The organism is Micromonospora solifontis, assembly GCF_003725545.1.
Classification (GTDB): domain Bacteria; phylum Actinomycetota; class Actinomycetes; order Mycobacteriales; family Micromonosporaceae; genus Micromonospora; species Micromonospora solifontis.
In genome coordinates, this window is the sequence record NZ_RJLN01000006.1 from 1 (window position 1) to 111,767 (window position 111,767).

Here is a 111,767-nt window from a genome sequence, read left to right on the forward strand (position 1 = left end):
ACCACGCGGACCTCAGCGGGGCGGACCTGACCGGGGCGTCCCTGCACGGGGTCGTCTGGCGGGCGACCACGTGCCCCGACGGCACGAACAGCGACACGGCGGGCGGCACCTGCGCCGGTCACCTGTCCTGAGGCGACCGGCCGGAACGAGGAGTGGGGGAGGCGGCGCTGGTCATCGAGCCGCACATACGACGGACGGTGAAGGTGACGGGCCGGCGGCTCGGCTCGGGGTACGCGATCGCACGCGTCTCGTGCTGACCGCCGGACACGTGGCCGGCGACCTCGCGGATCTCTGCACGGTCGCGCTCAGCGACGACGCCGAGGGCGTCGACCGTGCCGGGTGTTCCTCACCGCCGGCACGCCGGTCGCGCGCTGACCGTCAGTCGTCGACCCGGTCCAGCGCCAGGTCGAGGAACCGCGCGTACGCCTGGAGCGCCGACCCGACCCGGGCGTCGGTCGCCGGGTCGAGCGGGACCAGTGGGCGGACCCGGACCGCGACCCGCTCCCTGCCCAGCGTCCGCTTCCAGATGCCCACCACCCGGCCGCCGCGTACCACCGTCGACTGGAAGACGCCGTTGTTGCCGGGGACCACGGCGGCGGCGTGCGCCGGGTCGAGCATGAGCGTCCGGTCCTTGAAGCCGAGCAGGTATTCGTCGAAGCCGGGCAGCGTGTGCACATCGTCGACCGGCTCGCGGGGCGCGTCGAGCAGCGCGGCGTCGACCAGCGCCGCCGCGCCGTCCACCTCGACCGGGGCGAGGGCGTCACCGGCCACCGCGATGCCGCGCCGGGCGTCGGTGACGGTCAGCCCGGTCCAGCGGGCCAGGTCGTGCGCGGTGACCGGGCCGTGGCTGCGCACGTAGCGCAGTGCGAGCAGCCCGAGGGCCTCCTCCCGGTCGGGCCGGCGCGGGTCGGGCACCCACTCGTCGAGCAGGGCGAACGTCTGCTCCTTGCCGACCTGTGGGGCGATGCAGGTGACGCCGCGCTGGCTCGCGTACCACAGCAGGTGGTAGCCCCGCTGGCCGCCGGTGTCGAGGCCGGCGGCGTTGAGCGCGGCCAGGCACTCGGCCCGGGTCAGCCGGCCGCCGCCGGCCAGCGCGTCGCCGAGCACGTCGACGGCGCGGTCCGCGTCGCTCTCGCTGAGGCCGAGCTGGGCCCGGCGGGTGGCGGCGCCGGCGAGGGTACGCACCCCGGTCACCGCCAGCATCCAGTGCGCGTCGCGGGCGGGCACCAGGTGGACGGTGCCCCGCATCGGCCAGGTGCGCAGCGCCTCGCGTCGCTCCAGGGCCGCGCGCACGTCCGTCCGGCGGCGGCCGGGCAGGCGTACGCCGAGCGACCATTCGCCGCTCGCCACGTCCTGGGCCTGCATGGCGCCGAACCACTCCACCACGTCGGCCACGCCCTCGGGGCGGGCCACCGGATGCGGGCGCAGCAGCAGGCTGGTCATGCGCAGCGCCAGCGCCTCGGCGCCGGTGAGCCGTACCGGCACGGCCACCTCCCGTCGATCGTGGACGGCCAGCATAGGCGGCCAGCCCGACATTCCGCGGCCGGGAGGTGACCGGGCGGGTGGCGGAGCCGCCACCCGCCCGCGGATCGTCACCGGTCGCGGCGTGCGACGTCCGGTACGTCCGGGTCGACGACCTCGCGGCGGACCTGCGCGTGGACCGGCCGCTCCTCGACGACCTCGTGCCGGGCCAGCCGGACCCGTTCGACCGGGACCCGCTCCTTGACCGCCACCGGACGCTCGGCGTGCAGGACCAGGTCGCGCTGCTCCTCGCCGAGGTCGGCGGGGACATCGCCGGCGTTCGTGACCGGCTCGTGCACGACGGTCACCTCGTCGTGCGCCACCGGCACCGTGCCGTCCACGTTCTCGGTCACCACGCGCGTGCGCAGCCGGGCCGTACCGACCGGCTCGCGGACGGTGCCGAACCGGGCCCGTTCCTCGACGCGGACCGTCTCGGGCGCGCCGGTCGATCCCCGGGGCGGCTGCTCCGGCTGTCGGACCGCGCCCTGCCCAGGCAACTGGTAGTGCCGGTAGAGCAGGGTGAGCTGGTCGACGCCGAGGGGCTGCTCGGTGTCGCTTTCCACGGCCGGGGCGCCGCGCACGGTGGCCCGGTCGTACGGCAGCCGCACCCGGCCCGGCTGCAGCCGGGCGGCGTGCAGCGGCGCCATCGACTCGTCGTGCGTCCCGGAGCCGGTCCGCACGCTGACCCAGGTGGGCTCGCCGGCGGCGTCGGCCCAGACCTGGCCCACCCTGCCGATCGTCGCGCCCGAGCGGTCCTGGACGTCCTGCCCGTACAGCGAACGGACCTGCTGTTCGGTGAGGCGCATGGTTCGTCCCTCCTCTCGCGGGTCACCGACGGGATCCCCGTGGAGGGCGGACGCATGCCCGGGAAGCCGGACGAATAGGAGGAGCAGGAGCAGATCCCCTGATCGCGCTACGCCAGCCACGCCGCCGGCGGAGCGCGATCCCCCGTTCAGGTGCCCGGTGCGGGGCGGCTGCCTGTGCCGGCACCGGTGGGAACAGGATCCCCGGTGCCGGGATTGCGGGCGCCGGTTGAGGACGGAACTTGCGCAAATCTTGAGGCCGGCCGCGGGGCGGCCCGCCGGCGTTTGACGCCGCAACTAACGGGTAGTCGCCCGAGCTGATCCGGAACCGAGGAGGAATCGTCTGATGGACGGCCAGATCAAGGTCGCGGTGATCTACTACAGCGCGACCGGCACCACCTACCAGATGGCGCAGTCGGCGTGCGAGGCCGCCGGAGAGGCGGGCGCCGAGGTACGCCTGCGCAAGGTGCGTGAGCTGGCGCCCGACGAGGCGATCCGCTCCAACTCCGGCTGGCAGGCCCACCGCCTGGAGACCCAGGACGTGATGGAGGCCGAGCCGGACGACCTGGCCTGGGCCGACGTGGTGCTGATGGGCGCGCCCACCCGGTACGGCATGATCGCCGCCCAGCTCAAGCAGTTCATCGACACCACCGGCCCGCTCTGGTCCCGGGGCGCGCTGGCCAACAAGGTCTACAGCGGCTTCACCTCCACCGCCACCGCGCACGGTGGGCAGGAGGCGACGTTGCTGTCGTTGTACACGGTCTTCTACCACTGGGGCGGGATCGTGGTGACCCCCGGCTACACCGACCCCAGCCAGTTCGTCGCCGGCAACCCGTACGGCGCGTCGCACACCAGCAACAACGGGGAGATCCCGCCGGACCACGTGGCCCTGGCCGCGACCGCGCTGACCGCGAAGCGGGCGGTGCAGATCGGCGCCGCCCTGAAGCGGGGCCTCGCCGGCTGAGACCTGGCGACCGGTGGTCGGGCGGGGGCTCTCGATCCCGCCCGGACCACCGGCCATCTCTGGCCCTACCCTCGTGCGGCCGATCCATGCCCGGTCAGCGCGGGCCGGTCGAGCAGGTGCCCGAGCAGGTCGGCGAGCACCACCATCCCGTCCCGGCTGAGCACCGATTCCGGGTGGAACTGCACACCCGCGAAACCGGCCCCGCGCAGCGCGTGCACCGCCCCGTCCGCCGGATCCCGGGACAGCTGCACCGGGCCGTACGGGGTGGCCATCCGGTCCGCCGCCGCCCGGGCGGTGAAGCTGGAGTAGAAGCCGACCCGGCGGGTCTCGCCGAACAGCCGGATGTCCCGCGGCACCCCCTGGTACGGCGCGTCCCGCCGGTGCAGCGGCAGCCCCAGCAGCCCGGCCAGCAACTGGTGACCCAGGCAGACCGCCAGGGTGGGGCGACCCGCCGCCAGCAGCCGCGCCAGCAGCGCGCGGAGTGCCGCCATCTTCGGCTCGGCGAGGTCGTTCGGGTCACCCGGGCCGGGACCGACGACCACCAGGTCGTACCCGTCGACCGGGCCGGCGGCGTGCCAGTCGCGGCGGTCCACGGCCAGGCCGAGCGCGCGCAGCTGATGCGCGAGCATCCCGGTGAAGGTGTCCTCCCCGTCGACGATCAGGGCCCGGCGTCCGGCCAGGCCGGGCAGCGCGGTCGCGCCCGGGGTGCGCTGGTCCAGCCAGAACCGGGCCAGCGGGGCGTTGCGGGCGGCGAGCGCGGCGCGTACCTCCGGGTCGTCGGCCAGCCGCGGCGCGGCCTCGGCGCCCGGGCGCGGGGCCTCCGGGCCGAGGCCGAACGCGGCCAGCACGCCGGCCGCCTTGGCGTGCGTCTCGGCCACCTCGCCCTCGGCGGTGGAGTGCCGGACCAGGGTCGCCCCGACCGGCACCCGCAGCTCGCCGGCGGGGGACAGCTCGGCGGTCCGGATCAGGATCGGCGCGTCGAGGGTCTGCCGGCCCTCGTCGTCCCGGCCGAGCAGGGCGAGCACCCCGGCGTAGTAGCGCCGGCCGGTGCGCTCGTGCCGGGCGATGACCCGGCAGGCGTTCTCCATCGGGCTGCCGGTGACGGTCGGGGCGAACATGGTCTCGCGCAGCACCTCGCGCACGTCCCGGGTGCCCCGCCCGGCGAGCAGGTACTCGGTGTGCGCCAGGTGCGCCATCTCCTTCAGGTACGGGCCGACCACCTGGCCGCCGTGCTCGGCGACGGTGGCCATCATCTTCAGCTCCTCGTCGAGCACCATGTACAGCTCCTCGACCTCCTTCGGGTCGTGGAGGAAGCGCAGCAGCGCGTCCCGGTCGGCCGCCGCGCCGGTGTGCCGGAAGGTGCCGCTGATCGGGTTCATCATGACCAGGCCGTCGTCGACGCTGACGTGCCGCTCCGGACTGGCCCCGACCAGGATGCGGCGGCCGGTGTGCACGACGAACGTCCAGTACGCGCCGCGTTCGCGCAGCAGCAGCCGGCGCAGCGCGGCCAGGGCCGCCACCAGGGGCGGCCCCTGCACGGTGGCGCGCAGGGTGCGGTGGATGACGAAGTTGGCCCCGGCCCCGTGGCCGATCTCCTCGCGGAGCACCCGGCCGACCGTGTCCGCGTACTCGGCGTCGGAGATGTCGAAGGTCGCGTCCCTGGTCCGCACCGGGACGTCGGGCAGCGCGGCCACCACCTCGTCGAGGGGGATCCGCCGGTGTTCGGCGATCGCCAGGTACTCCAGCGGGGTGCCGTCGTCCACGCAGGCGAACCCGCGTTCGGCGATCTGCCGGTAGGGGACCAGGGCCAGGGTGCGCGGCCCGGCGCCGCCCTCGGGCAGCGGGAGGTCGGCGAGCCGGTCGACGGTGCGTACCGTGCCGGTGAACAGCGCCAGGTGGTCGCCGCCGGCGCGGCGGACGAGCGCGAACGGGCCGGGGTCGAGGCCGGCGGCGACGGCGGCCAGCGGGTCGGTCGGGCGGTTCATCTCGGGTCTCCTCGGTGGGCCGGTGGCCGCCGGCGGGGCGGCCCGGTGTGCCGGGAAGAGACCGGCGGCCGCCTCGTCGGGCGGCCGCGTCGGGAAGCTACGCGCGGGGGTGGGCCGCCGGGTCGGCGGGCCACCAGCAGGACACGTGCGCGAGCATGACGATCACTGTACGCGAGCGCGCGGCCCCGCGGAACCCGGTCGCCGCGCCCGCCCGCCCGGATCTTGGCTTCGGGGCCGTCCCCGGCGGGTAGGTTGACCGGCGATGAACATCCTCGCGCTCGACCTCGGCACCTCGTCGGTACGCGGGCTGGTGCTGGACGCCGACGCCACCCCGCGGCCCGGCGCGCTGGCCCGCCGCAAGGTGCACCTGACCACCGGCGAGGACGGCACCGGCACCCTGGACGGGTCGACCTACCTGGCCTGCCTGGCCGAGTGCCTGGACGAGCTGGCCGCCGGCGGGCACCTGCGCGACGTCGAGCTGGTGGCGGCCTCCGCGCAGTGGCACTCGGTGCTGCCGCTGGGCGCCGACGGCGCGCCGCTGGGGCCGGTGCTGACCTGGTTGGACACCCGGCCGGAGCCGTTGCCCGGCGCCCGGGGCCCGGTCGACCCGGACGCGTTCCACCGGCGTACCGGCGCCTGGTGGCACCGCTGCTACTGGTCGGTGCGGCTGCCCTGGCTGCGGGAGCGGGTCGGCGCGCCGGTCGGCCGGTTCGTCGGGCTGGTCGAGTACGTGCTGGGCGAGCTGCTCGACGAGGCGCCGATGTCCGTGTCGATGGCCTCCGGCACCGGGCTGCTGGACCTGCGCCGGCTGGAGTGGGACGTGGAGGCGTGCGAGCTGGCTGACGTACGGCCGGAGGACCTGCCGGCGCTGGCGCCGCACGGGTGGCACGGCCGGCTGCGTCCCGAGCACGTCCGCCGCTGGCCGCAGCTGGCCGGCGCCCGGTGGACCGCGCCGGTCGGCGACGGGGCGGCCTCCAACATCGGCTCCGGCTGCGTGGATCCGACCCGGGCGGCGGTGACCGTGGGCACCTCCGCCGCGGTACGGCTGGTCCAGGCGTTGCCCGCCGGGGCGGAGCCGCCGCCCCTGCCGGAGGGGGTCTGGCGCTACCGGGTGGACCACGAGCACGTGGTGACCGGGGCGGCGTACTCCAGCGGCGGCAACCTGTACGCCTGGGCCACCCGGACGCTGCGGCTGCCCGAGGGGGCCGAGCTGGAGGCCGCGCTCGCCCGGGCCGCCGCGAACCTGCGGGTGCGGGCCAATCCGCGGTTCGGCGGGGACCGGCCGCCCGGGGTGTCGCCCGCCGGCTCAGGCGAGCTGCGCGGGCTCAGCTTCGGCGCCACCGCCGTGGACCTGCTGGCCGGGCTGATGACCGGCCTGTGCCGGCTGGTCGCCGACGACCTCACCGTGCTGGAGTCCGGCGTGGACGCCCCGACGGAGGTGGTGCTCGGCGGCGGCGCGATGGCCGCCTCCGCCTGGTGGCGCGGCGCGTTCGCCGAGGCGCTGGCCCCCCGGGCGGTGCGTTACCAGCGCAACCCGGAGGTCGGCGCGACCGGCGCCGCGCTCGTGGCGACGGGGCGCATCGCCGAGGCGGCGCACCTTGGCGGCATCGGCCGGACGGACGAACCCGGTCCGCCGAACACCGTAGTCGTCGACCCACCGCGCTGACGTTCCTGGTCGCGGGTCCGTACGATCCGTTGACACCGCCCGACGGCCTGGTTGGATGGACCCCGCTCCCCCCGCCGTGGCGGAGTCGAGGGAGAGCGAGGAGGCAAGTGTGGGCGCAGGTCCCGACCCGGCCGGCCGCGCGGCCACGCGGTCGCCCCGGAGTCCGGCCGAGAACCGGCGGGCGGTGGCCCGGCGGCGTTCGGTGTTCCGGTTGCGGGACTGGCGGATCCGCACCAAGCTCGCCACCGTGCTGGTCATCCCGTCGTTGGCCTTCCTGGTGCTGGCCGGCGTGCAGACCCGGGGGCTGGTGGGGCAGACCACCGCGTTGAGCGACTTCGCCCGGCAGGTGGGCATCGGCCGGCAGATCACCACCGCGGTGGACCGGCTCCAGCAGGAGCGGGACCGCGCCGCGGGTGAGCTGGCCGCGCTGCGCCGGGGCGGCGGCGCCGAACGGGACGAGGCGCTCGCCGCGCTCCAGCCGCTGCAGGCCGCGTCCGACCGGGCGATGTCCGAGCTGCGCGACGCCGCCGAGCCCCTGGCCGGCGCCAGCGCGGCCTGGCGGGTCGCCTACGCCGAGGCCCTGGAGGCGTACGACCAGGTCGTCTACATCCGCGCCGCGATCCCGCCGGCGGTGCTCAGCAGCGACACCATCCTGAGCAACTACCACCGGTCCATCGCGGCCCTGCTCGACCTGCTGGCCGAGCCCTCACCCGGGGACGACCAGCGGGCGCTCACCGACGCCGTGCTGCGGTACGTGCAGCTGTCCCGGGTCAAGGAGTTGTCGTCCCGGATCCGCGCCGAGCTGTACGCGGCCGCCCGGGCCGGCCGGTACGACGTCGACGACCAGGTGACCCTGACCGACCTGCGGGCCCAGCAGCTCACCGCGCTGGGCGCGTTCCGGGTCGCGGCGACCAACGCGCAGATCCGCCGCTACGACCAGACATCGCTGGATCCGGCGTTCGTGTCGGCCACCAAGCTGGAGGAGAAGACCCTCCCCAACGGCGCCGCCGAGCCGGCGCTGCTGCCCGCCCCGCAGTGGTGGGCGGCCAGCGAGCAGCGGCAGGAGCTGCTGCGCCAGCTGGAGAGCGAGGTGCTCGACGACGCCGTACGCCGGGCCGACGACGCCAGCGCCCGGCAGCTGCGCGACACCCTGCTGGTGGTCGGTGGCATCGTGGCGGTGCTCCTGATCGCGGTGCTGATCTCGCTGCTGGTCGGCCGTTCCCTGGCCCGGTCGATGCGCCTGCTGCGCGGTCAGGCGCTGCGGATCGCCCAGGTCGAGCTGCCGCTCACCCTCGACCGGCTGCGCGCGGTGAACCGCCCGGTCGGCGCGATCGACGTGGCTCCGGCGGTCATCACCTCCCAGGACGAGCTGGGTGAGCTGGCCGAGGCGTTCGTGGCGGTGCACCGCAGCGCCGTCGACGTCGCGGTCGACCAGGCGCTGATGCGGCGCAACGTCAACGCCATGTTCGTCAACCTGGCCCGCCGCAGCCAGGTGCTGGTCGAGCGGCAGCTGGAACTCCTCGACGAGCTGGAACGCGAGGAGGACGACCCGGACCAGCTGGAGAACCTGTTCAAGCTCGACCACCTCGCCGCCCGCATGCGCCGCAACGACGAGAGCCTGCTGGTGCTCGCCGGCACCGAGTCCAGCCGGCGCTGGAACCGGCCGGTGGGCCTGAACGCGGTGCTGCTCGCCGCGAGCGCCGAGATCGAGCAGTACCAGCGGGTGCGCCACGAGTCCCGGGCGGAGCTGCACCTGGTCGGGCACGCCGTCGGCGACCTGGTGCACCTCTTCGCCGAGCTGCTGGAGAACGCCACCGCGTTCTCCCGCCCGGACACCGTCGTGCAGGTCGTCGCGCGGGCCGAGGGCACCGGCGCGGTGGTGGAGATCATCGACCAGGGGCTCGGGATGAGCCCGGCCGCGCTGGCGGAGGCGAACGCGGTGCTGGCGGAGCCGCCGGCGGCCGACGTGGCGGCCTCCGAGCGGATGGGGCTGTTCGTGGTCAGCCACCTCGGTGCGCGGCACGGAGTGCAGGTACGGCTGCGGGACGGGGCGGACGGACTGGTCGCGGTCGTCCGGCTCCCCGCCGACCTGCTGGCGGCCGCCCCCGCCGAGCTGGGCCAGCCGGCCATGCCACGGATGCTGACCAGCCAGGTGGCCGCGGCGTCCCGGGCGGCGATACCGCCGGTGGGGCCGTTCGCCGGGCCGACCAGCGAGCTGCCGGTGGCCGGGCGCCGTCCGGGCGCGTCGTCGGACGGGCAGCGGATGCCGTCCGGCGTGCCGGCCGAGCTGCCGGCCGCATGGCAGTACCCGGCGGCGACCGGCCACCCGCCGGCACCGCCCGCGCCCGCCCCCGCCGAACCCGGGCCGTACGGCCCCGCCGGACCCGCGCCGTATGCGCCCGCCGGACCCGCAGCGTATTCGCCCGCCGGACCGCCACCCTTCGCGCCCGCCGGCCCGGTTGCCGGTGTTCCCGCCGGGCCGGTCTCCGGGGTGCCGGTCGGGCCGGTCTCCGGGGTGCCGGTCGGGCCGGTCTCCGGGGTGCCGGTCGGGCCGGCAGCGCCCGCCGGGGCGCCGCCGGCCGTGCCCCGGCAGAACCGGCCGCCGGTGCGGGCCGAGAACGTGCTGGCCCCGGCGGCGCCGGCCGGCGGCGGCTGGTTCTCCCGGCAGGGGCCGTCGTCGTCGGTGCTCGGTGTGACGCCGCCGCCGGCCGCGACGCCGGTCACGGCAGGGGTCAACGAGCGGGGCCTGCCGGTACGCGTGCCGATGGCCCAGCTCGCCGCGGTGACCGACACCGCGCGCCGGACCACGCCGCAGGCCCGCCCGGAACCGGATCCGGACGCGGTCGGCGGCATGCTCTCCCGCTTCTACGGCGGGGTGCGCCGGGCGGAGGCCGAGGAGACCCGAGAGATCTATTTGCCGCGCAGCGAAGGGGGACGACAACAGTGACGACGTTGAGCCAGGAGGCCCGCGATCTCAGCTGGCTGGTGAACGCGTTCGCGGAGCGGGTCCCCGGGGTGGCGCATGCCGTGGTGGTCTCCTCCGACGGCCTGCTGGTGGCGATCTCCGCCCACCTGCCCCGGGACCACGCGGACAAGCTGGCGGCGGTGACCTCGGGCCTGATGAGCATCACCGCGGGCGCGGCCCAGATGTTCGACGGGGACGTCGTCAAGCAGACCGTGGTCGAGATGGGTCGGGGCTATTTCCTGGTCATGCAGATCCGGGACGGCTCGATCCTGGCCACCCTGGCGGCGGCGGAGGCCGACATCGGCGTGGTCGGCTACGAGATGGCCCGGCTGGCGAAGCAGGCCGGTGAGATGCTCACCCCGGCGCTGCGGGCGGAACTGCAGCAGGCGCTGCCCCGCTGAACCCGGGTGACCCGGCCGGCGGTGCGGCCGCCGACCGGGCCACCGGGCTCACAGGCCGTTGTCGCGGATCACCGTGCGGTACCAGTGCGCGCTGCGCTTGAGCACCCGGCGCTGGGTCGGGTAGTCCACGTAGACCAGGCCCCACCGCTGTTCGTAGCCCTCGGCCCACTCGAAGTTGTCCAGCAGCGACCACACGTGGTAGCTCTCCAGCGGCACCCCGTCCCGGATGGCCCGGTGCGCGGCGGTGAAGTGGTCGCGGAGGAACTCGATCCGGCCGGCGTCGTCGACGGTGCCGTCCGCGGCGAGCCGGTCCGGGCAGGGCAGCCCGTTCTCGGTGACGGTGAGCGGGATCCGGCCGTAGTCGCGGGTGACCCGGGTCAGGATGTCGTACATGCCCTCGGGGTAGATCTGCTGCCAGTCGGCCTCCGAGGTGGGCCACTTGCGGACCGTGTCGCCCTGACCGGTGACGTAGATGGGCGTGTAGTACTGGACCGCGAGCAGGTCGACCGGGCTGGAGATGACGGCCAGGTCGCCGTCGCGGACGGCCCGCACCATGCGGCTGTCCGGGCCCAGGTCGGCCAGCACGTCCTCCGGGTACGCGCCCTTGAGGATCGAGTCGAGGTAGAGGCGGTTCTCGTAGCCGTCGTACAGGCGGGTGGCGGTGGCGGCCTCGGCGGTGTCGTCGGCCGGGTAGCAGGGGTGCAGGTTCAGCGCGGGGCCGATCCGGCCGCCCGCGCCGCTGGCGCGCAGCGCCCGCACGGCGAGGCCGTGGGCGAGCTGCAGGTGGTGGGCGACCAGGTACGCCGCCCCCGGGTCCTGCTGGCCGGGGGCGTGGTGTCCCCAGATGTAGCCGTTCTGCACCACGGTCTTCGGCTCGTTGATGGTCAGCCACACCGGCACCCGGTCGCCGAGGGCGCGGAACATCACGTCGGCGTACTCAGCGAAGCGTTCGGCGGTGTCCCGGTTCTCCCAGCCGCCGGTGTCCTGCAGCGCCTGGGGGAGGTCCCAGTGGAACAGGGTGGCCATCGGCGCGATGCCGCGCTCGTGCAGCCCGTCGACCAGCCGGCGGTAGAAGTCGAGGCCACGCTGGTTGGGCTTGCCGGAGCCGTCGGCCTGCACCCGGGGCCAGGAGATGGAGAACCGGTAGCTGCGCAGGCCCAGGTCGCGCATCAGGTCCAGGTCCTCGGCGTAGCGGTGGTAGTGGTCCGCGGCGACGTCGCCGGTGTCGCCGTTGCGGGTGCGGCCCGGGGTGTGGCTGAAGGTGTCCCAAACGGATTCGCCCCGCCCGTCCTCCTTGGCCGCCCCCTCGATCTGGTACGCCGAGGTGGCCGCGCCCCAGCCGAAGTCCGGCGGGAACCGCAGCGGCCCGTCCGGGGCGCCGCCGGGGGCGGTGTCGGGCGCGTCGTCGCAGCCGGCGAGGCCGGTGGAACTGGCGGCGATCCCCGCCGCGACGGCGCCGGCGAGCCCGGCGCGGGCCACGCCCGCGGCGGTCGCGGACGCGGCGGCACGACGGAGCAGGCGCCGTCGGGTGAGTAGCGACATGGATGTTCTCCTCGAAGTGACTGGCCGCCCGACGGCCGGGAGCGCTCCCAGCATAGGCCGGACGCGGCCGGCCGCGTTGCCCTGGGCGGGCCCGTGGTGCGGGTGGGGCCCGGCCTGGCCGGGCGGCCGGAGAATGGCGGGCGGGTGTCGCTCGGGGGCGGGGCGAGCGGCGAGGGGTGGGACGCATAGCGAAGAAGGCCGGCCGGGAGGCGCGTCGCGCCTGTCCCGTCGGCCTCTTTTCCCGTCGACAACGGGGGATTAGTGTGGGGACGGGGGAGGGCAACCCCCGTCCCCACCTGTGATGCACACACGCACGTGTGGAATTGGCGTCCTGCCGTGCGTGTCGCGCGGGAGCCGGGCCACGCGAGTGGCTCTGGTTCCACCTCCCTCCATGTCGGTGGGTGACGGCTGACGGCGGCGTCCGGGCTGGCCCGTCGTCAGCCTCCGGGGCTGGGGCATCGGGCACCACGGGTGCACCCGACGATCTTGTACTTGCATCTCCGTCGATGGAAGCGCTCCCATCGGCGATGCTTGTGACTGTAACGCCCGTCACCCGTTTGTCAAAGCCCCTACACGAGATCGAAACATCGACCTGCCTGTCCTCCCTGCCCGTTGTGGTGGGAGCGCTTCCATGGCAGACTCTCAACTCATCGCGACGCGGAGCCAGCTCGCGCGAGTCGTGGGCCGCCGAGGGCACCCGGTACTCCCGGTGCGGCGCCCCGATCCCCGGCACGGCCGGGTCGACCACCTTTCCGGGCGCCTCCGTCCCCCCGCGTACGTCCCGTCGACGCGTGGGAGGCGCCCCGCCGGGGCCAGCGGTCCCGGCCCGGTCCGAGGAGACACCGCGCACATGAGACTCATGGCCAGACGTCGCCGCACGGCGATGTTCGCCGCCACCGCCCTCGCCATCGGCGGGGTGGCCCTGCCGGCCGGCGCCGCGCAGGCCGCCCCGGCCTGCGACGTGACGTACGCGCCGAACGACTGGGGCGGCGGCTTCACCGCCAACGTCACCATCAAGAACCTGGGCGACGCCATCAACGGCTGGACGCTCAAGTGGAACTTCGGCAACAGCACCCAGCGGGTCACCAACGGCTGGTCGGCCAAGTGGAGCCAGTCCGGCACCGAGGTGACCGCGACCAACGAGTCGTGGAACGGCAGCCTCGCCACCGGCGCCAGCACCGACATCGGTTTCCAGGGCGTGTACAGCGGCGCCAACCCGAAGCCGACGGCGTTCACCCTCAACGGGGTCGCCTGCAACGGCGCGCCCGCGAACCAGCCGCCGACGGTGTCCCTCGCGGTCCCCGCCGGACCGTTCCAGGCGCCGGCCGACGTGCCGCTGACCGCCACCGCGAGCGACCCGGACGGCAGCATCGCCAAGGTCGAGTTCTACCGCAATGGCCTGTTGGTCAACACCGATACCACCGCCCCGTACCAATACGACCTGCTCGGGCTGCCGGCCGGCAGCTACACCGTGCAGGCCAAGGCGTACGACAACGCCAACGCCACCGCGATCGCCGAGAAGTCCTTCACGGTGAACCCGGCGACCGGCCCGCAGTTGGTGGCCACCCCGTCGGCGGTGAGCGTCAACGAGGGCGGCACCTCGACGGTGAAGTACACCCTCAGCGCTGCCCCGACCGGCAACGTCCAGGTGACCCTCGCCGTCACCGGGGACAGCGACATCACCGTGTCGCCGAGCACGCTGACCCTCACACCGAGCAACTGGAGCACCGGGGTCACCGCCACCGTCTCGGCCGCCGAGGACGCCGACACCGTCGGCGGCACCGCCACCATCACCGCCTCGGCGACCGGGTACGCGCCGCTGACGGTGACCGTCACCGAGATCGACAACGACGCTCCCGGCGGCGACAACGCGTACATCAAGAAGTTCCTCGACCAGTACGGCAAGATCAAGAACTCGGGGTACTTCAGCCCCGAGGGCGTGCCGTACCACTCGGTCGAGACGCTCATCGTCGAGGCCCCCGACTACGGCCACGAGACCACCTCGGAGGCGTTCAGCTTCTGGCTCTGGCTGGAGGCCCAGTACGGCCGGGTCACCCAGAACTGGAGCCCGTTCAACAACGCTTGGACGGTGATGGAGAAGTACATCATCCCGTCGCACGCCGACCAGGCGACCGCCGGCGCCCCAGGCACCCCGCAGTACGCCGCCGAGCACAACCTGCCCAGCCAGTACCCGTCGGCGCTGGAGCCCAACGTCCCGGTCGGCCAGGACCCGCTCCGCTCGGAGCTGCAGTCCACCTACGGCACCGGTGACATCTACGGGATGCACTGGCTGCTCGACGTCGACAACACCTACGGCTACGGCCGCTGCGGCGACGGCACCACCCGGCCCGCGTACATCAACACCTTCCAGCGGGGCCCGCAGGAGTCGGTGTGGGAGACCGTGCCGCAGCCGTCCTGCGACACGTTCAAGCACGGCGGCCAGTACGGCTACCTCGACCTGTTCGTCAAGGAGTCCAGCGCCCCGGCCAAGCAGTGGAAGTACACCGACGCCCCGGACGCCGACGCCCGCGCAGTGCAGGCCGCTTACTGGGCGCTGACCTGGGCCAAGGCGCAGGGCAAGGCGGGCGACGTCGCGGCCACCGTGGCCAAGGCCGCCAAGATGGGTGACTACCTGCGGTACGCGATGTTCGACAAGTACTTCAAGAAGATCGGCAACTGCGTCGGCGCCTCCACCTGCCCGGCCGGCAGCGGCCGCGACTCGGCGCACTACCTGCTCTCCTGGTACTACGCCTGGGGTGGCGCGTACGACACCTCGCAGAACTGGTCATGGCGGATCGGCTCCAGCCACAACCACTTCGGCTACCAGAACCCCTTCACTGCCTGGGCGCTGACCAACGTGCCCGAGCTCAAGCCGCAGTCGCCGACCGCGGTCTCCGACTGGCAGAAGAGCCTCGACCGGCAGTTGGAGTTCTACACCTGGCTGCAGTCCAGCGAGGGCGGAATCGCCGGCGGCGCCACCAACAGCTGGGATGGCAGCTACGCCCAGCCGCCGGCCGGCACCGCCACCTTCTACGGCATGTTCTACGACGCCGCCCCGGTCTACCGGGACCCGCCGTCCAACCAGTGGTTCGGCATGCAGGCCTGGTCGATGCAGCGCATCGCCGAGCTCTACCTGCAGACCGGCAACGCGAAGGCCAAGGCGCTGCTCGACAAGTGGGTGCCGTGGGCCATCGCCAACACCACCGTGGGCACCAACTGGTCCATCCCGTCCGACCTGCAATGGACCGGCCAGCCCACCACCTGGAACCCGACCAACCCGCAGCCCAACACCAACCTGCACGTGACGGTGACGGCGAAGGGCCAGGACGTCGGCATCGCCGCCGCCTACGCCCGGACCCTGATCGCCTACGCGGCCAAGTCCGGCAACTCCGCGGCTAAGACCACCGCCAAGGGCCTGCTGGACGCGCTGTCGGCCGCCGCCGACGCCAAGGGCGTCTCCACGCCGGAGAAGCGGGCCGACTACAAGCGCTTCGACGACGTCTACAACGCCGCCGACGGCCAGGGCCTCTACGTCCCGTCCGGCTGGACCGGGAAGATGCCCAACGGCGACGCCATCGCCGCCGGCAAGAGCTTCCTGGACATCCGCTCGTTCTACAAGAACGACCCGGACTGGCCGAAGGTGCAGGCGTACCTCAACGGCGGCGCCGAGCCGGTCTTCAACTACCACCGGTTCTGGGCGCAGGCGGACGTCGCCATGGCGTACGCCGACTACGGCACCTACTTCCCCCAGGGATGAGGTGACGACTCCGCCACGGGCGAGTGACTCCCGCCCGTGGCGGCCGCCGGCCGGGCACAGGGGGAACGGAGCGCCCGGCCGGCGGACGGCCTGATTCCCACGGTCAGGCCGGGTGGGCCGGCCGTCCGGCCGACGCAGCGGACGGACCGGCCCACCCTCGCGCCCAAAGTCGAACTTGCCGCGAAAACACCCGCGAAAATCTGCCCCCCGGGATCACACGACGGGCGGGAACGGAGTAACGTACATCACCAAGAGAGGCCGCTCCCCCCGTGGCGGCCTCTCTTTTCACGTTCCGGGGCGGCCGTCCGAATCGGACGGCGCCACCGGATGCCGCAACCCGGGATGACCCGGCGGCAGCGAGCGCCGGATCACCAGCCAACTCACCGCCAGCGTGGCCGCGACCAGCGGCCAGGCCAACACCACCCGGGCCACCACCAGCGCGAGCACCTGGCCCCCGAGCCAGAGCGGCACGAACACCGCCAGCCGCAGCAGGTACGTGGCCGCCCACACCCAGCTGCCCCGGCCGTACGCGCGCAGCAGCGCCGGATCGCGACGCCAGCGCCCGCGCTGCCCCAGCGCCGCGCCGACCACCACGCCCAGCAGCGGCCAGCGGATCACGACGCTGGCCGCCCAGGCCAGCCCGCTCGCCGCGTTCGAGGCCAACTGCAGCAGGAAGAAGTCGGTGGCCCGACCGGTCCGCAGCGCGATCAGCGCGGCCACGCAGACCGCGAGCAGCCCGATCAGCACCGAGCGCGGCCGGTCCCCACGGCGCAGCCGCCAGCCGGCCACGCCGCCCCGGCCGCCACCGCGGCGAGCACCCCGCCCCACAGACCGGCGACCAGCCAACCGAGCGCGAACGCCACCGGCGGCACCGTCGCGTCGACCGCCCCGCGCCGGCCACCGAGCAGGTCCGCCAGCGACTCCGGCCGGTCCCGGGCGGGCCGCTCCCGCTCCGGCCTACTGATCATCGGCGTCCCCTTCCGGCCCCGTCCTCAACCTAGGGGACGCACCCCGGTGGCCCAACGAGCGGCCAGCTCGCGCGGCCGTTACCGTGTGCGGGTGCGGGAGACGGCGCGCGGTTGGACCGCGGTCTGGTTGGTGGTACTGGCCCTGGCTCAGGCAGCCGCGTTGCTGCTGGTGTGGCGGTTCGCCGTGCACACCCGACTCGGCCAGTGGCTCGACACGGTCGCGTTGACCGGCAACCGGATCGGGCAGGACCGCATCGACGGGCCGGTGGACCGGCTGCTCAACGCCATGTCGGTGGTGTCCCTGCTGGTCGCGACCGCGGTGATCGGCTTCATCGCGCTGATCCGGGGCCGCAAGGCGCTCGCCGTCACCGCCACCCTGCTGATCGCCGGCGCCAACCTGAGCACCCAACTGCTCAAGCACTACCTGATCCGCCCCGACTTCGGCGTCGACCCGGAACGGGCGGCCGCCGGCAACAGCCTGCCCAGCGGCCACACCGCGGTGGCCGCGTCCGTCGCGGTCGCGCTGATCCTGGTGCTGCCCGCCAAGCTTCGGGTGCTCGGCGCGTACCTGGGCGCCGGCTACGCGGCCGCCGCCGGGGTGGCCACCCTCTCCGCCGGCTGGCACCGGCCCAGCGACGCCGTCGCCGCGTACCTGATCGTCGGTGGCTGGACCGCCGTGGGCGGCTTGGTGCTCCTGTTCTTCCAGCGCGAACGGGCGGCCATCTCGCCCGGGGACGCACACCGCCTGGCCGCCACCGTGCTCGGCCTGGCCGGCCTGCTCGCGCTCGTCGCGTCCGGGATCGCCCTCACCTGGCTCGCCGCCCGCTCCGGCACCCCCGCCGACCAGCTCGCCCGCCGCCCGCTCTTCATCGGGTACGCGGGCAGCGCGGCCGGCATCGCCGGGACGATCGCCGTGGTGGCCGCGCTGGTCCTCGCGGTGGTGCACCGCCTGGTGCCCCGCTACAAGGGCTGACTAACTGCGGAAGTACGTGCCGACCATCGTGCCGCTGGCGAACTCGCGGTCGGCGAGCGCGCGGTGCACGTCCTCGGCCTGAGGCGAGTCCGGCAGGTCGAGCGGTCGCTCGAGCGCGTAGAGCCGGAAGAAGTACCGGTGCGGGTCCTCGTGCCGGGGCGGGTTCGGCCCGGCCCACCCGGTGGCGCCGAAGTCGTTGGGCCACTCCCGGCCGCCGTCGGGCACGGCGCCCTCGGCCACCCCGCCGGACCGCGGCGAGATGCCGGTCACCAGCCAGTGCAGGAAGGGAGTCTTCCCGGCGTCCCGGTCCTCGACCATCAGGACCAGCTCGGTGGCCTCGGGGACCGGGGACCACTCCAGCGGCGGCGAGACGTTGCCGCCCTCCTGGGCGAACCGCCCGGGGAGCATGTCGTGGTCGTTGAACGCGGTGCTGCGGAGCATGATGCCGGCCATGGTTCGGCCCCTCCTCTCCTCGTCCACCGGCGCGTACCCGACCGGTGGGCGGCGAAACGGTGGTGGCAGGCTGGTCCGGCGGCACCGGACGGACCGGACGGGGAGGACGGCGATGGACACGGTACGCGCGGCGTTCCGCGACGAGTGCGCGCGGCTGGAGGAGGTGCTGGGCGGCCTGACCGCGGCCGACCTGGACCGGCCCACACCCTGCCCACCCTGGGCGGTACGCGACCTGCTCGCACACGTCCGCACCGGGGCCGGACGGCTGGTCGACATGCTCGCCGCCCCGGCGCCGGACCGGGCGGAGGTGGACGCCGCCGGCTACTTCGGGAGGGCCAAGTTCACCCCGGAGGTGGACCGGGACCGGATCGACAGCGCCCGACGGGAGGCGGGCGCGCCGGCCGGCGTACCGGAGGTGGCGGGCGGGTTCGCGCGGGCCTGGCGGGCCGCCGACGCGGCGGTCGCCGCGCAGCCGCCTGGTCGGCTGGTCCGCACCCGGCACGGCGACACGATGACGCTGACGGAGTTCCTGCGTACCCGGGTGGTGGAGGTCGGGGTGCACGGCCTGGACCTGGCGGACGCGCTGGACCGGCGGCCGTGGCTGACCCCGACGGCGGCGGACGTCCTGGCAGGGCTGCTGACCGGCGGTCGACCCTTGCCGGCCGGGTTGGGCTGGGATGCCCTGACGCTGTCCCGGAAGGCGACCGGGCGGGCGGCGATCACCGACCGGGAGCGGGCGCTGATCGATTCGGGCGGCTTGGGGGAACTCTCCTTCGGCGGCTGAACTGGCGCTCTCGGCCAATGGCTGGCGGGTTGGGCGCGATCCGGCCGACCAAGTCAGCCGCGCACCACATCTGTCGTCTCGAATCCTGCTCGGGGCCGAACCCTGGTGGGGCAGAATCAGAGTCTCGGGCAGGACATACCCAGGTGCCAGAAGATTCGACAGGACCGGCCGCGTCAACGCCCTGGAGGGCAGCCGCGGAAGCCGCTGGCTGCCGCGGGCGAGGAGGAGCGGTGTGGATCAGCCGACGTCGCTGGCGGCTGCTCGTCGTGGCCGCGGTGCCGGTGATGGCAGAGGTGGGGTTGCTGTATCTCGTGGGATTCCGACCCACTCCGGCCCTGGCCGTCCAGGTGACCAGCCTCTGGCCCATTGGCACCTATCACGACCTCCGCTGGGTGTTGGTGTATCACCGCTCCTGGCCCGGGTTCGCCCTCGAACTGGGTGCGGCTCTCGTGGCTCGCGGCCTGCTCAGCGCCGCACTGACGGCCCTGGCGTGGCCTGAAGGAAATTCCCGTCCGACACTGCCTCGACTGGTCGGACGACATCTCCGATTTGCTGCCGTCGTCGCCGCGGCCTTGCTGCCATGGACGGCGATGAGTGTCCTGGCCGCCGAGGTGTCGCTGTCCTGGCTGGTGTTCCTCGCGGTGCTGCCGGTTCTGCTACTTGTCCCGCTGTTCTCCACCGGTGGGATGGTCGGACGATGGTGGCGGGCGCCCCGAGCTGAAGTTGTTGGTCTCGGGCTGCTCGGGGTACTCCTCGCCACGGCTTGGGGGATGCTGCTCTCGGCTGCGCCCAGCTGGGCGGTGCTGCCCGTCGCCGGCCTCGCCGGTGCGAGCAATGGCCTGCTGTGGCAGCGAATGGTGACGGCGGCACTGCGAAGCGATACGCGCCGTGCCGACGCCAGCCGTTGGGAGAAGATCCCGGTCGCGCCAGCAGCAGCCGTGCTGCTGCTGGCGCTCATCCCGTTCGCTGGCGGCCGTTTCGCGGCTGCGGAGCGGCGGGCGGGAGAGGCACCGCCAGCAACCCTCGACCTGCCGATACTGGACAGCACCCATCGTCCGGTCATCTTCGTCGCCGGCTACAACTCCTATTACCAAGGCGCGTCGACGGTCGCGTCGAACGGTCTGGTGCACTATTCCTATCGGGGGATCGATCAGAGTGGTCGGCCGCGGCCCTACGTTCCGTACGACACCCGTCAGTCGTTGGTGACGAGTGCCCAACTACTGGCCGTCCAGCTTCACGACCTGCGGATCCGGACGGGGCATACCATCGCGCTGCTCGCGGAGAGCGAGGGATCCCTGATCGTCCGCTATTACCTGGAACACCTTCGCCAGCCCTGGGTCGACGCCGTCGCCTTGACCAGCCCGATCGTTCGCTCCGGCCGGGTGTATTACCCGCCACCGGGACAGCGGACCGGCTGGGGCGTGGCCACGGGGTGGCAGTTGCGCCTCCTATTCCGTCTCGCCGGCCGGGAGACCGCGCTGGGCACCCCGGACGAGCCGTTCCTCCGGTCCCTCCTGGACAACGCGCCGCTGTATCGGAGCCGCACCCTGTGCCCCGTCGACGGGGTACGTATGGTGGCCTTCCTGCCCACCGCCGACGCCTTCGCGGTCGCACCGGGCACCGAACGCCGGATCGCCGTCGTCGACGTCCTGGGCTTTCACGGTCTGCTGGTGGATCGTCCGGAAGTTCAGCGTCTGTTGGCGGACTTCCTCACTGGTGCGGCGCCGCTGCCCGTGAGCAGGGCGGACTACTCGATTCTCAACCGGATCGGCGCGGAGTGGCTGCCGCCGTCGCTGCTGTTGCGCCTGAACCCGGTGTGGAACGACGGGAATCCCCCGGACGCGGCCCTCAGCGAGCGGGCCTGCGTGCCGTGATCCGGAACCGGCCGTTACGTCACGAGCGGCGCAGGTGATCCAGGACGATCGGGTCGATCCGGCCGGGGACGATCCGCTCCTCCAGGTTCTCCACCCCGGCCCAGGAGGCGAGCGCGTCGTCCAGGCCGGCCGCGCCGACCGGGTGCCCGGCGGTGGCCAGCAGCGCGGCGACCTCCTCGGCGAGCGGCCCGGTGAGGTCGCGCAGGGTGGCCGGGTCGGGTTTGCCGAAGAGCATGGTGTGGATGTCGAGCAGCCGGCCCAGCTCGGTGACCGGGTCGGGGTGGTCGTCGACCCGCAGGTCGACCAGTTCGTCACCGGTGCCGGCGTAGCCGCCGCGCCGCTGCACCACCAGCAGGCCGGCGCTCTGCCGACCCCGGCGGTCGCCGCCGGCCCGGTCGCCGGCGTGCAGCGCGGCCAGCAGCCGCTGCGGGAAGGGCAGCCCGTCGCCGCCCAGCCAGGCGTCCCGGACCGCGTCGATGACGTGCGGGCCGGCGAGGATGTTGCCCTGCGCGGCCCAGCCGTCGCCGGCCTGGCCGCCGGCCCAGGGGTGGCAGCGCGGCCCGGTCCAGTTGGCCCCGTCACCGGTCGCCCCGACCACACCGACCTGCCGGTCGTCGCGGCCCGGGTCGGCGGCGACGAGGCCGGCCACCGTGTCGGCGGCGGCGACACCGCTGCGCAGCAGGGCCAGCCCCTGCCCGCGGTAGGCGAGGTTGACGTGCGCCTGGGTGGCCACCGCGCCGACCTCGGCCTCGGCGGCCGGGACCAGCGCGCCGGCGGCCAGGAACTTGCTGGCCACGGCGACGCCGTGCAGGCGGCCGTCGGCGGACCGGGCGACGATCGAGAAGGTCACCCGCGGATCGTAGCGTCGGGCCGGGTCGGCGGTCGTCCCGTGTAACGGGGCTCAGTACGGCGGAGCGGCCGCCTCCGGCGGGCGGCCCCAGGCCCGGCGGGCGTCGGCCATCGCGACCCCGAACAGCACCAGGGCGGCGGCCGCGGCCGAGATCAGCGGAGCCACGTGCACCAGCGGCGGCCCCAGCGCCACCAGAGCGCCCATCGCCATCCAGCGGGACGGCGACACCCGGCCGAAGACCTCGTACTCGAAGCGGGCCCGGCCGGCCAGAAAGATCAGCGGGCCGCCGAGGACCATGGCGATCCACGGGATCGTGTTATGGCCGGTCGGGTGCTCGTTGACGAGTTCGTAGCCGATCGCGGTGGCGACCACGCCGATCACCATCACCAGGTGGGTGTCGGCGGCGGAGCGGCCGATGGCGGCCGGGTGGGCGGCCCGGGTCACCGCCTCGGTCAGGATCTGCCCGGCCCGCTGCACGTAGATCCGCCAGAGCAGGATGGAGGTGACGAGGGCCATGGCGAACGCGGCGGTCCGGGTCGCGCTGAACGGGTCCCGGCTGTACGAGAAGCCGGCGACCAGGATCGTCTCGCCGAGGGCGACCAGGAAGAACTGCTGGTACCGCTCGGCCAGGTGTTCCCCGTGGATCTCCCAGCGGGAGACGGTCGACCGGCCCAGCCCTGGGACCGGCCAGCCGAACCGGGCGGCGAGGTACTCCAGGGCCAGCGCGATGCTCCAGAGCACCACCTCGGGGTTGGTGGGCAGCACCGCCCCGGCGATCCAGAGCACCCCGGTCGCGCAGAAGGTGATCAGCATGCGCAGCTTCAACCGCCGGTACTGATGCCGGCGCAGCACCAGCAGCAGGATCCCCGGCCGGCTCACCTGGGCCACCACGTACGCGGTGCCGAAGGCCAGGGCGGTTGTCGTGAACGCGCGAGGGGTCGCCACCCCCATCACCATGCTGCTGACCAGCGCAATGATCACGACCGTCTGGAGCCAGATGTGGTGCGGGTCGTACCGGCTGGTGGTCCATGCCGTACCCTGCCAGACCGCCCACAGCGCGAAGAGCAGCAGCAGGGTCTTGCCGCCGCCGGTCACCGCCGTCCAGCCGGTCTGCTGGGGCTCCAGGGCCAGGTCCTCGAAGGCGCGGGCAGAGATCCGGGTCAGCGCGAAGACGAACACCAGGTCGAAGAAGAGTTCCAGAAAAGTCGCCCGGTTCGGGCCATGCTCCTGGGAGCGCAGAGCGGCGGGCTCGCTGATCTTCACGCCTGCCTCCCGCTCTCGGCCCGGTCCACCTGGCAGTCGTAACACTCATTCCCGGCAAGACGGCAAACATTGCCTGCATCGCCCCCGTCCGGACTGATCGGGATCTTGCTCCGGGCGACGGCGAGCGGGCACGATCGACCGGTGACGAACCGATGGGGCATGACCGTGCCGCTGGGCGGCATCGCACTGGCCGACCACGCCGCCGTCTACGCGGCCCTCGACCGGGCCGGTTTCACCGACGTCTGGTCCTCGGAGGTGGCCGGCACCGACGCGTTCACCCCGCTCGCCCTCGCCGCGGCCTGGCAGCCCCGGCTCCGCCTCGGCACCGCCATCGTCCCGAGCTTCACCCGGGGGCCGGGACTGCTCGCGATGAGTGCCGCCGCGCTCGCCGAGGCCGCGCCGGGCCGGTTCGCGCTCGGCATCGGCGCCTCCTCGCCGGTGCTGGTGCGCGACTGGAACGCCGTCCGCTTCGACGAGCCGTTCAAGCGCACCCGGGACACGCTGCGTTTCCTGCGCGCCGCGCTGCGCGGGGAAACCGTCGACGAGGTGTACGACACCTTCACCGTCCGCCGGTTCACCCTGGAACGCCCGCCGGCCGTGCCCCCGCCGGTGCTGCTGGCCGCGCTGCGCCCCGGCATGCTGCGCCTCGCCGCCGCCGAGGCCGACGGGGTGATCCTCAACTGGCTCTCCGCCGACGACCTGCCCACCGCCCTCGCCGAGCTGGGCCAGCGCCGCCCGGGCTTCGAGGTCGCCGCCCGGATCTTCGTGTGTCCCACCGAGGACACCGCGCACGCCCGGGCGTTGGGCCGCCGGCTGATCACCGGCTACCTCACCGTGCCCGCGTACGCGGCCTTCCACCGCTGGCTCGGCCGGCAGGAACAGCTCGGCCCGATGTGGCAGGCGTGGGCGGCCGGCGACCGGCGGGGCGCGTCGGCGGCCGTGCCGGACGAGGTCGTCGACGCGCTGGTGCTGCACGGCTCGCCCGAGCGGTGCGCCGCCCAGGTCCGCCGGTACGCCGACGCCGGGGTGGACGTACCCGTGCTGGCGCTGCTGCCCACCCCGGAGCTGACCAGCGGCGGCGCGGCGGCGCTGGCCGCGCTGATCCCCCGGCTCGGACCCGGCGGCGGGGAGGGCCGCTGAGATGAACCTGACCGACCGGGTGGCCGTGATCACCGGCGGGGCGGGCGGCATCGGCTCGGCGCTCGGCCGCCGGTTCGCCGCCGAGGGCGCCGCCGCGGTCGTCCTCGCCGACCTGGACGCCGACGCCGCCCGGATGGTGGCCGAGCGGATCGGGCCGGTCGCGCACGGCGTCGGCCTGGACGTCACCAACGCCACGCAGGTGCACGCGCTGGTCGACGAGACCGAGCGGCGGTACGGACGGATCGACCTGTTCTGCGCCAACGCGGGCGTGGCCACTGGCGGGGGAGTGGACGCCCCCGACGCCGACTGGGAGCGGGCCTGGCAGGTCAACGTGCTGGCCCACGTGCACACCGCCCGGGCGGCGCTGCCCGGGATGCTGCGGCGCGGCCAGGGCTACCTGCTCTTCACCTGCTCGGCGGCCGGCGTGCTGACCGCCGTGGGCGACGCCCCGTACACCGCCACCAAACACGCGGCGGTCGGCTTCGCCGAGTGGCTCGCCATCACCTACCGCGACCAGGGCGTCCGGGTCAGCGCGCTCTGCCCGCAGGGCGTGGACACCCCGATGCTCGCCGACGGGCTCGCCGCCGGGCACCTGGGCGCCCGGGTGATCGCCGCGTCCGGCGCCGTGCTCACCCCCGACCAGGTCGCCGACGCCACCATCGCCGGGCTGGCCGAGGAGCGGTTCCTCATCCTGCCGCACCCCGAGGTCGCCACGTACGCCCGGCGCCGGGCCGAGGACCCGGACGGCTGGCAGGCCGGCCTGCGCAAGCTGGTCCGCAAGCTGCGCGCCGCCGGCTGAGGGACCGGCCGCCGGTAATCCCGGTTGCGGCTGACGATCAGGCTGGGCGATGCTGCCGGCCGTGCAGATGCATGCCAACCAGCTGGCCGTGCCGGTCGAGACGGTACGGGCGTTGCTCGACGAGCAGTTCCCCGAGTGGCGGGACCTGCCCGTCCGGCGCGTACCGTCGGACGGGACCGTCAACGCCATCTTCCGCATCGGCGACCGCCTCGCGGCCCGGTTCCCCCTGCAGCCCCGCGACCCGGAGTCGGCACGGCGCTGGCTGGCGGCCGAGGCGGAGGCCGCCCGTGAGCTGGCGGCGCGCACCCGCTTCCCCACGCCCGAGCCGGTCGCCCTCGGCGAGCCCGGAGCGGGCTACCCCCTGCCCTGGTCGGTGCAGACCTGGTTGCCCGGCGTGGTGGCCAGCGACGACGACCCGGCCGAATCCGTCGGGTTCGCCCACGACCTGGCCGAGTTCATCACCGGCGTACGCGCCATCGACACGCGCGGCCGCACCTTCGGCGGAACGGGGCGCGGCGGTGACCTCCGCACCCACGACGCGTGGCTGGAGACCTGTTTCGACAGGAGCGAAGGGCTGCTGGACGTCCCGCGCCTGCGCCGGATCTGGGCGGACCTGCGGGACCTGCCGCGCGGCGGCGCCGACGTGATGAGCCACGGCGATCTCATCCCCGGCAACGTGCTCGTGTCCGGCGGGCGGCTGGCCGGCATCCTGGACGTCGGCGGGCTCGGACCGGCCGACCCCGCCCTGGACCTGGTGAGCGGCTGGCACCTGCTCGAGGCCGGGCCCCGGCAGGTGCTCCGCGCCGAGCTCGGCTCCGACGACCTCGAATGGCAACGCGGCAAGGCATGGGCGTTCGCGCAGGCGATGGGGGTCGTCTGGTACTACGTCGAGAGCAACCCGGTCATGAGCCGGATGGGTCGGCGCACCCTGGCGCGCATCATGGCGGACGGGTCGTCCGTCTGATTCCTGGTCCGGAAGCGGCAGGACCCGGGCCCGGTCCTGCCGACCGGATGACAACGCCAGCCGCGGCGAATCCTGTCCCTCGCCGTAACGCGGTCGCCGCGCCGGTCGCTCTACCACCGTGCGACTTCGATCGACGAGGACAACTGACGTGTGCCGCCACGGAGCGGTGCTGGCCGCCGCGGGGGCCACGCTCCTCGCGGGCTGTGCCGACCCGGAGCCGGCCGAGTGGGTGGCGCCACAGGTGACCGCCACCGCGTCGGCCAGCCCCACGGCGGTGCGGCCGGCCCGGGTGACGTCCGCGTGCAAGGTGCTGACCGCCGACGCCGTCGTCGACCTCATGGGCGGCACGTCGACGACCAGGCTGAAGGCGCGTGAGGACGGCATCGACGACCTCGGCGACGGCGCGAAGCGGTACACCTGCGGCTACGGGCGGGACGGCAGAGGTCGCTGAGCACTTCGTCGGCCGGCTCTGACCGCGCCAGCCCCCGGCCGTCAGCGCCGCCAGCGCAGCGGCCCCGGGTGCACCGTCCACAGCAGCCGCCGCCACCGGGGACGGGCGGCGCGCAGCGCGGCGACGTACCCGGCGGCCAGCGCCGCCGCCCGGTCCGCCTGCGCTGGCGTCGCGGTGCCCGGGGCGAAGCCGACCTGGTTGAGCAGGGCAGCCAGCTCGTCGACATCCCCGCCGGCCGCGTCCGCGGCCGCCGCCGGGTCACCCGCCGCGCGAGCCCCGGCGAGGGTACGGCGCGCCTGCGCGGCGACCTCGGTGGCGGCCAGGTCGTGGCCGGCCGGGTGGCCGGACAGCCGCAGCGCGTCGGTCAGCTCCCGCCAGGCGCCGGCGATCCGCCCGCCGGGGTCACCCCGGTGCAGCCGGGCCCGGCTCAGGTTGCGGCGCAGCAGCATCAGGGTCAGCAGCACCAGGCCGACCAGCAGCACCAGGCCGCCGACACCGCCGCCGACCAGCACCGGCGTACCCGGGCCGCCCCGGCCCCCGGCCGACGCGGGCGCGGCCTCGGCCGGGGGAGTGGCGGTGGCCTCCAGGGTCGGCTCCGGCACCTCCGACGGGGGCGGGGTGTCCGGCGGCGGGCGGAAGTCCTCCTCCACCGGGCGGGGCTCCTCGTCCGGCCGGGGCATCGGGTCGAACGGCACCCAGCCGAGGCCGTCGAAGAGCACCTCCGGCCAGGCGGACGCGTCCGCCGCCCGGACCGGGCCGTCACCCTTGGGGTCGAAGCCCACCACCACCCGGGTGGGCAGCCCGGCCAGCCGGCCCAGCACCGCGAACGCCGCCGCGAACTGCTCCGAGGTGCCCCGCTGCCCACCGCCGTTGCGCGGTCCGAAGAGGAAGAACGCCAGGTTCGGGTACGCGTGCCCGCTCGGCGCGTCCGCCGTCACCCGGTAGTGCTCGGCGAGGAAGTCCTGGATGGCGGTGGCCCGCGCGTACGGGGCGCCGTTCTCCTCGGCCAGCTGGGTGGCCAGCCGGCGCAGCTGCTCCGGCGCCCCGTCGGCGACCCGCAGCACCCGGGCGACCGCGTCCCCGGCCGGCACGTTCGCCGTGGCCAGCAGGTTCGTGTCCGGCCGCTCCCGCACCGAGGTGACCGTGTACCGCAGCCCCAGGGCCAGCCCCTCGGGCCGGATCAGCGTCCCGGTCGCCGGGTCGTACGCCACCCGGGCGCCGGACACCTCGCGCGGCGTCGGCACGGCCGGCAACAGCCGCCCGGTCAGATCGGCCACGGTGATCCGCTGGCGGATCGTGTCGGTGCTCGCCCCGGGCGCCGGTGTCGCGGCCGGCAGGATCCGCCCGGCGTTGCGGTAGGTGGCCCCGACCCGCCAGGTCACCCCGTCGTAGTCGCTGAGCACCGCCAGCCGGATCCTCGGCGCGTCGCCCGCCGACGCGCCCGCCTCGGTCCGCACGTCCAGCAGCTGCTGGTCCGGGTTGAGCGCCCACCCGGAGATCCGGATCAGCGGGTTCTCATCCAGCGACTCGACCTGCGGCGGCTCGACGTACCGGCGGGGATCGACCGGGCGGTCGTCCACCTGGCCGGCGACCACGGGGGCGAGCAGGGCGGCGAGGGCCACCACCACCGCCACCCCCGCCGCGCCGGCGGCGAACAGGCGCAGCCGCACCGCCGGGGCCAGCCCGGCCGCCGGGTCCGCCGACCCCGGCCGGTCCGGCCGCCCGGAAGGTGCCGCCAGACCGGCGGCGGCGACCGCCGCGAACAGCACCGACGGCCCGATCGCCGGATCCGCGTTCGGGCCGACCACGTACAACGCGCCCGCGTACAGCAGCGCCGGCGGCAGGTAGCCCAGCAGCACCCGGCCCGTGCGCAGCGCCACCTCGGCGGCGGTCAGCCCGGCCAGCCAGGCGGCGACCAGCGGCACCAGCACGGTGTCCGGCGCCGGCTCGACCGGGATCATCGCGGTCAGCAGCCGGGGGACGGCATTGCGGGCGGCGTCCGCGGCCACCGCGCCCAAGCCGCCGGGCAGCGCGGCATGGGCGGCGGCCAGCTTCAGCGACAGCACCGTCCAGCCGGCCAGGCCGGCCACCGACAGGGGCGCGACCAGCCAGGACGGCAACCGTCGGGCGGCGACGCTGACCAGCACCGAGCCGATCGCCGCGCCGACCATCAGGCGGGTCAGCAGCGGCCCCGCGTACACCCGGCCCAGCACCACGCCGGCCAGGGAGATCATCACGATCAGGGCGAGCGGCACCGGGACCGCCCGCAGCGCCCGCGCCACGGCCCGCTCCCGCGGCGGCCCGGCGGGCGCGTCCGCACCGGCCGGCGCCGGCGACAGCGTCACCACCGGCGGATCCCGTCCCACTCGGCGGCGAACTCGGCCCCGTCGGCGGCGTCCACCACCGTCAGGCCCGCCGCGCCGGCCGGCGTCGGCCCGGCCGCGCCGAACACCCCCACCACCACCGACGGGTACGCGCCGCGCAGCGCGCCCACGTGCCCCAGGTCCCCCCGGGCGCCCGGCCCGGTCAGGAAGACCAGCGTGTCGCCGAGCCGGTCCTGCCGCAATCGGCTCATCGCGGCACGCAGCACGTCCACCCCGCCCTCGGCCAGCTCCACCGCGGCCAGCCGGTCCAACGGCGCGGTCGACGTCTCTAGGCCGGCCCCGCCAGCGGTGTCGTCGCCGGGCGGGGCGACCAGCAGCAGGCTCACCGGCAGATCCTCGCGGACCGCGGCGGCCACCACCGACGCGGCCGCCTCGCACGCCGCCTCGAACGACTCGGCCACCCCGTCCACCCGGTCCGGGTGGGCGGCCGCCCGGTTGTCCAGCACCACCACGAGCCGGGGCAGGCTGGTGTCCACGTTCTCCCGCACCATCAACTCGCCCACCCGGGCACTGGTCCGCCAGTGCACCCGGCGCAGCTCGTCGCCGACCACGTACTCCCGCAGCGAGTCGAAGGTGATCGAGCCGTGCGGCACGCTGTCGGTCCGCCCGTCCAGGCTGCGCCCCGCCCCGGTCGGCACCGCCCGCAGCGGATGGATGCGCGGGTGCACCCAGACCGGCACCCTGCCCCCGTACGAGCGGGCCAACGCGACCAGCCCCAGCGGATCGCGGCGGGTCACCCGCAGCGGCCCGACCGGCACCACGCCGCGGCGGTGGGTCGGTACGTCGTAGCGGACCGTGGTGTCCCGACTGGGCCGCAGCCGCAGCAGCGGGACCGGGACCAGCCGGCCGCCGCAGCGGTCCTCGGCGACCAGGTTCGCCGCCCGCAGCCGCCCCGTGTTGCGTACGGTCAACGTCATGGCGGCCGGCTCACCCCGCGCCACCCGGTCCGGGTCGGCCGTCCGCTCGACCGCCAGCCGGGGCCGCCACGCGGCGGTGGCCAGGGCGTACCCGAGCGCCACGACGGCCGCCGCGCCGAGCACGGTCAGCTCCGGGTACGCGTACCGGAAGCCGACGCCGAGCAGCACGACGGCGGCCACGAGCAGCCCGATGCCCCGGGCGGTGATCCCCACGCCGGTGCCGTCAGCCGTGCACCGGGGCCGGCTGGCCCGACGGCAGCGGCACCGGCACCGACGCCACCGCCTGGCGCAGCACCTCGGCGGCGGTCACCCCGCGCACCTGCGCGTCCGGGGTGAGCAGCAGCCGGTGCGCGAAGACCGGCTCGGCGAGGGTCTTCAGGTCCTCCGGCATGATCCAGCCCCGGCCGTCGATCAGCGCGTACGCGCAGGCCGCCCGGGTCAGCGCGATCACCCCGCGGGGGCTGACCCCGACCCGCACCTGCGGGTGGTTGCGGGTGGCCGCCGCCAGGCGCACCGCGTACGCGTACAGCGGCTCGGCGATGTGCACGCGGCGGGCCATCCGCACCATCTCCCCGACGGTCGCGGTGTCGGTGATCGCGGTCAGCGAGTCGGGGGAGCGGACCGTGGCGCCGCGCAGCACCTCCACCTCGACCGCCTCGTCGGGGTAGCCGACGGAGAGCTTCACCAGGAACCGGTCCAGCTGGGCCTCGGGCAGCCGGTAGGTGCCGTCCATCTCCACCGGGTTCTGCGTGGCCACCACCAGGAACGGCTGCGGCACCGGATGCCGGACACCGTCCACGGTGACCGTCCGCTCCTCCATCACCTCCAGCAGCGCCGACTGGGTCTTCGGCGACGCCCGGTTGATCTCGTCGGCGATGACGATGTTGGCGAAGACCGGACCCGGGTGGAACTCGAAACCCCGGGTGGCCTGGTTGAAGATGGTCACCCCGGACACGTCCGACGGCAGCAGGTCCGGGGTGAACTGGATCCGTCGCCACTGGCCCTTCACCGTCGCCGCGACGGCCCGGGCCAGGGTGGTCTTACCCACCCCGGGCACGTCCTCGAGCAGGACGTGCCCCTGGGCGAACAGCGCGGTCAGCGCCAGCCGGACCACCTGCGGTTTGCCCAGCACGACCGCGTTGACGTTCTCGGCCAGCCGGGCGGCGAGGGCGGCGAAGCCCTGCACCTCCGGCTGGGTGAGCGGTTCCTGGGTGTTCACGTGCGGGTGGCTCCTCCGGCGGGAAGGGTCAGCAGGTGGGCAGGAGGTTGATGTTGTCGCCGCCCTCCAGGTTCAGCCAGGCCCACGGGATGTAGTTCTTCCCTGAGTACGCGACCTGCACCCACCAGGTGCTGCGCTTGTCGTTGTTGTAGATGTAGGCGTAGACCTCTTCACCCTGCTTCTTGCAGTACGCCCGCAGCCGGGTGCCGGGCTTCGCCCAACCCACCTGCTTCGAGTTGACCTGCTGCGGGATCGAGAAGATCTCGTTGCCGTTGCGGCCGGACACTTCCGCATTGCAGTAGGTCGCCTCCGCCCCGGAAGAGCCGTTGTTGCAGGTGGCGATGCCGTAGAGCGGGTCGGTGGCCTGCGCCTTCGTGGCGGTGCCCTTGCCGGCCGCGTTCGTCGCGGTCACCGTCACCGTGTACGACGTGCCCGGCGTCAGCCCGGTCACCCGCAGGCTGGAGCAGCTGCCGCTGGCCGTCTTGCCGCCGGTCGCCGCCGAGCAGGTGGCCTTGCCGCCACCGGCGTCCACCGTGAACGACACGGTCACCGAGGTGGCGTCCGCCGACGACCCGGTCACGGTGACCCGCGGCGCGGCGACCGTCCGCGCCGTGGTGCTGGCCTCCGGGCCGGGACCGGCCTCGTTGACCGCCTTCACCTTCACCGTGACGTTCTGCCCGTCGCCGAGACCGCCCACCGTGGCCCGGGTGTCGGTCACCTCGCTGGTCTTCCCGCCGGCGTCCACCAGGTACTTCGTGACCGGCCGACCGTTGTCCACCGCCGGCGCCCACTGCACCGCGACGGTGCCCGGCTGGTCGGCCACCGTGGACGCCTTCAGCTCGGTCGGCGCAGCCGGGGCGGTGAAGGGCACCACCGTGTTGCTCACCGGGGACGCCTTCGAACCGGCGCCCTTGTCGCTCACCGCGATGACCGTGAACGCGTACTGGGTGCCGTACTCCAGCTGGCCGGCCGGCATCACCAGCTCGGTCTTCGCCGACTCGCCGGCCGGGGCGGTGGCGCCCGCCGAGGTGGCGGTGACCGCGTACCTCGCGATGGTGTTGCCCTGGCCGTTCGCGGCCGGCCACGTCACCAGCACCGTGCCGTCCGGCCGCGCCTCCGCCGTCACGCCGGCCGGCGGGTCCGGCACCTCCGCGGTCGGCACCACCGGGTTGCTCCGGCGGGCCGGCCCGTCGCCCTTGGCGTTGACCGCGTGCACCTCGAACGTGTACGTCTCGCCGTTGGTCAGGCCGGTGATCTCCACCGCACGCTGGTTCGCGCCCACCTCGCGCCGCTGTCCGCCGCCCTCCACCACGTACTTGGTGATCGCGGCGCCGTTCGACGCGGCCGGCTGCCAGCTCACCCGCGCCGACGCGTCACCGGCCGCGGCGGTCACCTTGCGCGGCGCCCCCGGCTTGCCCACCTTCGGCTTCTTCGGCGGGGGCGGCGGCAGCGGCGCCGGCGGCGGGTCGCCGCCGAGCACGTCGTTGGCGTACTTGTCGACCTCGCGGACCTGGTTCCGGTCGTCGACGACCTGCGCGGTGGACGAGTTCGGCGGGTTGATGAACAGGTGGTTCTCGCGAACCTCCAGCTCCATCGGACCGGGCCGGCCGGACCCCTTGATGGTGTCCACCAGTTGCCCGTCGGCGTCGAAGGAGTAGACGGTGCCGGTGTCCTCGTCGGCGACGTAGAACCGGCCCGCCCAGGCCACCGCCGGGGTGAGCCGGTCACCCGCGCCGGGCACCGTGAACTGCCGCACGTCGGCGCCGTCGCGCACCACGTGCACCTTCCGCTCGCCGGGCACCGTCACCGGCACCTGCGGCCCGCTGGTACGCACCGGCAGGCTGCCCGGGGCCGCCATGGTGAGGTTCGCCCGCTTCGTCCGGCCGCCCTGCACGGTCACCAGCGAGGCGGAGGTGCGATCCAGCACCGCGACACCCTCGTCCAGGGTGGACACCACCAGCTCGTGGCTCGGCTCGGCCACCTCGTACGTCTCGACCTGCTTCGGGCTCAGTCCGGCGGCCGGCGCGTCGCCCGGCGTCTTCGGCAACTCGGCCGCGGTCACCGCCGACACCGTGCCCTCGCTGGGCACCGCGATCCACAGCCGGCCCGCCCCGTCGAACGCGCCACCGGTGATGCCCGGCGGGTAGTGCACCGGCTCGCCTACCGGAGTCAGCGCGCGCGGGTCGAGCTGCCGCACGATGCCCTGCACCGCGTCGACCACGAACGCCGAGTCCTCGTGCAACGCCACACTTACCCCGAACCCGGGGGCGGTCGGGGTGGTCGCGGTGATCTGCAGCGTGGCCAGGTCCAGCGAGCTGACCTGCCCGGTGTTCAGGTCCCGCAGGATCAGCAACCGGTCGGTCTGGGTGACCTGCATCGGGTGCCGCCGCGCCCCCGGCACCTCCATCCGGGTGTCCACCCGCGCGGTGACCCCGTTGACCCGGGCCACCTCGCTGCGGGTCGTGCTCCACAACCACGAGCTGGCGTCGTAGCTGGCCACCGCGTTGTCCGCGGCACCGAGGCCGAGCACGGTCAACCCCATCGCGGCCAGCAGCGCCGCCACGGTGCCGATGGTGACCAGTCCGCCGCGCATCCGGCGGGAACGGGTCCGGGGCGCGTCCGCCCCGGTGCTCGTGACGTCCTCGATGGTGGCCACTGCCGGCTAGCCTCCCCAGGTCGGTGGGGGAGGCGCCGCGCGTGGTCGACCCTCCCCAGAGCCGGGAGCCATCATAGGGGCCGGCCGACGATCGGGTAACCCGCACCGTCCTCCTGTGGACACCCAGCGTGTCGCTGTGGACGGCCGGGTCAGTTTGTCGGCGTACCCCGCTCCCGGTCGGTGCAGACCTGACCCGAGGTCGCGTAGGTGTCCGTCGAGTAGACCGCCAGCACCGTGAAGCAGTAGTCCAGCTTCGGACTCAACCCGTTCACCGTGTACGTGGTCGTCCCCGCGTCCACCGTGGCCATCACGCCCAGCTTCTGCCCCGCCCGGCCACCGGCCACCACGAACGGCACCCCGCCGTCGCTCGGGTCCGTCCAGCTCACCGTGATCGTGGTGCTGTCGTCGCGCAGCTTCAGCTCACCCGGCGGCGGGCCGCTCACCTTCGGCTTCACCCCGCCCGTCGCGGGCGGCGGCCCGGGCTCCGGCGCCGCGTCGCGGTTCAGCACCACCGCGCCCACACCCACCGCCGCCGCCACCGCGACCACCGCCGCCCCGACCGCCACGGCCACCACCGCCCGGTTACGGCCGCGCGGCTCCGGCTCCTCCGCACCCAGCGGGTACGCGGGCGGTTGATGGAACGGCGCCGGCACCGCCGGCAACGCCCCCTGCTCCGGGTACGCCTGCGGCCCCGGCTGGGCCGAGTCGGGGAAGGTCAGCAGCTCGTCGTAGACCGGCAGCGACCCGGGACGTTCGTCCTCGGGCTCGTCGGCCTTCGGCATCGTCGGATCGACCGGGCCCCGCTCCGGCTCGGCGTCCTCGTCCGAAGGCGGCTCCGACCTCGGGTCGGCCGGCCGGTCGGCGACCGGCTGCGACGGCCCGACGCTGCTCCACGGCGGGGCGGTCAACCCCCACGGCGGCACCGGCGACGCGCTCACCGGCGCGGCGGCCGGCGGCCCGCTCACCGGATAGCCAGGTACCGGCGGTGCGCTGACCGGTGGCGCCGGCGGACCGGACGCGGGCGGCGCGCTGAACGGCGCCTGGTACGGCGGCCCGCTGTACGGCGAACCGCTCACCGGCGGCGCGCTGAACGGCGCCGGGTAGGGCGGACCGCTACGCGGCGGCGCGTAGACCGGGGCCGCGCTGGTTGGCGCGTCGCCCGCCGCAGGCGAACTTCCCGGCGGTGCGCTCGTCGGCGGCGTGCTGACTGGCGGTCCGCTCGTTGGCGGCGTGCTGACGGGCGGTGTGCTCGTCGGCGGTGCGCTGACTGGCGGCGCGCCCATGGGCAGTGCGCTCGTCGGCGGTGCGCTCACGGGCGGCGCGCTCATGGGCGGTGTGCTGACTGGCGGTGCGCTCATGGGCGGTGCGCTTGTCGGCGGTGCGCTGAAGGGCCCGCCGCCTGCGGGAGGTGAGCCGGCCGGCGGTCCACTCTCCGGCGGTGCACTGGCGGGTGCCGCATCCGCCGGCCTGCCCACCGGACCCGCCTCGAAGGGCCCTCCGCTGACCGATGCCACGCTCCCCGAGGCCTCGCCGACCCGCGACGCCTGGCCACCGTGCCCACCGTCCCCCGGCTCGCGGACGGAGGCATCGCCGCCGTGCTCCGGTCCGCGGACGCCGGGTCCGGCGGCGGCCGGATCACCGACGGGCGGACCGCTGACCGGCGCGGTGGGGGCCACCGGGGTGGCGGAGGTGGACGACGCGGCGGCGCGTTCCATCTCCTCCTGCAGCAGCGGGCCGATCTGCTGGACCTGGACGGTCGGCTTGTCCCAGCCGGGCGCCGGGGCGGTCGAAGCGGGCGCGCCGTCGGCCGGGCCGGTTCGGTCCGGCCCGGCCTCGCCGCCCGATCGTTCCGGCCCGCTCGCCGGGCCGGCCTCGCCGCCCGTGCTCGGCGCCGGTGCGACCGGACGCGGCCTGGGCGCCGCCGGGGACTCCGTCGCTGGCGGTGGCGAGGGCGGTGCGGACGGCGGCACCGGGTTCGGGGCCTGCGGCGCCGGGACGACCGGCGGCGGGGGAAGGGTACGGACGGCCGGCGATGCCGAGGTCGCCGCCGGCGTCGGGGCATTCCCGGGCCCGTCGGGGCGCGGCGCCGCCGGGACCGGGATCACCGGCGTCGGCGGCAGGGGAGCCGCCGGACGTGGCGCGACCGTTGGCGGTGCGTCCATCGATGCTCGGGTCGCAACTGGTGGCGGAGGCGGGCCATCCGGGTGCGGGGCCACCGCCGGTGGTGGCGGGACCGGCACGCCGATGCCGGAGACGGGCCGGGCGGGGAGCGGGCCCAGGGGCACGGGGTGAGGACCGGAGACGGGCTGCGAGGCGCGTGCGGCCGTGGGTGCACCGGGAACCGCCGGGGCGGCGGGCGGGGCCGGCCGCGGCGGCTGCGGCGGCTGCGGAGGATGGGCCGGGGCGGCCGGGTGCGGCGTGGACACCGGATGGGGCCCCGCGGCGGCGTGCGGCGCGGAGAGCGGGGAGGCCGGCGGCCCGGCGACGTGCGGCGGCGGGAAGGCTGGAGGTGTGTCGGAGGGTGGCGGCGGGGAGGCCGGCCCCCCGGCGGCGTGCGGCGGGGCGGCCGGAGGCGTGGCGGCGTGCGGCCCAGCGGCCGGAGGTGTGGTGGCGGGTGGCGGCGGAGCGGCCGGAGGCGTGGCGACGTGCGGCCCGGCGGCCGGCGCCCCAGCGGCGGGATACGGCGGCTGGACGGCGGGCCGTGGCGCTGGAGCGGCCGGTGGCGTCGGGGGCGCGGGCGGCACCGCAACGGAGGGCGGTGAAGCGGCACCGGGAGCCGGGATGACCGGAGGTGGTGGCAGGGCCGGCGCGAGGGGAGCCGCCACGAGACGGGGAGGAGCGGGCGGCGGGTTCGCCGGGGCGCTGGCGGCGGGCGCCCAGGGGGAAGCCGGAGCCGGCGTGGCCTGGGGAGCCCATTCCGCGCCCGCCACTGGCAACCCCGACTGCGGGGCGGTCGACCCGTGGGAGGCGGGTGGCGCCGAGCGGGGCGGAGTGGAGGCGGCCGGCGCAGGGGCAGTCGTCGGCGGCTGATGCGGCTGTGGCATGACCGGCATGGGCATCGTCGGACCGGAGAGGGCGCCCGGCTGCGGGGTGGGAGCGGCGGCGGAGCCGCCGAGGTACTCGCGGGCTGTGCGTACCGCGGGGTGGTCCGGACCGAGCACCGCGGGCCCGGCGGTGGCGACCCGGTAGTAGTTGCGGCGGGCCTCGTGCCGGTTGCCCAACTCCTCCGCGACCCCGGCAAGGTCGAAGCTGAGCGCGAGCATCAGCGGGTCGGCCTCGCCGCGGCGACGTTCACCGGCCGCGTACGCCTCCTCGAGCACCCGTCGGGCGCCGGCCGGATCGTCGGCCTCCCGGTGCAGTCGGGCCAGCATGTGAGCGGCGGCGAGCACATCCGGATGGTCCTCCCCGTACGCCGGTCGGACCGCCGCGATCGCGGCGGCGAGCAGACGGCGGGCGGCGGCCAGATCGCCGGCGGAGCGCAGCGAGAGGGCCTGGTGTTGAGCGGCGGTCAGGGGGGAGGGGTGTGACACGTGAGCAATGCTGCCCGGAATGGGTGCCCGCACGCTACCCAGGCCGGCGGATCCGATTCGGCTCGCCGTGAAGAGCCTCCCTGTGACCGCTCTGAACAGGGTAAACGCGGCGCATGGCCGGCGATGTGCATGATCCATCCGGGCCGTGTACAGTAATCCCCCGTGCGGCCCACCGGGGCGGCCGAACCGGTGACGAGGTCACCTCGGCCGACAGGGTAGGCTGGACGTGCAGGTCCGGGTGGCGGAATGGCAGACGCGCTAGCTTGAGGTGCTAGTGCCCGTATAGGGCGTGGGGGTTCAAGTCCCCCCTCGGACACCAGTACGAACGACACAGGCTTTGGGCCGCTGACCTGGCAGAACTCAGGTTAGCGGCCTTGATCGTTTTTCGGGCTGTTTGCCGCCGTGGGAACACCGTGGGAACACGGGCCCGGACGAGCCCCGCCGCATGACGCCGCCGGGCCGATCTTGTGCCCGGCGATCGAGACGGTTACGGTCCCACTGTTGCGCATATAGGTGCGTCGGCGGCAGCGCCCGCAGGACACCGGGTCGAGGCCGCCGCGTTCACGTGGAGGAACGGTGGCATCAGTCGAGAAGCGGACGACGAAGGACGGCAAGAGCACTCGGTGGCGGGTGAAGTGGCGCGAGGGCGGCCGCCGCGAGAACCCGTGGAGCAGCCGCACGTTCGACTACCAGGCCGACGCGAAGCGGTTCAAGACGCTGGTCGAGGTCGTCGGCGAGCGGATGCCGACGCCGGAGCAGCTGGTCGAGCACGGCTTCGCCGAGCTCCTTCCCGTCGGCGTGGCCGCCCCGGCGCCGGAGCCCGCCGAGCAGGTGCTGACGTTCCGGGCGTACGCCGAGGAGTGGCTGGGCCAGCTGGTGAAGCCGCACCCGGAGACGGTGCGCAAGTACCGGGAGCGCTTGGAGAAGCACGTCTTCCCGCGGCTGGGCGACCGGCCGATCGCCGAGATCACCCGGCGGGAGATGCGCGAGTGGCAGCAGGCCCTGCGCGACGCCGGCCTCTCGGCGAAGACGATCGCCAACATCCGGGGTGAGAGCGTGGTGCCGATCTTCAAGGCGGCGTGCCGGCCGGGCGAGGACGGGGAGCCGGCCGTGCGGACGTCGAACCCGATGGACGGGCTGCCGCTGCCCGAGGGCCCGCGCGCCGAGCGGGACATCCTGGAGAGCCCGGACGAGGCCCGGCTGTTCCTGGAGGCGGCGTACCAGGTGGACCCGGAGGCGGCGGACCTGCTGCTGTGCAAGCTGTCGACGGGGCTGCGCTGGGGTGAGGTGTCGGCCCTGCCGCCCCGGGCGGTCAACGTCGCCCGCTCCACGGTGTCCATCGTGCAGGTCCTGCGGAAGGTGAACCGGCGGTGGGTGGTCGAGCCCAAGCCGAAGACGAAGCAGGGTTACCGGGAGGTGCCGCTGACCGCCGCGGTGGCGCGGATGGTCGCCGAGCGGTGCGCGGCCGCCAGCCGCGAGCCGGGCCGGCAGTTCGTGTTCGTGGCGCCGCGCGGCAACCACTGGCGGTACGAGGACTTCTACACGGACCGGTGGGTGAAGATCCGCGACCTGGCCCGCGAGAAGGGTCTGCCGCGCCGGATGACGATGCACGGGCTGCGGCACTCGCTGCTGACGCTGCTGGCCACGGAGGGCGTCGACCTGGCGGCGCTGCGGACGATGGCCGGGCACGCCAGCGTGACGACGACGATGAACGTGTACGTGCACGCGACGCGGCGGCACCACGAGCCGGTGCGGCAAATCGTCGGGGGCTTCCTCGGCGTCGATGCGTTGGCCACGGGCTCACCCGTCGGGTAGCGAGGTCCACCCGACAGCGAGCGGGCGGCGGGTCACCCGCCGCCCGCTCGGGCGCCATCGACCGGCGGGCTGCACTGGCATCGGCGGGCAGGCAAACGAGGCGTCGACTGGTCGCCGGGACCGGCGCCTTGAGTGGCGAGGCGTGCCGAGCAGTGGCTCTTGAAGAACCGTCCATGAGATGCGAGTCTCACTCGCTATGAGCCGCAATGGACACGGGCGCCCACGTCAGCCGAGCGACGAAGTCGCGGAACGACGCGAACGGCGCGATGCACGGATCCGCGCCGAACGCACCGAGCTCGCGATGGCGGAGATGGACGACAAGCCGCCGACCGAGGACATCGAATTCGGACCCGGTCGTGATACGCGTGCATGGCGCGGAGGATCGCCCGGGCTCGGACGAGGCCGATGACCTGCCCGACGTGGCGCCGTAGCGATCGGATCGCGGCTACTTAGAGACGTTGTGGCGGCCCAAGGCCGAAGCGATTTCGATGCGTGAGGGGGTCAGGGCAGGATCGCGTCGACGTACCCACCGTCGACCCGCACCGCACCACCGGTCGTTGCCGAGGACAGCGGTGAGCTGAGATAGGTCACAAGATTGGCGATCTCCTCCGGCTCGATCAATCGCTGCAGCAGCGATTGCGGCCGGTGCTGCCTCATGAAAACGCGCTGTGCTTCGTCCCAGGGCAGGTCGCGGTCGACGAGCTGGTAGACGAAGTCCTCCACTCCGCCGGTGTGCGTGGGCCCCGCGATGACCGAGTTGACCGTAACGCCAGTCCCGGATGCTTCCTTCGCGAACCCTCGGGAAACGGCGAGCAGCGCCGTCTTCGACATGCCGTAGTGGATCATCTCGGTCGGGATGACGACCGCGGAGTCGCTGGCGATGTACAGGATCCGCCCCCAACCGCGGCTCGACATGCGGGGTAGATGATGCCGGGTCAGCCTCACGGCGGCGAGGACGTTGACCTCGAAGAACTGGCGCCACTCCGCGTCGGTGATCTCCAATGCGGGGCGCGACTCGAAGATGCCCAGGTTGTTGACCAGCACGTCCACGTGAGGCAGCGCTTCGGCCGCCGCCGCGAAGCCCTCGTCGGAAGCGACGTCGGCCACCACCGGCACCAGAGCCGCCTCGGGCAGCTCCATGCGTAGCTCGTCGATCGCCCGGTTGACGGAATCGGTCGACCGGCCGTTGACGCCGACGCGTGCTCCGGCGGCGGCCAGGCCGCGGACGATGGCGAGGCCGATGCCCTGCGTGGAGCCGGTCACGAGCGCAGTCCTGCCGGCCAGGTCGATCCTCACAGCTCAAGCGTAGTGGGCGGCCTGCACGGCTCGCACTGGTTGCGACCGCATCCGACGCCATCGGGATGTGCGAGCCCAGCGAGCACGTCAGGCCAGATAGGTCGCCAACGGTCCAATGGCAGATCAACGCCGTGGCGGCGTGGCAGGACCAGGAGCGCCTCGGGTGACCTGCCGCGTCTCCTCGACTCGTCGTTCAGGCGCTGACTTCGGCGCACGGATCTCGGCTCTAACGAGCCGAACGGAGGAGACGGCATGTGCCGGACATGGCTACCCTTGATCACGGAGCCGGTCGGTTGAACCCGGTGTTGACCCACTGGGCCGTGGTGCTGATTTTCCTTAGTTTGGCTTGCATCTCAACCCTTGTCTCAGTGTCCGTATCGGCAATGAGTCCTGAGAGCAAGGTGAGCCGGATGGTAGCAACGCCTGTCACCGTTGTTATGTCTGTCGAAGCGGGTCTGATGACCAACTTGGCAGCGTCAGCACTGGGTTGAGTCGATCGTCTCCACCCCAGTTACCCTTCCGAGTCGTATGGCAATTGGCAGGCCGGAGATGGCAGGGTGGACACTGTGACTGGACGGGAGATCGCCGAAGTGGGAACCTGCGAGACCTGTCATGATCCAGTTGACTTTACGAACGAGCAAGCCGTGGCGCACCATACTTTGCGTACCTCAGATGCCGCCTGTGACGCGTGCTGGCACTGCTGGGACAAGCCTCGTTGTTACAGGTGCTTCAACGCCGACTGCGAGTGCTCAAACCACTAGATGACCGGGACGTCGGCAAGCACAGAACAAACGTCCCGTTGACGCCCAACCGCGGAGCAGCCCAAGCAGTATGAACGTGGCACCAAGACCGATCCACCGCGCCCGGACACCACGATGCCAATGAGCGTGTCCATGGTGAGCCATGCGGCCGATTCTGTGGCCACCTCGACACGGCCACACGAGACACAGCCCAGCTTCCCCAAGGGATGTCCAGGCGTGGTGGCCACCCATTGCCCGTCGGGGGCATTGCCGATTGGATCGGTTCCAACCATCAAAATCAGCTGAGCGCTCATCGGCAGAAGCGGATGTAGCCGTATCGCGTCGTCGGCCATGAGTTCACCCTCGGTAGCCAGTAAGCCGGGGATCGCGTAGCCCATCAAGCGGAGTAGGAAGCAGCAGCGGGCGGCGTGCCGGTGGGGTGGGGGCGGCGGCTAACCGCCCGTCGGAGACCGATCCTCCTAGGATGGTCTAGGAGGTGTGGCGTGGGGCGGGGGCGTCCAACTGCCGGCATCGGGCCGGCACGTCGCCGATGAGTGCGCAGAACGATCTGTCCTGGACGCCCCCACGTCAGCGGCGCCCCGCCAGTGCCGGGCACGCCTGGTAAGCGGCTTCAAGGTCCGCCTCGGTGAAGCGGACCTTGCGGCCGAGGCGGTGGCAGGGGACGCGGCCCTTGGACACCCAGCGCCGGAGGGTGGTCTCCGCGATGCGAAGCTTCGCCGCGGCCTCGGCGTAGGTGTAGTCCCTGGCCACCTCGTCCTCCTCCTTCCCTCCGGCACTGGTGTTGGGTCACTGTAGACCATTGCGGCCCGATAGGTCTACGGTGGGCTACGACAGGCCACGGCGAGAGCGGAAGCCGCCGGCACCTCTCGCTAGCCGCCTGGTGTACGGCTACGATCTGGCACTGCGCGTGCATGGCACGCGATGCGCTGGAAGTGCTGTTGGCTGGCACGCCGCCGTTCCACGGTGGAGGCCCAGGTTCGAATCCTGGCCGGCGCTCGACGCCCGGCCACGGGGGAAGGTGGTGAGCGGCGTGTTCCACGGCAGCATCCCGGCTGACCTGCGCTCGATCATCTACGAGCACGCGGAGTCCTGGCCGGACACCGACCTGTACGTCGGCTGCTCGGGGAACTTCACGATCGAGCGGACGCTGCACAGCCGGCCCGGCGAGCGCCGGGCGATCCACGGCAACGACGTCCAGGCGTACAGCTCGGCGCTCGGCTGGTGGCTGGCCGGCCGGGAGCTGGACTACCGGCTGAAAGACGAGCACCGCGAGGAGCTGGCCTGGCTGGAGCCGTACTTGGCCACGTCGACGGACACCCTGGCGACGCTGATGCTCGGCACCCGGTTCCTCCAGTACGTCGGCCGGGAGGGCGTCTACTACGAGCGGATGGTTCGGGCGACCGTCGGGCAGTTCCCGTCGATGCACGCCAAGACAGTGGGGAAGCTGTCCGCGCTGACGCTGCGGCTGGCCGACTACTACTGCGGTGACGTGCGGGACTACCTGCGCGACGTCGTGGCGGCCGACGCGCCGGTGGCGATGTTCCCGCCGTTCTACGCGGGCGACTACGAGCAGCAGTTCGCCGGGATCGACGAGTTCTTCGACTGGCCGGCGCCGAGCTACGACCTGCTCGACGAGGACGGCAAGGAGGAGATCATCGGCGCGGTGCTCGACCGGCCGCACTGGATCCTCGGCCTGCACATCGCCCGCGACGAGCTGCGCCCCTGGCTGCGCGGCGTCGTCCAGACCAGCAACCGCGGCATGCCGATCTACGTGTACGCCAGCTCGGGCGCGCGGCGCGTGGTCGCGCCCGCCCAGCAGGTCGCGCCGATCCTGCTGCCGAAGATCGGCCCCGGCGAGGACCTCGGCGACCGTATGGCGATCCACGTGCTGACGGGCGGCCAGTTCGCGGCCGTGCGGTCGCAGTTCATGAGCAAGACGATCCTGCCCGGCTCCCCGTTGCTCGCCTGCGGCGTCAGCGTCGACGGGAAGCTCGTCGGCGCGTTCGCGTACCTGCCGCCGAAGTTCGACCCGAGCACCGCCTACCTGATGAGCGACTTCCCCGTGTCGTGGACCCGGTACCGGCGGCTGGCGAAGCTGATCGTGATGGCGGCCGCCAGCCGCGAGGCACAGCTGCTGTTGCAGCGGTCCCTGTCGAAGCGGCTGACCGGCTGGTCGACCACGGCGTTCACCGACCGACCGAACAGCGCCAAGTACGGACGGGGCATCCCCGGCGTGAAGCTGCAGAAGCGCAGCGATGCGGCCGCCGACGGCATCCACCGCTACCAGCTCCAGTACGGCGGCCCCCTGGGTAACTGGACCCTGCAAGAGGCGCTGGCGGAGTGGAAGCGCCGCCACGGGAAGGACGAGCGACGATGAGCGACGAGCACCGCGGCGGCGAGCAGGCCGGCTGCCCGAAGACGCTGTGGGACGGGATGACGCCCCACCAGTGCGACAAGGGCGCCGACACGGGCGTGTGCCCGACCCACGGGCGGTTCCGGCACGACCAGCGGCCGGCCTCAGCCGACCCGGACAGGCCGTGCCCGCACGACGACCTGCACCTGGACGCCGACGTGCAGCGGCTGACCGCCTCCGAAGACGACCCCACGGTGGTGGCGTACATCGTGGAGCTCTCGATCCGCTGCCTGAGCTGCCAGGAGCGATTCCGTTGGACGGGCGTGCCCGCCGGGCTTATGCCGAACCGGCCGGCCTGCTCGCCCGACGAGTTCGTGCTGCACGCGCCGATCCGGCCCGCGAGCGCCGACCCGGACTTCGGGCTCGGCATCCCCGGGTTCGCCATCCAGTACCGCGAGGGAGGCGGGCAGCGGTGAGCGACGTCGACGAGCTGGCAGGGCCCGCCGACGGCGGCCCGCTGAACCTGCGCCCCGAGACGGTCGACCCGGCCAGCCTGACGCTGCTGGAAGTCAACGCGCGGTACATGCGCAAGGAGATGTTCGACCGCCTGGTGGCGAACGTCAGGCGGGACGGAGCGCTGACCAGCACGCCCCTGGTGTGGAACGACACGGCCGGCGGTCGGATGGTCGTGCTGTCCGGCAACCACCGGATCATGGCGGCCCGGGAGGCCGGCCTGGCGCAGGTCAACGTCATCGTGGTCGACCAGCCGCTGACCCGCGCCCGGCAGGTCGCGTTGCAGCTGTCGCACAACGCGATCGAGGGCGAGGACGACCCGGCCACGTTGAAGCAGCTGTACGAGGAACTGGACGACGTGGACTGGCGGGCCTACTCGGGCCTGGACGACAAGCAGCTCGACCTGCTCGCGCAGGTCGACCTGGAGGGCCTGTCCGAGGCGAACCTGGACTTCGCCACGGTGCAGCTGGTGTTCCTGCCGTACGAACTCGAGGCGGCCCGCGCCAGCTTCGACGAGGCGCGGAAGCTGACACAGGCCGACGCCCGGTGGCTCGCCGGGTACGGCGACTACGAGGCCACCCTGGACGCCCTCGCGACGGCCCACGGCGCCCACAACGTCGGCAACGTAGCCACCGCACTCGGCCTCATCCTCGCGGTGTTCGAGCGGCACCTCGGCGAGCTGCGCGACGGCGTGTGGCTCGACGAGGAGAGCGGCGAGCCGATCGGGCACGCGCACCGCCTGGTGCCGATCGAGACGGTGCTGGAGACACGCTCCATGCCGGCCGACGCGGCGGCGGTGCTGCACCGCGCCGTGGACAAGCTGGTCCGTACGGGCGAGGTGCCCGCCGACCAGCGGTGGCGGGCGCTGGAGCTGCTGGCCGCCGACTACCTCGCCGGATGAGCGGCCGGCTGCCCCGGTCGACGAAGGCGATCCTCGCGGTCTACCTGGTGCTGATCGTCGGGGGCCTGGCCGCCGGCTGCATCGGGCACTGGCCCTTCTGAGGCCGCACCCCACGACCCCCCGGCCGGCAGCCCGCCGGCCGACGATCCGGCCGCAGTGACCCGCTGCGGCCCTACCTCTGGAGGAGCGAGATGACCGGACCCGCCCAGAGCGGCGAGGACCTGTACGCCGGCCTCGACGAGCGCCAGCGGTACGAGCTGGACCGGCGGTGCGACTACCACCCGCCGAAGAACCTGGAGACGGCCGAGGCGCACGCGGCGTGGCGGAAAACGATCAAGGGCGTGATGGCGGAAGCCATGCGCAGCCTGCCCGCCGGCCGCGAGACGTCGATGGTGCTGACCGCATTGGACGACGCCCTGATGTACGGCAACGCGGCGATCGCCCGGCCGCCCATGAGCGGGGGACGCAAGGTCGGGCACTGAGACGTGGGCGGCCCGGCGCTGCACCCGTCGGGCCGCCCGCCTAGCAGCACGAGGAGGTGACCATGAGCGAGCCGGAGGTGCTGCCCTGGGACCGGCAGCGCAGCGAGCCCGAGCGGGCGTACGGGTACTTCGCCCTGTACCGCGACGTGGGCCGCACCCGCACCGTCGCGAAGGTCGCCGAGCAGGTCCACAAATCCCGGGATTACCTCCACAAGCTCGCGACGAAGTGGCGGTGGGTGCAGCGGGCGCAGGCGTGGGACCGGGAAGAGGACCGGCTGTACGCCGAGAGCCTGGCCGAGCAGCGGCGCGACATGGCCCGCCGGCACGCGCGGGTGGCGTCGGCGCTGCAAGGGAAGATCGTCGCCCGGTTGCAGACCCTCGACGCGTCGAAGCTGACCCCGGGCGACGTGGCCCGCTGGCTGGAGGTGTCGACCCGGGTCGAGCGGCTGGCCCTGGGCCTGCCGGACTCCACGACCGCGCACACGGGCCCGGACGGCGGGCCGATCCGCGCCGAGGTCGAGCAGATGAGCGAGCAGCAGCGCGCCGACTTCTTCCGGGCGCTGATGGCCGAGGCCGCCGCCCGCGCCGGCCAGGCCAACCTGACCGCCGAGCCGGACGATCCGGGCGGCGACGACGAGGAGGAGCCCGGTGGGGAGACGGAGCAGGGATGACGGCGAGGCGTGGATCGCGGTGGAGCTGCGGGTGCCCCGGTGGGCGGCGTGGTGCGCGGCCGTCGGGCTTCTGCTGATGGGCGCGGCGGCCCTCGGCGGCGTGACCGTGCTGACGTGGGCGGTCGCGCGGTGAGGCGCGGCCCCCGCTCGCGCAGGTTGCTGCTCGACCACCGGGCGCCGGTCGCCGCCCGGCCGGCGTACCAGCCGGGCGGGGTGGTGCGCGGCTGGGCGGAGCTGGACGCGAAGCGCCCGCCGCCGGTGCGCCTCGCCCCGCCGCCGCGGCGGCTGACCGGGGTGCAGCGGCGGACGCTGCAGTTCCGCGCCTGGACGTGGCGGCTGCTGCTCGGCGCGTGGTTCGCGCTGATGGTGCTGGCGGTGTGGGCCGGGCTGCGCTGGGTCGGCCCAGCGGCCCTCGGCTGCCCGGCGCTGATGCTGGCGGCGCTGCTGGTGCTGGCCTGGGTTGCGGCCGTCGACCTGCGCCAGCGCGAAGCCGAGATGCGGGCCGGGGACTGACCGATGCTGCTGGCGTACCCGGACCCGGCGCTGATGACCGACGCCGAGCTGGCCGCGTACCTGCGCGAGGTGTCGGAGGTCCAGGGCCTCGTCCGGTACGACTGGCCGAGGCACGCGAGGCCGGAGCAGCTGGAGCCCGCCTGGTACCGGATCTGGATGCTGCTGGCGGGCCGTGGCTTCGGCAAGACCCGCACCGGGGCGGAGACGGTGCGCACGTGGGCGGGGACCAGGCCGGGCGGGCACTACGCGGTGGTCGCGAAGACGCACCGGGAGGTGTTCAACGTCTGCTTCACGGCGCGGCGTGCCGGCCTGCTGGCGGTGATCCCGCCGAAGGAGGTGCGGACGTTCAACAAGAGCGAGCCGTACCTGGAGCTGACCAACGGGGCGATCATCCGCGGGTTCGGCGCGCAGGACCCCGACGTGCTGCGTGGCTATGACTTCGACGGCTGTTGGCTCGACGAGTACGCGGCGTGGCCGGTGCAGACGGCGCAGGGCGTGTTCGACATGCTGTGGTTCTGCATGCGCGAGGCGGCGAGCCCGCGCATGGTCATCTCCACGACCCCGAAGCCGCTGCCGCACGTGAAGAAGCTGCTGGCGCGGTCGAAGAAGCAGCGTGCCCGTTCCCGCCGGCCCCGGGTGGTGGTGACCCGCGGCCGGACGCTGGACAACGCGGAGAACCTGTCGCCGGAGGCGCTGGAGGAGCTGCTGGAGCAGTACGGCGGCACCCGGCTGGGCCGGCAGGAGCTGGACGCCGAGATGCTGTCCGACGTCGACGGCGCGCTGTGGAAGTCGGCGTGGATCGAGGCCGGCCGGTTCGACAAGGACGACGTGCCGCCGCTGGTGCGGACGGTCGTGTCGGTCGACCCGGCGGACACGGTGTCGGAGACGAGCGACGAGACGGGCATCGTCGCGGTCGGCCGGGGCGAGGACGGCGAGCACTACGTGCTGGCGGACCGGAGCATGAAGATCGCCGGCATGGCGGCGGCCCGCCGGATCTGGCAGTGCTACCTGGACGTCGACGCGGACGTGGTGGTGTACGAGGGCTCCTCGGCGTGGCTGCGGGACATCCTGGTCGACGCGTGGGTGGCCATGCAGAAGGAGGACTTGCTGCCGGGCGGTGACCCGCCGATCGACGTGGTGCAGGCCCGCCAGTCGAAGCGGGTGCGCGCCGAGCCGGTGGCCGCCCGGTACGAGGTCGACCCGCCGCGCGTGCACCACGTCGGCACGTTCCCGGCGCTGGAGGACCAGCTGACGACCTGGACGCCGGAGTCGGGCGACTCCCCGGACCGGCTGGACGCCCTGGTGCACGGCGTGACGTACCTGCGGTCGAAGGAGTCCCGGCGTGCCTTAGTGGCTTCACCCCTCGGCCAACAGGTTCGACCAGCTGCGAGGCCCGGATGAGGTGTAGATCAGATGAGCTACTGCCTCAACACCTCGACGCCGGCCTCCTCGGCCCAGGCGACGATATGGGCCTGCTGGGGCCGATACCAGTAACTGAGGCGGATAGCTCCGTCGGGGGTGAGCGCTGGGACCTCGGGGGCACCGAACGCTTGGTACAGATCGCTGGCGAGACGGTAGGTCGCCGCAACGAGCCCGGGTCCGTCGGCGCAGAGATCGTCGATGTCGGCGACAGCGTCAGCGACCGGTGGCTCGGTCAGGACATGGGTTCCGAGTTCCTCGTTTGGGTCTCCAACGCTGGAGACCAACTTGACCGGGAGGCGCTGCTCGCCCAGGTAGATTGGCGTGACCGGCCAGATGGTGGCTCGGACAGTGGCGAGGCCACCAGCGGCTGCCCGGTCGCGTGCGTGGCGGGCAAGGAATCCCAGTGCCGCGCCGACGCCGACGGTGAGCGACGGGGCGTCCACGAGGTCGTAACGCCCGTCCTGGTCTCCCGACATCCGCCGATCGACCGCTTCGGCGAAGACGCCAGTCCCGTTCTCGTGCAGTTCGCACGCCCCACGCGAGTACGGCTTGTTCGGTTCGTAGGACGCGGTGCCGACCAGGCAGCGGCGCCGCACTGTGGACCGGGCGAAGCTGGGCACCGGGATCCCGAACGCGGCCGGCCGCTGGTTGGCATTGCTCAGCTGGAAAGCGTTCAGGGCAGCGGTGTCGATGGTGAAGCTGCCTGGCAGGTCCGGGACCAGGGTGACGACCAGGAACATCTCGTCCGTCGAAAGGCGTTGGAGGAAGTCGGCTTCGATGCGGGCGGTCTCCTCGATACGGTCCGTGAATCCGGCGAACCGTGCCCGGTACGCCTCGGCCACCTCTGCCTCGGACAGCCAGATGGTCTCGGTGCCGATCCGCTTGGGGTAGAGCAGCGACTTGTTCTGGTTGACGTAGGCGTGCGGTGCTGTCGCCGACTGAGCGATCCAAATGATCAGGAAGCCGGTGCCGGGCCGGTCGGGATCCTCGACCGGGATGATGTCGAAGGTCGGCGTCGGGTGGACGTTGGCGACGACGGTCTGTCGGAGCCGGCGCCGCTCGTCGTCGCTGATGGTGACGCCAGTGTCGTTGGCGGCGCGGCCCTGGTTGTCCTCGTCCATGCCGAGGATCAGGATTCCGCCGTTGGCGTTGGCCAGCGCGCCTACGTCGCCGCAGAGGGCCTTCCTGTCCCGGTCGCTGCTGGTGTAGGTGTCGCGCTTGAAGTCCAGGTCGGGGCCTTCCGTGGTGTCCGGGATGAGCCCCTTGACCTGCGCATAGGTCAGGGTCTCGTCGATCGGTCCGCCGAGGAGCTGTTCGAGCCTGCGGTTTCGCAGCGTTGGCATGCGCTCGATCGTGGACCGCCCCGCCGTCGAGGAGCAAATCGGCAGGTCAGCAGGTTCCTGATTGGACGCAAGATGATCTTGAATGATACAATGAATATGTACGACCCTTGTCGTACCCGCCTGTTCACGTGGAAGAGGAGAGAGCGGAAGTGACAGCAGCAGTGAAGGCGCGGCCCCGGGGCAAGAAGGCCCCCTACCTCGCGCAGATCGACCCGCGGGAGCTGGTCGCGCACCCGACCAACCTCCGCACCCAGCTCGGCGACCTGACCGAGCTGCGCGCCTCGATCGCCGCGAGCGGCGTTCTGCAGGCGCTGACCGTCGTCCCCGAGGACGGCGGCATGCGGATCGTCGCAGGGCACCGCCGGGCGGCGGCGGCCGTCGAGGCGATCGAGGCCGGCGAGTGGCCCGACGGCACGCCGCAGACGGTGCCGTGCCTGGTGCGGCCCGACATGGAGGGGATGGCCCCCGCGCAGGTCGTCGCCATGCTGATCGAGAACGACCAGCGCGCCGACCTGACCGAGAGCGAGCGGGCCGCCGGATACGCGCAGCTGGAGCTGTTCGGCCTGGACGTCGCCGAGATCGCGCGGCGGACCGGCCGCACGCAGAAGCACGTCAACGCGGCGTTGAAGCTGACGAAGCTCGGCGAGGTCGCCACCGGCGCGGCCGACGCCGGCAAGCTGACCCTGGAGGACGTCGCCGAGCTGGAGCAGTTCGAGGACGACCCGAAGGCGATGGAGCGCATCCTCAAGGGCGTCGAGAGCGGCTGGGGCGTCCGGCACCGCGTGCAGGAGGAGAAGCGCAAGCGCGACGACAAGAGCGCGACCGAGACGCTGACCGAGGAGCTGACGGCGGCCGGCGTCCGGGTGTTGAAGAAGCCGAAGGACTGGCCGTGGAACTGCGCGATGACCAAGGTCGAGGACCTGACCGACGCCGACGACCAACCGATCGACGTCGAGCAGGTCAAGACGCTGGAGGGGTTCGGCGCGATCATCGAGGGCTCGTACGGGAACATGCGGGCCGTCATCGTGTGCGAGGACCCCGACGCCCACGGGTACAAGCGCACGAAGTGGACGCAGTACAAGAGCCCCGCGCAGAAGGTCGCCGAGGAGCTGGCGAAGCGGGAGGCCGAGGAGCGGCGGCAGAAGCTGCTGGACGCCGGTGAGGTGCGCCGCCGGTTCCTCGTCGAGCGGTGGGGCAGCGCGAAGGCGGCGAAGACGCTGCTGGTCGACGCGATGCGCGCCGCCGTGGTGATGCCGGGCTTCTACGACCGGGCCGAGGAAGAGCTGGTCGCGGCCCTGGCCGGCGGTGACCCGCGCGACGGGCAGACCGCCGGGATCGACCGGCTGAACCGGCTGCTGGTCGCCCGGTTCGTCGCCGCGCACGAGGCCAACACGTCGACCGTGGCGGCCGGGCGGTACTCCAACCGGAACCACCTGGTGCTGCCGTGGTTGAACCGCCTGGTGGCCGAGGGCTACGAGCTGTCGGAGACCGAGAAGACCTGGCACGCCGAGCTGGTCGAGGAGGAGGAAGAGCGGCAGCGGGCGCTGGAGCAGGAAGAGGCCGAGGCGGCGGCCGAGCTGGAGTACGACGACGCCGAAGGCTACGTGGAGGACGCCGAGGGTGTGCGGCCGATCGAGGACGTGCAGCTGCCCGAGGGCGACGTCGAGCCGGCGGCCGAGCCGGACGACGACGCCGACGGCGACGGCGAGCCGCAGGCTGAGACGGACCCGTGCCCGGACGCCGACCTGGACGCGGCCGAGCCCGAGGCCGGCGGCGAGCAGTGAGCGTGACCCCTGCGGGTCGGCCGGAGGCGCGTACCGAGCTGGTGCGCGCCTCCGGCGCCGGCCCGACCGGCAGCGCGGAGACGCCCGTGGACGAGGAGCTGCTGCGCGGGACCTGCCCGGCCTGCCAGGCGGTGATGGGCGAAGCGCACCGCGACGACTGCGACGTGGCCGAATGCCTGGCCACCGGCCGGAAGCGCATATGGTGCCGGGCGCAGCCCGACACCGCAGGCCACGACTGCGGCCGCGCGGACTGGGCCGGCCGGTGGCCGGCGCACGCGGAGGCCCGCGAGTTCGGCTGGCACGTGCGCTGGGACACCGAGGCGCGGAAGTTCGTGCGCTGCGCCCCCGACGTGGAGGGCTCCGGGCCGGACCTGTCGCGGCTGTACGAGCACGCGCGGTGGGATCCGGCGGCGCGGCGTTGGGCGCGGCGCCGGGCGGTGCTGTTCTCCCGGGCGGTGCGCGGCGGCCGGGCCACATTGGAGGAGCTGACGAAGCGGGCGCAGCGGTATTGCGCGGAGCAGGGCTACGAGGTGGTCGGCGAGCACGTCGGCACCCGCGGCTGGCGGGCGGCCGTCGCCGACGTCGACGACGGCAAGGCCGACGTGGTGGTGGTGCCGGCGCTGGACCGGCTGGGCCTCGGCAAGCAGGTGTTCGAGCGGGTCGCGGCGGTACGCCGTGCCGGCGGCGACATCGCTGGCCCCGGCGTACAGATCGACGCGGACGGCCGGCTGGTCGCCGGCACGACCGGCGAAAAGTGAGGAGCGTTCACGATGGAGCGAGAGACGCAGGTCATCCTGGCGTGCCCGCCGACGAACATCAACGAGCTGCTGGCCGGCATGGGCGTGCCCGAGTACGTGCCGAGCGTCGACCACAGCCTGGCGCAGTGCGCGGACTGCGGCACGGACATGTGGGTCGGCCCGAACCAGCAGGCGGCGGCGTCCCGGGCGTCGGGCGTGACCCTGCTGCTGTGCATGACGTGCTCGATCGCGGAGACGCACCGGCGCAGCGGCCCGGCGGCGCTCGGGCACCTCGGCGGCGGCGGAGGGAGGCCGCGGCTGCCGAGCTAGTCCGCCAGCCGGACTAGCGAGTGGGGCTAGTCCGCCGAGCGGACCAACCGGGGCGGGTCACAGCGAGGCCGTGGCCCGCCCTTCGCGTTCTGTCGCCCGCGCGGCTTAGGCTTGCGGGTCGCATTGCAACGGCGTCCAAAGAGACGGTGAGCCATGAACGCAGTCATCGACCTCGGCAACGGGGACTCCCTTCAGATGGAGCCAGCCCGCCGCGCCTTTCACCTGTATCCGGGCGCCGGAGGCGCACAGATCGAGGTGACGCTCAGGATCAGCAAGACGCATGACCTGGCGCCGGGCATCGCGTACCGGGTGAGCGCTCGGATGTACGTCGAGGACAACATGCGCCGGCAGCGGATGCTGTGCACCCTGGACGCCGCGAACCTCGTCACGCCGCTCGTCCGGGCAGGCGATGTGCAGCTGTCGGGCTTCGTCACCGACGAGCAGTTGCGCGTCGTCGAGCAGCTGCGCGCAGGCGGGGACCTGTGGGTGAACCTGAAGCTGTCGGTCTCGTCGGTGGAATGGAAGGCGGACTCTGAGGCGGCGGACTCGGACTCGGCGGAGCTGATGCTGACCGCGCGGGGGCGCGCCGAGCAGAAGGCGCGTCTGTCGGGTGAGGTGGTGTATCGGTCGAACGAAGAACCCCGGCTGACCGCGCTGCCGCCGGCGGGAACCAAGGTGGTGTTCGAGCGCCCGTTGCAGAAGCAGCGGACCGGTGACCTGAGGTTTGACATCAATGCCGGCGAGTGGGCGGCGCAGATGGCCGCGGTCGAGGCGGGGACCTTCGTCGAGCTGCTGGTGCCGCTGGCTGGCGGCGCGGACTACGCCGGCGCGGTGGCGCTGCTGCGCGAGGCGCGCGAGTTGTTGCGGGAGGGCAACGTCGACGCGTCGATCGGTCAGGCGCGTAAGGCTCTGGAGCAGGCGCGCAAGGAGTACGGCACGCAGAAGCTGTACGAGGCCGCGACGAAGAAGTCACCGCGGACTCGGGCCCTCCCGGAGCGCTGGGCGATCATGGTCGAGGACCTGTACTCAACGATGAGCGGCGCTGCGCACAACGATGAGGTGACGAAGGAGTTCACCTACTCGCAGGAGGACGGCGCAATGCTGATCACGGCGACGGCGGGGATGCTCAAGCGGTTGGCCGCTGACCGCCAGACGCTGTAGACGGGTTGCAGTCGGCGCTGACGTCTGGGTCGACTCGGACATCCGGGCACCTGGCGCAGCGCAGCGCCAGGTGCCCGCCGCACGAGCAGGGCAGCCAGTCGCGCACCGGTCGGGTCGCCGACCCGCCGACGTAGGAGTGCCCGTTGCGGCAGTGCTGCGGCTCGTCGCCGACCAGCTCGCGCACCCGGCAGTAGGGAAAGGCGACCACGTGCCGGTCGGCGCGGGCCCGCGCGACCAGCTGCCGCAGCTCGGCGGGGGAGTCCACGACGTGCTCGACGACGGTCACGCCGGCGGGCGAGTTGTCGGCCCGGTCCCAGCGGATCGTGATTTGCCAGCGCGTTCGCCACTCCACGGGGGCAGGCTACTCGTACTACTGTTCGAATGGAGCGCGAGATCTGTCCTCGCTGTGTGTGCCTCGGACGTGGCTCTTTGGCCTGCGCGGGGACCGCGGTCTGCGAGCCGCCCTGCAGGGCTGAGACCATCTGTGGGTCGGGCTGGAGGCTGAGACGGGCTCGGGAACGAGCCGATGCCCGTCGCTGGTACTTATTCGTCCACTAACGAAGCATGTCCTCCGACATGCTCCTCGCCGCATTGAGGTTCCCCCGATAGCGTGGAGGCCAGGCCTTAAGGGATAGAGGGTCATGGCTGAAACGAGACGACGGTTCGACCGGGAGTTCCGCGAGGGCGCGGTGCGCATCGTGCGGGAGACCGGCAAGCCCATCGCGCAGATCGCCCGGGACCTGGGGATCAACGAGGGCACTCTGGGTAACTGGGTCAACCAGGACAAGCGTGCTCGCGGCGAGGCCGCGGCCGGCGGTGGGCTGTCCGAGGACGAGCGTGCCGAGTTGATGCGGCTGCGGAAGGAGAACGCCGAGCTGGCGATGGAGCGTGACGTGCTCAAGCGATCCGTGGTCCTGTGGGTCAAGGAGGCGACGAAGTGAGCGTGGCAGCGTTCGTGGCTTCCCAGAGGACCGAGCACGGTGTGCCGCACACGGTGACCTGCCGCGCGTTGGGCCTGTCCGAGTCGTGGTTCTACAAGTGGAAGGATCGGCAGCCCACGCCTGGTCAGCGTCGGCGGGCCGAGCTCGCCGAGAAGATCCGCGAGGTCTTCGACGCCTCGGGCGGCACCTACGGCTCACCTCGGGTGACCCAGGAGCTGCGGGCGGCCGGCTGGCGGGTCGGGGAGAACACGGTGGCCCGGTTGATGGCCGAGCTCGGCCTGGCCGGACGCGCACCGAAGCGGCGGCGCGGCCTGACCAGGCAGGGTAAGCGGCCGGCGGCGCCGGACCTCGTGCGCCGGCAGTTCACCGCACCGGCGCCGAACGTGTTGTGGTGCGGGGACATGACCGAGATCGTGACCGGGGAGGGCAAGCTGTACCTCGCCACGGTGATCGACCTGTTCTCCCGCCGGCTGCTCGGCTACGCCATGTCCGCCCACCACGACGCCGACCTGGTGGTGGCGTCGCTGCGCATGGCGACTGCCACTCGTGGTGGCGACGTCGACGGGGTGATCTTCCACTCGGATCGGGGCAGCGAGTACACCTGCGAGGCGTACGAGACCGCCTGCTCCCGGCTGGGGGTGCTGCAGTCGATGGGCCGCGTCGGTAGCGCGTTGGACAACGCCGCGGCGGAGGCGTTCAACTCCACCATCAAGGTCGAGTACATCCACCGGCAGCAGTTCCGCACCCGCGCCGAAGCACGGTTAAAGATCTCGACCTGGATTGTGGACTTCTACAACCTCCGTCGCAGGCACAGCGCCTGCGACGGCATGTCACCCATCGACTACGAGCATTTCATGGCCGAGGCCAGGAGGGCCGAAGCCGCTTAACGGAGTCCTCCACGATTTCGGGGGATTGACACATCGTTCCACGGAATTATTGTGCAGGGTAAACGGACGACGAACAATGCCATAGCGGCTTCGCCCGCGCACTCAGTCGCCTGAGCGCTAAATCCCGCAAGGGAGAAAAAAGCCGTTACGCTGCCCCCGGCCGCTCCAATGAGCTGCTGGACGAGCGGGCGGCCAACCGGTCTATTAGTGTATTTCACCTGTGCTGCTATTGTCGAGCCCAAAATGTCCACCCCGCCATCCGGTCCGCTCTCGGTGATGCGGGCGTCGTCAAACCCGAATTGGCGCAGCGCAGACGCGCAGAGGTATTCCGCTTGTTGCCACGCGGCAGGCGTTACCCGTGCACCCACATTGCTGTCGAGTGTGATCAAGTGAGCCCTGTGACGGGCCGGCCCGTAATCTTCCTCGGCTTCCTTGACGAGGAACGGGTCACGATCCCTCCAGTTAAGCCTAGCCGGCAACGCTTTCGCTTTATCTCTGATGTAGTCGACGAGCAGTGGATCCTTGCCCTCACTCTGCTCACTCGTCCACTTTTCATCGAAGGGCGACGCCGACCAGACGTCGTTGCGAAAAAGGTAGAACGAACAATCCTGGAGCGGGCTGCGGTAATCGTCATCGCGGTCGTACGTTGTACAAAGATAGAGAATCGCTTTGCGCTCCTGCGCGCGCTTCGTCTCGGCAATATCTCGTGGCTGACACCGAATTCTCTTGGGAGGGCCGCTGGCGTGTGACACGACTAGCTCCCAGGATGACAAATCTCGCGCAACTTCAATACGTGCTTCTCTCCGCCGCACCACCATCACTCGGAGTGGATCGACGTCGTATGGATTACGGCCCGGTTTGCGGCGCTTTTTGCGATCTCCGCCAGACAGGTGTCTGCCCTCACGTCTGCCATGTATCGAAAGGTATCTATAGGCATGGTACTCGGCTTCTCCTATGCCGCCACTGCCACGGCCGGCCGAACACCGAGCGTGCCTCGTGCCTCACACCGGACCGCCATAAACATTCCTAGGCCCGACCGGTAGGGACGCCCGTCGAGGCTGGGAGCTCTCCCAGCCTCGACGGCCGAGCGAGCAGCTACGTTGAGAGGCGCCTGAGTTTCGGCTGGTCCACGCGAAGCGCCAGTCATCGCTCCACTGGAAGTAACCGAGCCTGTGCCCGTTGCGCAGCACGGAGCGCGGAGAGTTGGCCGTGGAACGAGCCATGGCGGTTCTGGTCGAGGTTGAGTGGAAGCACCCAGGATCGGATCAGCCCCTCCTCAAGCTTCCACGGCTGATCCGTCGCGGACCACACGACGTGTGCGTGCCGAGACATCCACTCGGTGAGCCGAGGCTCCCCAACTCGACCAAAGGTCATCCGCTTGCCGCTGCCCACGCGCCGTAAACCGATGCCAAGCTCGTCCGCGAGAAGAGAGCCGAGGGTGAGCCGCAGAGTCGAGCCCTCGGCGTTGCCGCGATAGTGATACCGGACCCTGCTGCGAATCGTCTGTCGGCTGGCAGCACGTCCGTTCATCGGCGGCGCCTTCGGCGATATTCCAACGTAGAGCAAGGCAGCCCCATCCCACCTGTGGCAGCCTTCGGTCGGGACACCCGGCGGCGGCGACGTGAAGTACCAGGCGTAAACGCCAGCCGACGCAGGTATGGGGCAGCCCCGCCCCCGAACCTCCTCGGCTGAGTAGAGCCGGGCGGGGCGAAGGAGGGCTTCCTCTGGGACCACAGGCAGGCTGGTCAAAACTCTAAAGCTTTCCTTCGTACCAAGGGCCGTACCACCAGGCCCAGTCCCCTGAGACGGCTCCGTCCAGGTCTTGGTCGCGAACGGCCGACCTGGCGGCTCGCTTAACCTCGGTAGCGATCGCCTTTAGCCTGCCAGCGGTCACGTTGCCACCGCCGGTGAGGTCGATGAACAGGCGAATCTCCATGCACTTCGCGGTTGGGTTTTGCTCCTCGCTCGGCATCGCGGCCTCCCCTTCGTTGCGCAAACTCTGCGAGATCTCTAAGAATTCTCTAAAAGATTCGTGATCATCATCATCGGCCGTTCGGACGATGTCGAGCGTCAGTGGTTGGCGTGGCGGGACGGATCGTCTCAGCAGATGTGGCCCCGTCGGTCCTAGTCCAGCTCTCAAGAGAACGCTGACCTGGGATCCCAACTGAGGTTTCCGTAGGCGGAGCGGGGTCGGGGCAGGTAGGCCGAGGTCGATACTTGATCTCGTAACGTGCAGGCCTCACGCATTCGTTGTGGCTGATTTGCGCCCGGTCCCCGCTTCGGCTGTTCGACGATGGCGGGGGAGGAACGAAGCATGAGCGCCGCTCGCAATCTCGAAGGGTCGGGCTGGAGGGGGTGAGCTCGGACTGGCGGTGGGAGACGTCGCTGGGTGGGCCGGTACTACGCCGGCCTGTCGCCCCGATGCTGGCCGCGCCGGTCGACGCGGTGCCCGAGGGTCCGAACCTGGTCTATGAGCCGAAGTGGGATGGGTGGCGGGCGCTCGCCTTCCGGGGAGCCTCCGACGTCTACTTGCAGTCGCGCGCCGGCAGGAATCTGACGCCGTACTTCCCGGATATCACGCGGGCGGTGCGGGCCTTCGTTCCGCCCGGTGTGGTGCTCGATGGGGAACTGGTCGTCTGGGAGCGCGGGCGGACGAACTTCGCCCTGCTGCAGCGGCGGGTCACCGCGGGCCGACAGTTGCTGCGCGAGGCCCGTGAGCACCCGGCCTACTACGTCACCTTCGACCTTCTCGTCGACGCTGGCGGGGAGCCGGTGCTCGACGCGCCGCTGGTCGAGCGTCGGGCGCGGCTGGTGCGGCTGCTCGCCGGCGCCCCGCCGCAGTTGGCGGTCACCCCGCAGAGCGCCGACCTGTCCGAGGTGAGCGGATGGCTGACCACCTGGACCGCGGCGGGCGTCGAAGGGGTTGTGATCAAACGCGTCGACAGCCGGTATGAGCCTGGCCGCCGAGGATGGGCGAAGTTCCGGGCACGTGCCACCACGGAGGCGATCATCGGCGGCGTCACCGGCAGCATCCGCAACCCCGAGACTGCTCTCCTCGGCCGCTTCGACCGGCGGGGTCGACTGCGATACACCGGCCGCACACACCCGCTGGCCACGCCGCAGCGTCTGGAGCTGGCTTCGCTGCTCGCGCCGCCACGCCCGACCGACCGCCCTGTTGTCATCCATCCCTGGCCCGATCCGCTCCCGGCTTCCTGGTCCGGCCAGTTCGAGCGGCCCGAGCCGCTGCGCTACACCCAGGTCGAGCCCACCGTGGTGGCTGACATCGAGGTGGACACGGCCTACGAGCACCACCGGTGGCGTCACCGCGTCCGGTACGCGCGCCCAAGGCCGGACCTGTCGGTGTACGACGTGCCCCTGATCCTCAACGAGGGTGAAGATCCCTTCTCCGGCCACGCGCGCAGCGCCTGAGCTTGATCGTCGCCCCATTGCTCGACAGCCGGCAGGAGCCGGCGTAGGCCTGCGGTTCGGATCAGGCAGCAGGTCGGTCTGATCGAGGGGCCCAGTTGCTGCGGTCGGCCCACGCGTCAGCCCCTACCTCGGCCTGAGGAAAAGGAGTTGTGTCGTGGCCGCGAGTGCCGAGGTCGGGGCGCTCCTTCCGTTCCTGCTCGTCGATCTTGATCAGGTCCGACATGGCTTCGACGTGCAGCCGTTCTGCGTCGAGCAGGTAGGAGATGAAGGTGTGCACCGTGTCGAGCAGGGCCTTCTCCGGATTGCTGCACGAGGAGAACAGGCCGTTGACGGCTTCGATGTAGCTCTTGAGGGCGCCGATGAGCGTGCCGATGTGCTGGTAGCCGAGGCCGGCGTAGGCGTTGCGCAGGCCCTCAAGCATGCTGGCGGCCTTCTTGCCCTCCTCGGCCAGCCAGCGTGTCTGGGCTTCGAGCTGTGTGAGATAGGCCGCCGCGCGGTCGGCGTACTGGCTGAAGGCTTGCGAGGCGCTGCCTTCCCAGTAGAGCTTGAGGTTCTTCAGTTCGCCGTCCATCTCGGCGCGGAGCTCCGCGTAGGTGTTGGCGGCCGAGTGAACCAGGTCGGCGCGGTTACGGATGATCTTGGGTGAGGACCGCCAGGCGTGGACCATAAGGTTGGTCAGGGGAAGGCGCTCGCCCGTGCCCAGCTCGATCAGGATCGCTTCGAGCTGGAGCAGCGTGTCCCGGTACTCGTGGATGAACGTGTCGAGTTGGTCGCCTTCGCCGTTCTCGTAGTAGGTGGTGCGGCCGCCGCTGAAGCCGAGGTTGTTGCCGTCGGTGCTGCCGATGGTGATCGGTTCCTCGACCTCGCGGGTTCGTGGCAGCTTCTCGTTGCGGGTGGCGCCCAAGCGGTCATTGCCATCGGGGATCACCACCACAGGCTGGTCGTCCGGAAGCCTCCTGTCGTGCGGTTGGGCGAGGACGCCGGCTCCGCCGGGGCGGACCCGTACGCTGCCGCCGTAGCCGTCTCCGAGTGGCAGATAGGGCAGCAGGTCCCGATTCATCACGTCGAAGTTGGTGGCGACGTCCAGCTCGGTGCCCTCGTAGTCCGCCGCGATCTGCATGAGCCCGTCGGCCATGCGCTCCATCTCGTTACGGGCAGTGTTCGCCTCGGAGATCCTGCTGCCCAGTGCGGTTGCCCAGTCCCGGTTCAGCTTCTCCGAGATGCCTTCGAGCGTGCCCCACGCCGCAGCGGGGATAGATCCGACATCGCCGAGGTAGCGCCCGACGGCGCTGTAGGTCACGGCGTCTTCGTAGCGCTCCACGCCGAAGGCCACCAGGGCCCGCGACTCGACCCGAAGGGCGGACGTGTCCGTGGTCATGACTCTTGCCACTCCCCGTGCTGCAACTCGACGGGCGTGAACGGCTCAGCCCCGACGGGTGAGCCGAAGTAGTCGATGCGAAGCTGGCGGTACTGCCGCCGGTGATCGGCGACCGCGGCAAGGAGCGCCGTGCGAATCTCGGAAGCCACCTCGTCCGGGCTGCATTGACGCACCATGCCGCGGATGATGACGACATTGATCTCCCCATCGTGGTGCCGGATCACCCGCACCCACCGATTGACGGAGACACCTTTGGCCGTGATCCGGCCGACGTCCTCGAAGTAGCGCTCAAGCTTGCCCACGCGTGCTCCTAGTCGCTGGCCTTGAGCGCCATCGCGCGGTCGATGATGCGCTGCGCGCTGCTGTTCGCGTACGCGACGACCTGCTCCGGGGGCCGGCTGGAGCTGCTGAACTCTGCGAGGGTGTGCGCGTAGCGCTCGTCGGAGGCCACGAACACGCCGGCGAAAGCCTTGTCGTTGATCTTCTGCGAACAGGCGCGAGTCACCTTGTACCTAGCGCCGCTCGGATTCGGAACTACCTCGCCGTAGCAGGGGCCATCCGTCGCCTTCTTGCGCAGAGCGGCTTCGTCGTCACCTGCGCTGAGATCCAGGACGACCGTGCCCCAGTAAGCCTGGTCCGCGGACCGAAATCCAAACTCGCACCGGACCAGAGACCTGGTCACCTCACGCGTCGGCTCGGTACGGGTGAGGGTCCAGGAGCCCTCCACGGCGCTCGGCAGAGCTTCGGCCAAGTCATTGCAGGAGGGAACGACCTGGTCACCAGCTAGGGGCCCCCACCGCCACAGTCCCAAAGAGCCGACGCTCACAAAGACAACTCCAGCCAGGATGGCCAGCGGCCTCTTGCTCATCCGGATATTCACCCCTCGGGGCGCCGTTCGTCGCGAGGAAACTCGACTTCCCGCCTCGCCTGTTGTAAGGACGCCAGTGCCAGCCTGGCCGCTGCCCGCACCTGTCGGGCCAGCGAATCGTCGCTGTGGCGATGCAAGCCCTGAACATGCACCTCCACGTCACCATGCGAGGAGGCGATGATCCGGACTGACCGGTCGGGCGAGTGGACGTCCGCCTGCGGGTCGGCAGGCGCTTCGTCGGAATCTGAAGGCCGCGGTCCAGGGATCATTGACCGAGGACCTCCCTGGCCTGTCCGGCACCTGCCACCGGGGCCCGAGACCGCCCGATGCGACTGTCGATCCGCGCGCACATGCGGCGACATTACCAACGACCGTCATCGCTTCGCTGCCCTGAGTAATCGTCAGGAATGGGCCACCCGAGCTACTGGTATTGGTAGACCTCGGTGCCATCGAGCCTGCCGGCATGGAGGTAGACGTGCTCCACCGCAGGCGCGGCAACGTCGCCTGCCCCGACGTATAAGCCAGTCTGAGGCAGCTTGACCACCGCCGGTGGGCTTCCGTCGGCGGCGACCTCCACGGGCATCAGTCGCCCGTCGACCGGTCCACCGAGAAACCACGCCTCTACTGCCGCCATCCGGCCATCATGCCGCTGGCGGTTGGTGGGCATGGACAGCGACATCAATCGCCATGGCCGAGCCTCCGCCTCGGCCATGTGCGGGGGAGCAGCTGCGGTTCCCCGGATGCCGGCGCAGCCCGCATTGGCTCAACGTCGAGGCGCCGTCGCTGTCAACCGGGTCGTGTTCGGGCGAGCCCTCATCAGGGGCTCAAGGCGCACCTGAGCTGCTACGGGCGCAGGCTTCCGCGTGCTTTCCCGAACAGTGACGCGAGCTCCGGAGTCATCGAGTAGTTGCCGCTTCCGCCTACCGGGCCGTCTTCGAAGCGGAACGGCAGTGAACGGCCGACCTCGGCGCAGTAGCGGCCCGGCCAGGCCAAGACACCCGCGACCCCGTACTTGCCATTCGGGATGTCCAGGTCGCTCGCGAGCTGCTCGCCCGAGAACGTTTTCTCAGGCGAGTCGATGAGAACGCCGAACAGGTCCTTGGCGCGTTGGCTGAACTTGGCCCAGACAACCTTGGCGAGTTCCAGGTCGCTGTCCGTGTCCTGCCAGGCAACCGCGTCCGAGGGGCCGTCCGATACTTCACGGGGCGGCCCGGCGAGCCAGCGACCGAACATCTCGTAGAACTCGGGGATGCGCTCCTCTGGCACGAGCACCTTGATCTCTTGCATCTCTACCTCCAACTTGCTCATTGGACGGAGCCAGGCTATACCTATGTCAGGCATAGGTAAAGACAGGTAGGGGCCAGGCGCGGGGCCAGCGGAGGGTGGCGGTGCCCTAAGTGGGAGGTCGGCGGGCTTGCCTTGGCGGATCGTTGCGCACCACCGGGGGTGGGTGTTGAGGCAGGGCTAGGCGGATATGTTCTTGCTCTTCGATCTGTCGGTCTGGCAGAATCTCTGAGTGCAGAGATTACACAGATTAGGGGGAGGTATGCGGCGGATCGAGATCGACGACGACGTGTACGCCGAGCTGGAGCGGAACGTCAAGGGCTTCGAGCAGCCGAACGATGTCCTCAGGCGAATGCTCCTAGAGAAGGGCCACTCCACCGCGGGAAGCCCGGCGGTTCCCAGCCCGGCCGCGCCGTCCATCCCAGGAGCTCTCACCGCCCTCATCGAGAAAGGGTTTGTGAAGCCGGGCGACGCTCTGAGCCATGTCCAGGTGCGGAAGGGGCGGCGCTTCGCCGCGACCGTCGAGGCCGACGGCTGGATCAGGACCGAACTCGGCCGATACAAGGAGCCCTCGCCGGCGCTGGGCAAGCTGGTAGGCACGTCGATCGACGGGTGGGCGTACTGGATTCATGACCCGACGGGGAAGTCCCTTCGACAACTGCGCGCGGAGAGCGGCGCTACCGGCCGGGGAGGCCGCTGAACCAGTACCGATCGGCTCAGGGCATCGGATGTGGTCGTGCGGGGTGGGCGTAGGCGTAGCTGGTCGTTGGGGTCCCGTCGATGTGCCCTGAGCGATCAGTTACCGCCGCGGGCAGCCAGCCGGCAAATGGAGCACTGTCGCGCCCGCTGCTTCAGCAGGCGTTCGGATCAATCATAGGAAGGAAGCAAGGAGTGGCTTCCGTGCCTACGCCGGCCAAGGATCCGCAGCGGGCGGTCATCCAGGCCCTGTACGACCACTTCCGCAGCCATGCTGTGTGGCCGGAGTTCGATCGCGTAGACCGCCAGCTCTGGCGAACGGCGAAGATTGACGTCGCCCAGGTGGCCGTCAGCATTCCCGAAGTGTTTCTGGTGACGCACGGACCGCGCGGCGTCGCACCCAGAGGCCACGACATGATGCGGCTTACGCTAGCCGGCATCGAGCGCTGCGACGGAGGCCAGGACGACGTCGAACTCTTCCTCCGCGCCCTGCGCTGGCTAGCGCGATACGAAGACAAGCATGACCCGGAGCCGGGTGAGACGACAGTGATAGTCACCCGCGCCATGCTCGCCAAGGGCCTCCGCGTGCCCTTGCGTGAGGCTGGCCGGCTCCGTCGGCTCTTCGAACTGCTCTATTGGGAGCGCTGGGGCGGTGAGGGAAATTCGCGCAATCCCGATATAGACGACTGGCGCGTGAAGGTCGGGCGGGATGTCAGGCACTTCTTGCGTGTGAGGAGCGTCGAGGACTTCCTCGAGGCGACAGCGGGCTGGCTCGGGCCTCATGCGCCCATCGGTGTTGAATCCCGTTCTGAGCCGTCGACGGCCTCCCAGGAGGAAGCAGGCAGCTACATCGATGAGCGCATCTTCGACCTCATCAAGCAGGCACACGGAGGCCGATGGGACTGCACAAAGCTCCTCGTTCTTCTGCGTGAGCTCGATGACAACTACCGTGGCGGCAATGCATACGCAGCGCATGCCTTGCTACGTGCCCTGCTGGATCACGTGCCACCGCTGTTTGGTCAGTCGTCGTTCGCGCAGGTCGCCAACAACCATCCATGGGGCCGAACCGATGGCAAGTACGTCAAGCGTCTCGTAGCCTTTCGCGACCAAGCTGACGATGTGATGCACCGCCAGATCGCTAGGATCCCATGTCTGCTGTCCATGGAGGACATGCCGCCCCGTGCCGTGGTCAACCGCTTCCTGGCGGGTTGCGCGGATCAACTCGGCTGACGCCCGGATCGATGTTGAAGAGGAGGCGTGAGGCGGCCGGTGGAGTGGAGTCGCCGGGCAACCACCAGGACCGGGACAGGCGGAGTGCGGAGCCTGGCGGAGAGGCAGGCGTTTGTGGTCGAGGACCTACACGCCGCGCTCAGTGGACCGCACGACGGCGAGACGACAAAGGAGGCGGAGGTGATCCCGCGGCATCGGGCGGCGGGGCTGACTTCGCGAGTGACTGCCCATAGGGTGCCCTGATGGCAACCGATGACGAGTACCCGGTTCCCGGGGTTGACCAGACTCGCGCGGAGCTGGAGGCGCACGAGGAAGGCCCAGCCGGCTATGGCATGGTGTGGGTCGAGTGCGTGCTGACCGGTGACCTGCTTAGCGCGTGGGCGTTGCTGGACGACCCGTTTCGCTTGGCATTGGTGCAGCAGTGGATCTACGCCAACCGGGAGGACGCCGACGTTGCCCGGTTCGACCGCGACGGCCTGGCGCACGATCTGTCGAGCCCGCAGTGTGTGCAGCATCCGCTATGGCCGCGCGTGCACGACGCGGTGCTTGCCGAGCTGCGGCGGGATCTGGCCGGATGGGATGCGGACCGGCTCGGCTTTCTGAGCCGGCCCCGCCCGGTCAGTCCAGGCTATGAGGTGGTGGTGCTGGGGCAGGGCACAGAGATCAGAGTGATTGATCATTCGCGGCCGATGGTTGCCTACCCGATGCTGATGCATCTGACCGAGCGGGGTTGGCTGATTGCCCGCGCTGGTGCCGACACTGCCCCGGTTCCTGGCTGGCCGCCCACCTTCCCGCCCGGCCGGCTCATTACCCGGCTCGACTCCTGACACCGCGACGCCGTGCATAGCCACGCCGGTCACACCGGCCTCAGCGGGTGCTATGGATGTTCGTCCAAGGGCTGCGGCCGTTGGCCTCGTTGGATGCGGGGTGCGCCGTAGTGGATGGTGTCCACATGGGGGGGCCAGGGCGTAGCCTCACGTTCGGTTCGTGCTGTATCGGCTAGCGTTGTCTTGAGTTCAGCAGGAGTTGTCGTCGACCATGACGAGTGGTGGAAGCGCAAGGTCTGAGCGTTACCTGTACGAGCGGTTGTCGGAAAAGCTGTTTCAGCAACTGTGCAACGCCCTGCTGGTGTTGCAGTTCCCCGACGTTTCGTGCTTCCCCGTTGGGCAGAAGGACGGCGGCCGGGACGCGGTGCGCAAGGAAGGCCAGAAGCCTGGGGTGATCTACCAGGTCAAGTGGTCCAAAGACGCGGTCAAGAACCCGGTGACGTGGCTGGCTGCCACCATCAAGGAAGAGACGAAGAACATCGAGCGTCTCGTGGCCGAGGGTGCGACGGCGTACGTGCTGATGACCTGCATCGCGGGCACGAGCGCGCCCGGCACGGGCAGAATGGACAAACTCGACGCGGAGCTCGCCGAGTACTCGAAACAGTTCGGCATCCCGATGACGTGCTGGTGGCGCGCAGACATCGACGCCCGAGTGGAAAGCGCGCCCCGGGAACTGGTCTGGTCGTTCTCGGAGATGCTGGCCGGCCAAGACGCGGTGCGGTACGTCATTGAAGCCGACAAGATCGCCGCACATGAGCAGACTCTCCGCCGGTTGCTGCTCAGTCTGATCGCAACACAATGGGAAGAGGACGCAAAAGTCAAGTTTCGGCAGGTCGAGATGGACACCTATAACCTCCTCGACCTATATGTGGACGTCGAAGCCGTCCGCATCGCTAAACCCCGGAACGCGGCGCCGAAACCAGCAGTTACGACCATCCACATTCCCGATGATGACGACCCTCTGCCGCGTCCTCCAGTGCACCAATATCTCGTCGACGGGACCTTGACGCCCGAGGAGGAGCAGGCGCTCGGTGGGGCCGCCCAGTACCTCCTCAACGCGACCCAGCCGTTGATCCTCGTGCGCGGCGAGCCAGGCCAGGGCAAGTCGACCCTTGCTCAGTACTTGTGTCAACTCCACCGTGCAGCCTTCCTGCCTGAAGGGGAGTACTTCGCTGGCCCGCGCCCCAAACGTGCCGTGAGCGCACCGAGGCTTCCGCTGCGAGTTGACCTGCGTGACTACGCCCGGTGGTGTTCTGGAGAGGATCCATTCGCAGAGGACGAGGCGCGATCGCCGCGCCGACGACGCCCGAGGCCGCAGCCAACGCTTGAGAAGTTCCTCGCTCACCTGATAGCGGCACGCAGCAACGGCGCTGATGTCGGAGTGGACGCCGTGATCGATGTGATTAGCCGTTTCCCGATGTTGGTCGTCCTAGATGGGTTGGACGAGGTGGCCCATCAGGACGCCCGGAAACGTATTGTGAGGGAGATCGACGAGTTCGCCGCACGACTGGGTGCCGGCGCAACCGCGCCGCAATTGATCGTGACCACTCGTCCCAACGCCTCGGGCTTGGCGGAACCTTCTGCCGACAAGTTCGAGACCATCGCGCTCGTCCCGCTCAGTCCCGATCTGCGCGCCGCCTACCTACGCAAATGGGCTGACGCGCGGGGACTGCGCGGCATGGCCCGCAGAGCGCTGGAGGGAACCTTCCGACACCGATCGATCGAACCTCACATCGCGCAACTGGCCGATAACCCCATGCAGTTGACAATCCTGCTCTATCTAATTCAAAAGCGCGGGGACTCGGTACCTGATGGACGCACTCAGCTCTTCCGTGCGTATATGGAGACGTTCCTGGACCGAGAGTCCGAGAAGAGCCGGTCCGTACATGAGCACCGCGACGACCTGGAGGAGGTCACCGCCTACCTCGGCTGGCACTTGCAGGCCTCCGCCGAGACGGACCCAGCGGCTGGCCGAGTGCCGACGAGGGCGGTCCGTAAGGCCATTTTGAACTACCTGGATGACGTAGAGAAGGACACGACACTCGTCGACGACCTCTTCACGGCGGTGACTGACCGCGTGTGGGCGTTGACCAGCAAGGTACAAGGCACCTTCGAGTTCGATATCCAGACGATGCGCGAGTACTTCGCCGCCTCGTACCTCTGGGGATACGCTGGAGCGGACCTGCGTGGCTTTGACAAATCGACGATCCTGGGAGAACTTGTCCGACGCGCCTACTGGCTGAACACGTGCCGCTTCTTCGCAGGGTTCGCTAACCCGAACGAACTCTCCGGCCTGGTTGACGTGCTGGAGGAGGAGTTCGATGGACGCCAACGGCCGATGCAGGTCCGGCTTGCCGCCTGGACTCTGCTACAAGACGGCGTTTTCGCCAGGCAAACACGCGCCCAAAAACGTGCCACAAGGCTATTCGCTGACGACCTCAGTGTCCGCCTTATCGACGACGCCCTACGCGACAAACGCGCCTTCACCTATCCAAACCGTGCCGTCAGGGCGTTGGCTGAAGATCGCGGCGCCGGACATCTGGTCTCTCTGCTCTTGGAGAAGACCAAGGCGGACCCGAACCACAACTTAGGCCCAACCCGTATTAGTCTGGCTACACAGATCGGCGCGGATATCCATGAGTGGTGGTTGCCGCACATGGCCGCGGCTGCGGGTAGCCAAAATGAACTAGCCTGGCTCCGCTGCGGTATACCGTTCCGGGGAGCCGCCCGCCTGAAGCCGGATGAGGTGGCCCGGCTACGACTCAACTCTACAGAAGCCGCTGAAGTTGCAATCAGTTGCGGCTTGAAGGCCCCCACTGGCTCGCCACTGGAGCAGAAACTCATCCGCGCCGTCCTTGACGGGCATTGCTCCGAAGCAAGCCTTACGGCTGCCACCGGAGTGGCTGGCGACCTGATCAAGGTGCTCGCGCCGTGGCGCTTCCTGAGCAGAGCCAGGAAGCACCCAGATGGCGCACACCGAGTGAGCGTCGGTCATCGCTTCGTCGTCGGCATCTCCGACCAGTCCCGCGAGGTGGCACAGCGTCGCCTACGTGACTACGAACCCAGCTTCGACCGGGTGCTGTCCGCGATGCGGGTCGGCCGAGGCCAAGCCGGAACCACCTCCATGTGGAGCGACACCGCGCGGGAGCTCGCCACGCTGTACGGCCCGTGCTGGCTCGCTACCGAGATCGCGGTGATCGGCGCGGCGAGCCCCGACAGCCTCTGGACCACAGGTGGCACCATCACCCGAGGTGCAGAACCGTTCGGGCCGGACCCCGACTACGGCAAGCTCCTCCAAGAGTCGCGCTTCAACAGATCCAACGCCGATTGGTGGAAGCACCATTTCGATACCTACGCTGACGCGCTGTCTCGGGCGAGCTGGTGCCTCGCTCTGATTGCCGTCGCCTCTGAGCCGGTCGTGCTGAGCAACCTCGAAAGACTCGATGCGGCAGTGACTGCGATGCCGGCAGAAATGCAACGTGCTCTTAGCCTAAGTTCCAGCCGCCTAGGCGTAGCGCGCCTCGGCAGGCGCATCCGCCCTGATGTGCTACGGCGTGCTGGCTCCTTCTCCACCCTCACGGCCATGCTCGTCGCGCACCACTCTCTCGAGACCAATCGAAAACTGGACGAGCTCCAAGGCCTTACTGACCAGCAGCTCGCCGAAATGGGTCGATTCGGTGTCGCCGGTTGGCCCGGCCTGCGCGGGCTTAGCGCACGTATGTTCAAGCTTCCGTCAGCGGAGCTACTTGACGGCCTTCGTGCTCACGGCCACGATGCTGTAGTTGGCTTGGAAGGGCAGCGGGGGCCTCTGCCTCAATCGCTGCTTTTGTCGATATTGGAATCACCTGCCGACTACCCGATGGCGTGGGTTCTTGCCGCGGAGCAGCGGGTCGCGTTCAGTTTCCGGGACCGGCCGCTCGCGCAAGTAGCCGAGGCGTGGTTTCCCAGGCTCGGTTAGGCAGGACCCATCACGAGCGCCTGGCGCTTGGGGGCACCGGGCGGGGTGACCAGCACAGGTAGAAGGCCAGCTCACCCGTGCGGCGGATGCGGCGGATGCGCAGCCACGGGTCTCAGCGCGCGGTTTGCAGTACCCGCCGTACCTGCCTCTGCAGTTGGGCGTGCACGTCGACATCTTTGGTGCTTGTGGGCGACACACAGGTTGCCGAGACTTCGTGCATTCGTCAGTCAACGAGGTAGTGGGCTTCGATGTAGGCGACGGTGGAGTCATACGGCTCTCCCACCGGCTTCAGCATGTACCGGCGGAAGACGGCGGCGGTGGCGCGGCGGACGCCTCGGTTGCGAGCGTCTGCGTTGTCCCATGACTGGGCGAGGGTCCGGGTGACGACCTGGTCGATCTCCTCGGCCAGGTTTCTCTCCGTGACAGTGAGGCCGGACGGTGCGTGGTCGTGGATGATCCGTGACAGGACGCCTACGTGGTCGTCGTCCAGCACGACGACGGCTTCGTCGGGGTGCTTCTCGGCGTTCACGATGGCGCGGGCGATCCGAAGGGCTTCGGACAGGAACTCCAGCGCGTCCTGGGCGTTCTGGATGATTCGGTCCCGCAGCAGCCTGATCCGCTCGGCGAGGGCGGTGTACTTCGCGGACCCTGGTTCGACGCCCTTTTCGAGGGCGGCCTTGATGTGGTCCAGGATCTCCGCCGCGGACGGGGGCGTCTTGTCCTCGCCGTCGTCCTTGCCGGGCTTGGGGCGGACGAGGGACATCAGCTCTTTGAGGATGGCGATGCCCTGGGCGTCCAGGACGAGGGCTTCCTCCTGGGAGGCGACCACCGAGAAGGAGTGGACGTGGGCGTTGATGATCTCCAGGACCATCGGCCCCAGCTCGCCCAGCCGTTCCTTCCTCTCCTCGTCGGAGGACTTCTTGAACAGGGTCGTGTACACGGACCCGAACAGCCCGAAGCCGTCCCGGTACTTGGCGACCCGCTTGTCGCTGTTGATGAGCGGGTACAGACGGGCCAGGAGCCGGTAGTCCTTGCTGAACACCTCGGCGGCGCCGGGGTTGGCGTCCAGGAAGACGTTGATGGCTCGCACGGACTCGTAGCCGTGGACCGTGAGGTCCAGGCCGTCGACGTCCGCGAGGAGGTCTTCGATGCGGGCGAAGGTGGTGCGGAACTCGGCGACCAGCTCGGTCAGGTCGGTGACGAACCCGCCGCCCTTCGTGCCTGCCCCTTCAGAGGTCGGGTCGACGACGGCCCGCTGGACCTCTTCGGCCAGGCCGATGTAGTCCACGACCACACCGGAGGTCTTCACGAATCCGGTCGGGGACACCCAGGTGCGGTTTGGGCGGGTGATCGTTTGGAACAAGGTGTGGGCCTTCAGCGGCTTGTCCAGGTAGAGGACGCCCTCGTTGGGGGCGTCGAACCCGGTCATCAGCTTCGCGGTCACCACCAGGAAGCACAGCGGGTCGTCCGCGGTGAGGAACCGCCGCTTCTGTTCCTCCTCTTCGGCCTCCGAGAGGCGGAACGGCCGCATGGCGGGGTCTTCGTCCTTGGAGTCCGAGACGGAGATGTTCACCTCGGCGGTGATGCGGTCGTGCTTCCCAACCTCGGCGAGCACCTGTGAGGCCTCGAAGCCGGCCAGCAGCTCGTTGATCTTGTCCGTGTACGCCACGGCCAGCTCGCGGTTGTAGGCGACGACCTGGGCCTTGAGGCCGTTGCGGTAGGCGCCGGCCAGGTAGTGGTCCACGATGTCCTGGCAAACCGTGTGGATACGGTCGGGGTTGGCGAACACCGACGTGAGGCGTCCGAACTTGCGGGACAGGGCCTCACGGTCGGGGTCGTCGAGGTCGAAGTCGTCGGCGAACTGGTCGAACTCGGCCTGCAACTCCTGGTCGTTCATTTCGAAGGAGACCGGGTGCGGGTCCAGCATGACTGGGACGGTCGCCTCGTCCCGCAGAGACCGGGACACCGAGTACCGGTGCAGCACCCTGCCCGGGTCGGTCTCCTCGCCGAAGAGGGCGAAGGTGTCGGTGGCGAGGTTCCTGAGGGGGGTGCCGGTCATGCCGAAGAACTTCGCGTGCGGCAATGCTGCGCGCATTTGCCCGGCCAGGGACTTCTCTTTGTCGGACTGGGTGCGGTGTGCCTCGTCGACCAGCACGATGATGTTGTCCCGGGTCGACAGGTTCTTGCCGGCGTCGGCGAACTTGTGGACGGTCGTGGAGATGACGCCGCGCACGTCGTCGGCCAGCAGGGAACGCAACTCCTGGCTGGTGGCGGGCTGATGGAAGTAGGCGCGTCCCATCGCCGAGGTGAACACCCCGGAGGTCTGCCGGACGAGTTGGGTCCGGTCCGAGAGCAGGATGATCGTGGGCGACTCGGTGCGGGTGTCGGCCAGCAGCAGCGAGGCGGCGAACACCATCAGCAGTGTCTTCCCGCTGCCTTGGTGGTGCCAGATCAGGCCCTTTTGGCCGCCGGCCAGCACTCGCTCGTGGATCAGGTGGGCGGCTTCCATCTGGGGGTAGCGGGGCAGGTACTTCTTGTCCACCCCGCCTCCGGCGGTATCGAAGAGGGCGAAGTTCGCCAGCATGTCCAGGACGGTCGCCGGGTTGAGCAGCAGCTCCACGGAGCGCTGAACGTCAGCCTGCCCGGACAGGTTCTCGTCGTCGGCGGTGGACCGAAACGGCTGCCACAGGTTCAGGGGCGCGCCAACGGCACCGAATCGCAGCTTCAGCCCGTCGGAGGCGACCGCGAAGACGTTGGGGGTGAAGAACCACGGGTACTCGGCGGCGTACACGTCGTTGATCTCGCGGGCGGCGTTAGCCCACCCGGACTTCGCGGTCGGTGACTTCACCTCGACCACGACCAGGGGCAGCCCGTTGACCCAGTACACGAGGTCGAACCGGCGGGAGGTCTTGCCGGGGACGGTGATGGTCACCTCGTCCGAGACGACAAGCGTGTTGGCGGTCGGGTGCTCGAAGTCGATGATCTTCAGGGTGTGCCACGCGCCGTCGGCGTCCCGGAACTCCTTATGCCCGCGCAGCAGGCGTAGCACCTGCTCGTTGGCCCGCACCAGCCCGCCTTCAACAGCGTTGACCGTTGCGATGATCTCCTCGACCACCGCGTCCACGTCGAACTTGTCGATCACCCCAGGGTTGAGTCGGACGATGGCGTCCCGCAGCTGGCCGGCGACTACCGTCTGCGTCGTCTCACGCGGCAGCGACCTGCCCGCTGTGAAACGCCAGCCCATCGGGAGGGACCACTGGATCATCAGGTTCTGGAACTCGCGCTCTCGAATGCCCTTCGCCATGGCTCAGACCTTCCGCTCGGCGGACTCGATGTCGATGGTGCGGTCCAGCAAACCCGAGAGCAGTGCCACGCGTGCCTGACGGAGACGTGCCGCCTCAGCACGGAGGGCGGCCACCTGCACGTCCATCGCGTCAGCCATTCCTGAGATGCGCTCCTGCTCATCGCGAGGCGGCACGGGCATAACGATCTTATTGAGGTTCGCGGCGGAGATGCGAACCACCTTGGTCTCGCTCGTGAACCGGCGCTTCTGGTGCTGAAACAGGGGTGAAGCGAAGAAGTACGAGACGAACTTTGGGTCAAGATCATGGTGGAAGATGAAACAGTCATCGTGAACCGCCACATCGTCATCACCCAACCAAGCAACAGCCTTGCCGACGTCCTCGACGTTCTCGCTCGTCCCAGCGATTACCACATCGCCGGGTTGTGCCAGGCGCATCGAGTCGCGGAAGCTCTCGGGCAGGTACGTCACCGTGTGTGTAGCCGACGCTCCGTAGTCCGTGTAGATCTGGCCGTAGTGGATGCATCCCAGGCCGGACTGCACATAGTCGCTCTTCACGAACCGGCGGCCGCGGGTGAGGGTTCCAGCGTTCGACAACGGAGCAGACGACCATCCTTCACCGCCCCGGGTGAGTACGTGTCCCAGAGCAGCGTTACGGACTCGAAGGAGGCTGTCTGCCTCAGCCTCGAGCGCGGTGATCTGGTCATCGACGGCACCGATGATCTCGACGATCCGCTCCTGCAACGGCACCGGCGGCAAGGCGACACGAATCTCGTAAGCCCGGCTGCGGGTCAGACCAGGAACTCCGGTCTGGGTGGCGAGCTCCGTCAGCTTCGCATTGACGAGTAGGTGGTAGGCGAACTCCATTCCTATCTGGGCGGAGTCCTTGATCAGCACATAGAAGGCGGTGTCGATGGGGGAAAAATCGCCCTCGCTGAAGGTGACGGTCCCTGAGGAACCGGTCCCCTTCCGTCCAACGATAACGCCGGGTCCCTTCACCATTGCCCGAGAGTGATAACCGACGATGCCGTTGCTCCCGTAAACGGGGAATCCTTGACCGTCCCGAGCGTTCTCAGGTAGCGGCTTGCCGTACTCAAGGGTCAGCAACTCACCGACGGTCGTCTGCCGCCACTCACTCATCGAAGCCGTCGATTCCGGCGGCCGCCAGGGCGTCGAGCATCCGCTTTTCGGTCTTCTGGCGCTCGGCGCGGGCGAGGTTGTAGGTGTTGATCAGAGTGTCCAGATTCTCCTGCTTTGCGGCGCTCTGCTTAATGTACCGGCCGATGTTGAGGTCGTACCCGGCCTGAACGATCTCCGTGATGGGGACGAACCGTGCAGCCAGCCCGCCATCGCCATCCGGGTCCGCCGGGTGCCCGTCTGTGTCGAAGCTCGTGTGGTAGGCGGTCACGACGTCGGCGATGTCTGCGTCGGTGAGGATGTTGCGGTTCTTGGCCTTGGTGAACCGCTTGGAGGCGTCGATGAACAGCACCCCGTTCTTGCGCTCGTCGGTCTTGGTGCCGGGAGCGCGGAACACGAGGATGCAGGTCGGGATCGTTGTGCTGTAGAAGAGGTTCGCAGGCAGCCCGATCACGGCTTCCAGGAGGTCGTCGTCCAGGACGCGCTTACGGATCGAACCTTCCTGGCCGCTGCGGAAGAGGACTCCGTGAGGCAGGACAACGCCAGCGCGCCCCTTCTTCGGGTCCATGCTGGCGATCATGTGCTGCACGAACGCCCAGTCTGCCGCCGACTGCGGCGCGATACCGCCGATGGCGCGCGGGTCCTTTGTCCAGGGCTTCCACTTCAGGCTGTAGGGCGGATTAGCGACGATCACATCGAACTGCGCGATAGACCCGTCCGGCTTCTTGAAGCGTGGTCCTTCAGGGTGTCGCCGACCTCGACCTGGAACTGGGTGAGGTTGTGCATGAAGAGGTTCATGCGTGCCACACCCGCGGTGTCCGGTACGGCCTCCTGCCCGTACAGGCGGAGCGTGTAGCCACGCCCGCCGTGAGTCTTCAGGAGGTTCGCGGAGGCGATGAGCATGCCGCCCGACCCGCAGGTCGGGTCGTACACCGACTCGAAGCCCTTCGGGTCTAGGACCTCGACGATCAGCTCGACGACCTCGCGCGGGGTGAAAAACTGGCCGGCGCGGGTGCCGGACCCATCGGAGAACCGCTTCAGCAGGTACTCGTACGCCCCACCGAGCACGTCGTGGGACACGTTGCCCTCGTGCATTTTCGGGGTGCGGTCCATCGCCTGCATGACCGCCGCCAAAACCTCCCCCGACAGCACCTCTTCAGAGGTCCAGGTCATGGACCCGAACAGGCGGGAGAACTTGTCAGGGTTCGCCGTCTCGATTGCTTGCAGGGAGGCGCGGACCCGCTGGCCGAGGCCGGGCTGGGTGATGGTGGCGAGGATGGACGACCAGGAGGCGCGACGCTGCTGGACGGTGCCGGGGTGGATGAACGGGATCTCGAACGATTGGTAGTCGCGGTACTCGATCTCGTGGGCTTCCTCGGCGGAGAGGCCGTCCAGGCCCTCGTTGTCGGCCAGGAACTCCTGGTGGTGGTGCTCCCAGGTGTCCGACAGGTACTTCCAGAACATCAGCGGGAAGACGACCGAGGAGTATTGCGCTTCGGGCATCGCCACGCGCAGCTCGTCGGCGGCGTCCCACAACCGGTTCTCGATCTCCTGCTGCGTCACTGCCATCAGTCGGGGTGTCCTTGTTCGTCAAAGGGTGGCGACCCGAAGGCCGCAGCATTCCTGCTGGCCAGCCTATTTCGGTCGGGTCCAGCACTTACACGCCGGGCGTGTCCTGCCGGGTGAGGACGCGGGGCGCTTCGCGGCGGCGTGCTTGTAGCCATCCGTGGGGACCATCTTGTCGGTATTGGCCCTGCCCCGACCCACCATCAGGTTCCTCCCCGCGTCGGGCCCTGCGGCTGCCGCTCTCGTCGCCATCGGCCGTACGGGAGCGTCGGCCGATGGGGACGTTACAGCCGCGCCGATGAGATTGCCGCCCCGCGGTCGTCGTTTACGTTGAGCTACTTCGATTTGCGTAAGTTGCGGCAGCGGGCGACGCGACTGGTATGCGGCCGCATTGCCATTGCTTATGCTCGTATGCGTGACGGGGCTGATCGAGATCGTGGTGATGCTGCTCTTCGTCGCGCGGGTGACCCGGCTGATCGTCGCCGACGAGATCACCCGCCGACCCCGGGAAGCCATCGTCCGCCGGCTGCCTGACGGCAGCCCGCTGGCGTACCTGCTGTTCTGCCGCTGGTGCCTATCGGTGTGGATCGCCACGCCGGCCGCCGCGGCTTGGTGGCTGCTGTCCGACGTCCCCCGCTGGTCCCGCCTGTGGTGGGCGGACGTGCCGACCGTCGCGCTGGCCCTGTCCTACGCGACGGGCCTATTGGTGCGCGCCGAGCCGGAGGAGTAGCGGATGGCGTGGTGGGGCACGAAGCCCAACGTCGACAGCGCGGTCGGCCAGGCGACCGCTGTCGTGGCGTCGGCGGCGAAGATGCGCTACGACTCCAGCGGCAGCCTGCGCAAGGTCAGCAAGCAGCAGTGGCAGGACGAGGCGTGGCGGCACTACGAGGAGTGCGGCGAGTTCGCGTTCCTGGTCGACCTGATCGCCAAGGCGATGGGCCGCGCCCGGCTGTACATCACGCAGGTCGACGACGAGGGCCGTCCGATGGAGACGCCCGACCAGGCGCCGGCCGGCGTCAACGAGACGTTCCTCGGCGGCCCCAGCACCCAGGCCGAGCTGCTGCGCGATGCCGGCATTCAGCTCGGCGTGCCCGGCGAGTGCTATCTGATCGGCGAGCCGGAACGCGACGCCGAAGGCAAGGCCACCGACCGGGAACGGTGGTTCATCGCGTCGGTGGAGGAGCTGACCGAGCGGGCCGGGAAGTACGTCCTCGACCAGGGCGACGGGGCGCGCGAGCTGGAGTCCGACGAGACGGTCATCGTGCGGATCTGGGTGCCGAGCCCCCGCAAGCACGCGCTGCCGTCCAGCCAGGTGCAGTCCAACCGGCGGGTGCTGCGGCTGATCGAGCGGCTGACGCAATACGTCCAGTCGCAGATCGACTCACGGCTGGCCGGGGCGGGCATTCTGCTGCTGCCCAACGAGCTGAGCTTCGTCGCGCCCGAGCAGGAGGAGGACGCCGAGGACGGGGTGTCGTCGTTCCTGTCGACGCTTACCGAGGCAATGACCACCGCGGTGAAGGACCGCGACAGCGTGGCCGCCCTCGTCCCGATCGTGGTGCAGGGCCCCGCCGAGCACCTGGAGAAGGCCCGGCTGCTCAGCTTCGCCACGGAGCTGAGCAGCGCAGTGCCGGCGATGCTGGACGGGGCGATCCGGCGGCTCGCGCTGGGCCTGGACGCCCCGCCGGAGATGCTGCTCGGCATGACCCAGGCCAACCACTGGGGTGCCTGGATGACCGACGAGGCGACGATCAAGTACCACGTCGAGTCGAAGCTGGAGCTGTTCTGCGCGGCGCTAACCGAGCAGATGCTGTGGCCGGCGCTGGAAGGCGCGCAGGGCGTGGCCGACCCGCGCCGGTGGATCGTCTGGTACGACACCAGCGAGCTGACGCAGACGCCGGACAAGGGCGCCGACGCGAAGGACCTGTACGGGCTGGGCGAGCTGTCCGGGGACGCGCTGCGCCGGGAGACCGGGTTCGGCGATGGCGACAAGCCGACTGACGAGGAGCGGGAGCTGCGGCGGCTGCTTGAGATCATCCGCACGGTGCCGGCGGCCGGGCCGCTGTTGGTGACCCGGCTGCTGGAGGTCGCCGGGGTGAGCGTGCAGCTCGACCCGGAGGCGTTGAAGCCGCAGCCGGCCCCCGCCGAGCTGGCCGGCGGAGGCGAGCCGCCCGCCGACGAGGAGCCGGCGACGGAGCCGCCGCCGCCCGGCGACACCGAGGACCGCGGCCCGCCCGAGCAGAATGCGATCGCCGCCGCGGCGGCCGGGCCGATGAGTGCGCCGTTCGTCGCCGCGTGCGAGGTGCTGGCGCTGCGGGCGCTGGAGATCGCCGGCAAGCGCGCGCTGGGCCGGGAGAGGTACCGGCACCAGGGGTTGAAGGCGTGGGAGTACCACACGGTGCGCCCGGCCACGCCGGCGTCGGTGCCCCGGCTCCTCGAGGGAGCGTGGACGGCGGTGCCGGCCGTCGCGGCGAAGCTCGACGTCGACGACGAGAAGCTGACGGCGGCGCTGACCGCGTACGTCGGCGGGCTGCTCGTCACTGGCGCGCGGCACGACGTCGATGAGCTGCGCGAGCACCTGGCCGCCACCGTCGCCGGGGAGCTGGTGCCGGCATGAGCGTGACGATCCTCGCGCCGGGCCTGGTGGCCGCCCACGGGTACGCCTGCCGGCGATCCGGGCGCGGGAAGGGCTGCGAGCGGCTGCGGTGGACGATCTGCCGCACCTGCGGATGGTGGGGCGACCTGTGGGAGGGCGACCAGCCGCCGCTGACCGACGCCGGCCACGTATGTGACCCGGACGCGGTGGCGCGGCGCAACGAGGCGAGGAGGAGAACCGATGGCTGACCCGGAGAGCGTGACCCTGACCCAGCTGCGCGAGTGTTTCGCGTCGGTGGGCATCGACCTCGGCGGCGACTTCGTGAAGCTGGAGCTGCACGACGACGTGCTGATCGTCCAGCGGCTCATCCGCAGCCCGGCCGGCCTGCCGGTGTCCCGCCCCGACGGCGGTGTGCAGGTCCAGGGCGTGCAGGTCGCGGTGGTCCCCGAGCCACCGGCGGGAGGCTGAGCCGGACCCGTGGCTGCCGCTGCGCCTCGACCAGGAGGCGCGGGTGGTGGCCGCCGAGCGGCGGATGCTGCGGGCCGCCCGGGCGGCGCTGCGCGCCTGGCTGGCCGACGCGCGGGCGGTGACGCTGCCGGTCACCGCGGCGGCGCTGCCGCCGGACCCGAGCGCGCTCGCCGGCGCCGGGCAGGCGTGGTTCGAGGCGATGACGGTGCACCTGCTGCCGGCCGCCGAGCAGACGTTCCTGGCGGGCGTGCGCGACGCGGGCGGCGACCTGGAGCTGCTGCGGGTCGGGCAGATGAAGGACGAGTACCTGGCGGCGCTGCCGAACCGGCTGGTCGGCGTGCCCGACAGCGCGTGGCAGCAGGTGACGGGGGCCGTCGCCAAGCTCACCGCCGAGGGTGCGAGCGTGCCGCGCATCCGCGACGCGATCGAGGCGATCCTGGGCGAGCGGTCGTTGGAGGACCGGGCGGTGACGATCGCCCGGACGGAGACGATCGGCGCGTACAACGCGGGCACGTTGACCGCGTGGCTGACCGCCGAGGACGTCCTCGACGAGAAGCTGGACAAGGTGTGGGTGGCCACGCACGACGAGCGGACCCGGCACGACCACCGGGACGCGGACGGGCAGCGGGTCGCCCTGGACGGCGTGTTCATGGTCGGCGGGGTGCCGATGCGGTACCCGGGCGACCCGGCCGCGCCGCCCGGGCAGACGGTGAACTGCCGCTGCACGATGATCGAGGTGGAGGCCGACGAGCCCCTGCCTGTGGTCCCGAAGCACCCGTGGCCCCGGCGTGACCGGGCCACCGGGCTGGATATCACGGTGACGGCGGCGGCAGCCGCGAAGGGTGGCAAGCAGATGGCGACGTGGAAGGGTGTGCTGGCGCCGCTGGGTGCCAAGTCGGGCGACCGGCGGATCTTCGCGGCGGACGGTGACTGGTCGTTCCGCGACCTGCCGCTGCCGCTGCGGTGGGCGCGGGAGGACGCCCCCGGGCACGAGGGCGCGGTGACGATCGGCCGGATCACGGCCGGCGAGGTGCAGAAGAGCCGGCTGTCCGGGGCGGGCGACTTCATCGACGCGGTGCCGGAGCTGGGCGAGGCCCTGGAGCTGCTGCGCGCCGGGGTGCTGTTCCCGAGCGTGGACCTGGACGACTTCGAGTTCATGTTCACCGACGAGAAGGGCACCCCGATCGAGGACATGTCCGACGAGGAGTGGGAAGCCTTCATGGAGGCCGGCGAGGAGCCGTACATCACGGTGACCAAGGGCCGGGTCATGGCGGTGACGCTCGTCGGCACGCAGGCGTTCCCCGACGCGAAGCTGGAGCTCGTCGCCGACGAGCCGGCCGACGGCGAGCCCGCAGACGAGGAGCCGAAGGAGGAAGAGGCGGTCGCGGCCTCGGGCGCGGCGGCGAAGAAGCAGGTCGCGCCGCTGTACCCGCCGCGCGCCTGGTTCGACGACCCGGGCCTGGCCGAGCTGACGCCGATCACCGTCACCGCGGACGGCCGGGTGTTCGGGCACCTGGCGGACAAGGACTGCCACCTGTCGTTCCTGACCGGCGGGCAGTGCGTGATGCCGCCGGAGGAGGGCGGCTTCGACTGGTTCCACCGGCCGGAGATCCAGACCGCCGAGGGGGACCTGGTCGCGGTCGGGCACATCACGGCCGGCACCGGGCACGCCGACCTGCAGGCGAGCGCGGCGTCCGCCGTCGCGCACTACGACGACACGGGCACGCAGGTGGCAGTGGTCCGGGCCGGCCGGGACGCGCACGGCACGTGGGTGGCCGGGGCGCTGGTGCCGGAGGCGACGGAGGAGCAGGTGCAGCTGCTGCGCCGTTCGCCGCTGTCGGGGGACTGGCGGTGGATCGGCGGGGCCCGGCAGCTCGTCGCGGCGCTGTGCGTGAACGTCGGCGGGTTCCCGGTGGTGCGGGGCCGGTCGTCGGGCGGCCGGGCGTACGCGATGGTCGCCTCCGGGTGGGCGGGCTGGAAGCCGTCCGACCCGGACGCCGGCCGGAGCCGCGAGCTGGGCGCGCTATCTCCGGCGGCGTTCGAGGCGGCGGTGCGCCGCGCCGTGGCGGCCGGCTTCGCGGCCGAGCGGCAGCGGGTGGCCACCGCGGCGCAGGCGGAGCGGATCGCCGCGACGATCGGGCGGGACCGCAAGGCGCTGGTGGCGGCGATGACCGCCACGGTGCACGGTGAGTAGGGAGGAAGCGATGGGCTGCAAGTGCGGCGGGAAGAAGCGGAGCAGCATCATGTTTGTGCTGAGCTACGGGGACGGTCGGCAGGGCGGCGAGTTCGCGTCGAAGACGGACGCGGAGATCGCCGACGTGAAGAGGGGCGGCGGCGGCACAATCCGACAGGTGCAGAGGTGACACGGGGCGGTGCTGTTGCACCGCCCCGGCACGTTTAAGTCATGGGCCGCCACCTCCGCTCGGAGGTTCGGCGGGGCCCTCGATGGCCTGCGGCGCACTCGCCGCAGTCGTCACCTCGGGTTGAGCTCGCTGCTCCTGGGCCTCAGCACTCCCGCTGCTGCCCTCTCGCTGCAATGTGATTTTGATGCGGAACGCAACGGCTTTCCAGTCGATCTCGATGGACCCGCCGTTCTTCTCGACCCGCCTCACCAGCAGGAACGCGAGAAGAATGAGCAGGATCGGGATCACCAGGGGAGTGACCGCGGCGTACGCGCTCGCGGCGACTCCCACAGTTGCGGACCTAGCTGACCGTCATGGGCATGTCCAGAGGCCCACCTTTCGTCGCTCGAAGGGGCTGCCTTGGCAGGGCAGGGGGATTGGCCGGCGATACCTCCCGGGTGAGTGCTTTGAGTTGTCTATCGGTAGGCGTCGATGGTGAGCTGCGCCCGCCCAGAGCAATGCGCATTCCGGTTCGCAGCCGGGATGCCTTGCATCGCGCCCCCATCGTGCAGCGCTCGCAGCCTTGATCGGAACTGGCCGCCGTTGCGTTACGCTGTGCGCTGAACCGCCGATGCTGGCTGCGGGCCGGTCGGGATGAGATCCCTACCGTGCTGAGGAGCCGACGGTGGACTTTCAGATCCCTCCGAGCCTCGACGGGCTCGACCTGGACGCGCTGACCGAGCTGGAGAACCAGGCTGTCGCGGCGTTCGACGCCCTCCGCGACGACCCGGCCCTCGACGCCGATGGCCTCGCCCGGCTGCGGGAGCTGGCCACCTTCGTCCAGTCCGTGCGTGCTGAGCAGGCGCGGATCGAGCAGGCGGCCGAGCAGGTCGCCTCCGAGCTGGACGACCTGACCGCGACGGTGCACGGCGCTCCGGAGGGCGGCGATGGCGACGGTGACGAGGGCGACGGCGGCGAAGCCGAGGAGGAGCCGGCCGAGGAGGAACCGGCCGAGGAGACGCCTGCCGAGGAGCCGGCGGCCGAGGAGCCGGCGCCGCAGCAGCCGACGCCGGTCGTCGCGTCGCTGGCCCGCCGGGCGGCCCGACGCCAGTCGAAGCCGAAGGTGACCAGCGCCGGCAAGTCGGCGGTCATCAAGGCGGCGGCCGACGTGCCAAACGTGCCGCACGGTCACGTGTTCTCCTCGGTGTCGGAGGTCGCGTCGGCGTTCGACGACAAGTTCGCCGGCTTCCCCCGTGGGGTGGGAGTCGCGACCCGCATCAAGCAGAACGTGGCCCGGGTGGAGCTGCCCGTCGACCAGGCGCTCGTCGCCGGGGGCAGGGGCCTGACCGACATGGAGCTGGTGGATCTGGCCGCGTCGGAGTCGCGGCTGTCGGGCGGCAACCTCGTCGCGGCCGGCGGTTGGGGTGCCCCGTCGGAGACGCTGTGGGAGCTGTGCGAGGGCCTGGAGACGACGGAGGGCCTGCTGGACCTTCCGGGCATCACGATCCCCCGCGGCGGCGGTATTAAGGTCCCCGCCAACCTGGACTTCCGCGACCTGTACTCGGGGATCGGCTTCGTGCAGACCGAGGCCGACAGCACCGCGGGCGTGGAGAAGTCCTCGTACCGGGTGCCGACGGTGAACTGGGCCGAGACGCGCCTCGAGGTGGACGGGGTGCAGATCGAGCAGGACATCGTGCAGAACGCGGTGTGGCCGGAGCTGACCCGGGACGTGGTGCGGCGGACGCTGACCGCCCACGAGCACAAGATCAACGCGCGGCTGATCCAGCGGATGGCCGCCGCCCCGGGGCAGTCGACGCAGTTCGCGCTGACCCTCGGCGGCGACGTCGACGGCGACGAGACGACGACCGCGCTGCTGGGCGCAATCTCCCTCGCGGCGACGGACTACCGGTACCGGTACCGGCTGGGGCGCCGGCAGCTGCTGGAGTGCGTGGTGCCGCTGTGGCTGATCGACTGGATCCGGGCGGACATGTCGCGGCGGGCCGGGGTGAACTACCTCGACGTGACCGACGAGCAGATCACGGCGTGGTTCACCCGGAGGCACCTGCGGCCGCAGTTCGTCTACGACTGGCAGGACGGGTACGCCGACGCGGCCGGCAACGGCTTCGGCGGCACCGCAGCCCCGGGCCAGTGGCCGGGCACGGTGGACCTGCTGATCTACGCGCCGGGCACGTGGGTGAAGGGCACCAAGCCGATCATCGACCTGTCGGCGGTCTACGACTCGACGAAGCTGAAGGACAACGAGTACATCGCGCTGTTCACCGAGCAGGCGACGCTGCTGGTGAAGCGGTGCTTCGTGTCCTACAAGGTGAGCGTGCCGCTGTGCCCGACGGGCGTCACCGGCAGCACCGTGCCGTTCGACTGCTCGGCGGTCTGAGCTACCCGTTTGACGGGGCCGCGCCCAGCTCGGGCGCGGTCCCCAGCCGTGAGGAGATGACGGGTGGCGCAGCCCCTGATGTATGTGGACGCCCCGGCGACGACGCCGTACCGCTTCGGGCTGTTCGCGGCGGCGGTCGTGGTCGACCCGGCCGACCAGCGCGAGTTCCAGGCCGGGGTGGAGTGGGAGCCGCAGTGCGTCGACGCGCCCGCGCCGACGAACGCGGCGGCGGCCTCGGACGCGAACCGCGCGGCGATGGCCCTGCCGGATGGGGTGCCGAGCGTGAAGTCCGGGGTGATCCGGCTGTACGCCGGCCTGACCGGCCGGTCGGTGGCCCGGCCGGACCTGATCGACCGGGCGCGGCGGGCTATGGGCCAGGTCGAGCAGCAGTCGCTGGAGCACTACGTGTGGACCGGCGAGGCCGGCACGGAGGAGTTCCTGGCGGCGGCCGACACGGAGGTGCTGGTCGGCTCGGACGTGGCGCCGTTGCCGTTGGAGGAGGGCGTCGGCCGGCTGGAGGCGCACATCGCCGACCGGGCCGGGGTGCTCGGCGCGGTGTGGGCTCCACGGTGGACGGCCGGGTGGTTCGTGGGCAAGGGCCTGACGCGGATCGAGGGTCCGCGCATGGTAGCCCCGCTCGGCGACCCGATCGTGTTCGCGCAGACCAGCGGCGTCGGGCCGGGTGGCGCCGCGCCGGGCGACGGCGAGGCGTGGCTGTACGCGACGGGGCCGGTGATGGTGCGGCGGTCGGTGGTGTTCCTGCCGAAGCTGCCGGAGGCCCTGGACCGCAATGACAACGAGGTGTTCGCCGTCGCGGAGCGGTTCTACACGGTGGGGTGGAGCTGCGCGACGGCGGCGGTGAAGGTCAAGCTGCCGGCCGTGCCGGCGTAGGAGGGTGACATGCCGCTGTTCTACCCGAAGGACCGCGGGGACGCGCAGGTCCTCGCGAAGCAGCTGCTGGAGGCGGCCGGCGAGGAGCGCCGCTTCGAGGTGCGGACGACGACGGACGGCCCAGCGGGGTTGGCGTTCGACGTGCCCGACGACGTGGCGGACAAGGTGCTGAGCTCCGGCGACGGCCGGCAGCGTGTGGAGGCTCCCGTGGAGGCCGAGGCCACCGCGCAGGGCACGTCGGCTGACGCCGGGGCCGACGGGTCCGGGGCGGACGCCGAGCCGGCGGACGGTTCCTCCCAGCCGCCGGCGAAGGCGTCCCGGTCGTCGCGCAGCTCGCGGAGCTGACCGGTACCCCTCGCCCTGGGCCGCGCCGCCCCACCTGGTCCCTTTCCCGTGCCAGGTGGGGCGGCGCTTGTTGTGTGACTCGCTCCACGGACCAAGGCGTACATAAAAGTTGTATGGGGGAGTGAAATTCGCATACAATGAATATGTACGCAACGCGCTACCCCTGCAGGAGGGTTTGAGATGGAGAAGCGGGTCAACGAGCTGGTCGCCGAGTTCGGTGTCGAGGCCGAGGGTGCCGACCGGTACGGGCTGGTCGCCCAGCTGGCGGCGCGGGTGGCGGAGGCCGAGCGGGAGCTGGAGCGGGCGGGCGCCGAGCTCACCGGGGCGACCGAGGACGCGATGGTCAGCGCGAAGGCGGGCGACCTGCGCACCGCGGTGCGCGGCGACCTGCTGGCCGCCGTGAGCGACAAGGCGGCGGCGTTCGACGCGGCGCTGATGAAGGTGGCCGAGCGGCGGACCGCCCTGGCGTACGTCGCCGAGAGCGTGAAGGCCAGCCGGGCGAACTTGAGCAAGCCGATGCGCGCCGGCCGGGGGAGGCCCGGCCGGCGCGGCCGTTTGAGACGAGGGAGATTCACGTGGAGATCGCCGAGCAGCAGGTCGCAGAGGTTGCCGCAGCGCCGGAGCTGGCCGAGAAGGACCGGGTGCGCTGGGAGGCCCCGTGGGAGCCGACCGAGCGGACCGGCACCGTGATCCAGGTCCGCGACGGCATGGTGTGGATCCAGCAGGACGACGCCGACAGCACGTGGGTGACCGCGCGGGAGGTGGCGGCGGTGCGCAAGCGGCTGTGCGGCAGCTGCTTCTGCGAGCTGCCGGCGTCGGGCGTGTGCGGCAACTGCTGCTGACCGAGAGAGACGAGAGAGAGGGAGCTGACCGTGAGCATCGAGCTGTTGGAGACCGAGCCGACCGCCGACCAGTGGGAGGTCGTCGCGCTGTCCGAGGTGGAGGACGGCGACGTCCTGTCGTTCGACTTGGCGGCGTTGGCCGAGCGGCGACACGAGAGCGTGCCGCGCGTCGACTGGACGCGGGTGATGGAGGAGGCCGCCGCCGTGGAGAGCATGGACGAGCTGGGCGAGAGCGTGCGGGTCGACTTCTACGACCTGGCCTACCCGACGGTGGTGGGCGTGCCCGAGATGCAGGTGTTGCGGCTGGTCTGAGCCGCACCGAGCGCCCCCGCAGCCGACGTGGCTGCGGGGGCGCTGCCGTTCCCGCCGGCGGGTAGCCGCCGGCAGTTCACGTGGAGGAAGAGCATGACGACAACGACGGTGGCCCGGCGCGCGAACGCCGTGCCGTCCGATCCGCGCGAGCACGCGCGGGCGATCGCGGAGGCGGTCGACGAGGCGTGGCACAGCCGGTACGGCGGCTCGCGGATCGAGGTGCCGATGTCGGTGGTGGCCGTCCTGGCGGTGCTGGCGCGGGAGGCGCCGGACCCCGACCAGCTCGACCGGGTAGGCGAGATGGCGGAGCGCCTGGACCACGAGGGGTTCTGGCTGCTGATCCAGCGGCTGTGGTGCGAGTTCGCGGCGCTGAGGCCCGACCTGAACCCGCGGACGAAGCACCTGTGGTCGTGGATCGACGACGAGCCGGACGAGACGACGCAGCGGGCGATCCACGCGGTCGGCCAGGCGGCGTTGCGGCGCGGGGTGCTCGGCCGGTTCGGGCCGGACGGGTGGGGCGACTACGACCTGCTGGGGGTGCTGCTCCAGCAGATGAAGAGCCACGGCGGGCGGAAGGGCATCGGGCAGTTCCTGACGCCGGTGGACGTGACGGAGCTGATGGGCCGGATCGGGGGGCCGAAGGAGGGCGACCGGATCCTGGAGCCGTGCGCCGGCACGGGCACGATGCTGCTCGGCGCGGCCCGGTCCATGCGGGAGAAGGGCCTCGACCCGACGGCGTGCGAGTGGTGGGCGAACGACCTGGATCCACTCGCGGCGGCGCTGTGCGCGGTGAACGTGCACCTGTGGGGGCTGGGCTGGCGGGTGGTCGTCGGCTGCGGCGACGGGCTGCTCGACCAGTGGATGCACGAGGCCCTGGAGCACCGGCAGATCGCGATCGACGAGATGCGGCGGGCGTGGCAGGTGGCCATGCAGATCCGCGCGGTGCGGACGGTGCTGGAGCTGCCGTGGCCGGAGAGCCCGCTGGAGCGGCACATGCGGAAGGCGCGGCCGAAGCCGCCGCCCCCGCCGCCGCCTGCGCCGGACTCGTCCACGTTCGACGCGGACGCGGTGTTCCGGCAGGGCCAGCTGTTCTGACTGCCGGTTGTGTGACGCGCTACACGGCCCCCCGCGTACATAGAACCTGTACGCAGAAGAGTCGATCACATACAATGAATATGTACGTCCTGCCTTGTTCACGTGGAGGTTGAGATGGCAGAGAGCACGGTGCAGCCCGGCAAGAGCGCCGCGAGCGGCGACGACTGCGGGTGGTTCAGCTGCCGCGACGAGAACGACTGCTGCAAGCACTGCGGCGCGCACATCGCGGACCCGTGCGACCCGACCTGCAAGCACTACGACGGCGGGCCGGCCGACGAGCGCGACGCCAGGCCGGACGAGGAGGAGCCGCCGGTGACCATCATCGTCACGAGCTGGAGCGGCGGGAGCGTGCGGGTGCTGGGGACGCGCGAGGCCCTGGAGGAGTACGCGGCGGCGAGGGTCGCGTGGCGGTACCGGGAGCAGGTCGTGGAGAAGATGCTCGCCTGGCTGGCCGACGGCGCGCCGTCGCCGTACGCGTACGCGGCCTGGCACGGCGAGACGGAGTTCTGGTCGGTGGACGCGGCCGCCTAGTGGCTGCGCAGGCGGGGCTGGGCGGGTGCCCGGCCCCGGTGCGGAGTTCCTAGCGGGCTCTGGCTGTCAGGTCGCTATTGACGATTGCGGCCGGACAGAGCAAGGTAACTGTCCGAGTAAGACCCGGTTCACGTGGAGGTAAACCATGGGTCTACGCGCGCTGGTCGGCACCGAGGGTGCCGACGGTGTGTACCTGGCACGGCACGTGCAGCACGACGGCTGCCCGACGATGGTCGTCCCGGCCCTGTCGGTGCTGCTGCACGAGCTGTGCGGCCACAGCCCGGAGCGGGCGGCGGCGGTGCTGCTGCAAACCGACTGGTCGCGGCTGTACGCCGTGCCGGGCACCGGGCCGACCGGTCACGCGGTCGGCGTGCCGTCCGAGGGCTACCCGGTGCAGACCGGCCGGATCGCCGAGGCCCGCGCGGGCGACCGCGAGTGGGCGTACCTGTTCGGCGGCCACCGGCTGCACGTCTACCTGGGGGTGTTCCCCGAGCGCGGCCCGAAGCGCTGGGAGGCGTGGGCGTGCTGGTCGCTGCACGAGCTGGGCGACCTGTCGCAGCTGGACCTGCTGGAGGTCCAGAAGGCGGGCTACGCGGCGCAGTGGCGGGCGTCCGACTACCGCGGCTACATGGAGGCCGTCCGCGAGGCGGCCCGCGACTCGACCCGCATCCAGCTGATGGAGGCGGGCCGGTGAGGGCGCTGGTGGGGCAGTTTGCCCCGGGCAGCCAGTGGTACCGGGCCCGGCTCGTCGAGCTGGAGGGCCAGCCCAGCTGGACCCTCGCGCAGATGCGGGCGATGTGGGACCGCAGCTTCCAGCGGAACACGGCGGCGATGGTCGAGGTGCTGATGCACCGGCACTGGTCGGTGCTGGCGAACACGCACTGGCCGGCGCAGGCGGTGTCCGAGCGGCGGCCCGACTGGACGTACGTCTGCGGCGTCGGGCGCGGCTACAAGGACGAGATCAGCAGCCCGGCGGCGGTCGGGCTGATGGGCGCCGACCAGCCGTTCGAGGACGAGGGCTGGGCGTACCTGTGGGGGCACAAGCTGGGCGCGCTGCATGTCTACGCGGCGCACGGCGGCCGGTGGCACCACCTGGCGACGCTGCCCGCCGACGTGTGGGCGGGCCTGACGGAGCAACTGGTGGTCGATGTGGAGGCCAGGTTCTGCTGGCTGGAGCGAGAGGAGAAGGCGGCGTGACCGTCGAGACGAGGAAGCCGGCGAACCCGACGATCCGGACCGAGGAGTTGCGGCGCCGGGACGAGGTGCTGCTGTTCGGTCAGCTGGTGGAGATCGCCGACGTGCAGTCGGTCAAGGACTTCCCGAGCTGCGTCAACCTGGTGATCCTGCCGCGCAACGGCGGGCAGCCGAGGGAGACGCTGGTGCCTCGGGACATGCTGCTGCTCGGGATGCGGCTGCCCCGGCTGCTGCCGATGCGCTGCCAGGGCTGCGACGGGCCGATGCAGGTGCCGGTCGACCTGGCGCAGGGCAGGCCGACGCGTGTGGTGTGCGGCCGGTGCCGTGGCCGCATCGTCGAGGGCACGGCGCAGGTGAGGCCGTCCGCCCCGGTCGGGAGGTACTGATGGAGAACGTGCTGGCGGCCCTGATGGCCGACAACGACGCCGACCGGGAGAATTTCCTGAACCGGGAGGTGCTGCGGCACGCGGTGATGCGGCAGATCACCTGCGAGCGGACGGGCCAGGTCCTCGACGTCCGCACGGCGGTGATGGTGACGTGGATCCGGGGCGACAACCGGAGCGCCGTGGTGGTGACCGGTGAGGCCTGGGACGAGGTTGGCGAGAGCGTGCGGGCCAAGGTCGCGGAGCTCGGCGCGGAGCTGGAGGTGATCGACGGCCGGCAGCTGTAACCGGCCGAGCTGCGAAAGCCGCCAGCCGTTGGCAGTATCGGGGCCGTGCCTTCGGGCACGGCCCCGTTCACTGTGGAGGCAGAACTATGGAGCCGTTGGCGCAGTTCGAGAGCCATGTCGCAGGACGAAACGCGCGGGTGAGGATCTGGCCCGACCGGATCGAGTGGAGCAAGCCGGGACGCACGACGGTGGCGAACGTGCTGCTGGTGATCCTGGCGGTCTACACGGTGGCGCTGTCGCTGCTGATCCCGGCGTGCCGCCCCCGGTTCAAGGAGCAGGGCCGGCAGATGCTCGCCATGCGGGCGGTGCAGTCGGTGGCGTCCCAGCGGGACGGCCTGCACACGGCGGTGGCGGTGGTGGCCGGCGCGACGACGATCGCGTTCCGGGTGCCGCACGGCCAGGCCGAGCAGATCGAAACGCTGATCCGCGACCTGGTGCTGGGCAACCACCCGGCGGCGCAGAAGTAGCGGCCGCCAGCTCGTCAACGAGGGCGCTGTGTCCCACCCGGGGCCAGCGCCCTCTCGGCTACGCTGGCGGGGTATTCGCCGCTGGCTGCGGGCCGGGCATGGACCTTCGCTGTTGAGGGATGCCTGATGACCGCAGTGTGCGACACCCCGGTGAAGGGGAAGATGCTCCGGGCCACGAAGCTCGGGGTGTGCGGTGACCCGATCGTGGGCGCCGGAGGATGGCCGGTCCACGTCACGTCGAAGGGCTTCGTGAGCGTCGAGTACGCGGCCGAGGTCGACGACGGCGAGGAGATCGACCAGAAGGACGCCAACGGGGATCCGCTGGTCTACGAGCCGGCCCGGCGGCGGATCAAGCTGTACAACGTGACGGTCACCTGCGGGCGGGTCGACCCGGAGCTGTACACGCTGTTCACCGGGATGCCTGTGGTGCTCGACGAGGACGGCAACGCGACCGGCATGAGGGTCACGTCGGCGGTGAACCTCGACTCGGCGGTGGCGCTGGAGGTGTGGTCGGGCACGCAGCTGAAGAAGTGCGTGGCCGGGGCGATCCAGCGGCCGAGGTTCGGGTACTTCCTGCTCCCGCAGATCATCGACGGGCAGGTCGGGGACTTCACGATCGAGAACGGGGCGGCGAGCTTCACGCTGACCGGCAAGGCGATCGAGAACCCGGGCTGGGGTGTCGGGCCGTACGACGTCTACCTGCGCAAGGCGGGCGTCGAGGCGCTGATGGACCCGATGGGCGACCAGGACCTGCTGCACCTCGACTGGACGTACCTGCCGCCGCCGGCGCCGACGTGCGGCCTGACCGCGCGGCCGCCGGACGGCACGGTGGTGGCGGACCCGACGGACGCGACGAACATGACGGCGCAGTTCACCGCGACGTACGTGCCGGCCGCGCCGAACGAGGCGTTCTCGGTGGATTGGGGCGACGGGGCGTCGTCGGCCGGGCCGGCGGCGGACGCGACGGTCAGCCACCAGTACGCGGCCGCCGGCACGTACCTCATCACGGTCACGCACACGGCGAGCGGCGCTCAGCGGTTCAAGTCGTTCGTCGCCCCGGCCGGCGGCTGAGGCGGCGGTGGCGCAGCCGGCGCGGATCGGCCCGTGCGACTGGCCGCTGAACACGGCGTACTGCAAGGGCTGGGACCAGCACGACGAGGCGGTCCGGAAGGCGGCCACGGATCTCGCGACGGAGGTCCTGTGGGCGCTGTCCGGCCGCCGGTTCGGCGTGTGCTCCTCGACGGTGCGGCCGGTGCGGCGCGGCGACGGCGAGGCGTGGCGGCGGTGGGAGTCGTGGCTGGACCTGCCGTACGGCGGCAGCTTCGCGGTGACGTTTTGCGGCTGCCAGGTGGGGGCGTGCGCGTGCGGGCCGGTCGGGCGGGAGCTGAGCCTGCCCGGCCCGATCCACGCGGTAACCCGGGTTGTCATCGACGGCCAGGAGCTGCCGGCCGAGGCGTACGTGGTCTACGACCGGCGGTGGCTGGCGCGGATCGACGGCGGCACCTGGCCGGCCCGGCAGGACCTGACGAAGGCGGACGACCAGCTGGGCGCGTGGGCGGTCACCTACGAGCGGGGCGTGCCGGTGCCGGGCGGCGGGATGGTGGCGGCCGGCGCGTACGCCTGCGAGGTGGCGAAGGCGATGGTCGCCGACACGACGTGCCGGCTGCCGAGGCGTGTGCAGTCGCTGGTGCGCCAAGGCGTGCAGCAGCGGTTCGTCGACCCGGCGCAGCTCGCCCGGGACGGCATGACCGGGCTGCCCGAGGTCGACCAGTGGCTGCGGGTGGTGAACCCGAACCGGCTGCCCCGCGACACGGTGGTGTGGTCGCCGGACCTGGACCGTGGACGAAGGAGGACATCGTGACCGAGCCGGTGGTGGAGCCGCAGGACGACGTGGCGTGGCCGGTGGCGGTGAAGCTGCGCGAGCTGATCGGCGGCGCGCTGGACGGGGCGCTCGGCGGCACGCCCGCCGTGGTGGCGGTGGTGCCCGGCCGGGACGTGGCGATCGACTCGTGCTGCGAAGGCCAGGCGTGGGTGCGGATCGTGCGGACGTACCCGGTGCTGCCGGAGGAGTTCCCCGGCGGGCGGGGCACGCCGCTCGATGAGGGCGCGGACCCGGGGGCGTTCTGGGCGGTGGAGCTGGGCGCGGGCACCGCCCGGTGCGCGCCGAGCCCCGACGACGCCGGGAACCCGCCGACGGCGGAACAGCTCGAGCGCAGCGCGGCGGAGCTGGCCGACGACGCCGGCCGGATCCGCCGGACGGTCCTGTGCGAGCTGCAGAAGCCCCCGCAGGTCGAGTCGGTGTGGATCGGGGAGCAGTCCAGCGTCGGCCCGTCCGGCGGCTGCGTCGGCCAGGAGGTCCTGGTCGCGGTGATGACCAACGTGTGCGTGTGCGAGGAGTGAGGGCGATGCGCAAGGGCCAGAAGGTGACGGTGCGGGCGCTGACGGCGATGCCTGGCGTGCCGGACGGGTCGGTGCAGCACGTCGAGTGGGGGCCGCGGCTGGCCACGCTCGTGGAGGCCGGCCGGTACGAGGTGCTGGAGGGCGAGGAGGCCGAGCGGGCGGCCACCGCGGACCTGGAGCCGCCGGACGCCAGCCAGCCGACCCCGGCGCCGACAACGGACGCCGACGGCGACGGCAAGACGCGGAGAGCGCGCCGCTGATGGCGGTGGTGGTCCGGGCGCGCGTCGACCTGTTCGCCGGCGAGATGCGCCAGCTGCTCACCGGCTCGACCGGGCAGGTGGTGTCGTTCATCCGCAGCGTCACCCGGAAGGTGCGGACCCGGGCGGTGCTCAAGTGCCCGGTGGACACCGGCCGGTTGCGGGCGGCGCACCGCGAGGAGGTCGGCGTGCGGGCGGGCCATGTGTACGGGTTCGTGGAGAACGACGTCGAGTACGCGGCGGCCGTGCACGACGGCACCGGCGCGCACGTCATCCGGCCCCGGCGGCCGGGCGGGATGCTGCGGTTCGAGACGGGCGGCCAGGTGGTGTTCACGACGCTGGTGAACCACCCGGGGACAAGGCCGCAGCCGTGGCTGCGGGAGGCGATGGAAGAGGTGGCGGGCCCGGAGGGGTTCCGGCTCGTCCACAGGTAGGGAGGAAGCAGGATGCGGGAGTTCACGACCAGCGCCAACGTGGCGAAGCAGGACGGCGGCGAGAAGAAGCTGCCGGACGTGCCCTTCAAGCTGGACGGGGTGGAGATGGTGTGCCGGGCGCCGAAGGACGCTCAGCTGGCGTACCTGATGGCGGCGGCCTCGTCGAGCCGCACGGAGGCCGACCAGGTGGCGGCGGTGCTCGACTTCTTCGAGCAGACGCTGGACCGAAAGAGCCTGGCGGTGTTCCGGAAGCGGCTGCTGAACACGGAGGACGAGTTCGACTTCACCGACGCCATGGGGATCTTCACGCACGTGTGCGAGGAGTGGTCCGGCCGCCCTATTGGGTCGGGCAGCGCCTCCTGACCCTGGCGGTCAAGCGCTGGCCCGAGTTCCACGGGACGCTGCTGATGCGGACCGGCCGGGAGCCGCTGGACTTGCCGCTGCCGTCGCTGCTGGACGTGATCTACGCCTGGTGGGTGGAGGGCGGCACGGAGAAGGACGTGGCGAAGTTTCAGCAGCAGCTGGAGTCGCCGCCGGTCGACGCGGAACTGGATGGTCGCGAGGAATGGTCCGACGAGGCGACCGACGAGAGCTTCGCCCGGGCGCTCTCAGACAGGCGCGTCCGCCGGGTCGAGCACCGGCATCAGTGGTAGACGAGCCGGTCAATCGCCTCTGTCACGGTCCCGTACGCCTCCTGGTCCAGGCCCTCCGGCAGGAACTGCACCATGTCCGGCAGCGGCTGCTGCCCGCCGCCAGCAATCTGCGCCAGACGGCCGTTCGGCGACCGTCCCCGCTGATGCGTCACCCTGACCAGCCCGAATGCCTGCAACGTGCGGTGCGCCTCGTACGTCTCCGGCCCGATCCCGAGCATCCGGGACCGCACCCCCGCCGGCAGGATGAAACCCTCCGGGTCCCGCTTGTGCATGAACGCGGCCATGAGCAGAAACGCCAGCTCGGCGTCGGTGAGCACGCTGATCCAGCCGCGGGTGAACAGCCCCGTCGGCAGCACGAATGTATTCGCGTCCTGGTACGCCGGCACGGTGTACGGCACGTTCGACCCCGGCTGCCCGTGCTCGACGAGCAACTCGAACCCGCGCTGCTTGTTGCGCGCGTCGTCCCAATGCGGGAACGTCACCAGCCCATGGCGGCCCAGCGCGCCGAGGGCCGTGGCCAGGTGCCGGCGGTGCTTGTCTTGCCGCGTCATCGCCGTCTGGCCGTCGAGGGCGTCCTCGGCGCCGCTGGCGAACAGATCTGTCCAGGCGATCTGCCCGGCGCCGGCGTGCGACAACGGCCGGGTGTTCGGGCCCGGCTGCTTACCGTCGTCGGTACGGGTCTGCACCTCGAACAGCGCGGTCAGCAGCAGCCGCAGCGCCACGCCCTTGCGGCCCATGATCCGCGTTGCCGGCGGCCGGTCCGCCGGGGCGAGCCCGCGCCGGTCCGAGCCCTCCGCCGGCGCGGTGAGGCAAACGAACCCGTTGCGCACTCGTACCCCGTCGTTGCCCTTGATCGTGTACGCGGTCCGCGCCAGGGCGCGCAGGTTGCGCATCGCGTCCGCGACCGACATCTCCATCGAGGGCTTGTACAACCGTTCCAGTCGGTCGACCAGACGCAGCCGGTCGGGCTCGGCCGGGATCCAGGAAAGATCGACTCGGCTCATCACGGCCAATCTAGACGCTGCTGAATGAACGTTTTTGACCGACCTTGACGCAGATTCGCGGCAAAGGTCGGTCAGAAGCGTATTGAGCATACCTCAAGATCGACTTTACGGCCCGCCCCGACTCGCCATCATGGAACCCGGGCACCCCGCCGGCACCCAGCCGGCCCAAGGCTGCCCCACCCCGAACGCGCGGCCACCGGCCCACCCGCACACGCGGGCGGCCTCCGGAGGCACCCGGAGGCCGCGTGAACGGAGCCCTCCCACCTTGGACAAGCAGAGGAGCAACCGTGAAGCACACCATACGGCGCACCCAGCGCCCGCGGCCAGACGCCACCACCACCGGGCCTACCCAGGCGCCCGCCCGGAACACCGCGCCGGCACCCGCCCGCACGCCTGTTCGGCGCAACCGCCACCACCGCACCAACGGCCGGGTCACCAGGCAGGACATCGCGCAGAACGCCGGCCGGGAGAACGGGCGGGAAGTCGGCCAGCCAGCCAACCAGCCCGTCAACGAACCCGCCACCCGCGAGAAGCCCGGCCTGCCCCTGCGCTGGGCCGTCATCGGCCTCGCCGCCCTCCTCGCCGGTACCGTCGGCTACCTCTTCGGCGGCCCCATCGCCGCCATCACCACGGCTGCGGCCGTCGCCGTCGCCGCCCATCGCCTCCTCGACTAACCACCGAGCCGGAATAAGACGCGAACACGAAGGGAGGCCGGCAGGCCACACAGCCACCGGCCTCCCAAACCAGGCACACCGACCAGCGCAACGATCCAGGCCGAACAACCTGCTGAGCACTCTGGTCGATCAGCGGACACACCGCCGCCGACATCTGCGGCATTTAGCTGCGGAAGCCGTCGCCCCGGAACAGGGTGCTGCCGGGCTCACGCCGGGGCATCGGCGGCGGCACCTCGCCATCCGGCGCCGCCGCCAGGAACGGCAGGTACCTGCGGAGGAAGTCGTCGACGCCGGGGATCGCGAGGACGCGGGTCACCGCGGCGGCGACGGCGAGGGCCTGGGCGACGAGAGGCGCGGCCTCGATGCCGGCGGCGACGGCGATGGTCGGCAGCAGCGACAGCAGTGCGACGACAGCTGCGAAGATCGTGCGGGCGACGGCCCGCCACGGGTAGCGGGTCTGCGTGGTGCTGGCGGTCACGGGAGCTTCCCTCCTAGTTGCTGGATGAGGGCCTTGAGCTGGACGTTCTCGATGAGGAGCTTGTCCCGCTCGGCGGCCAGTGTTTGCCGAGCGGCCAGCTCGGCGCGGAGCTGCGCGACCTCGGCCTTAGTGATGGCCAGCTCCTCGTGGAGCTGGTGAATGGTCAGGTTGGCCGCCGCCATCTGCGTCTCGGCGAGGCTGAGCTTCGTCTCGGCCCCGGAGAGCTGGGCGTCCATGCGGCCGAGCAGCCGCTCGGCGATCTGCGTCTCGTAGTCGGCGAGGCTGGTGCGCTCCTTGCGCCGCCCGAGGATCGCCGTGAGCACGCGGTCGACGACGGCGCCCGCGATCGACCCGCCGCCGACGAGCGCGGCGATGAGCACGGGCTCCATCGTCGCCGCCTCAGGTGACCGGGTTCTTGAAGGCGGCGTCCCAGGTGGCGACGGCGATCAGCCCGTCGACGCGCAGCCGCTGGTCGCGCTGGAACGCTTCGGCGAGGGCCTTGTACTCGGGGCCGTAGATGCCGTCGTTGCCGGCGCCGCCGAGCCACGTCTTGCCCTTGCCGATCGACCAGCCTCGGCGGTCGAGCTGGGTGGCCCACTCGCGCAGCCACGCCCGGTCGGTGCGGCCCTTGAAGTAGCGCTCGTACTTGCCGGAGACGCTGTAGTCGGGGCCGGACGCCGGGCCGAAGTACCAGCTGGCGGGCAACGGGAAGGCGATCGGCGTGCCGGGCGCGGGCTTCCCGGCGGCCGGCGGCTTGGCCGGCGCGGGCGTGGATCCGCCGACGATGGGCAGGCCGGCGTGCAGCCAGGCGTAGATCTCGTCGCCGGGGCAGGAGGTGTTCCCGCGGTCGCGGTGGCCGAGCAGTTGGAGCCGCTTGCCCTTGCGGTCGTTGGCTTGCTCGTAGAGCCATTTGAAGGCGCGGCGGGCGGCGTCGGAGACGTCCTGGCGGCCGGGCTGGTCCTTGCCGATGATGCAGACGCCGATGGCCTCGGTGTTGTGGCCGGAGCAGTGGGCGCCGAGCGTCGTCCACCCGCGGCCCTCGTAGATGACGCCGCTGATGGAGTTGATGAGGAAGTTGTAGCCGATGTCCGCCCAGCCCTTGACCCGCATGTGGTAGTCCTGGATCTGGCGCGGGGTTTGCGTCGCCGTCGCGGCGGAGTAGTGGCCCATGAAGACGGTCCGCTTCGACCAGGGCACGGTCGAGCGGGACTCGGGTGGGCGGGCGCCCCATTCGGCGCGGCTGATGATGTCCACTGGTTGTCCTCCCGGCAGCAGTGATCGTCTGTCGGGGGACAGCGGCTCTACGGTAGCGGCCCGGGGTGACTGGCGCGGGTCGGCTGGGAGGTGGGCGGGCGCGCCGGTTGCTGTCCTGGGACGGCGCGCCCGCCCGGGTGAGCGGATCCGGGCTGCCGCCGCACCAGTTGGAGGACAGCCGGTCCGCTCGCCGCGCGACGAGCACGGGGGGAACCGCGTCGCGCGGTGGTTCAGGCCCGCCGGTCACCGCGTGGACTGCGCGGGTGCGGTGACCGGCGGGGGTCTACATGCGCCAGGTGTAGGTGACGTCGGCCTCGGTGGGGCCGATGACGACCTTGGCGAGCAGCATCTCCAGCACGGACTGGCGGTAGGCGAGCTGGACGTCGGTGAGGGTGGCTCGTCGTTCGGCGGCGCTCCAGGTCTTCGACTCGATGGCGGCGGCGTCGATGAGCTGCTTGTGGCAGCCGAGCCCGCACTTGTAGTTGCGCTGCGGGGCGTGGGTCTGCTGCTCCTCGTCGAACTCGGTGGTGTTGACGGGCACGAGGCGCAGGTCGCAGCGCCAGCAGTGGAGCAGCAGGCGCAGCAGGTACGGGTCGGCGCTGGCGGCCATGCGGGACCGCGGCGTCGGTGGCCTCACCACGGTCCGTGCGCCGGGGGGCGGCGGTATTCACCCCCCGCCTGCCCCCCGGCCAGTGCCGGCCGGGCCACGCCGGGTGCTGACGCGACGCCCGTCGGGTTTGCCGGCCACTGCGCCGCCCCGGCACCCCCTGCGGGGACGGCGGACGGAACGGGCCGCTCGTGCCACGGTTTCGGCGCGGCGTCGGCGGCCGTGACCGACGACGGCTCGACCCCTGCCGCCTCGATCACCCGGGATGCGTTGGAGCGGCACCGGCAGCCGAGCTGCCCGCAGGAGCAGACACCGTTCGGTCCGGGCCGGTGGCGCAGGTAGCTGTCGACGGCGGCGCGGTAGAGCACGCTGCCGGGCAGGGTAGTGATGACGTCGGCGCGCATCCGGGTCGCGGTGCGGAGGCGGCTCACCGGCGGCCTCCCTTGCCGCGGAGCCGCTGGGCGGGGGTGGTGAGCAGCCCGGTGTCCGGCCAGATGATCTCGGTCGGCGCGTTCCAGTCGGGCTGGTCGGTGTTGCGCGGAGGGGCCGGGGTTGCCGGGTCCGCCGGCCCCTCCGGGTTCAGGGCACCGTTGGCCCACTGTACGGCGGTGCAGGGGAACGGCGAGCTGCACCAGGTGCAGCGGCGGTGGACCTTGACCTTGGGCGGCCAGGCCCGCACCTCGATCTGCGACGAGCCGGGCAGATGGATGGCGAGGACGTAGCCGGCGAAGGCTTCGCGGTGGTCCCGGCCGGTGAAGACGATGTAGCCCTCGTGGGGGACGAGCTCGCCCGGCGGCGGCGGTGGGACGTCGCCGGCAACCAGCGTGGACGGTGGTGGTGCCGCGTGTGGCATGTGTCCTGACTGGACCATGAGCTGCCCCCAGGGGTGCGGTTCTCGATGGTGGTCGGTTGCCGCACAGTGCCGTTCCGGCACCGTGCTGTTTAGCACGGTGCCAGCATGGCACGGAGCCGGTCTATGTCACAAGGGGAACCCGGAAGTTGACTCGGCGTGTCGGTCGTGGACGTGGCGAGGGGCCGGCACCGTGCGGTGCCGGCCCCTCTCTGGGTGCTGCGGTCGGTCAGGCCAGGTCGAACTGGCCGTTCCTCGCGCCGGCGATGAACGCGGTCCAGCCGGCGCTGTTGAAGGTCAGGACGGGGCCAGAGCGGTCCTTGCTGTCGCGGACCAGCATGGTGCTGCCGTCAACGGCGTCGGACACCTCGACGCAGTTCTGGCCTCCATCGGACTTGGTGGACTTCCGCCAGGGGCGGAAGGCGAGATCACTCATGGTGACTCCCTGGGTCAGGCGTCGGCGGCCACCAGGTCGGCCGCCTTCTGGATGAGGTCCGCGCTGGCCTCGGGGGACAGCGCGGCGTCACGCAGCTGGTCGAACAGCCGCGCGTACCGCTGCGCCTCCTGGGCCTCGGTGACCAGCAGGTCGGTCGTCACGGTGTCGACGGCGACCAGCGTCAGGTCCTCGGGGTCCGGGTAGGCGTACAGAGAGAACGGCGAGCGTGGGACGTACCCGCGTCCCAGCCGGGCGTCAACCGGCAGTATGCGGACGCTGACGTTCTCCCTGGTCGTGGCCAGATCGAGCAGGTGGTGCAGCTGCTCCCGCATGACGGCGGGCGGCACGGGCAGCCGCTCGATCGCCTGCGGTTCCAGCACGACGTCGTACTCCGACCCGTCGGGGCCGGAAACCTGGAGCTGCCGGCGCATCCGGCCGGCGACGGTGCCGCTGAGGTCGAAGTCGGCTCCGTCGTCGAGCGCGACCTGGCCCCGGTGGCGGGCGTACGCCTCGGTCTGGAGCAGGCCGGGCAGCAGCGAGTTCTGGTACTCGCGGATCGCGCGGGCGCCGGCCTCGATGTCGGCGGTGCGGGCCTGCCGGTCGCCCATGGCGGCGTACTTGGCCTCGGTCCACCAGCCCTTGGCCAGGCCATCCCGGGCGACCCGCTGGAGCGCCCGGTAGCGGTCATCGCTTTCGGGCAGCAGCACGTCGAGGATCCGCAGGATCGTGTCGAGCGGCCGACGTTCGCCGTTCTCCACCTTCGACACCGCGGTGCGGTCCAGGCCGGCCTCGCGGCCGAGCACCGCGCCGGTCATGCCGGACGCCTCCCGCAGCTCGCGGATGGCGCGCCCGAGACGAAGACGTCGGGCAAGGGGGCTGATCACGTGTGCTGCACCTCCGGGCGTTGGCACCGTGCCAGGTTGGCACGCGGCCTGCCGTGAGGGTACGCGGCGACGGAAGCGGGCGGTATGCGTGAGGCTTTCGGCTGGCCTGGCGTGGTGGCTACGCTGTGCGGCAAGACTCGGCGCGCGGGACGGGTCGGGCTCGCTGGATGAGCGCCCGCGAAGGGCTCCGGTTGCGTCACCGGAGCCCTTCGTCTGTCCGCGTAGCTATCCGGTCGCAGTAGACGACTGCGACCGTCGAAACTGGCCTACGCTGGGTGCGTGGCGCTGGGGCGTGCGTACATCGAGATCATCGGCGACGTAAAGAAGTTCGCGCCGGACCTGAAACGCGGGCTGAAGTCGGCGCTGAAGATCGGCGCGCTGAGCGGGGTGGCCGTCCAAGCGACGGGCAGCCTGGTCACCCTGGCCGGTGCGCTGGCGCAGGTCAGCGGCGCGGCGTTCGCCGTACCCGCCGCGGCAGGTGTCTACGGTGCGGCGATGGGCGCGCTGAAGATCGCGACGGCGGGCTTCGGCGACGCGATGAGCGCGGTCGTCGAGGGTGACGCGAAGGCGTTCGAGAAGGCGCTGGAGAACCTGTCGCCGCAGGCGCAGAAGCTGGCCCGCGAGTTCAAGGCGGTGGGTCCGGCGATCGAGGGCCTCCGCACGGCGACGCAGGACGCGTTCGCCGCGCCGATGGTCGGGCAGATCCAGGCAACCGCCTCGGTGCTGGCGGGGCCGCTGCGCACCGGCCTGGCCGGCGTCGCCGCCGAGTACGGCAACGTGGCGCGGCGGGCGCTGGAGTTCGCCCGGGAGGGCGCCACCGTGTCGGTGCTGCGCGGGGTGCTGATGAGCGCGCGGGAGGCGGTGGCGAACCTCGGCGTGGCGGTCGGGCCGGTGCTGGCCGGGTTCCGCGACCTGGCCGTGGTGGGCCTCCCTACGGTGAGCCAGCTGTCCACCGTGGCCGGCGGGCTAGGCGCGAAGTTCGGCGCGTGGCTCTCGGCGATGGCGCAGAGCGGCGCGGCCACGGCGGCGATCGAGACGGCGCTGGGCGTCCTGCGGCAGCTCGGGCAGATCGCGACGAACGTCGGTGCGATCCTCAGCTCGGTCTTCCAGGCGGCCAGTGCGTCGGCCGGCGGCGGGCTGCTCGGGACGCTGACGACGCTGACCGGCACGCTGCGGGAGTTCTTCGCGTCGGCGGAGGGTAGCGCGGCGCTGACCGGGATCTTCGAGACGCTGGGCGCACTCGCGTCGGGCTTGAAGCCGGTCATCGGGGGGCTGCTCAGCGCCATCGGGCAGACGCTGGTGCCGGCGCTCATGCCGATCGCGCAGGCGCTGATCCCGGGGTTGCAGGCCCTCGTCCCGGCGCTGGCCCCAATCGGTCAGGTGATCGCGTCGATAGCCCTGGCCATCGCCCCACTCCTGCCGGTCGTCGGCCAGCTCATCGCGATGCTGGTCGGGCCGCTGGCGCAGGCGCTTGGCGCGCTGGGCCCGCTGCTCGGCCCGATCGTGTCCGCGCTCGGGCCGGTACTGCTCCAGATCGGTCAGACGCTCACCGCGGTCCTCGCCCCGATCGCCGGGCTCCTCGCCGACCTGTTCACGCAGCTGGGGCCGCCGCTCGGCCAGATCGTCGCCGCCCTGGGCACCGCCCTCGCCCCGGTCCTCACGGCGGTCGGGCCGCTGATCGGGACGCTGGTGCAGGCGCTGATGCCGCTGATCCCGACGATCGTGTCGCTGCTGCCGCCGCTGGTCGACATCGTGGTGGCGTTGACGCCGCTGATCGAGCTGGTGGCGCAGCTCGCCGGCGTAGCGGTCGCGCTGGCGGCGCCGCTCATCAAGGTGGCGGCGCTGCTGTTGCAGCTTCTCGCCGCGCAGGCCGTCGCCCCGCTGGTCGAGGCGATCGCCAACGGGCTGACGTGGCTGCTGTCGCCGCTGACGGGCGTGGCCGAGTGGCTGGGCAAGGTCGCCGCCTGGCTGAACGGCATCGACTGGGCCGGCGTCGGGTCTGCGATCGGCGGCGCGTTCTCGTCGGCGTGGGACGCGGTGGTCGGGTTCTTCCAGTCGCTCGGGCAGTGGTTCGCGGAGCTGCCGGGGAAGATCGGCTCGTTCCTGGCGAGCCTGCCGGGGATGCTGTGGAACCTGTTCACGTCGGCGCTGGGCCTGGCTCTGCAGGCGGTCGGCGTCGGGATCGGCCTGCTGATCTTCTCGGTGACGCAGCTGCCCGGGATGATCCTGCGCGGCATCCAGGTGCTGCCGGGCCTGCTGGCGGGGTTCTTCACCCGGCTGTGGGCGAGCGCGAAGGCGCTGACGACCGCTGGCATCAGCGCGGTGGTGTCGTTCGTGACGGCGCTGCCGGGCCGGATCATGTCGGGGCTGTCGCGGCTGCCGGGGATCATGGCCAGCGCCCTGTCGTCGGCGTGGAACGCGGCGAAGAGCGCGGCGTCGAGCGGCGCGAGTTCCCTGGTGTCGTTCATCAGCAGCGTGCCGTCGCGGCTCGCGGGCCTGGCCGGGAAGTTCCTGTCGGCGGGCCGGAGCCTCATCAGCGGGTTCATGAACGGGCTGAAGAGCGTCGGCGGGTTCATTGGCGACGTGGCCGGGTCGATCACGTCGGCGATCAAGGGGTTCATCAACAAGGTCATCGGCAAGATCAACTCGGGTATCGCGTCGATCGACGCGAAGCTCCCCGGAGGGCTGCCCCGGATCCCGATGCTGGCCAACGGCGCGATCCTGCGGCGGCCGACGCTGTTCGTCGGCGGTGAGGCCGGCGACGAGGTGGTGGTGCCGCTGACCCGGCCGCGCCGGGCGCGGGAGCTGGCCGAGCAGTCCGGGCTGATGCGGCTGCTCGGCGAGGGCGGCGGCGGCGCGTCCGTGGTGTTCGGGCGCGACGCGATCCGCGTGACCTTCGAGGGTGTCCTGCCGACCCGGCAGGAGGCGCTGGACACCGGCCGCGCGGTCGGCGAAGGCGTGCTGGAGACGTTGGCCCGCAGGGACGTGGCCACGACCGTGAGGACGATCTGAGTGGGCGAGTACAACCCTGACCGGCCCTACGTGATGGGCATGCAGTGGGCGCCGCTGGTGGCCGACACGGTGCTGCTCGACACGGGCAGCGAGGTGGGCTACACGTTCCGGGCCCAGGCCAGCCACGCCGCCGGAACCGGGCTGCGGCGGGTGCGGCTGCACGTTGCGTCGCCGCCGCCGGGCCTGCCGAACCGCAAGGAGATGCTGGTCAACCTGTACCCAGCGGGCCAGGTCGCCGGCACCGGGCCGGTCCGCAAGCTGACCATCCCGGTGCGGGACGGCGCGCTGGTCACCGGCGCGGCCCTGGCCGGCGGGTCGGCGACGCCGCCGGACGCGGTGAGCAACCCGTCCGACCCGCGGCACATCACGCTGACCGGGCCGAACGCGGCAGCCCGGTTCTGGTTCGACACGAACTCGTCGCTGACCCATGCGAAGCTGGACGGCCGGCGGATCCTCGACGTGTCGGTGCTGTACGTCATCAGCGGGCCGTTCGCCGACCTGGCCCCGGCGGTGACCCTCGGCCTCGAGCGCCCGTCGGCCGGGGTGAACTGGCTGATGGACGAGACGCTGAACGGGCCGGCCGTCCACAACGGGGTGACGGCGGTCGGCCGGTCGCGCCTCGGCGAGCTGAACCCGTGGTGGAACACGGCGGCGGCGCCGACGACGGAGAAGGGCCGGGTGCCGTGGCGGGCGCGGAACCTCGTCAGCACCGGCAACCCGCCGGCAGGCCTGTCGGCGCTGTCGGCGTCGGGCGGGACGAACATCAACGTGCGGCTCCAGGTCGCCGCCAACGCGGCGGCCACCGCGGTGTTCCAGGTGCACTACCTGGCGCTGGAGGTGTCGTACGGGGAGGAAAACCGGGTCGGCGGCGGCGGCCTCAACCTGTCCGAGGGGGCCAGCTACATCGGCGGCTACTACTACGAGGTGCCGATCTGGGACGCGGTGAACTTCTCCGGCACGGTGGACCTCACCGCCGGGCGGGAGTACGCGGTGACCGTCGGGCAGGCGTACGCGGGGCAGCTGTCGGTGGCGTCGCCGGTGCCGGTGAAGGCGGACCGGCTCGGGCCGGTCGAGCCGTACCCGGCGCACCGCGGGGTGCTGCTGCGCAAGACGCTGCGGGCCGGGCAGACGCCGACCCTGGAGACGGTCGACGAGCTGCCGTCGGTGGTGCTTTTCACCGGGATCAGCGCGCCAGGCAACCCGGACCTCAGCTCGCACAGCTACGTGACGCAGGCCGTGGCCACGGTGTCGGAGCTGACCCCGGCGGGCTGGACGATGCAGCAGCTCGTCGAGGACGTGGCGGCGGATTGGGTGTGGGCGCGGTTCTACGCCCGGCACCTGCCGGGCACCCGGGCCCCACTGGAGCTGGCCCAGGTGTCCGAGCTGGACACGACGAGGCGGCTGGGCCCGGTCGCGCGGGTCACGGTGGAGGAGTTCGACGCGCTGCCGGAGATCGCGGACGGCTGGCGTGAGGTGACGGTGCGCCTCGACACGCCGTACCTGTCCGACGGGGTGGGCGAGACGACGTACTGGACGTTCACCAGCAGCGCGGGCGGGCAGTCGCCGTGGCAGGTCCTCGGCGTCGACGCGAACCCGTGGAGCACCCAGCCGGCCGGGTGGGAGGCGGACCCCGGGTACGGCGGCCGCACGGCGTGGGCGGTGGTGGACGGGCAGTCCGACGAGTCGGCGGACCTGACGCTGATGTTCGCGCAGGAGATGGACGCCGTCCTGGGCCTCGACGTCGAGCCGGCGGTGCAGCCGCTGACCGTCGTCGACGACCAGTGCGACTGGCCGGCGAGCAGGATCCCGACCGGCATCCGCTACCACCGGCTGTCGTGGCTGGCGGTCAACTCGTCGGTGGTGGCCGGCTGGAGCTGCTACGAGGTGCAGCGCCAGGACGACACGATGGCCGCCGACGAGTGGGAGACCATCGCGAAGGTGGTCGAGCCGTCCGTGACGGCGGTCGACGACTACGAGGCGCGGGTGGGCGTCGAGTCGCGGTACCGGATCAGGATGGTGCACCGCCTCGGGATCGCCGGGCCGTGGTCGCCTCCGGTGGCGGCGACGATCGCCGCGCCGGGCGTGGAGGGCCGCAACGTCGACACCGGGGTGCTGATCCTGACCAGCAACCACAACCCGGCCGCGAACCTGGCGTACGTGGAGAACTTCGACCGGTCGTCGGTGGAGGACTTCACGTTCCCCGAGGCGGAGCAGGTCGAGCTGCAGGAGATGTTCGACCGGGACTTCCGGACGGCGTTCCGGCCGCTGGAGCGCGGCGGCGTCGAGTTCACCCGGACGGTGCTGGTCAACCAGGCGGCGGTGCCGCCGGCCACGATGGACCGCGGCTTCACCGACCTCCGGGACCTGGCGTGGGACACGGTGCCGTACGTGTGCGTGCGCGACGAGCTACGCAACCGGTGGCTGTCGACGCTGCTGGTGCCGTCGGCGTCGGTGAAGCGCCGCAAGGCGGGGCAGCTCCAGCTGGCGCAGGTGCAGGTGGTGGAGGTGACGGCGACGCCGGCCCCGCTGGACGGCGGCCCGGCCGCGTGTGAGGGCCTGCGGCCGGAGGGCCAGGTGCCAGCGGTGACGGCGGGCACGCCGGTGCCTGCGGCCGGCCTCGCCCCCGGCGTGTTCGAGGACCTGTTCAACCGGAACGTGTCGGGCGGCCTGGGCAACGGCTGGACGATCGCCGAGGGCGCGGCGGTGGACTACTCGGTGGCCGCCGAGGCGGCGACGATCAACCTGGCCGGCGGCGGCTCCCGCACGGCGGTGGTTGGCGCGGGCTGGGAGGACGTCGACGTCCAGGCGCGGTTCCAGTTCAGCGCGGTGGCGACGGGCCAGCCGATCAACGCGTACCTGGTCGGCCGGTACCAGGCCCTCGGCACGCACTACCGGGCGCGGCTGGCCGCGCAGACCGACGGCAAGCTGGGCGTGGCGATCGAGCGGGTCGTGAACGGCGTGCTGGGCAATGTCACGGCGCTGGCGACGGTGCGGGCCACCAACGGCGTCGACCTACTCGGCTACCAGGCGGGGCCGTGGTACTGGATGCGGTTGCAGGTCCGCGACGGGGCGGTCCGGGTGGCGGTGTGGCCGGACGGTCAGCGCATGGCCCGGTGGGAGCAGTCGGCGAAGGACACCACCATCGCCGGCGCCGGGCAGATCGGTGTGCGGGGCGTGCTGACTGCCGGCAACACGAACGCGGCCCCGACGGTCAAGGTCGCCGAGCTGACGGTGTGGCAGCCGGCGACGAACGACCTGGACGTGCGGGTGGAGCTGCGGCCGACCGGGGACGAGTGGACGGCGGAGCTGTCGCGCACCGACGACAACGGCGGCACGACCGGCTGGAAGCTGACCGCCGACCCGGTGCAGACCTGCCTCAACCTGTGGGGCGGCGCCGGGTTCACCGCCTGCCACGGGCTCGCGCCGAGCACGCGGGCGCTGGTGGTGACCCGGCAGCGGCGGTGGCTGCGGGTGACGTACCGCAACGACGTGTTCGGGCAGGGCACCGCGGACTACTGGTCGTCGGAGGACGGGCTGAACTGGACGCAGGAGTCGATGGTGCAGGCGCCGCCGGAGCCGCCGACCGTCGACCCCGGCCAGCTGGCGCTGGTGCTGACCGGCGACGTGACCGTGGCGCGGGCCGAGGTGCGCCAGGGCGTCGACGGGCCGGTGCTGGCCGCCCCCGACTTCGAGAGCCAGGCGGCCGGCACGACGCGGTTCGCCGACGCGCAGGGCAACACGTGGGAGGTGGATGGTCGTGGCATCTGCGCCCCCGCCTGACCTGCTCGACCTGCCCGCGTGGCGGGGGCAGCGGTCGGCGTCGTTCCGGTTCGACCTGATCGACGGGCGGACCGGCGTGCGGCGGGGTGAGCTCACGCCGCTGCGGGACAGCTCGCCGAGCCTGAGCCACGACAGCACGTCGACGATCCCCCGGCGGCTGTCCGGGGTGACCCTCGGCGTGGACGACGCGAAGCGGATCAACCAGCTGACCGACCGGATCGCGCCCCGCATGGTGCTGGGCGACGGCAGCGAGTACCGGCTGGGCCGCTACCTGGTGTCGGACTCGTCGGACCTTGTGACCAGCGCCGGGTCGACGGCACCGCTGACGCTGCTGGACGAGATGTTCGTGGTCGACCAGGAGCTGGACGTCGGCTTCGACGCGGGCGGGCAGCTCGTCGACCAGGTGGCCGCGCGGCTGGTCGACGGGCTGCCGATCGGGCCGCTGGTGGTCGACGCGACGGAGTTCACGTCGGTGGCGGCCTGGTCGCCGGGCACGTCGCGGGCGAACGCGCTGCGGGATCTGGCCGCGTCGGGCGGGTACCTCATGCCGTGGTTCGACCATCGGGGCTGGCTGCGGCTGCGGCGGGCGTTCGACCCTGCCGACGAGGCGGTGACGATCGACCTGGACGCCTCCCGGCGGGTGATCCGAGGGTCGATCTCGCGGGGCACGGACCTGCTGACCGCGCCGAACCGCTTCGTGGTGGTGTCGAACGATCCCGGCGAGGACGCGGAGCCGGTCGTCGGGGTGTACGACGTGCCGGCGTCGGCGCCGCACTCGATCGCGCAGCGCGGGTTCGTGCTGCCGAAGACGGTCGACGTGCAGGTGCGATCGCAGGCGCAGGCGACGGTGTACGCGCGGACGCTGGGGCTCCAGCAAACGGTGTACGAGGTGGTGGAGCTGAGCACCCCGGTGGACCCGCGGCACGACGCGTACGAGGTGGTGCGCTGGGACGGGGTGCAGTGGTTGGAGGTGGCCTGGGCGATGCCGCTGGCGCCGGGCGGGGAGATGCGGCACACGCTGCGGCGGGCGTACTCGGAGACGGAAGGCGGGGAGGCATGAGCGAGGGCGGGAGGCCGGGCCTGGCGGTGCCGGTGAAGGCGCTCGCCGAGGCGGTGCTGGAGAAGGCGGTCCGGCTCGGGCTGACGTGGCGGCTGCGGCCGGCGACGGTGACGAGCGTGGCCAGCGACGGGACAATCCGGGCGCTGCACGACGGCGACACCCAGGCGATCCGGGTGACGTCGATGATCGGCGCGGTGCCGGTGCGCTCCCGGGTGATGGTGATGAAGTCGCCGCCGGCCGGGAACCACATCGTCGGCCTGGTCGGCTCGCCGGGTACGGGCGCGCCGACGGGGCCGGTGCAGGCGTTCACGCAGAGCGGGACGTTCAAGGTGCCGGCCGGCGCGCGGTGGATCCGGGCGTACGGGGTCGGCGGCGGCGGTGGTGGCGGCGGGGTGACCGGCGTGTCCGGCGGCAACGGCGCGGCTGGTGGCGGCGGTGGCGGCGGCTACTGCGAGAGCGTGTGGTCGGCGGCCGAGCTGCCCGCCGAGGTGCAGGTGACGGTCGGCATCGGCGGCGCTGGCGGGGCGTTCGGGGCCGGCGGCACGGGCGGGGACACGAGCTTCGGGGGGCTGTGGACGGCTGGCGGCGGCGGCTCCGCCCCCGGGGTGAGCGCGATCGTCGGCGACCAGGCCGGCGGGCGCGGCAGTGGCGGCAGCGCGGTGGGCGGGAACGTGCTGAACTCGCCTGGCGAGTACGGCGACTACAACCGGACCCTCGACTCCCGGCACACGTTCCGGGGCAAGGGCGGCAACTCGCTGCTCGGGTTCGGGGCGAACTCGTCCGGGTCGGTCAGCGGTGACGCGCCGAGCGCCCTCGGCTGGGGTGGTGGCGGGGCCGGCGCGATCGGCCAGGCGACGTCGCGGCGTGGTGGCAGCGGCAAGGGCGGCCTGGTGATCGTGGAGGTCGTCTACTGACCGCCTGACTTGGCCTTGGAAACAGCGCAGCCCCGGATCGCGAAATCCGGGGCTGTGCTGCGTTCACGTGGAGACACCAGCATAGCGGCCCGCGTCGACGGCGAGCAAAGCGCCGCGCCGCCGTACATACAATATTGACGCATGGGCCCGATTTCGATACAATGTCTTTGTACGTATCGCCGCCCCTATCAGGAGGTTTGGAGTGGGCAAGGCATTGGTCGTGGCCTGGGGTCACGAGTTCGTGGACGAAGTGGTGGACGCCCTCGGCGACGCCGAAGTGGACGTCGTGGTCGGCAAGCCGACCGTCGCGCAGTGGCGCAGAGCGCCGCTGGTGCTGATCGACGCCCGCGTGCTGACGCTGGCGGCCGGGATGCCGGCGCACCCGCGGATGGTGGTCGTCGCTCCGGAGAAGCTGGACGGTGACCGGCTGGTCGCCGCCGCCCGCGGCTGGCAGGCCGAGTACCCGGACGTGCCGGTGTACCACCTGCCGACCGGCGCGCAGGCCGTCCGGCAGTTGGTCGCCGAGGCGGCCAACGGCCAGGCGGCCGAGGTGCGGATCGGCGTGGTCGGCGGCCACGGTGGCGCCGGGGCGACGACCCTGGCGGTGGCGCTGGGGCTGGTCGCGGCCGAGGAGGGGCGGCGCACGCTGCTCGTCGACGCGGCCGGGCGTGCCGGCGTGGACGACCGGCTGGGCACGCCGGCCGACGAGCTGCGCGTGGTCGACGAGTCGTTCCAGCCGCTGCGGGCGGTCGAGCGGCACGCCGCCGAGGTGAAGGTGGTCGACCTGGACCGGGCGCTGGACGCCGGCCAGGTCGAGGTCGCCCGGCAGTGCGACATGGTGCTGCTGGTCGCCAACGCGGGGCGCAACCCGATGGCCAGCCGGCGGGTCGCCGCGAAGCTGTCCGAGCAGGGCGTGCGGTGGGCGCTGGTGCCGACGTGGATGCACGACACGGTGGCGCAGGAGATCGCCCGGGAGTTCGCGGTGCGGCTGCTGGACGAGGTGCCGCTGGAGCCGCCGTCGATCTTCTCGGACGGGCGGGTGCACCTGCTGGACCGCTGCCCTCTCCTCGACCTGGCGCGGGACCTGCTGCGCAGCGCGCCGTACGCCGCCGCCCGGGTGGCGGCCTGACCATCCCCGGCGGTGCCGTACATTGACGTTGTACGGAAACCGGCCGTGGGAGGAGAGGAACAGTGAAGGTGAACCAGGCGAAGTTGAAGGCGGTCACACGGCGGATCGCGGCCGACCTGATGACGCCGGGCCCGGTGGAGATCCCCTCGATGGTGGGGCTCAAGGAGCTGGTTCGCATGTTCGGCGTGAAGGACAACACGCCGTACCAGTGGCGGTCCAAGGGCCAGCTGCCCAAGGAGGACGGCGAGGTCAGCAACAACCCACAGTGGAAGCTCATGACAATCTACGCCTGGGCCGAGAAGACCAACCGGAAGATCGTGTGGGACCCGTGGGACGTCCTCGAAGCCGACGGCGAGGCGGCGTAGAGATGAGCAGCGCCGATCCCATTGCGGCCCTACACATCCGGTGTAGGGTGCCGGAAAACGCACCGACCCCGCCAGGCGGTCATCTGGCGGGGCCGAAGGTGAACCCGGAACGGAGAAGAACGGGTCGCAAGCGCATCGTACGCCAGTTCGGGCGACGGTGCGCTGGCGGCGCTGCACAGAGAGGCCGCCTGCATGGTGGACCGGTGGACGGTCGAGCGCGCGGTCAGGAGCAAGGAGTGCGACCTGGAGCCTCCTGGTCGGCACCTCGTCCTGACGCTGCTCACCTGGTGCGACCCCAAGACGGCGATGATCCCCGAGCGGTTCACGCCGAGCCTGACCGATCTCCAGCACGCGACGGGCATGGTCCGGTCGACGGTCACGAAGTGGCTCAACCGACTGGAGGGCAAGGGCGGGGAGGACGGCGAGGAGCGCCCGGAGCGCAAGTGGGTGTGGCGCGAGCGGCCGACGGTCGCGGACGCCCGGCGCAAGAAAGCGAAGACGTGCTATCGGCTGGACGTGCCGCCGGACCTTCTGCGCGTGCTCCTCGAGAAGGGGGTAGTTGGTCCGCGTGCCGGACCAGCCGCGCCCGAATCGCCCGGGTCTGGTAGTCCGGTGGACGGACCAGTGAAGGGCCAAGTTGGTCCGGCACGCGGACTAGAGCTAGTCCGCCAGACGGACCGAGTTAGTCCGCCACGCGGACTCAATACATACAGAGAACCAATGGAACCGGTTGGGGGCCGTACCGCGAGCGGTGTCGACCACCGGTACGTCGAGGGGCCGAACGGCGCATGTGCCCATCCCGGGTGCAGGAAGTCGGCTCCGCTGCACGGGCCCGCGCTGCGGGCCGTGCCCGAGAAGGGAAGGAGAGTGATCGGGGAGTGAGGGTGTACCTCGCGCCGGTCGACGTCGCGCAGTGCGCGACGTGCAGCGGCGTGCTCGTGGCCGCCGGAGACGACTGGCGGCACCGCGAGGGCACGGGTTGCACCGAGCTGGCCGAGCCGGTGATCTGCCGGTACCCGGACTGCGGCCTGCCGGCCGCTGTCGGGAGCGAGGCTTGCGCGGGCTGCGCGGGTGCTTTTTCGTCGGTCGTAGGTGTCGGGTCGCAGTGCTCGGCGGCGACCGTATAGAATCTATGTAGGACGTTCGTTCACGTGGAAAGGAACGACATGAGTTCGAGGTTCATGCCAGCCAGCCGGAAGCAGGCGAAGGCGCGGATCGCCCTCGCCGGGCCGAGCGGTGCCGGCAAGACCCTGACCGGGTTGAAGCTGCTCTACACGCTGACCGGCGCGCAGACCGTCGCCGACGGCATCGAGCGGATCGCGTTCGTCGACACCGAGCGGGACTCGGCGGACAAGTACGCGGTCAACCCGGAGCTGCCGGGCGTCGGCGACATGACGCCGGACGAGGCGGGCGGCTACGGGTTCTCGAAGATCAGCCCGGTGCGGTACGACCCGCGGCAGCTCGTGGAGCTGATCGACGAGGCGGCCCTGGCCGGGTTCACGGGCTTCATGCTCGACTCGGCGTCGCACTACTGGTTCGGGCCGGGCGGCATCCTGGAGCTGGTCGACCTGTTCGCCCGCAACCACGGCGGCCGGTCGATGGACGGCTGGAAGGACGTGCGCCCGATCGAGCGGGCGTACATCGAGGCGCTGATGAGCTTCCCCGGGCACGTCGTGGTGTGCCTGCGGTCGAAGCAGAAGTACGAGATCACCGAGGGCAGCGACGGCAAGAAGCAGGTGTCCAAGCTGGGCATGCAGCCCGACCAGCGCGACGGGCTGGAGTACGAGTTCGACCTGGTGGGCGACCTCGACCAGGACCACTACCTGCGGGTGACGAAGAGCCGGTGCGTGGCGCTGTCCAACCAGGTGATCCACAAGCCGGACGCGGAGCTGGGCCACCAGCTGCTCGACTGGCTGGACAACGGCGAACCGCCGAAGGACCTCGACTGGCCGAAGGTCCTGGCGGCATGCGCGTCGCGGGAGGACCTGTCCGTGCTGTGGCAGCGGGCGCAGCGCCTCGGCAAGACGCAGAAGCTGCGGGACGCCTTCAACGCGCGGGGCGCGGAGATCGCCGCCGCGCGGCGAGCGGCCGAGGCCCCGGGCACCCAGCTCGACAACGCGCTGACCGAGGCGGCCGGCGCGCGCAGGTCCGACCCCGACGAGTCGGAGGAGGCTGGCGCGCAGCAGTCCCGCGACGCGGCGCGGATGGCGCGGGCCAACGGCCGGCAGCCCGAGACGGCGGGAGCGGCCCGGTGAGCGCCGTGCAGCAGCAGGCCATGCGGGCAGCGGTGTTGAAGGCCCTGATGGACGAGGTGCGCAAGGCGTACGACGCCGCGCGGGCCGACGCCGACAGCAGCCTGGTCGAGCTGAACGGCGAGCTGGGCGTGACGACGATCGAGGTCCGGCTGCCGGGCTACGGCGCGGCCGTGGCGCAGGTGACGCTGACCGAGCCGAAGACCGGCTTCGTGGTCGACGAGGGCAAGTTCGTCGACTGGTGCAGGTTGGAGCACCCGACCGAGGTGCAGACGACCGTCCCGGCGCCCGTCGACACCGTGCGGCCGGCGTTCCGCAAGGCGCTGCTAGGCCGGATGCGGGTCGAGCGGGACGGCACGGTGGTCGACGGCGAGACGGGCCGGGTCCTCGACTTCGTGGAGGTCGCGGAGCCGCCGCCGCCGTCGACGACGCTGACCTTCAAGAAGGGCGGCCGGGAGGAGGTGGCGGCAGCCTACCGGGACGGTCGGCTGGCGCTACCGGAGCTGCTGGCGCTGCCGGCGGCCGAGCAGGAGTGAGCGGGTGCGGGGCCGGGCGGAGGGCGACCTTCGCCCGGCCCCGCGCCACATCGGAGCCGGGGAGGTGGGCGGTGACGATCGACGCGCGGCTGGTCCGTGACAGCCTGGTCGACGTGGAGGCGTTCGCCGCCGCCGCCGAGGCCGGCCCGGTCGGGGTGTGCGACTCCTGCGGCGGGCTGCTCGACGGCTCGGTGCCGGAGGGCGGCGGCCTGGTGTGGCTGACGACCAGC

Annotated in this window: 106 protein-coding genes, 2 tRNA genes and 2 pseudogenes; 70 read left to right on the forward strand and 40 right to left on the reverse strand. The window is 71.6% G+C overall.

The genetic code is table 11. The features are described from left to right. The coding region (locus EFE23_RS29510; RefSeq protein WP_369410317.1) for a pentapeptide repeat-containing protein at window positions 1–131 on the forward strand (131 nt) is incomplete at its 5' end. 247 nt (window positions 132–378) lie between these two features. On the opposite strand, the gene EFE23_RS03450 is transcribed toward EFE23_RS29510, so the two are convergent. Both EFE23_RS03450 and EFE23_RS03455 read right to left on the reverse strand, forming a co-directional pair. Beyond that, entirely contained in the window at window positions 379–1,485 is a 1,107-nt protein-coding gene (locus EFE23_RS03450) for a winged helix DNA-binding domain-containing protein (RefSeq protein ID WP_233600843.1), read from the reverse strand. A 107-nt stretch (window positions 1,486–1,592) separates the two neighbouring features. After that, window positions 1,593–2,327: a YsnF/AvaK domain-containing protein gene (locus EFE23_RS03455; protein ID WP_123239415.1), complete on the reverse strand. Its 735-nt coding sequence runs from the start codon at window positions 2,325–2,327 to the stop codon at window positions 1,593–1,595. A gap of 343 nt (window positions 2,328–2,670) precedes the next feature. On the opposite strand from EFE23_RS03455, the gene wrbA reads away from it, so the two are divergent. Beyond that, window positions 2,671–3,288: an NAD(P)H:quinone oxidoreductase gene (wrbA, locus tag EFE23_RS03460; RefSeq protein ID WP_123239416.1), complete on the forward strand. Its 618-nt coding sequence runs from the start codon at window positions 2,671–2,673 to the stop codon at window positions 3,286–3,288. A gap of 65 nt (window positions 3,289–3,353) precedes the next feature. Here wrbA and EFE23_RS03465 read toward each other — a convergent pair whose 3' ends face one another. Further along, complete coding sequence (locus EFE23_RS03465) at window positions 3,354–5,273, reverse strand: chorismate-binding protein (RefSeq protein ID WP_123239417.1); 1,920 nt, start codon at window positions 5,271–5,273, stop codon at window positions 3,354–3,356. Between the two features lie 262 nt (window positions 5,274–5,535). Here EFE23_RS03465 and EFE23_RS03470 point away from each other — a divergent pair, with 262 nt between their 5' ends. The 3 genes from EFE23_RS03470 (at window position 5,536) to EFE23_RS03480 (ending at window position 10,305) form a co-directional block, all read left to right on the forward strand. After that, a complete protein-coding gene (locus tag EFE23_RS03470) occupies window positions 5,536–6,939 on the forward strand; it encodes an FGGY family carbohydrate kinase (RefSeq protein WP_123239418.1) in 1,404 nt (467 codons plus the stop codon). 109 nt (window positions 6,940–7,048) lie between these two features. Then, entirely contained in the window at window positions 7,049–9,886 is a 2,838-nt protein-coding gene (locus EFE23_RS03475) for a sensor histidine kinase (protein ID WP_233600844.1), read from the forward strand. Further along, window positions 9,883–10,305: a roadblock/LC7 domain-containing protein gene (locus EFE23_RS03480; protein ID WP_123239419.1), complete on the forward strand. Its 423-nt coding sequence runs from the start codon at window positions 9,883–9,885 to the stop codon at window positions 10,303–10,305. The genes EFE23_RS03475 and EFE23_RS03480 overlap by 4 nt, the downstream gene beginning before the upstream one ends. Before the next feature lie 48 nt (window positions 10,306–10,353). On the opposite strand, the gene EFE23_RS03485 is transcribed toward EFE23_RS03480, so the two are convergent. Further along, window positions 10,354–11,847, reverse strand: coding sequence for a GH1 family beta-glucosidase (locus EFE23_RS03485; RefSeq protein ID WP_123239420.1), 1,494 nt, complete (start codon window positions 11,845–11,847; stop codon window positions 10,354–10,356). Window positions 11,848–12,706: 859 nt separating this feature from the next. On the opposite strand from EFE23_RS03485, the gene EFE23_RS03490 reads away from it, so the two are divergent. Further along, window positions 12,707–15,604 carry a glycoside hydrolase family 48 protein gene (locus tag EFE23_RS03490; protein ID WP_199736910.1) on the forward strand — a complete coding sequence of 966 codons (2,898 nt, stop codon included), beginning with the start codon at window positions 12,707–12,709 and terminating at the stop codon, window positions 15,602–15,604. Window positions 15,605–15,889: 285 nt separating this feature from the next. On the opposite strand, the pseudogene EFE23_RS03495 reads toward EFE23_RS03490, so the two are convergent. Beyond that, a pseudogene (locus EFE23_RS03495) lies at window positions 15,890–16,572 on the reverse strand (DUF3159 domain-containing protein). 85 nt (window positions 16,573–16,657) lie between these two features. Here EFE23_RS03495 and EFE23_RS03500 point away from each other — a divergent pair. After that, a complete protein-coding gene (locus EFE23_RS03500) occupies window positions 16,658–17,545 on the forward strand; it encodes a phosphatase PAP2 family protein (protein ID WP_199736900.1) in 888 nt (295 codons plus the stop codon). On the opposite strand, the gene EFE23_RS03505 is transcribed toward EFE23_RS03500, so the two are convergent. Further along, complete coding sequence (locus EFE23_RS03505) at window positions 17,546–17,998, reverse strand: YbhB/YbcL family Raf kinase inhibitor-like protein (RefSeq protein ID WP_123239422.1); 453 nt, start codon at window positions 17,996–17,998, stop codon at window positions 17,546–17,548. 112 nt (window positions 17,999–18,110) lie between these two features. Between EFE23_RS03505 and EFE23_RS03510 the strand changes: the two genes are divergently transcribed. Next, window positions 18,111–18,782 (forward strand): maleylpyruvate isomerase N-terminal domain-containing protein, encoded by a 672-nt coding sequence (locus EFE23_RS03510; RefSeq protein ID WP_123239423.1) that lies wholly within the window; start codon window positions 18,111–18,113, stop codon window positions 18,780–18,782. A gap of 230 nt (window positions 18,783–19,012) precedes the next feature. Further along, entirely contained in the window at window positions 19,013–20,656 is a 1,644-nt protein-coding gene (locus EFE23_RS03515) for a lipase family protein (protein ID WP_123239424.1), read from the forward strand. A gap of 19 nt (window positions 20,657–20,675) precedes the next feature. Here EFE23_RS03515 and EFE23_RS03520 read toward each other — a convergent pair whose 3' ends face one another. Beyond that, complete coding sequence (locus tag EFE23_RS03520) at window positions 20,676–21,506, reverse strand: DUF1028 domain-containing protein (RefSeq protein ID WP_123239425.1); 831 nt, start codon at window positions 21,504–21,506, stop codon at window positions 20,676–20,678. Between the two features lie 51 nt (window positions 21,507–21,557). Next, window positions 21,558–22,769, reverse strand: a complete 1,212-nt coding sequence (locus tag EFE23_RS03525; protein WP_123239426.1) for a low temperature requirement protein A — start codon at window positions 22,767–22,769, stop codon at window positions 21,558–21,560. A gap of 159 nt (window positions 22,770–22,928) precedes the next feature. On the opposite strand from EFE23_RS03525, the gene EFE23_RS03530 reads away from it, so the two are divergent. From EFE23_RS03530 to EFE23_RS03545, 4 genes are all read left to right on the forward strand, one after another. Next, complete coding sequence (locus EFE23_RS03530; protein ID WP_123239427.1) at window positions 22,929–23,909, forward strand: LLM class F420-dependent oxidoreductase; 981 nt, start codon at window positions 22,929–22,931, stop codon at window positions 23,907–23,909. A 1-nt stretch (window position 23,910) separates the two neighbouring features. Further along, window positions 23,911–24,708, forward strand: coding sequence for an SDR family oxidoreductase (locus tag EFE23_RS03535; protein WP_123239428.1), 798 nt, complete (start codon window positions 23,911–23,913; stop codon window positions 24,706–24,708). Window positions 24,709–24,775: 67 nt separating this feature from the next. After that, window positions 24,776–25,672, forward strand: a complete 897-nt coding sequence (locus tag EFE23_RS03540) for an aminoglycoside phosphotransferase family protein (RefSeq protein ID WP_123239503.1) — start codon at window positions 24,776–24,778, stop codon at window positions 25,670–25,672. 148 nt (window positions 25,673–25,820) lie between these two features. After that, window positions 25,821–26,123, forward strand: a complete 303-nt coding sequence (locus tag EFE23_RS03545; protein WP_148058401.1) for a hypothetical protein — start codon at window positions 25,821–25,823, stop codon at window positions 26,121–26,123. Window positions 26,124–26,164: 41 nt separating this feature from the next. On the opposite strand, the gene EFE23_RS03550 is transcribed toward EFE23_RS03545, so the two are convergent. The 6 genes and pseudogenes from EFE23_RS03550 to EFE23_RS29695 all read right to left on the reverse strand — a co-directional run. Next, window positions 26,165–28,405: a transglutaminase TgpA family protein gene (locus EFE23_RS03550; RefSeq protein ID WP_233600849.1), complete on the reverse strand. Its 2,241-nt coding sequence runs from the start codon at window positions 28,403–28,405 to the stop codon at window positions 26,165–26,167. Window positions 28,406–28,464: 59 nt separating this feature from the next. Then, window positions 28,465–29,637 carry a DUF58 domain-containing protein gene (locus EFE23_RS03555; RefSeq protein ID WP_123239430.1) on the reverse strand — a complete coding sequence of 391 codons (1,173 nt, stop codon included), beginning with the start codon at window positions 29,635–29,637 and terminating at the stop codon, window positions 28,465–28,467. Between the two features lie 10 nt (window positions 29,638–29,647). Further along, a complete protein-coding gene (locus EFE23_RS03560; RefSeq protein ID WP_123239431.1) occupies window positions 29,648–30,643 on the reverse strand; it encodes an AAA family ATPase in 996 nt (331 codons plus the stop codon). A 28-nt stretch (window positions 30,644–30,671) separates the two neighbouring features. Continuing rightward, the gene (locus tag EFE23_RS03565; protein ID WP_123239432.1) at window positions 30,672–33,299 is read right to left on the reverse strand and encodes a fibronectin type III domain-containing protein; all 2,628 of its coding nucleotides are present in this window, start codon (window positions 33,297–33,299) and stop codon (window positions 30,672–30,674) included. 149 nt (window positions 33,300–33,448) lie between these two features. Continuing rightward, complete coding sequence (locus EFE23_RS28725) at window positions 33,449–34,264, reverse strand: fibronectin type III domain-containing protein (RefSeq protein ID WP_233600850.1); 816 nt, start codon at window positions 34,262–34,264, stop codon at window positions 33,449–33,451. A gap of 2,361 nt (window positions 34,265–36,625) precedes the next feature. Further along, a pseudogene (locus EFE23_RS29695) lies at window positions 36,626–36,967 on the reverse strand (tetratricopeptide repeat protein); the annotation flags it as partial. Window positions 36,968–37,061: 94 nt separating this feature from the next. Here EFE23_RS29695 and EFE23_RS03580 point away from each other — a divergent pair. Then, window positions 37,062–37,148, forward strand: a tRNA-Leu gene (locus EFE23_RS03580). A 257-nt stretch (window positions 37,149–37,405) separates the two neighbouring features. Beyond that, window positions 37,406–38,644: a tyrosine-type recombinase/integrase gene (locus EFE23_RS03585; protein ID WP_123239433.1), complete on the forward strand. Its 1,239-nt coding sequence runs from the start codon at window positions 37,406–37,408 to the stop codon at window positions 38,642–38,644. A 501-nt stretch (window positions 38,645–39,145) separates the two neighbouring features. Here EFE23_RS03585 and EFE23_RS03590 read toward each other — a convergent pair. Beyond that, window positions 39,146–39,940 (reverse strand): SDR family NAD(P)-dependent oxidoreductase, encoded by a 795-nt coding sequence (locus tag EFE23_RS03590; protein ID WP_123239434.1) that lies wholly within the window; start codon window positions 39,938–39,940, stop codon window positions 39,146–39,148. A gap of 1,328 nt (window positions 39,941–41,268) precedes the next feature. Beyond that, on the reverse strand, window positions 41,269–41,451 hold the full coding sequence (locus EFE23_RS03595; protein ID WP_123239435.1) for a helix-turn-helix domain-containing protein: 183 nt from the start codon (window positions 41,449–41,451) through the stop codon (window positions 41,269–41,271). Window positions 41,452–41,624: 173 nt separating this feature from the next. On the opposite strand from EFE23_RS03595, the gene EFE23_RS03600 reads away from it, so the two are divergent. The 9 genes from EFE23_RS03600 to EFE23_RS03630 all read left to right on the forward strand — a co-directional run bounded on the left by EFE23_RS03600 (window position 41,625) and on the right by EFE23_RS03630 (window position 47,535). Beyond that, window positions 41,625–41,697: transfer RNA gene (locus EFE23_RS03600), tRNA-Gly, on the forward strand. Window positions 41,698–41,722: 25 nt separating this feature from the next. Then, on the forward strand, window positions 41,723–43,078 hold the full coding sequence (locus EFE23_RS03605; RefSeq protein ID WP_233600845.1) for a putative antirestriction adenine methyltransferase: 1,356 nt from the start codon (window positions 41,723–41,725) through the stop codon (window positions 43,076–43,078). After that, window positions 43,075–43,530: a hypothetical protein gene (locus EFE23_RS28390; RefSeq protein WP_199736901.1), complete on the forward strand. Its 456-nt coding sequence runs from the start codon at window positions 43,075–43,077 to the stop codon at window positions 43,528–43,530. The genes EFE23_RS03605 and EFE23_RS28390 overlap by 4 nt, the downstream gene beginning before the upstream one ends. Further along, window positions 43,527–44,468 carry a ParB N-terminal domain-containing protein gene (locus tag EFE23_RS28395; RefSeq protein WP_199736902.1) on the forward strand — a complete coding sequence of 314 codons (942 nt, stop codon included), beginning with the start codon at window positions 43,527–43,529 and terminating at the stop codon, window positions 44,466–44,468. Before EFE23_RS28390 ends, EFE23_RS28395 begins: the two co-directional genes overlap by 4 nt. A 191-nt stretch (window positions 44,469–44,659) precedes the next feature. After that, on the forward strand, window positions 44,660–44,950 hold the full coding sequence (locus EFE23_RS03615) for an Acb2/Tad1 domain-containing protein (protein ID WP_123239437.1): 291 nt from the start codon (window positions 44,660–44,662) through the stop codon (window positions 44,948–44,950). A gap of 62 nt (window positions 44,951–45,012) precedes the next feature. Then, window positions 45,013–45,621: a hypothetical protein gene (locus EFE23_RS03620; RefSeq protein WP_123239438.1), complete on the forward strand. Its 609-nt coding sequence runs from the start codon at window positions 45,013–45,015 to the stop codon at window positions 45,619–45,621. Further along, the gene (locus EFE23_RS28115; protein ID WP_158675824.1) at window positions 45,599–45,754 is read left to right on the forward strand and encodes a hypothetical protein; all 156 of its coding nucleotides are present in this window, start codon (window positions 45,599–45,601) and stop codon (window positions 45,752–45,754) included. The genes EFE23_RS03620 and EFE23_RS28115 overlap by 23 nt, the downstream gene beginning before the upstream one ends. A gap of 23 nt (window positions 45,755–45,777) precedes the next feature. Then, window positions 45,778–46,134 carry a hypothetical protein gene (locus EFE23_RS03625; protein ID WP_123239439.1) on the forward strand — a complete coding sequence of 119 codons (357 nt, stop codon included), beginning with the start codon at window positions 45,778–45,780 and terminating at the stop codon, window positions 46,132–46,134. A gap of 3 nt (window positions 46,135–46,137) precedes the next feature. Next, window positions 46,138–47,535, forward strand: a complete 1,398-nt coding sequence (locus EFE23_RS03630) for a terminase large subunit domain-containing protein (RefSeq protein WP_123239440.1) — start codon at window positions 46,138–46,140, stop codon at window positions 47,533–47,535. A 17-nt stretch (window positions 47,536–47,552) separates the two neighbouring features. Here EFE23_RS03630 and EFE23_RS03635 read toward each other — a convergent pair whose 3' ends face one another. Next, window positions 47,553–48,899, reverse strand: coding sequence for an AlbA family DNA-binding domain-containing protein (locus EFE23_RS03635; protein WP_123239441.1), 1,347 nt, complete (start codon window positions 48,897–48,899; stop codon window positions 47,553–47,555). Window positions 48,900–49,048: 149 nt separating this feature from the next. Between EFE23_RS03635 and EFE23_RS03640 the strand changes: the two genes are divergently transcribed. The 4 genes from EFE23_RS03640 to EFE23_RS03655 all read left to right on the forward strand — a co-directional run bounded on the left by EFE23_RS03640 (window position 49,049) and on the right by EFE23_RS03655 (window position 52,911). After that, window positions 49,049–50,683, forward strand: a complete 1,635-nt coding sequence (locus EFE23_RS03640) for a ParB/RepB/Spo0J family partition protein (protein ID WP_158675825.1) — start codon at window positions 49,049–49,051, stop codon at window positions 50,681–50,683. A gap of 2 nt (window positions 50,684–50,685) precedes the next feature. Further along, on the forward strand, window positions 50,686–51,441 hold the full coding sequence (locus EFE23_RS28400; RefSeq protein WP_199736903.1) for a recombinase family protein: 756 nt from the start codon (window positions 50,686–50,688) through the stop codon (window positions 51,439–51,441). A 12-nt stretch (window positions 51,442–51,453) separates the two neighbouring features. Then, entirely contained in the window at window positions 51,454–51,750 is a 297-nt protein-coding gene (locus EFE23_RS03650; protein ID WP_123239443.1) for a hypothetical protein, read from the forward strand. Between the two features lie 153 nt (window positions 51,751–51,903). Next, entirely contained in the window at window positions 51,904–52,911 is a 1,008-nt protein-coding gene (locus EFE23_RS03655) for a hypothetical protein (RefSeq protein ID WP_123239444.1), read from the forward strand. On the opposite strand, the gene EFE23_RS03660 is transcribed toward EFE23_RS03655, so the two are convergent. Next, on the reverse strand, window positions 52,877–53,263 hold the full coding sequence (locus tag EFE23_RS03660; protein WP_123239445.1) for a hypothetical protein: 387 nt from the start codon (window positions 53,261–53,263) through the stop codon (window positions 52,877–52,879). The genes EFE23_RS03655 and EFE23_RS03660 overlap by 35 nt on opposite strands. A gap of 289 nt (window positions 53,264–53,552) precedes the next feature. On the opposite strand from EFE23_RS03660, the gene EFE23_RS03665 reads away from it, so the two are divergent. Together EFE23_RS03665 and EFE23_RS03670 are read left to right on the forward strand one after the other, a co-directional pair. Further along, entirely contained in the window at window positions 53,553–53,852 is a 300-nt protein-coding gene (locus tag EFE23_RS03665) for a transposase (protein WP_123239446.1), read from the forward strand. Between the two features lie 14 nt (window positions 53,853–53,866). Then, the gene (locus tag EFE23_RS03670) at window positions 53,867–54,739 is read left to right on the forward strand and encodes an IS3 family transposase (RefSeq protein WP_199736904.1); all 873 of its coding nucleotides are present in this window, start codon (window positions 53,867–53,869) and stop codon (window positions 54,737–54,739) included. On the opposite strand, the gene EFE23_RS03675 is transcribed toward EFE23_RS03670, so the two are convergent. The 3 genes from EFE23_RS03675 to EFE23_RS03685 all read right to left on the reverse strand — a co-directional run bounded on the left by EFE23_RS03675 (window position 54,736) and on the right by EFE23_RS03685 (window position 56,711). Further along, complete coding sequence (locus tag EFE23_RS03675; protein ID WP_158675826.1) at window positions 54,736–55,491, reverse strand: restriction endonuclease; 756 nt, start codon at window positions 55,489–55,491, stop codon at window positions 54,736–54,738. The two genes, EFE23_RS03670 and EFE23_RS03675, sit on opposite strands and share 4 nt — an antisense overlap. Window positions 55,492–55,882: 391 nt before the next feature. After that, window positions 55,883–56,473, reverse strand: a complete 591-nt coding sequence (locus tag EFE23_RS29515) for a GIY-YIG nuclease family protein (protein ID WP_123239449.1) — start codon at window positions 56,471–56,473, stop codon at window positions 55,883–55,885. Window positions 56,474–56,492: 19 nt separating this feature from the next. Next, the gene (locus EFE23_RS03685) at window positions 56,493–56,711 is read right to left on the reverse strand and encodes a hypothetical protein (protein WP_123239450.1); all 219 of its coding nucleotides are present in this window, start codon (window positions 56,709–56,711) and stop codon (window positions 56,493–56,495) included. Between the two features lie 449 nt (window positions 56,712–57,160). On the opposite strand from EFE23_RS03685, the gene EFE23_RS03690 reads away from it, so the two are divergent. After that, entirely contained in the window at window positions 57,161–58,168 is a 1,008-nt protein-coding gene (locus EFE23_RS03690; RefSeq protein WP_123239451.1) for an ATP-dependent DNA ligase, read from the forward strand. Between the two features lie 61 nt (window positions 58,169–58,229). Here the strand turns inward: EFE23_RS03690 and EFE23_RS03695 are convergent, their stop codons facing one another. The 5 genes from EFE23_RS03695 to EFE23_RS03720 form a co-directional block, all read right to left on the reverse strand. Continuing rightward, window positions 58,230–59,546, reverse strand: a complete 1,317-nt coding sequence (locus tag EFE23_RS03695) for a WXG100 family type VII secretion target (protein ID WP_123239452.1) — start codon at window positions 59,544–59,546, stop codon at window positions 58,230–58,232. Then, window positions 59,543–59,848 (reverse strand): hypothetical protein, encoded by a 306-nt coding sequence (locus tag EFE23_RS03700; protein WP_123239453.1) that lies wholly within the window; start codon window positions 59,846–59,848, stop codon window positions 59,543–59,545. The genes EFE23_RS03695 and EFE23_RS03700 overlap by 4 nt, the downstream gene beginning before the upstream one ends. Before the next feature lie 8 nt (window positions 59,849–59,856). Further along, window positions 59,857–60,051 carry a hypothetical protein gene (locus tag EFE23_RS28120; protein WP_158675827.1) on the reverse strand — a complete coding sequence of 65 codons (195 nt, stop codon included), beginning with the start codon at window positions 60,049–60,051 and terminating at the stop codon, window positions 59,857–59,859. Between the two features lie 784 nt (window positions 60,052–60,835). Then, window positions 60,836–61,126: a DUF8847 domain-containing protein gene (locus EFE23_RS03715; RefSeq protein WP_148058405.1), complete on the reverse strand. Its 291-nt coding sequence runs from the start codon at window positions 61,124–61,126 to the stop codon at window positions 60,836–60,838. A 131-nt stretch (window positions 61,127–61,257) separates the two neighbouring features. Then, window positions 61,258–61,701, reverse strand: a complete 444-nt coding sequence (locus EFE23_RS03720; RefSeq protein WP_123239507.1) for a DUF6416 domain-containing protein — start codon at window positions 61,699–61,701, stop codon at window positions 61,258–61,260. A gap of 259 nt (window positions 61,702–61,960) precedes the next feature. On the opposite strand from EFE23_RS03720, the gene EFE23_RS03725 reads away from it, so the two are divergent. From EFE23_RS03725 to EFE23_RS03740, 4 genes are all read left to right on the forward strand, one after another. After that, the gene (locus EFE23_RS03725) at window positions 61,961–62,398 is read left to right on the forward strand and encodes a restriction system modified-DNA reader domain-containing protein (RefSeq protein WP_123239457.1); all 438 of its coding nucleotides are present in this window, start codon (window positions 61,961–61,963) and stop codon (window positions 62,396–62,398) included. 200 nt (window positions 62,399–62,598) lie between these two features. Beyond that, window positions 62,599–63,624 (forward strand): hypothetical protein, encoded by a 1,026-nt coding sequence (locus EFE23_RS03730; RefSeq protein ID WP_148058406.1) that lies wholly within the window; start codon window positions 62,599–62,601, stop codon window positions 63,622–63,624. Between the two features lie 242 nt (window positions 63,625–63,866). Next, on the forward strand, window positions 63,867–64,451 hold the full coding sequence (locus EFE23_RS03735; protein WP_123239459.1) for a hypothetical protein: 585 nt from the start codon (window positions 63,867–63,869) through the stop codon (window positions 64,449–64,451). A gap of 211 nt (window positions 64,452–64,662) precedes the next feature. Further along, entirely contained in the window at window positions 64,663–68,409 is a 3,747-nt protein-coding gene (locus EFE23_RS03740; RefSeq protein WP_123239460.1) for an NACHT domain-containing protein, read from the forward strand. A 223-nt stretch (window positions 68,410–68,632) separates the two neighbouring features. Here EFE23_RS03740 and EFE23_RS03745 read toward each other — a convergent pair whose 3' ends face one another. The 4 genes from EFE23_RS03745 to EFE23_RS28410 are packed head-to-tail and all read right to left on the reverse strand — an operon-like array spanning window position 68,633 to window position 74,416. Next, the gene (locus tag EFE23_RS03745; RefSeq protein ID WP_123239461.1) at window positions 68,633–71,713 is read right to left on the reverse strand and encodes a type I restriction endonuclease subunit R; all 3,081 of its coding nucleotides are present in this window, start codon (window positions 71,711–71,713) and stop codon (window positions 68,633–68,635) included. 3 nt (window positions 71,714–71,716) lie between these two features. After that, a complete protein-coding gene (locus tag EFE23_RS03750; protein WP_123239462.1) occupies window positions 71,717–72,850 on the reverse strand; it encodes a restriction endonuclease subunit S in 1,134 nt (377 codons plus the stop codon). Next, window positions 72,843–73,541, reverse strand: coding sequence for an N-6 DNA methylase (locus tag EFE23_RS28405; RefSeq protein WP_199736905.1), 699 nt, complete (start codon window positions 73,539–73,541; stop codon window positions 72,843–72,845). Before EFE23_RS28405 ends, EFE23_RS03750 begins: the two co-directional genes overlap by 8 nt. After that, entirely contained in the window at window positions 73,538–74,416 is an 879-nt protein-coding gene (locus EFE23_RS28410; protein WP_199736906.1) for a class I SAM-dependent DNA methyltransferase, read from the reverse strand. Before EFE23_RS28410 ends, EFE23_RS28405 begins: the two co-directional genes overlap by 4 nt. 412 nt (window positions 74,417–74,828) lie before the next feature. On the opposite strand from EFE23_RS28410, the gene EFE23_RS03760 reads away from it, so the two are divergent. From EFE23_RS03760 to EFE23_RS28125, 6 genes are read left to right on the forward strand one after another with little or no spacing between them, the layout of a single operon-like run. Continuing rightward, complete coding sequence (locus EFE23_RS03760) at window positions 74,829–75,143, forward strand: hypothetical protein (RefSeq protein ID WP_123239463.1); 315 nt, start codon at window positions 74,829–74,831, stop codon at window positions 75,141–75,143. A 3-nt stretch (window positions 75,144–75,146) separates the two neighbouring features. Continuing rightward, window positions 75,147–77,027 carry a hypothetical protein gene (locus EFE23_RS03765; protein ID WP_123239464.1) on the forward strand — a complete coding sequence of 627 codons (1,881 nt, stop codon included), beginning with the start codon at window positions 75,147–75,149 and terminating at the stop codon, window positions 77,025–77,027. After that, complete coding sequence (locus EFE23_RS03770) at window positions 77,024–77,254, forward strand: hypothetical protein (protein WP_148058407.1); 231 nt, start codon at window positions 77,024–77,026, stop codon at window positions 77,252–77,254. Before EFE23_RS03765 ends, EFE23_RS03770 begins: the two co-directional genes overlap by 4 nt. Beyond that, window positions 77,247–77,474, forward strand: a complete 228-nt coding sequence (locus tag EFE23_RS03775; protein ID WP_091331397.1) for a hypothetical protein — start codon at window positions 77,247–77,249, stop codon at window positions 77,472–77,474. Before EFE23_RS03770 ends, EFE23_RS03775 begins: the two co-directional genes overlap by 8 nt. Window positions 77,475–77,517: 43 nt before the next feature. Then, window positions 77,518–79,668, forward strand: a complete 2,151-nt coding sequence (locus tag EFE23_RS03780; RefSeq protein ID WP_123239466.1) for a phage minor head protein — start codon at window positions 77,518–77,520, stop codon at window positions 79,666–79,668. Further along, complete coding sequence (locus EFE23_RS28125; RefSeq protein ID WP_158675828.1) at window positions 79,661–79,837, forward strand: hypothetical protein; 177 nt, start codon at window positions 79,661–79,663, stop codon at window positions 79,835–79,837. Before EFE23_RS03780 ends, EFE23_RS28125 begins: the two co-directional genes overlap by 8 nt. A 39-nt stretch (window positions 79,838–79,876) precedes the next feature. Here EFE23_RS28125 and EFE23_RS03785 read toward each other — a convergent pair whose 3' ends face one another. Continuing rightward, window positions 79,877–80,125 (reverse strand): hypothetical protein, encoded by a 249-nt coding sequence (locus tag EFE23_RS03785; RefSeq protein WP_148058408.1) that lies wholly within the window; start codon window positions 80,123–80,125, stop codon window positions 79,877–79,879. Between the two features lie 376 nt (window positions 80,126–80,501). Here EFE23_RS03785 and EFE23_RS03790 point away from each other — a divergent pair, with 376 nt between their 5' ends. From EFE23_RS03790 to EFE23_RS03885, 20 genes are all read left to right on the forward strand, one after another. Then, window positions 80,502–82,211 carry a major capsid protein gene (locus tag EFE23_RS03790; protein ID WP_233600846.1) on the forward strand — a complete coding sequence of 570 codons (1,710 nt, stop codon included), beginning with the start codon at window positions 80,502–80,504 and terminating at the stop codon, window positions 82,209–82,211. A 63-nt stretch (window positions 82,212–82,274) separates the two neighbouring features. Then, window positions 82,275–83,102, forward strand: coding sequence for a hypothetical protein (locus EFE23_RS03795; protein ID WP_233600847.1), 828 nt, complete (start codon window positions 82,275–82,277; stop codon window positions 83,100–83,102). 9 nt (window positions 83,103–83,111) lie between these two features. After that, the gene (locus EFE23_RS03800) at window positions 83,112–83,447 is read left to right on the forward strand and encodes a hypothetical protein (protein ID WP_123239468.1); all 336 of its coding nucleotides are present in this window, start codon (window positions 83,112–83,114) and stop codon (window positions 83,445–83,447) included. A 180-nt stretch (window positions 83,448–83,627) separates the two neighbouring features. Continuing rightward, complete coding sequence (locus EFE23_RS03805; RefSeq protein WP_123239469.1) at window positions 83,628–84,137, forward strand: hypothetical protein; 510 nt, start codon at window positions 83,628–83,630, stop codon at window positions 84,135–84,137. Then, window positions 84,134–84,289, forward strand: coding sequence for a hypothetical protein (locus EFE23_RS03810; protein ID WP_158675829.1), 156 nt, complete (start codon window positions 84,134–84,136; stop codon window positions 84,287–84,289). The genes EFE23_RS03805 and EFE23_RS03810 overlap by 4 nt, the downstream gene beginning before the upstream one ends. A 30-nt stretch (window positions 84,290–84,319) precedes the next feature. Continuing rightward, the gene (locus EFE23_RS03815) at window positions 84,320–84,601 is read left to right on the forward strand and encodes a hypothetical protein (RefSeq protein ID WP_123239471.1); all 282 of its coding nucleotides are present in this window, start codon (window positions 84,320–84,322) and stop codon (window positions 84,599–84,601) included. A 93-nt stretch (window positions 84,602–84,694) separates the two neighbouring features. Further along, window positions 84,695–85,696: an N-6 DNA methylase gene (locus tag EFE23_RS03820; protein WP_123239472.1), complete on the forward strand. Its 1,002-nt coding sequence runs from the start codon at window positions 84,695–84,697 to the stop codon at window positions 85,694–85,696. 114 nt (window positions 85,697–85,810) lie between these two features. Continuing rightward, window positions 85,811–86,227 carry a hypothetical protein gene (locus EFE23_RS03825; RefSeq protein ID WP_123239473.1) on the forward strand — a complete coding sequence of 139 codons (417 nt, stop codon included), beginning with the start codon at window positions 85,811–85,813 and terminating at the stop codon, window positions 86,225–86,227. 145 nt (window positions 86,228–86,372) lie between these two features. Next, the gene (locus EFE23_RS03830) at window positions 86,373–86,921 is read left to right on the forward strand and encodes a hypothetical protein (protein WP_123239474.1); all 549 of its coding nucleotides are present in this window, start codon (window positions 86,373–86,375) and stop codon (window positions 86,919–86,921) included. Then, on the forward strand, window positions 86,918–87,424 hold the full coding sequence (locus tag EFE23_RS03835; RefSeq protein WP_123239475.1) for a hypothetical protein: 507 nt from the start codon (window positions 86,918–86,920) through the stop codon (window positions 87,422–87,424). Before EFE23_RS03830 ends, EFE23_RS03835 begins: the two co-directional genes overlap by 4 nt. Beyond that, on the forward strand, window positions 87,421–87,807 hold the full coding sequence (locus EFE23_RS03840) for a hypothetical protein (RefSeq protein ID WP_123239476.1): 387 nt from the start codon (window positions 87,421–87,423) through the stop codon (window positions 87,805–87,807). The genes EFE23_RS03835 and EFE23_RS03840 overlap by 4 nt, the downstream gene beginning before the upstream one ends. Continuing rightward, window positions 87,807–88,091 (forward strand): hypothetical protein, encoded by a 285-nt coding sequence (locus EFE23_RS03845; RefSeq protein ID WP_123239477.1) that lies wholly within the window; start codon window positions 87,807–87,809, stop codon window positions 88,089–88,091. Before EFE23_RS03840 ends, EFE23_RS03845 begins: the two co-directional genes overlap by 1 nt. A gap of 137 nt (window positions 88,092–88,228) precedes the next feature. Continuing rightward, a complete protein-coding gene (locus EFE23_RS03850; protein WP_091331441.1) occupies window positions 88,229–88,558 on the forward strand; it encodes a hypothetical protein in 330 nt (109 codons plus the stop codon). 126 nt (window positions 88,559–88,684) lie between these two features. Continuing rightward, window positions 88,685–89,629 carry a PKD domain-containing protein gene (locus EFE23_RS03855; protein WP_123239478.1) on the forward strand — a complete coding sequence of 315 codons (945 nt, stop codon included), beginning with the start codon at window positions 88,685–88,687 and terminating at the stop codon, window positions 89,627–89,629. A gap of 7 nt (window positions 89,630–89,636) precedes the next feature. After that, complete coding sequence (locus tag EFE23_RS03860; RefSeq protein ID WP_123239479.1) at window positions 89,637–90,419, forward strand: hypothetical protein; 783 nt, start codon at window positions 89,637–89,639, stop codon at window positions 90,417–90,419. Further along, window positions 90,416–90,958 carry a hypothetical protein gene (locus EFE23_RS03865; RefSeq protein WP_123239480.1) on the forward strand — a complete coding sequence of 181 codons (543 nt, stop codon included), beginning with the start codon at window positions 90,416–90,418 and terminating at the stop codon, window positions 90,956–90,958. The genes EFE23_RS03860 and EFE23_RS03865 overlap by 4 nt, the downstream gene beginning before the upstream one ends. A 5-nt stretch (window positions 90,959–90,963) precedes the next feature. Then, window positions 90,964–91,218, forward strand: coding sequence for a hypothetical protein (locus EFE23_RS03870; RefSeq protein WP_123239481.1), 255 nt, complete (start codon window positions 90,964–90,966; stop codon window positions 91,216–91,218). Further along, window positions 91,218–91,649, forward strand: a complete 432-nt coding sequence (locus EFE23_RS03875) for a hypothetical protein (protein WP_199736907.1) — start codon at window positions 91,218–91,220, stop codon at window positions 91,647–91,649. The genes EFE23_RS03870 and EFE23_RS03875 overlap by 1 nt, the downstream gene beginning before the upstream one ends. Window positions 91,650–91,661: 12 nt before the next feature. Beyond that, entirely contained in the window at window positions 91,662–92,012 is a 351-nt protein-coding gene (locus EFE23_RS03880; RefSeq protein ID WP_123239482.1) for a hypothetical protein, read from the forward strand. Continuing rightward, complete coding sequence (locus EFE23_RS03885; protein ID WP_148058409.1) at window positions 91,964–92,302, forward strand: hypothetical protein; 339 nt, start codon at window positions 91,964–91,966, stop codon at window positions 92,300–92,302. Before EFE23_RS03880 ends, EFE23_RS03885 begins: the two co-directional genes overlap by 49 nt. Here EFE23_RS03885 and EFE23_RS03890 read toward each other — a convergent pair. Continuing rightward, entirely contained in the window at window positions 92,293–93,306 is a 1,014-nt protein-coding gene (locus tag EFE23_RS03890) for a hypothetical protein (protein WP_123239484.1), read from the reverse strand. The genes EFE23_RS03885 and EFE23_RS03890 overlap by 10 nt on opposite strands. Window positions 93,307–93,593: 287 nt before the next feature. Between EFE23_RS03890 and EFE23_RS03895 the strand changes: the two genes are divergently transcribed. Continuing rightward, the gene (locus EFE23_RS03895) at window positions 93,594–93,980 is read left to right on the forward strand and encodes a hypothetical protein (RefSeq protein ID WP_123239485.1); all 387 of its coding nucleotides are present in this window, start codon (window positions 93,594–93,596) and stop codon (window positions 93,978–93,980) included. A 163-nt stretch (window positions 93,981–94,143) separates the two neighbouring features. Here the strand turns inward: EFE23_RS03895 and EFE23_RS03900 are convergent, their stop codons facing one another. From EFE23_RS03900 to EFE23_RS03935, 8 genes are all read right to left on the reverse strand, one after another. Further along, window positions 94,144–94,458, reverse strand: coding sequence for a hypothetical protein (locus EFE23_RS03900; RefSeq protein WP_199736908.1), 315 nt, complete (start codon window positions 94,456–94,458; stop codon window positions 94,144–94,146). After that, the gene (locus tag EFE23_RS03905) at window positions 94,455–94,847 is read right to left on the reverse strand and encodes a hypothetical protein (protein ID WP_091331463.1); all 393 of its coding nucleotides are present in this window, start codon (window positions 94,845–94,847) and stop codon (window positions 94,455–94,457) included. The genes EFE23_RS03900 and EFE23_RS03905 overlap by 4 nt, the downstream gene beginning before the upstream one ends. 10 nt (window positions 94,848–94,857) lie before the next feature. Then, window positions 94,858–95,712: a peptidoglycan recognition protein family protein gene (locus EFE23_RS03910; RefSeq protein WP_123239487.1), complete on the reverse strand. Its 855-nt coding sequence runs from the start codon at window positions 95,710–95,712 to the stop codon at window positions 94,858–94,860. Between the two features lie 283 nt (window positions 95,713–95,995). Beyond that, window positions 95,996–96,322, reverse strand: a complete 327-nt coding sequence (locus EFE23_RS03915) for a hypothetical protein (protein WP_123239488.1) — start codon at window positions 96,320–96,322, stop codon at window positions 95,996–95,998. A gap of 23 nt (window positions 96,323–96,345) precedes the next feature. Then, entirely contained in the window at window positions 96,346–96,750 is a 405-nt protein-coding gene (locus tag EFE23_RS03920) for a hypothetical protein (protein ID WP_123239489.1), read from the reverse strand. Further along, the gene (locus tag EFE23_RS03925; protein WP_123239490.1) at window positions 96,747–97,172 is read right to left on the reverse strand and encodes a hypothetical protein; all 426 of its coding nucleotides are present in this window, start codon (window positions 97,170–97,172) and stop codon (window positions 96,747–96,749) included. Before EFE23_RS03925 ends, EFE23_RS03920 begins: the two co-directional genes overlap by 4 nt. A gap of 226 nt (window positions 97,173–97,398) precedes the next feature. Then, the gene (locus tag EFE23_RS03930) at window positions 97,399–97,605 is read right to left on the reverse strand and encodes a DUF397 domain-containing protein (protein ID WP_091331470.1); all 207 of its coding nucleotides are present in this window, start codon (window positions 97,603–97,605) and stop codon (window positions 97,399–97,401) included. Between the two features lie 14 nt (window positions 97,606–97,619). Continuing rightward, window positions 97,620–98,489: a helix-turn-helix domain-containing protein gene (locus tag EFE23_RS03935; protein WP_148058410.1), complete on the reverse strand. Its 870-nt coding sequence runs from the start codon at window positions 98,487–98,489 to the stop codon at window positions 97,620–97,622. A 279-nt stretch (window positions 98,490–98,768) separates the two neighbouring features. On the opposite strand from EFE23_RS03935, the gene EFE23_RS03940 reads away from it, so the two are divergent. The 8 genes from EFE23_RS03940 (at window position 98,769) to EFE23_RS03980 (ending at window position 111,537) form a co-directional block, all read left to right on the forward strand. Further along, complete coding sequence (locus EFE23_RS03940) at window positions 98,769–101,501, forward strand: phage tail protein (RefSeq protein ID WP_123239492.1); 2,733 nt, start codon at window positions 98,769–98,771, stop codon at window positions 101,499–101,501. Beyond that, entirely contained in the window at window positions 101,502–105,281 is a 3,780-nt protein-coding gene (locus tag EFE23_RS03945) for a hypothetical protein (RefSeq protein WP_123239493.1), read from the forward strand. Next, window positions 105,259–106,341 (forward strand): hypothetical protein, encoded by a 1,083-nt coding sequence (locus tag EFE23_RS03950; protein ID WP_233600848.1) that lies wholly within the window; start codon window positions 105,259–105,261, stop codon window positions 106,339–106,341. The genes EFE23_RS03945 and EFE23_RS03950 overlap by 23 nt, the downstream gene beginning before the upstream one ends. After that, a complete protein-coding gene (locus tag EFE23_RS29255) occupies window positions 106,338–107,255 on the forward strand; it encodes a glycine-rich domain-containing protein (protein WP_123239495.1) in 918 nt (305 codons plus the stop codon). The genes EFE23_RS03950 and EFE23_RS29255 overlap by 4 nt, the downstream gene beginning before the upstream one ends. A 202-nt stretch (window positions 107,256–107,457) precedes the next feature. Next, complete coding sequence (locus EFE23_RS03960; RefSeq protein ID WP_123239496.1) at window positions 107,458–108,384, forward strand: CpaE-like family protein; 927 nt, start codon at window positions 107,458–107,460, stop codon at window positions 108,382–108,384. 62 nt (window positions 108,385–108,446) lie between these two features. Further along, window positions 108,447–108,749, forward strand: a complete 303-nt coding sequence (locus EFE23_RS03965; protein WP_123239497.1) for a hypothetical protein — start codon at window positions 108,447–108,449, stop codon at window positions 108,747–108,749. Window positions 108,750–109,915: 1,166 nt separating this feature from the next. Continuing rightward, window positions 109,916–111,004: an AAA family ATPase gene (locus EFE23_RS03975; RefSeq protein WP_123239499.1), complete on the forward strand. Its 1,089-nt coding sequence runs from the start codon at window positions 109,916–109,918 to the stop codon at window positions 111,002–111,004. Beyond that, window positions 111,001–111,537, forward strand: coding sequence for a hypothetical protein (locus EFE23_RS03980; RefSeq protein ID WP_123239500.1), 537 nt, complete (start codon window positions 111,001–111,003; stop codon window positions 111,535–111,537). Before EFE23_RS03975 ends, EFE23_RS03980 begins: the two co-directional genes overlap by 4 nt. The last annotated feature ends 230 nt before the right edge of the window (window positions 111,538–111,767 follow it).

Coding starts and splice junctions, on each gene's coding strand:
- EFE23_RS28410 (WP_199736906.1), bottom strand. CDS start 74,416: ATGGCAGTGACGCAGCAGGAGATCGAGAACCGGTTGTGGGACGCCGCC.
- EFE23_RS03715 (WP_148058405.1), bottom strand. CDS start 61,126: ATGGCCGAGGCGGAGGCTCGGCCATGGCGATTGATGTCGCTGTCCATG.
- EFE23_RS03875 (WP_199736907.1), top strand. CDS start 91,218: ATGGCGGTGGTGGTCCGGGCGCGCGTCGACCTGTTCGCCGGCGAGATG.
- EFE23_RS03915 (WP_123239488.1), bottom strand. CDS start 96,322: ATGGCCGCCAGCGCCGACCCGTACCTGCTGCGCCTGCTGCTCCACTGC.
- wrbA (WP_123239416.1), top strand. CDS start 2,671: ATGGACGGCCAGATCAAGGTCGCGGTGATCTACTACAGCGCGACCGGC.
- EFE23_RS03630 (WP_123239440.1), top strand. CDS start 46,138: ATGCTGCTGGCGTACCCGGACCCGGCGCTGATGACCGACGCCGAGCTG.
- EFE23_RS03470 (WP_123239418.1), top strand. CDS start 5,536: ATGAACATCCTCGCGCTCGACCTCGGCACCTCGTCGGTACGCGGGCTG.
- EFE23_RS03485 (WP_123239420.1), bottom strand. CDS start 11,847: ATGTCGCTACTCACCCGACGGCGCCTGCTCCGTCGTGCCGCCGCGTCC.
- EFE23_RS03695 (WP_123239452.1), bottom strand. CDS start 59,546: ATGACCACGGACACGTCCGCCCTTCGGGTCGAGTCGCGGGCCCTGGTG.
- EFE23_RS03535 (WP_123239428.1), top strand. CDS start 23,911: ATGAACCTGACCGACCGGGTGGCCGTGATCACCGGCGGGGCGGGCGGC.
- EFE23_RS03775 (WP_091331397.1), top strand. CDS start 77,247: ATGGCTGACCCGGAGAGCGTGACCCTGACCCAGCTGCGCGAGTGTTTC.
- EFE23_RS03855 (WP_123239478.1), top strand. CDS start 88,685: ATGACCGCAGTGTGCGACACCCCGGTGAAGGGGAAGATGCTCCGGGCC.
- EFE23_RS03740 (WP_123239460.1), top strand. CDS start 64,663: ATGACGAGTGGTGGAAGCGCAAGGTCTGAGCGTTACCTGTACGAGCGG.
- EFE23_RS03905 (WP_091331463.1), bottom strand. CDS start 94,847: ATGGAGCCCGTGCTCATCGCCGCGCTCGTCGGCGGCGGGTCGATCGCG.
- EFE23_RS03655 (WP_123239444.1), top strand. CDS start 51,904: ATGAACGCAGTCATCGACCTCGGCAACGGGGACTCCCTTCAGATGGAG.
- EFE23_RS03975 (WP_123239499.1), top strand. CDS start 109,916: ATGAGTTCGAGGTTCATGCCAGCCAGCCGGAAGCAGGCGAAGGCGCGG.
- EFE23_RS03800 (WP_123239468.1), top strand. CDS start 83,112: ATGCCGCTGTTCTACCCGAAGGACCGCGGGGACGCGCAGGTCCTCGCG.
- EFE23_RS03530 (WP_123239427.1), top strand. CDS start 22,929: ATGACCGTGCCGCTGGGCGGCATCGCACTGGCCGACCACGCCGCCGTC.
- EFE23_RS03690 (WP_123239451.1), top strand. CDS start 57,161: ATGCTGGCCGCGCCGGTCGACGCGGTGCCCGAGGGTCCGAACCTGGTC.
- EFE23_RS03750 (WP_123239462.1), bottom strand. CDS start 72,850: ATGAGTGAGTGGCGGCAGACGACCGTCGGTGAGTTGCTGACCCTTGAG.
- EFE23_RS29255 (WP_123239495.1), top strand. CDS start 106,338: ATGAGCGAGGGCGGGAGGCCGGGCCTGGCGGTGCCGGTGAAGGCGCTC.
- EFE23_RS03820 (WP_123239472.1), top strand. CDS start 84,695: ATGACGACAACGACGGTGGCCCGGCGCGCGAACGCCGTGCCGTCCGAT.
- EFE23_RS03650 (WP_123239443.1), top strand. CDS start 51,454: ATGGAGCGAGAGACGCAGGTCATCCTGGCGTGCCCGCCGACGAACATC.
- EFE23_RS03845 (WP_123239477.1), top strand. CDS start 87,807: ATGGAGAACGTGCTGGCGGCCCTGATGGCCGACAACGACGCCGACCGG.
- EFE23_RS03830 (WP_123239474.1), top strand. CDS start 86,373: ATGGGTCTACGCGCGCTGGTCGGCACCGAGGGTGCCGACGGTGTGTAC.
- EFE23_RS03490 (WP_199736910.1), top strand. CDS start 12,707: ATGGCCAGACGTCGCCGCACGGCGATGTTCGCCGCCACCGCCCTCGCC.
- EFE23_RS03685 (WP_123239450.1), bottom strand. CDS start 56,711: ATGCCGAGCGAGGAGCAAAACCCAACCGCGAAGTGCATGGAGATTCGC.
- EFE23_RS03540 (WP_123239503.1), top strand. CDS start 24,776: ATGCATGCCAACCAGCTGGCCGTGCCGGTCGAGACGGTACGGGCGTTG.
- EFE23_RS03465 (WP_123239417.1), bottom strand. CDS start 5,273: ATGAACCGCCCGACCGACCCGCTGGCCGCCGTCGCCGCCGGCCTCGAC.
- EFE23_RS03725 (WP_123239457.1), top strand. CDS start 61,961: ATGCGGCGGATCGAGATCGACGACGACGTGTACGCCGAGCTGGAGCGG.
- EFE23_RS03635 (WP_123239441.1), bottom strand. CDS start 48,899: ATGCCAACGCTGCGAAACCGCAGGCTCGAACAGCTCCTCGGCGGACCG.
- EFE23_RS03615 (WP_123239437.1), top strand. CDS start 44,660: ATGACCGGACCCGCCCAGAGCGGCGAGGACCTGTACGCCGGCCTCGAC.
- EFE23_RS03880 (WP_123239482.1), top strand. CDS start 91,662: ATGCGGGAGTTCACGACCAGCGCCAACGTGGCGAAGCAGGACGGCGGC.
- EFE23_RS03765 (WP_123239464.1), top strand. CDS start 75,147: ATGGCGTGGTGGGGCACGAAGCCCAACGTCGACAGCGCGGTCGGCCAG.
- EFE23_RS03890 (WP_123239484.1), bottom strand. CDS start 93,306: ATGAGCCGAGTCGATCTTTCCTGGATCCCGGCCGAGCCCGACCGGCTG.
- EFE23_RS03665 (WP_123239446.1), top strand. CDS start 53,553: ATGGCTGAAACGAGACGACGGTTCGACCGGGAGTTCCGCGAGGGCGCG.
- EFE23_RS03720 (WP_123239507.1), bottom strand. CDS start 61,701: ATGCAAGAGATCAAGGTGCTCGTGCCAGAGGAGCGCATCCCCGAGTTC.
- EFE23_RS03745 (WP_123239461.1), bottom strand. CDS start 71,713: ATGGCGAAGGGCATTCGAGAGCGCGAGTTCCAGAACCTGATGATCCAG.
- EFE23_RS03870 (WP_123239481.1), top strand. CDS start 90,964: ATGCGCAAGGGCCAGAAGGTGACGGTGCGGGCGCTGACGGCGATGCCT.
- EFE23_RS03455 (WP_123239415.1), bottom strand. CDS start 2,327: ATGCGCCTCACCGAACAGCAGGTCCGTTCGCTGTACGGGCAGGACGTC.
- EFE23_RS03925 (WP_123239490.1), bottom strand. CDS start 97,172: ATGCCACACGCGGCACCACCACCGTCCACGCTGGTTGCCGGCGACGTC.
- EFE23_RS03735 (WP_123239459.1), top strand. CDS start 63,867: ATGGCAACCGATGACGAGTACCCGGTTCCCGGGGTTGACCAGACTCGC.
- EFE23_RS03510 (WP_123239423.1), top strand. CDS start 18,111: ATGGACACGGTACGCGCGGCGTTCCGCGACGAGTGCGCGCGGCTGGAG.
- EFE23_RS03505 (WP_123239422.1), bottom strand. CDS start 17,998: ATGGCCGGCATCATGCTCCGCAGCACCGCGTTCAACGACCACGACATG.
- EFE23_RS03620 (WP_123239438.1), top strand. CDS start 45,013: ATGAGCGAGCCGGAGGTGCTGCCCTGGGACCGGCAGCGCAGCGAGCCC.
- EFE23_RS28390 (WP_199736901.1), top strand. CDS start 43,075: ATGAGCGACGAGCACCGCGGCGGCGAGCAGGCCGGCTGCCCGAAGACG.
- EFE23_RS03825 (WP_123239473.1), top strand. CDS start 85,811: ATGGCAGAGAGCACGGTGCAGCCCGGCAAGAGCGCCGCGAGCGGCGAC.
- EFE23_RS03805 (WP_123239469.1), top strand. CDS start 83,628: ATGGAGAAGCGGGTCAACGAGCTGGTCGCCGAGTTCGGTGTCGAGGCC.
- EFE23_RS03770 (WP_148058407.1), top strand. CDS start 77,024: ATGAGCGTGACGATCCTCGCGCCGGGCCTGGTGGCCGCCCACGGGTAC.
- EFE23_RS03930 (WP_091331470.1), bottom strand. CDS start 97,605: ATGAGTGATCTCGCCTTCCGCCCCTGGCGGAAGTCCACCAAGTCCGAT.